At 38.2% G+C, this 115,343-nt stretch carries 110 protein-coding genes and 8 pseudogenes (1 of these 118 running past the window's edge); 88 read left to right on the plus strand and 30 right to left on the minus strand.

Annotation, left to right across the window (positions count from 1 at the left end; translation table 11 throughout):
• Positions 1 to 175: 175 nt before the first annotated feature.
• From JN080_RS08415 to JN080_RS08425, 3 genes and pseudogenes are all read left to right on the plus strand, one after another.
• A pseudogene (locus JN080_RS08415) lies at positions 176 to 637 on the plus strand (enoyl-CoA hydratase/isomerase family protein).
• Between the two features lie 308 nt (positions 638 to 945).
• Positions 946 to 1,809 carry a hydroxymethylglutaryl-CoA lyase gene (locus JN080_RS08420; RefSeq protein ID WP_256235504.1) on the plus strand — a complete coding sequence of 288 codons (864 nt, stop codon included), beginning with the start codon at positions 946 to 948 and terminating at the stop codon, positions 1,807 to 1,809.
• 408 nt (positions 1,810 to 2,217) lie between these two features.
• Entirely contained in the window at positions 2,218 to 2,658 is a 441-nt protein-coding gene (locus JN080_RS08425) for a DMT family transporter (RefSeq protein ID WP_256235505.1), read from the plus strand.
• A 281-nt stretch (positions 2,659 to 2,939) separates the two neighbouring features.
• Here the strand turns inward: JN080_RS08425 and JN080_RS08430 are convergent.
• Positions 2,940 to 3,053, minus strand: a pseudogene (locus tag JN080_RS08430) (aldehyde dehydrogenase family protein); the annotation flags it as partial.
• Between the two features lie 93 nt (positions 3,054 to 3,146).
• Positions 3,147 to 3,293 (minus strand): hypothetical protein, encoded by a 147-nt coding sequence (locus JN080_RS08435; RefSeq protein WP_256235506.1) that lies wholly within the window; start codon positions 3,291 to 3,293, stop codon positions 3,147 to 3,149.
• 229 nt (positions 3,294 to 3,522) lie between these two features.
• On the opposite strand from JN080_RS08435, the gene JN080_RS08440 reads away from it, so the two are divergent.
• Genes JN080_RS08440 through JN080_RS08450 form a run of 3 tightly spaced genes read left to right on the plus strand, consistent with a single transcriptional unit; the run spans position 3,523 to position 4,948 of the window.
• Complete coding sequence (locus tag JN080_RS08440; protein ID WP_256235507.1) at positions 3,523 to 3,723, plus strand: hypothetical protein; 201 nt, start codon at positions 3,523 to 3,525, stop codon at positions 3,721 to 3,723.
• Positions 3,717 to 4,118 (plus strand): MFS transporter, encoded by a 402-nt coding sequence (locus tag JN080_RS08445; RefSeq protein ID WP_256235508.1) that lies wholly within the window; start codon positions 3,717 to 3,719, stop codon positions 4,116 to 4,118. Before JN080_RS08440 ends, JN080_RS08445 begins: the two co-directional genes overlap by 7 nt.
• On the plus strand, positions 4,049 to 4,948 hold the full coding sequence (locus JN080_RS08450) for an MFS transporter (protein ID WP_256235509.1): 900 nt from the start codon (positions 4,049 to 4,051) through the stop codon (positions 4,946 to 4,948). Before JN080_RS08445 ends, JN080_RS08450 begins: the two co-directional genes overlap by 70 nt.
• A 199-nt stretch (positions 4,949 to 5,147) precedes the next feature.
• Here the strand turns inward: JN080_RS08450 and JN080_RS29800 are convergent.
• Positions 5,148 to 5,486 (minus strand): annotated as a pseudogene (locus tag JN080_RS29800) (C40 family peptidase); the annotation flags it as partial.
• Positions 5,487 to 7,043: 1,557 nt separating this feature from the next.
• A complete protein-coding gene (locus tag JN080_RS08460; protein ID WP_256235511.1) occupies positions 7,044 to 7,382 on the minus strand; it encodes a hypothetical protein in 339 nt (112 codons plus the stop codon).
• 712 nt (positions 7,383 to 8,094) lie between these two features.
• Between JN080_RS08460 and JN080_RS08465 the strand changes: the two genes are divergently transcribed.
• The 5 genes from JN080_RS08465 to JN080_RS08485 all read left to right on the plus strand — a co-directional run bounded on the left by JN080_RS08465 (position 8,095) and on the right by JN080_RS08485 (position 13,857).
• Positions 8,095 to 9,582 (plus strand): hypothetical protein, encoded by a 1,488-nt coding sequence (locus tag JN080_RS08465; protein WP_256235512.1) that lies wholly within the window; start codon positions 8,095 to 8,097, stop codon positions 9,580 to 9,582.
• 36 nt (positions 9,583 to 9,618) lie between these two features.
• On the plus strand, positions 9,619 to 10,164 hold the full coding sequence (locus JN080_RS08470) for an acetyl-CoA carboxylase biotin carboxyl carrier protein (RefSeq protein WP_256235513.1): 546 nt from the start codon (positions 9,619 to 9,621) through the stop codon (positions 10,162 to 10,164).
• Positions 10,165 to 10,192: 28 nt separating this feature from the next.
• Positions 10,193 to 11,536, plus strand: coding sequence for an acetyl-CoA carboxylase biotin carboxylase subunit (accC, locus tag JN080_RS08475; protein WP_256235514.1), 1,344 nt, complete (start codon positions 10,193 to 10,195; stop codon positions 11,534 to 11,536).
• Positions 11,537 to 11,711: 175 nt separating this feature from the next.
• On the plus strand, positions 11,712 to 12,548 hold the full coding sequence (locus tag JN080_RS08480; RefSeq protein ID WP_256235515.1) for a beta-keto acid cleavage family enzyme: 837 nt from the start codon (positions 11,712 to 11,714) through the stop codon (positions 12,546 to 12,548).
• A 106-nt stretch (positions 12,549 to 12,654) separates the two neighbouring features.
• Complete coding sequence (locus tag JN080_RS08485) at positions 12,655 to 13,857, plus strand: FAD-dependent monooxygenase (protein ID WP_256235516.1); 1,203 nt, start codon at positions 12,655 to 12,657, stop codon at positions 13,855 to 13,857.
• A 206-nt stretch (positions 13,858 to 14,063) separates the two neighbouring features.
• Here JN080_RS08485 and JN080_RS08490 read toward each other — a convergent pair whose 3' ends face one another.
• Entirely contained in the window at positions 14,064 to 14,663 is a 600-nt protein-coding gene (locus tag JN080_RS08490; RefSeq protein WP_256235521.1) for a TetR/AcrR family transcriptional regulator, read from the minus strand.
• A gap of 208 nt (positions 14,664 to 14,871) precedes the next feature.
• Between JN080_RS08490 and JN080_RS08495 the strand changes: the two genes are divergently transcribed.
• From JN080_RS08495 to JN080_RS08525, 7 genes are all read left to right on the plus strand, one after another.
• Complete coding sequence (locus JN080_RS08495; protein ID WP_256235523.1) at positions 14,872 to 15,573, plus strand: CoA transferase subunit A; 702 nt, start codon at positions 14,872 to 14,874, stop codon at positions 15,571 to 15,573.
• A 26-nt stretch (positions 15,574 to 15,599) separates the two neighbouring features.
• Positions 15,600 to 16,265, plus strand: a complete 666-nt coding sequence (locus JN080_RS08500) for a 3-oxoacid CoA-transferase subunit B (protein WP_256235524.1) — start codon at positions 15,600 to 15,602, stop codon at positions 16,263 to 16,265.
• A gap of 31 nt (positions 16,266 to 16,296) precedes the next feature.
• On the plus strand, positions 16,297 to 16,695 hold the full coding sequence (locus tag JN080_RS08505; protein ID WP_256235525.1) for an acyl-CoA thioesterase: 399 nt from the start codon (positions 16,297 to 16,299) through the stop codon (positions 16,693 to 16,695).
• A gap of 33 nt (positions 16,696 to 16,728) precedes the next feature.
• Positions 16,729 to 17,682 (plus strand): fumarylacetoacetate hydrolase family protein, encoded by a 954-nt coding sequence (locus tag JN080_RS08510; RefSeq protein ID WP_256235526.1) that lies wholly within the window; start codon positions 16,729 to 16,731, stop codon positions 17,680 to 17,682.
• Positions 17,682 to 18,173, plus strand: coding sequence for a DinB family protein (locus JN080_RS08515; protein ID WP_256235527.1), 492 nt, complete (start codon positions 17,682 to 17,684; stop codon positions 18,171 to 18,173). Before JN080_RS08510 ends, JN080_RS08515 begins: the two co-directional genes overlap by 1 nt.
• A gap of 16 nt (positions 18,174 to 18,189) precedes the next feature.
• Positions 18,190 to 19,302, plus strand: a complete 1,113-nt coding sequence (locus tag JN080_RS08520) for a cupin domain-containing protein (RefSeq protein ID WP_256235528.1) — start codon at positions 18,190 to 18,192, stop codon at positions 19,300 to 19,302.
• Positions 19,303 to 19,417: 115 nt separating this feature from the next.
• Complete coding sequence (locus JN080_RS08525; protein WP_256235529.1) at positions 19,418 to 19,681, plus strand: DUF2798 domain-containing protein; 264 nt, start codon at positions 19,418 to 19,420, stop codon at positions 19,679 to 19,681.
• Between the two features lie 163 nt (positions 19,682 to 19,844).
• Here JN080_RS08525 and JN080_RS08530 read toward each other — a convergent pair.
• Positions 19,845 to 20,429 (minus strand): annotated as a pseudogene (locus JN080_RS08530) (SDR family oxidoreductase); the annotation flags it as partial.
• Positions 20,430 to 20,452: 23 nt separating this feature from the next.
• Here JN080_RS08530 and JN080_RS08535 point away from each other — a divergent pair.
• Positions 20,453 to 21,322: a LysR family transcriptional regulator gene (locus tag JN080_RS08535; protein WP_256235741.1), complete on the plus strand. Its 870-nt coding sequence runs from the start codon at positions 20,453 to 20,455 to the stop codon at positions 21,320 to 21,322.
• A gap of 483 nt (positions 21,323 to 21,805) precedes the next feature.
• Here the strand turns inward: JN080_RS08535 and JN080_RS08540 are convergent, their stop codons facing one another.
• Complete coding sequence (locus JN080_RS08540; protein ID WP_256235530.1) at positions 21,806 to 21,973, minus strand: FbpB family small basic protein; 168 nt, start codon at positions 21,971 to 21,973, stop codon at positions 21,806 to 21,808.
• A 639-nt stretch (positions 21,974 to 22,612) separates the two neighbouring features.
• Here JN080_RS08540 and JN080_RS08545 point away from each other — a divergent pair.
• The 12 genes and pseudogenes from JN080_RS08545 to JN080_RS29435 all read left to right on the plus strand — a co-directional run.
• Positions 22,613 to 23,410, plus strand: coding sequence for a DUF2935 domain-containing protein (locus JN080_RS08545; RefSeq protein ID WP_256235531.1), 798 nt, complete (start codon positions 22,613 to 22,615; stop codon positions 23,408 to 23,410).
• A 614-nt stretch (positions 23,411 to 24,024) separates the two neighbouring features.
• Positions 24,025 to 24,810, plus strand: a complete 786-nt coding sequence (gene bioW / locus JN080_RS08550) for a 6-carboxyhexanoate--CoA ligase (protein WP_256235532.1) — start codon at positions 24,025 to 24,027, stop codon at positions 24,808 to 24,810.
• Positions 24,791 to 26,149 carry an adenosylmethionine--8-amino-7-oxononanoate transaminase gene (gene bioA, locus JN080_RS08555; RefSeq protein ID WP_256235533.1) on the plus strand — a complete coding sequence of 453 codons (1,359 nt, stop codon included), beginning with the start codon at positions 24,791 to 24,793 and terminating at the stop codon, positions 26,147 to 26,149. The genes bioW and bioA overlap by 20 nt, the downstream gene beginning before the upstream one ends.
• A complete protein-coding gene (bioF, locus tag JN080_RS08560; RefSeq protein WP_256235534.1) occupies positions 26,139 to 27,311 on the plus strand; it encodes an 8-amino-7-oxononanoate synthase in 1,173 nt (390 codons plus the stop codon). Before bioA ends, bioF begins: the two co-directional genes overlap by 11 nt.
• Positions 27,305 to 28,009 carry a dethiobiotin synthase gene (gene bioD, locus JN080_RS08565; protein ID WP_256235536.1) on the plus strand — a complete coding sequence of 235 codons (705 nt, stop codon included), beginning with the start codon at positions 27,305 to 27,307 and terminating at the stop codon, positions 28,007 to 28,009. Before bioF ends, bioD begins: the two co-directional genes overlap by 7 nt.
• A complete protein-coding gene (gene bioB / locus JN080_RS08570; RefSeq protein WP_256235537.1) occupies positions 28,006 to 29,013 on the plus strand; it encodes a biotin synthase BioB in 1,008 nt (335 codons plus the stop codon). The genes bioD and bioB overlap by 4 nt, the downstream gene beginning before the upstream one ends.
• An 81-nt stretch (positions 29,014 to 29,094) precedes the next feature.
• Positions 29,095 to 30,300 (plus strand): cytochrome P450, encoded by a 1,206-nt coding sequence (locus tag JN080_RS08575; protein ID WP_256235538.1) that lies wholly within the window; start codon positions 29,095 to 29,097, stop codon positions 30,298 to 30,300.
• Positions 30,301 to 30,319: 19 nt separating this feature from the next.
• Positions 30,320 to 30,487 carry a hypothetical protein gene (locus JN080_RS08580; RefSeq protein ID WP_256235539.1) on the plus strand — a complete coding sequence of 56 codons (168 nt, stop codon included), beginning with the start codon at positions 30,320 to 30,322 and terminating at the stop codon, positions 30,485 to 30,487.
• Positions 30,488 to 31,294: 807 nt separating this feature from the next.
• Positions 31,295 to 31,492, plus strand: coding sequence for a PLD nuclease N-terminal domain-containing protein (locus JN080_RS08585; protein WP_256235540.1), 198 nt, complete (start codon positions 31,295 to 31,297; stop codon positions 31,490 to 31,492).
• Positions 31,492 to 32,409 carry an ABC transporter ATP-binding protein gene (locus JN080_RS08590; RefSeq protein WP_256235541.1) on the plus strand — a complete coding sequence of 306 codons (918 nt, stop codon included), beginning with the start codon at positions 31,492 to 31,494 and terminating at the stop codon, positions 32,407 to 32,409. The genes JN080_RS08585 and JN080_RS08590 overlap by 1 nt, the downstream gene beginning before the upstream one ends.
• Complete coding sequence (locus JN080_RS08595) at positions 32,406 to 33,170, plus strand: ABC transporter permease (RefSeq protein WP_256235542.1); 765 nt, start codon at positions 32,406 to 32,408, stop codon at positions 33,168 to 33,170. The genes JN080_RS08590 and JN080_RS08595 overlap by 4 nt, the downstream gene beginning before the upstream one ends.
• An 81-nt stretch (positions 33,171 to 33,251) precedes the next feature.
• Positions 33,252 to 33,389 (plus strand): annotated as a pseudogene (locus JN080_RS29435) (succinate-semialdehyde dehydrogenase (NADP(+))); the annotation flags it as partial.
• Between the two features lie 871 nt (positions 33,390 to 34,260).
• On the opposite strand, the gene JN080_RS08600 reads toward JN080_RS29435, so the two are convergent.
• Together JN080_RS08600 and JN080_RS08605 are read right to left on the minus strand one after the other, a co-directional pair.
• Positions 34,261 to 34,431, minus strand: a complete 171-nt coding sequence (locus JN080_RS08600; protein WP_375141614.1) for an ArsC/Spx/MgsR family protein — start codon at positions 34,429 to 34,431, stop codon at positions 34,261 to 34,263.
• A gap of 179 nt (positions 34,432 to 34,610) precedes the next feature.
• Positions 34,611 to 35,234 (minus strand): MarC family protein, encoded by a 624-nt coding sequence (locus JN080_RS08605; RefSeq protein ID WP_256235543.1) that lies wholly within the window; start codon positions 35,232 to 35,234, stop codon positions 34,611 to 34,613.
• Between the two features lie 153 nt (positions 35,235 to 35,387).
• Here JN080_RS08605 and JN080_RS08610 point away from each other — a divergent pair, with 153 nt between their 5' ends.
• Positions 35,388 to 35,969: a general stress protein gene (locus tag JN080_RS08610; protein ID WP_256235544.1), complete on the plus strand. Its 582-nt coding sequence runs from the start codon at positions 35,388 to 35,390 to the stop codon at positions 35,967 to 35,969.
• A 474-nt stretch (positions 35,970 to 36,443) separates the two neighbouring features.
• Here JN080_RS08610 and JN080_RS08615 read toward each other — a convergent pair whose 3' ends face one another.
• The 3 genes from JN080_RS08615 to JN080_RS08625 form a co-directional block, all read right to left on the minus strand.
• A complete protein-coding gene (locus tag JN080_RS08615; protein WP_256235545.1) occupies positions 36,444 to 37,397 on the minus strand; it encodes a D-2-hydroxyacid dehydrogenase in 954 nt (317 codons plus the stop codon).
• Positions 37,398 to 37,926: 529 nt separating this feature from the next.
• Positions 37,927 to 38,226 carry a hypothetical protein gene (locus JN080_RS08620; RefSeq protein ID WP_256235546.1) on the minus strand — a complete coding sequence of 100 codons (300 nt, stop codon included), beginning with the start codon at positions 38,224 to 38,226 and terminating at the stop codon, positions 37,927 to 37,929.
• Positions 38,227 to 38,309: 83 nt separating this feature from the next.
• Positions 38,310 to 38,843, minus strand: a complete 534-nt coding sequence (locus JN080_RS08625; RefSeq protein ID WP_256235547.1) for a CarD family transcriptional regulator — start codon at positions 38,841 to 38,843, stop codon at positions 38,310 to 38,312.
• Between the two features lie 126 nt (positions 38,844 to 38,969).
• On the opposite strand from JN080_RS08625, the gene JN080_RS08630 reads away from it, so the two are divergent.
• The 23 genes from JN080_RS08630 (at position 38,970) to JN080_RS08740 (ending at position 62,668) form a co-directional block, all read left to right on the plus strand.
• On the plus strand, positions 38,970 to 39,389 hold the full coding sequence (locus JN080_RS08630) for a MarR family winged helix-turn-helix transcriptional regulator (RefSeq protein WP_375141622.1): 420 nt from the start codon (positions 38,970 to 38,972) through the stop codon (positions 39,387 to 39,389).
• 547 nt (positions 39,390 to 39,936) lie between these two features.
• Complete coding sequence (locus JN080_RS08635) at positions 39,937 to 41,349, plus strand: DHA2 family efflux MFS transporter permease subunit (RefSeq protein ID WP_256235742.1); 1,413 nt, start codon at positions 39,937 to 39,939, stop codon at positions 41,347 to 41,349.
• A gap of 69 nt (positions 41,350 to 41,418) precedes the next feature.
• Complete coding sequence (locus tag JN080_RS08640) at positions 41,419 to 41,853, plus strand: universal stress protein (RefSeq protein WP_256235549.1); 435 nt, start codon at positions 41,419 to 41,421, stop codon at positions 41,851 to 41,853.
• A 249-nt stretch (positions 41,854 to 42,102) separates the two neighbouring features.
• Positions 42,103 to 43,266, plus strand: a complete 1,164-nt coding sequence (locus JN080_RS08645; RefSeq protein ID WP_256235550.1) for a DUF4317 domain-containing protein — start codon at positions 42,103 to 42,105, stop codon at positions 43,264 to 43,266.
• Between the two features lie 239 nt (positions 43,267 to 43,505).
• The gene (locus tag JN080_RS08650; protein WP_256235551.1) at positions 43,506 to 43,787 is read left to right on the plus strand and encodes a CBS domain-containing protein; all 282 of its coding nucleotides are present in this window, start codon (positions 43,506 to 43,508) and stop codon (positions 43,785 to 43,787) included.
• Positions 43,788 to 43,802: 15 nt separating this feature from the next.
• Positions 43,803 to 43,961, plus strand: a complete 159-nt coding sequence (locus JN080_RS08655; RefSeq protein ID WP_256235552.1) for a CBS domain-containing protein — start codon at positions 43,803 to 43,805, stop codon at positions 43,959 to 43,961.
• Between the two features lie 830 nt (positions 43,962 to 44,791).
• Positions 44,792 to 45,856 (plus strand): phosphotriesterase family protein, encoded by a 1,065-nt coding sequence (locus JN080_RS08660; protein WP_256235553.1) that lies wholly within the window; start codon positions 44,792 to 44,794, stop codon positions 45,854 to 45,856.
• A 112-nt stretch (positions 45,857 to 45,968) separates the two neighbouring features.
• Positions 45,969 to 46,970: a phosphotriesterase family protein gene (locus JN080_RS08665; protein WP_256235554.1), complete on the plus strand. Its 1,002-nt coding sequence runs from the start codon at positions 45,969 to 45,971 to the stop codon at positions 46,968 to 46,970.
• A gap of 146 nt (positions 46,971 to 47,116) precedes the next feature.
• Complete coding sequence (locus tag JN080_RS08670) at positions 47,117 to 48,280, plus strand: thiolase domain-containing protein (protein WP_256235555.1); 1,164 nt, start codon at positions 47,117 to 47,119, stop codon at positions 48,278 to 48,280.
• A gap of 3 nt (positions 48,281 to 48,283) precedes the next feature.
• Entirely contained in the window at positions 48,284 to 48,697 is a 414-nt protein-coding gene (locus tag JN080_RS08675; RefSeq protein WP_256235556.1) for a Zn-ribbon domain-containing OB-fold protein, read from the plus strand.
• A 177-nt stretch (positions 48,698 to 48,874) separates the two neighbouring features.
• Positions 48,875 to 50,572 (plus strand): CocE/NonD family hydrolase, encoded by a 1,698-nt coding sequence (locus JN080_RS08680; protein ID WP_256235557.1) that lies wholly within the window; start codon positions 48,875 to 48,877, stop codon positions 50,570 to 50,572.
• 129 nt (positions 50,573 to 50,701) lie between these two features.
• Positions 50,702 to 51,652 (plus strand): MBL fold metallo-hydrolase, encoded by a 951-nt coding sequence (locus tag JN080_RS08685; RefSeq protein ID WP_256235558.1) that lies wholly within the window; start codon positions 50,702 to 50,704, stop codon positions 51,650 to 51,652.
• Between the two features lie 16 nt (positions 51,653 to 51,668).
• Entirely contained in the window at positions 51,669 to 52,364 is a 696-nt protein-coding gene (locus JN080_RS08690) for a 3-oxoacid CoA-transferase subunit A (protein ID WP_256235559.1), read from the plus strand.
• Positions 52,357 to 53,043: a 3-oxoacid CoA-transferase subunit B gene (locus tag JN080_RS08695; protein ID WP_256235560.1), complete on the plus strand. Its 687-nt coding sequence runs from the start codon at positions 52,357 to 52,359 to the stop codon at positions 53,041 to 53,043. The genes JN080_RS08690 and JN080_RS08695 overlap by 8 nt, the downstream gene beginning before the upstream one ends.
• Before the next feature lie 28 nt (positions 53,044 to 53,071).
• Positions 53,072 to 53,827: a GntR family transcriptional regulator gene (locus JN080_RS08700; RefSeq protein ID WP_256235562.1), complete on the plus strand. Its 756-nt coding sequence runs from the start codon at positions 53,072 to 53,074 to the stop codon at positions 53,825 to 53,827.
• A 96-nt stretch (positions 53,828 to 53,923) separates the two neighbouring features.
• Entirely contained in the window at positions 53,924 to 55,120 is a 1,197-nt protein-coding gene (locus tag JN080_RS08705) for an MFS transporter (protein WP_256235564.1), read from the plus strand.
• Positions 55,121 to 55,270: 150 nt separating this feature from the next.
• Complete coding sequence (locus JN080_RS08710) at positions 55,271 to 56,392, plus strand: FAD-dependent oxidoreductase (protein WP_256235566.1); 1,122 nt, start codon at positions 55,271 to 55,273, stop codon at positions 56,390 to 56,392.
• Between the two features lie 193 nt (positions 56,393 to 56,585).
• On the plus strand, positions 56,586 to 57,512 hold the full coding sequence (locus JN080_RS08715; RefSeq protein WP_256235567.1) for an alpha/beta hydrolase: 927 nt from the start codon (positions 56,586 to 56,588) through the stop codon (positions 57,510 to 57,512).
• A gap of 244 nt (positions 57,513 to 57,756) precedes the next feature.
• Entirely contained in the window at positions 57,757 to 59,010 is a 1,254-nt protein-coding gene (locus JN080_RS08720) for an MFS transporter (RefSeq protein ID WP_256235568.1), read from the plus strand.
• Between the two features lie 147 nt (positions 59,011 to 59,157).
• Positions 59,158 to 60,117 (plus strand): MBL fold metallo-hydrolase, encoded by a 960-nt coding sequence (locus tag JN080_RS08725; protein WP_256235569.1) that lies wholly within the window; start codon positions 59,158 to 59,160, stop codon positions 60,115 to 60,117.
• 136 nt (positions 60,118 to 60,253) lie between these two features.
• Positions 60,254 to 60,814 carry a TetR/AcrR family transcriptional regulator gene (locus JN080_RS08730; protein WP_256235570.1) on the plus strand — a complete coding sequence of 187 codons (561 nt, stop codon included), beginning with the start codon at positions 60,254 to 60,256 and terminating at the stop codon, positions 60,812 to 60,814.
• Between the two features lie 235 nt (positions 60,815 to 61,049).
• Positions 61,050 to 61,937, plus strand: a complete 888-nt coding sequence (locus JN080_RS08735) for a fructose bisphosphate aldolase (RefSeq protein WP_256235571.1) — start codon at positions 61,050 to 61,052, stop codon at positions 61,935 to 61,937.
• 140 nt (positions 61,938 to 62,077) lie between these two features.
• Positions 62,078 to 62,668, plus strand: coding sequence for an ADP-ribosyltransferase-containing protein (locus JN080_RS08740; protein WP_375141616.1), 591 nt, complete (start codon positions 62,078 to 62,080; stop codon positions 62,666 to 62,668).
• A gap of 117 nt (positions 62,669 to 62,785) precedes the next feature.
• On the opposite strand, the gene JN080_RS08745 is transcribed toward JN080_RS08740, so the two are convergent.
• The gene (locus JN080_RS08745; RefSeq protein WP_256235573.1) at positions 62,786 to 63,739 is read right to left on the minus strand and encodes a zinc-binding dehydrogenase; all 954 of its coding nucleotides are present in this window, start codon (positions 63,737 to 63,739) and stop codon (positions 62,786 to 62,788) included.
• 307 nt (positions 63,740 to 64,046) lie between these two features.
• On the opposite strand from JN080_RS08745, the gene JN080_RS08750 reads away from it, so the two are divergent.
• The 7 genes from JN080_RS08750 (at position 64,047) to JN080_RS08780 (ending at position 72,094) form a co-directional block, all read left to right on the plus strand.
• Positions 64,047 to 64,955 (plus strand): Ldh family oxidoreductase, encoded by a 909-nt coding sequence (locus tag JN080_RS08750; RefSeq protein ID WP_256235574.1) that lies wholly within the window; start codon positions 64,047 to 64,049, stop codon positions 64,953 to 64,955.
• A 206-nt stretch (positions 64,956 to 65,161) separates the two neighbouring features.
• Positions 65,162 to 65,851: a hypothetical protein gene (locus tag JN080_RS08755; protein ID WP_256235575.1), complete on the plus strand. Its 690-nt coding sequence runs from the start codon at positions 65,162 to 65,164 to the stop codon at positions 65,849 to 65,851.
• Positions 65,852 to 66,657: 806 nt separating this feature from the next.
• Positions 66,658 to 68,061: a threonine synthase gene (thrC, locus tag JN080_RS08760; protein ID WP_256235576.1), complete on the plus strand. Its 1,404-nt coding sequence runs from the start codon at positions 66,658 to 66,660 to the stop codon at positions 68,059 to 68,061.
• A 384-nt stretch (positions 68,062 to 68,445) separates the two neighbouring features.
• Positions 68,446 to 69,267: a DUF427 domain-containing protein gene (locus tag JN080_RS08765; RefSeq protein ID WP_256235577.1), complete on the plus strand. Its 822-nt coding sequence runs from the start codon at positions 68,446 to 68,448 to the stop codon at positions 69,265 to 69,267.
• 47 nt (positions 69,268 to 69,314) lie between these two features.
• Positions 69,315 to 70,463 carry a betaine/proline/choline family ABC transporter ATP-binding protein gene (locus JN080_RS08770; protein WP_256235578.1) on the plus strand — a complete coding sequence of 383 codons (1,149 nt, stop codon included), beginning with the start codon at positions 69,315 to 69,317 and terminating at the stop codon, positions 70,461 to 70,463.
• Entirely contained in the window at positions 70,460 to 71,101 is a 642-nt protein-coding gene (locus tag JN080_RS08775; RefSeq protein ID WP_256235579.1) for an ABC transporter permease, read from the plus strand. Before JN080_RS08770 ends, JN080_RS08775 begins: the two co-directional genes overlap by 4 nt.
• Before the next feature lie 33 nt (positions 71,102 to 71,134).
• Positions 71,135 to 72,094 (plus strand): ABC transporter substrate-binding protein, encoded by a 960-nt coding sequence (locus tag JN080_RS08780; RefSeq protein ID WP_256235580.1) that lies wholly within the window; start codon positions 71,135 to 71,137, stop codon positions 72,092 to 72,094.
• Between the two features lie 125 nt (positions 72,095 to 72,219).
• Here the strand turns inward: JN080_RS08780 and JN080_RS08785 are convergent, their stop codons facing one another.
• On the minus strand, positions 72,220 to 72,663 hold the full coding sequence (locus JN080_RS08785) for an Rrf2 family transcriptional regulator (protein ID WP_256235581.1): 444 nt from the start codon (positions 72,661 to 72,663) through the stop codon (positions 72,220 to 72,222).
• A 210-nt stretch (positions 72,664 to 72,873) separates the two neighbouring features.
• Here JN080_RS08785 and JN080_RS08790 point away from each other — a divergent pair, with 210 nt between their 5' ends.
• On the plus strand, positions 72,874 to 73,734 hold the full coding sequence (locus JN080_RS08790; protein WP_256235582.1) for an SDR family oxidoreductase: 861 nt from the start codon (positions 72,874 to 72,876) through the stop codon (positions 73,732 to 73,734).
• 314 nt (positions 73,735 to 74,048) lie between these two features.
• Here JN080_RS08790 and nspC read toward each other — a convergent pair whose 3' ends face one another.
• Entirely contained in the window at positions 74,049 to 75,176 is a 1,128-nt protein-coding gene (nspC, locus tag JN080_RS08795) for a carboxynorspermidine decarboxylase (protein ID WP_256235583.1), read from the minus strand.
• 1 nt (position 75,177) lies between these two features.
• On the minus strand, positions 75,178 to 76,416 hold the full coding sequence (locus JN080_RS08800; protein ID WP_256235584.1) for a saccharopine dehydrogenase family protein: 1,239 nt from the start codon (positions 76,414 to 76,416) through the stop codon (positions 75,178 to 75,180).
• A gap of 791 nt (positions 76,417 to 77,207) precedes the next feature.
• On the opposite strand from JN080_RS08800, the gene JN080_RS08805 reads away from it, so the two are divergent.
• Entirely contained in the window at positions 77,208 to 77,408 is a 201-nt protein-coding gene (locus JN080_RS08805; protein WP_256235585.1) for a CDGSH iron-sulfur domain-containing protein, read from the plus strand.
• 121 nt (positions 77,409 to 77,529) lie between these two features.
• Positions 77,530 to 77,748 carry a Fur-regulated basic protein FbpA gene (locus JN080_RS08810; RefSeq protein WP_256235586.1) on the plus strand — a complete coding sequence of 73 codons (219 nt, stop codon included), beginning with the start codon at positions 77,530 to 77,532 and terminating at the stop codon, positions 77,746 to 77,748.
• Here the strand turns inward: JN080_RS08810 and JN080_RS08815 are convergent.
• The 4 genes from JN080_RS08815 to JN080_RS08830 form a co-directional block, all read right to left on the minus strand.
• A complete protein-coding gene (locus JN080_RS08815; RefSeq protein ID WP_256235588.1) occupies positions 77,745 to 78,632 on the minus strand; it encodes a YitT family protein in 888 nt (295 codons plus the stop codon). The genes JN080_RS08810 and JN080_RS08815 overlap by 4 nt on opposite strands.
• A gap of 399 nt (positions 78,633 to 79,031) precedes the next feature.
• On the minus strand, positions 79,032 to 80,387 hold the full coding sequence (gene brnQ, locus JN080_RS08820; protein ID WP_256235590.1) for a branched-chain amino acid transport system II carrier protein: 1,356 nt from the start codon (positions 80,385 to 80,387) through the stop codon (positions 79,032 to 79,034).
• A 327-nt stretch (positions 80,388 to 80,714) separates the two neighbouring features.
• Positions 80,715 to 81,704, minus strand: a complete 990-nt coding sequence (locus JN080_RS08825; RefSeq protein WP_256235592.1) for a metal-dependent hydrolase — start codon at positions 81,702 to 81,704, stop codon at positions 80,715 to 80,717.
• A 43-nt stretch (positions 81,705 to 81,747) separates the two neighbouring features.
• On the minus strand, positions 81,748 to 82,890 hold the full coding sequence (locus JN080_RS08830) for a glycosyltransferase family 4 protein (protein WP_256235593.1): 1,143 nt from the start codon (positions 82,888 to 82,890) through the stop codon (positions 81,748 to 81,750).
• 421 nt (positions 82,891 to 83,311) lie between these two features.
• Here JN080_RS08830 and JN080_RS08835 point away from each other — a divergent pair, with 421 nt between their 5' ends.
• From JN080_RS08835 to JN080_RS08850, 4 genes are all read left to right on the plus strand, one after another.
• The gene (locus JN080_RS08835; RefSeq protein WP_256235594.1) at positions 83,312 to 83,716 is read left to right on the plus strand and encodes a cytochrome-c oxidase; all 405 of its coding nucleotides are present in this window, start codon (positions 83,312 to 83,314) and stop codon (positions 83,714 to 83,716) included.
• Positions 83,717 to 84,355: 639 nt separating this feature from the next.
• Complete coding sequence (locus tag JN080_RS08840; RefSeq protein WP_256235595.1) at positions 84,356 to 86,245, plus strand: hypothetical protein; 1,890 nt, start codon at positions 84,356 to 84,358, stop codon at positions 86,243 to 86,245.
• Positions 86,232 to 87,002, plus strand: a complete 771-nt coding sequence (locus tag JN080_RS08845) for a hypothetical protein (RefSeq protein WP_256235596.1) — start codon at positions 86,232 to 86,234, stop codon at positions 87,000 to 87,002. Before JN080_RS08840 ends, JN080_RS08845 begins: the two co-directional genes overlap by 14 nt.
• A 367-nt stretch (positions 87,003 to 87,369) precedes the next feature.
• Positions 87,370 to 88,269, plus strand: a complete 900-nt coding sequence (locus JN080_RS08850) for an NAD(P)-dependent oxidoreductase (RefSeq protein ID WP_256235598.1) — start codon at positions 87,370 to 87,372, stop codon at positions 88,267 to 88,269.
• 810 nt (positions 88,270 to 89,079) lie between these two features.
• Here JN080_RS08850 and JN080_RS08860 read toward each other — a convergent pair.
• Positions 89,080 to 89,361 (minus strand): hypothetical protein, encoded by a 282-nt coding sequence (locus JN080_RS08860; protein ID WP_256235599.1) that lies wholly within the window; start codon positions 89,359 to 89,361, stop codon positions 89,080 to 89,082.
• A gap of 269 nt (positions 89,362 to 89,630) precedes the next feature.
• Between JN080_RS08860 and JN080_RS08865 the strand changes: the two genes are divergently transcribed.
• The 5 genes from JN080_RS08865 (at position 89,631) to JN080_RS08885 (ending at position 94,580) form a co-directional block, all read left to right on the plus strand.
• On the plus strand, positions 89,631 to 90,365 hold the full coding sequence (locus tag JN080_RS08865; RefSeq protein ID WP_256235600.1) for an SDR family oxidoreductase: 735 nt from the start codon (positions 89,631 to 89,633) through the stop codon (positions 90,363 to 90,365).
• A 778-nt stretch (positions 90,366 to 91,143) separates the two neighbouring features.
• Positions 91,144 to 91,971 carry an electron transfer flavoprotein subunit beta/FixA family protein gene (locus tag JN080_RS08870; RefSeq protein ID WP_256235601.1) on the plus strand — a complete coding sequence of 276 codons (828 nt, stop codon included), beginning with the start codon at positions 91,144 to 91,146 and terminating at the stop codon, positions 91,969 to 91,971.
• The gene (locus JN080_RS08875) at positions 91,971 to 93,005 is read left to right on the plus strand and encodes an electron transfer flavoprotein subunit alpha/FixB family protein (RefSeq protein ID WP_256235603.1); all 1,035 of its coding nucleotides are present in this window, start codon (positions 91,971 to 91,973) and stop codon (positions 93,003 to 93,005) included. The genes JN080_RS08870 and JN080_RS08875 overlap by 1 nt, the downstream gene beginning before the upstream one ends.
• On the plus strand, positions 92,989 to 94,284 hold the full coding sequence (locus tag JN080_RS08880; protein ID WP_256235604.1) for an FAD-dependent oxidoreductase: 1,296 nt from the start codon (positions 92,989 to 92,991) through the stop codon (positions 94,282 to 94,284). Before JN080_RS08875 ends, JN080_RS08880 begins: the two co-directional genes overlap by 17 nt.
• Positions 94,284 to 94,580, plus strand: a complete 297-nt coding sequence (locus JN080_RS08885) for a ferredoxin family protein (RefSeq protein ID WP_256235605.1) — start codon at positions 94,284 to 94,286, stop codon at positions 94,578 to 94,580. Before JN080_RS08880 ends, JN080_RS08885 begins: the two co-directional genes overlap by 1 nt.
• A 529-nt stretch (positions 94,581 to 95,109) precedes the next feature.
• Here the strand turns inward: JN080_RS08885 and JN080_RS08890 are convergent.
• The 3 genes and pseudogenes from JN080_RS08890 to JN080_RS08900 form a co-directional block, all read right to left on the minus strand.
• A complete protein-coding gene (locus tag JN080_RS08890; RefSeq protein ID WP_256235606.1) occupies positions 95,110 to 96,309 on the minus strand; it encodes an IS256 family transposase in 1,200 nt (399 codons plus the stop codon).
• 732 nt (positions 96,310 to 97,041) lie between these two features.
• Positions 97,042 to 97,188, minus strand: a pseudogene (locus JN080_RS08895) (IS1595 family transposase); the annotation flags it as partial.
• Positions 97,189 to 97,325: 137 nt separating this feature from the next.
• Complete coding sequence (locus tag JN080_RS08900) at positions 97,326 to 99,446, minus strand: peptidoglycan D,D-transpeptidase FtsI family protein (protein ID WP_256235743.1); 2,121 nt, start codon at positions 99,444 to 99,446, stop codon at positions 97,326 to 97,328.
• Positions 99,447 to 100,142: 696 nt separating this feature from the next.
• Here JN080_RS08900 and JN080_RS29810 point away from each other — a divergent pair.
• The 6 genes and pseudogenes from JN080_RS29810 (at position 100,143) to JN080_RS08935 (ending at position 105,348) form a co-directional block, all read left to right on the plus strand.
• Positions 100,143 to 100,938 (plus strand): annotated as a pseudogene (locus JN080_RS29810) (SPFH domain-containing protein).
• A 13-nt stretch (positions 100,939 to 100,951) separates the two neighbouring features.
• Positions 100,952 to 101,101 (plus strand): type II toxin-antitoxin system antitoxin, encoded by a 150-nt coding sequence (locus tag JN080_RS08915; protein WP_256235609.1) that lies wholly within the window; start codon positions 100,952 to 100,954, stop codon positions 101,099 to 101,101.
• A 119-nt stretch (positions 101,102 to 101,220) separates the two neighbouring features.
• Complete coding sequence (locus JN080_RS08920; protein ID WP_256235610.1) at positions 101,221 to 102,156, plus strand: ABC transporter ATP-binding protein; 936 nt, start codon at positions 101,221 to 101,223, stop codon at positions 102,154 to 102,156.
• The gene (locus JN080_RS08925; RefSeq protein WP_256235611.1) at positions 102,153 to 103,541 is read left to right on the plus strand and encodes an ABC transporter permease; all 1,389 of its coding nucleotides are present in this window, start codon (positions 102,153 to 102,155) and stop codon (positions 103,539 to 103,541) included. Before JN080_RS08920 ends, JN080_RS08925 begins: the two co-directional genes overlap by 4 nt.
• A 368-nt stretch (positions 103,542 to 103,909) precedes the next feature.
• Positions 103,910 to 104,182, plus strand: a complete 273-nt coding sequence (locus tag JN080_RS08930) for a hypothetical protein (RefSeq protein WP_256235612.1) — start codon at positions 103,910 to 103,912, stop codon at positions 104,180 to 104,182.
• A 377-nt stretch (positions 104,183 to 104,559) separates the two neighbouring features.
• Positions 104,560 to 105,348, plus strand: coding sequence for a molecular chaperone DnaJ (locus tag JN080_RS08935; RefSeq protein WP_256235613.1), 789 nt, complete (start codon positions 104,560 to 104,562; stop codon positions 105,346 to 105,348).
• Between the two features lie 214 nt (positions 105,349 to 105,562).
• Here the strand turns inward: JN080_RS08935 and JN080_RS08940 are convergent, their stop codons facing one another.
• Both JN080_RS08940 and JN080_RS08945 read right to left on the minus strand, forming a co-directional pair.
• Positions 105,563 to 105,970: a hypothetical protein gene (locus JN080_RS08940; protein ID WP_256235614.1), complete on the minus strand. Its 408-nt coding sequence runs from the start codon at positions 105,968 to 105,970 to the stop codon at positions 105,563 to 105,565.
• Between the two features lie 357 nt (positions 105,971 to 106,327).
• A complete protein-coding gene (locus tag JN080_RS08945) occupies positions 106,328 to 106,528 on the minus strand; it encodes a heavy-metal-associated domain-containing protein (protein WP_256235744.1) in 201 nt (66 codons plus the stop codon).
• Between the two features lie 461 nt (positions 106,529 to 106,989).
• Here JN080_RS08945 and JN080_RS08950 point away from each other — a divergent pair, with 461 nt between their 5' ends.
• The 7 genes from JN080_RS08950 (at position 106,990) to JN080_RS08980 (ending at position 112,191) form a co-directional block, all read left to right on the plus strand.
• On the plus strand, positions 106,990 to 108,750 hold the full coding sequence (locus JN080_RS08950) for a glycoside hydrolase family 3 protein (RefSeq protein WP_256235615.1): 1,761 nt from the start codon (positions 106,990 to 106,992) through the stop codon (positions 108,748 to 108,750).
• A gap of 338 nt (positions 108,751 to 109,088) precedes the next feature.
• The gene (locus tag JN080_RS08955; protein WP_256235616.1) at positions 109,089 to 109,862 is read left to right on the plus strand and encodes an HpcH/HpaI aldolase family protein; all 774 of its coding nucleotides are present in this window, start codon (positions 109,089 to 109,091) and stop codon (positions 109,860 to 109,862) included.
• Positions 109,863 to 110,165: 303 nt separating this feature from the next.
• Positions 110,166 to 110,366 (plus strand): cold-shock protein, encoded by a 201-nt coding sequence (locus JN080_RS08960; protein WP_256235617.1) that lies wholly within the window; start codon positions 110,166 to 110,168, stop codon positions 110,364 to 110,366.
• 197 nt (positions 110,367 to 110,563) lie between these two features.
• Positions 110,564 to 110,731: a hypothetical protein gene (locus JN080_RS08965; protein ID WP_256235618.1), complete on the plus strand. Its 168-nt coding sequence runs from the start codon at positions 110,564 to 110,566 to the stop codon at positions 110,729 to 110,731.
• 51 nt (positions 110,732 to 110,782) lie between these two features.
• Positions 110,783 to 110,929, plus strand: coding sequence for a hypothetical protein (locus JN080_RS08970; RefSeq protein WP_256235619.1), 147 nt, complete (start codon positions 110,783 to 110,785; stop codon positions 110,927 to 110,929).
• Positions 110,930 to 111,143: 214 nt separating this feature from the next.
• The gene (locus tag JN080_RS08975) at positions 111,144 to 111,644 is read left to right on the plus strand and encodes a YsnF/AvaK domain-containing protein (protein ID WP_256235620.1); all 501 of its coding nucleotides are present in this window, start codon (positions 111,144 to 111,146) and stop codon (positions 111,642 to 111,644) included.
• Between the two features lie 124 nt (positions 111,645 to 111,768).
• The gene (locus JN080_RS08980; protein ID WP_256235621.1) at positions 111,769 to 112,191 is read left to right on the plus strand and encodes a YsnF/AvaK domain-containing protein; all 423 of its coding nucleotides are present in this window, start codon (positions 111,769 to 111,771) and stop codon (positions 112,189 to 112,191) included.
• Between the two features lie 59 nt (positions 112,192 to 112,250).
• Here the strand turns inward: JN080_RS08980 and JN080_RS08985 are convergent, their stop codons facing one another.
• From JN080_RS08985 to JN080_RS08995, 3 genes are all read right to left on the minus strand, one after another.
• Positions 112,251 to 112,676 carry a universal stress protein gene (locus tag JN080_RS08985; protein WP_256235622.1) on the minus strand — a complete coding sequence of 142 codons (426 nt, stop codon included), beginning with the start codon at positions 112,674 to 112,676 and terminating at the stop codon, positions 112,251 to 112,253.
• Positions 112,677 to 112,781: 105 nt separating this feature from the next.
• Positions 112,782 to 113,003, minus strand: coding sequence for an MFS transporter (locus tag JN080_RS08990; RefSeq protein ID WP_375141623.1), 222 nt, complete (start codon positions 113,001 to 113,003; stop codon positions 112,782 to 112,784).
• A gap of 15 nt (positions 113,004 to 113,018) precedes the next feature.
• Positions 113,019 to 113,990, minus strand: coding sequence for an MFS transporter (locus tag JN080_RS08995; RefSeq protein ID WP_256235624.1), 972 nt, complete (start codon positions 113,988 to 113,990; stop codon positions 113,019 to 113,021).
• Between the two features lie 462 nt (positions 113,991 to 114,452).
• Here JN080_RS08995 and JN080_RS30135 point away from each other — a divergent pair.
• Positions 114,453 to 114,860 (plus strand): annotated as a pseudogene (locus JN080_RS30135) (multidrug resistance efflux transporter family protein); the annotation flags it as partial.
• Positions 114,861 to 115,066: 206 nt separating this feature from the next.
• On the opposite strand, the gene JN080_RS09005 reads toward JN080_RS30135, so the two are convergent.
• On the minus strand, positions 115,067 to 115,343 hold the end of the coding sequence (locus tag JN080_RS09005) for a response regulator (protein ID WP_256235625.1). It continues 644 nt past the right edge of the window; the window shows 277 of its 921 coding nt (coding positions 645-921); its start codon lies off the right edge, out of view; its stop codon occupies positions 115,067 to 115,069.

A 115,343-nucleotide genomic window follows, 5' to 3' on the forward strand; every position in this document is an offset into this window, starting at 1 on the left:
GATAGATCCAATTAAGTTTTACGGATTTCCCTATTATAGCATGCTTGAACTGGGTGTATTTATGCATATTTCACATTAATTTGATGTGTTATTTGTTTTGTTTGTTTGTAAAGAGGGTAGTTATAATGAAATATAAGAAATATTTAATAATTGTGAAAGGAGGATTTATTCAGAAATGGCAACCGAACTTTTGCAAACCTTTCAATCTATCTTGGAGTCTGATGCAAGAGTAGTAATCTTAGCTTCAACCACTTCTAAGGCTTTTTGTTCGGGTGCTGATATTAAAGCGCGGAATGGGGTGACCGAACATTAATGGAGAGAACAACATATACTTTTTGAGAAAATGTTTTATGCACTTGCCGATCTTCCACAACCTGGAATTGCAGCAGTTGATGGTTATGTACTAGCTGGAGGTTTTGAGCTAGTTCTTAACCGTGATTTTATTATTGCAGCTAACAAAGCTACGTTTGGTCTACCTGAATTGACTCGTGGAATTATGCCGGGCGGCGGAGGATCACGTCTTCGTCCTAAAAGAGTTGGAATCCACATCGCAAAAGAATGTTTGTGCACAGGAAGGCTGGTTTCCGCTGAAGAGGCAGATAAAGCCGATTTATTAAATCGAAGGAGCTACTTCTGATCAATTATTGGAAGAATCGTATAAGCTAGCCCAAGTAACCGTGCTGCTGCATTATTCGATACTGGTAAACCGTGTGGAAAAGAAGCGAACATGGCGACTGCTTGAAGTCGATGCATCTTGGGAAGTGGCTAATGTCACTTTACAGACTCATGGAGGGTTCGGTTTTGCATAAGAATATGATGTTGAGCGGAAATTTAAAGAAACTCGTTTGTATAAGGCGACCACGATCTCTACCAACATGATCTTGTCCTATGTTGCAGAGCATGTCTTATGGTTACCTAGATCCTATTAATTGATGGGGTGGTAATGTGAATATTCCGAAAAAAATAGAATTGATCGAGGTCGGACCCCGTGATGGATTGCAGAACGAACCCAAGCCAATTTCGACGGAAGATAAAAAGAAACTTATCCGTAAACTAGCAAAGACGGGAATTTCTCGAATGGAAACCTGCGCTTTTGTTAGTCCCAAATGGGTGCCGCAAATGGCTGATGCAGCTGAAATATCCGCATATTGCAATGAGTTGGGGATTACTTATATTGCTTTGACACCGAATCTGAAGGCAGTGGAACGAGCTATTGCAGCCCAAGTTCCGCAAATTGCAGTCTTTGTTGGTGCGAGTACAACGTTTAACAAGAAGAATATCAATAAGACAACCGCCGAATCCTTGAAAGATTGCGAGGTAATTTTTGCTAAAGCTAAGGCAAATGGACAATTCATTCGGGCTTATGTTTCTATGGCGTTTACATGCCCGTTCCAGGGAGAGGTATCCTTTGATGCCGTAAACGATGTCACTCGCATATTTATCGAGTTACATGCGGATGAGATTGATATTGGTGACACGAATGGCCACGCCAACCCCAAAATGGTGTATGAACGTTTTTCGCGGTTGCGTGATCTTTATCCGGAAACAGTTTTTGTTGGGCATTTCCATGATACTTGGAATATGGCGCTTGCAAATACATTAGCTGCAATGCATGCTGGAGTTGCTAAATTTGATAGCTCTATCGGAGGTCTTGGAGGTTGTCCTTATTCTCCGGGAGCAACAGGAAACCTAGCTAGTGAAGATCTGTTGCTAATGTTATCCCAAATGGGGGTAGAGACAGGTGTTTCTTATGAAAAGCTGCAAGCTGTGGTCCCATTTGCTAAGTCACTGTCTAATAAGTTAATTTAAGTAGTCAGGCAGATTATCTTCCCGGTTTCCATCCCTCCCGTTTGATTCATTCCACATTGTCTATCTATTGTTTTGCACATAATTATTTGAATAATCAAATTATTTTAAAAAAGTATTTTACTACCGTAAGGATTCATTCAGATGAAAAGAGCGTTAATGAAACAACTCTTCTTGAGGTTAGTCCCCCAAAAAATTAAAGCAATTGTAGTGGGGGACTGAACGAAATGTCTATTGGATAAGTTAATTTAATCTTTGGATTAGCTTACAATCATCCAATTGGATGATTACAAAGGGATTATTTAGATTTACCATAGTAATGAGAGAGTGACACTAAATGACATATATTGAAAGCAGATAGGATAAGGAGTGTTATCTTTCTAGAATAATCGATAAAGAAGGAGAATTTAGATGTTAGTAAAGCTTATTTTTCCATTGCTGGCGCTGATCGGTGGAATGGCACTAGCAACGCAGGGTCAGATTAATGGTGGTTTAGGTAAAAAAATCGGTGTTATTGAAAGTTCCTTTATGAATTTTGCAGTAGGAGCGATGGTATTATTTCTTATTTTAATATTTTTTGGCAACGGTAATATTTCAGCCATTTCAACAGTTCCAAAGTGGCAAGTAATCGGCGGTTTGCTGGGATCTTTTTTTGTGATGATTCAGGTTATTGTTGTTCCTAAGATCGGTGTCTCTGCTACTTTCATGGCCGTCATTGCAGGGCAGATTATTCTTAGTGTAGTAATAGATCATTTTGGTTTTTTTGGCGGCGAGCGTCACCCGATTGATTTAACCAAAATGGGCGCAATCCTTTTACTGTTAATTTCAGTGTTTTTGTATAATAAAAAATAAAAAAACAAACAGACTTAAAAGACTCGATGAGCAAGGAAAAGTTTTTGTGGGATGGATTTAACTAATTTTATTAACAAATAAAAGTACATCCATAGAAATAATATACTATCCACTGTACTAGCTAGCGTAATTGGGTGGCATATTTTAATTGCCAATCGCATGTACCGATGCTCCATGGTTTCAACAATATTAAATAACAAAGCTTAAAATAAAAAAAGTCATAAAAAGGTTAGTCTCCTAATTTGTTTAGAGTAACCTTTCTATGACTTTCGTCTTTTAGTCTACATCTTACAATTTAATACAATTAGTAGATAGGTATAGAATTCAAAGCTGTGCGCTCCTACTTCTCTACCAATACCACTTTGCTTCATGCCCCCAATTGGTGTGTAAAGATCACCAACCAAATGTTCAAGTAATTATCCAAGAAGATCACAGTTTATCGAAAATGTATTTACTTTACATATTTTTGCTCAGCAGTTTCTTTAGCACTAGAAACTTTCGTTTTTTCCAAATGTTATAAGGGGGTTCCAGCTCCCTGATGATTGACCATCTGCATAATAGTTTGGAGTACAATCTTCATCAATAATACCGAGCAGCATGGCTATGTGGCGGCCGCCTGATTCTACCTTTGCCATACTTGCATCAGGATCAAGAGTGGGTGGAAGGGTTTATCCCACTAGTATTACCGATGTTCGAAAAGTAAGAGAATAAAATCTTATATTCTACCAATTTTTCTCCAATAAAATAGGAGGATTTCTGGGGATCTCGTCTTATCGTATGATGAGCGTGCACTTGAAAAAAGAGGGGTTAGGGAAACCATAGAGGTAGTAATTTTCGTAAATCCAATAAAAAAGAGGTGTTTCTATGAAAAAAAGCTGGCAACGTTATCACACAATTTGGGCTTTCTTATTTCTAGGTTGGTTTGTTTCATATGCTGATCGAAGCTTAACAGGACCAGTTATTACTTGGATGATTACTAATAAAGTAGCGTTTCTACAGTCTGCTGCCAACCCCTATGCGCTTTGCGGCCTATTAGGAAGTTTATTCTTTGCTGGATATTGCTGACACAGTTTCCTGGCGGCTATTTTGGAGACAAATTTGGTTATCGAACCGTTATAATAATCAGTATATTTTGGGCTGGTATTACCACTTTATTTGCTGGAGTCATGAGCGGATTAACTCTCTTTATTGCGATCCGGGTTTTGACAGGATTAGGGGAAGGTGTATTTTATTCGAATGACCGATCACTAATTGCCCAAGTAACCCCTCCAAAAAAATTAGGACTGGGAATTGGTCTTGTTATTACAGGACTTTCACTTGGGTTGGCCGCAGCTACATTAGGGACCCCGTATCTAATTAATTTTGCCCAAGCCTTCTGGGGAAATGAAGCTTGGAGGGCCCCTTTTCTTTTAATGGGTACGATAACAATTGTAACGGTTTCTTATTATTTAAGTTCATGAAACCAAATACGGGAGAAAAGGCAACGAAAGAGCCATTTGGCCAAGCACTCATTAACCTTTTGAAGTATTCGACTGTGTTTTTGATCATCCTTTTGTCTATCTATTTCCTTTCTAATTACTTTGGATTATCTGAAGTTGCGGTAGGGTTGATTTTTACTGGACTTGCAGTTGGGTTTATATTATTTATCAATAAAACAAAAGCAGCAGAAGTTAGACCAATTTTAAAAAATGGCAATCTTGTTTTACTCTATCTTTCTGGTATTCCAATTGTTTGGCATCTTTGGCTTTACGGTTATTGGTCCACATCAATTGTGCAAGACATTGACGGTGGTAAATTAACAACTGCTGCTTTAGTTGCTTCATTTAATGTTATAGCGGGTTTAATTGGTTATCCTTTAGGCGGAAAGATTTCTGATATCGTAGCTAACAAAACGAATGGAAGAAGAAACTTTCTCGCAATTATTTTAATTTGTTTGACTGTTTGTATTTTTGTGCTGGCATCCTACCTACTGTTGGGATATAAAAATTTAATTGTCGTATCTCTTATACTGTTTACTTCCGGACTGTTTTTCTTCGCAACACAAACAGTTTCACATGCCCTTACAGCAGAACTGGCACCAGCCGAGAATCGTGGAGCTGCTTTTGGTATGTGGAATCTTGTTTCCGAGATAGGTGCTTTACTTTCCCCAGTTGTTTCCGGAGCAATACGTGATCACACAGGAAGCTGGACAAATGCGCTTATTTTAGATGGTATTTTGATGGGAATTAGCTTCATTCTGGTTGCAGCTATAGCTAGACCTGGTTACAAATTAGCGCTAAGAAAAAAGTGAATACTGAAATGTAGGGTGATGGTGGTTTGACTGCATGGAAAGTATCTTAACACGACCATAATCTCTTTCCATTTGTTAGATAGGAAAAAGTGGGTCTACATTAAAAAGAAAATGCAGACCCATTTTTTTGTTAGTGAATCAGTTTGATTATTAGTTTTTTGATAGTTACAAGTTAATAGTCTAATTTGTTTCTAATTCATTATAAGGTTTTTCTTGCCCCTAAATATCTAGGACCCCAATAAGAAGATGCCATATTAGAGATTTTCACACCTGAATCAGTAGCACTAATGAATTGGTTATTACCTAAATAGATTCCTACATGTGATGGTCCTGGTTGGTAGGTTTCAAAAAAGACTAGATCACCTATACTTGGTGAATTTACAGGTGTTGTAGCGCCCCATTGCTCTGAAGTGGTTCGAGGTAGGGAAACGCCAAATTTATCAAATACATATTTTACGAAGCCGCTGCAATCAAAACCAGATGGTGTATTTCCTCCCCAGCGATATGGTGTACCCATGTATTTCTTGGCTTCAGCAATTATTGCCTGAACATTAGAAGCTGCGATTGCTGCTGGCTTTTCGGCAGCTGGTGAAGCAGTAGGCGCTTCAGGTTGAACAGCTGGTTGAGAAGCCGGCGAAGCAGCCTGATTTCCTTCTGGTTGAGAAGCAACAGGAGCTGTCTGATTCTCTGTTGGTTGAGAAGCAACAGGAGCTGTCTTGTTCTCTGTTGGTTGAGAAGCAACAGGAGCTGTCTTGTTCTCTGTTGGTTGAGAAGCAACAGGAGCTGTCTGATTCTCTGTTGATTTAGAAGCCGCAGGTGCCATCTGATTCTCTGATTGTTGAGAAGCGGCAGGGGCTATTTGTGATTCGGCAGGTGCTGCAGGTGCCTTGACTTCAGAATTTGAAGCTGCAGACCCATTAATCGCAGAGGCATTGGCCCGCTCACTTCTCAGTTTTAGAATTTTTCCAGCAATAATTTTGTTAGAAGTTAATTGGTTCATTGATTTAAGCTTGGAAACTGATAGATTATAACGGGTTCCTATCGTAGAAAGGGTATCACCCTTCTGGATAACATAAGAAGACGCATCCGTTTTAGTGGTTGGTACTGATGATGAAGAACTAATTACATTTGCAGTTGGTATTTTCAATTGCTGACCCGGATGAATTAAATTCGTTGTAAATCCATTTGTGCTTTGCAGTTCCCTTACCGTTGTGCCATAAGATCTTGCAATAGTCCATAGACTATCTCCTGATTTCACTGTGTACGTTAACGATAGTTTTTGATTCACATAGATACGATCACTTGAAAGATCGTTCCAATCTTTTAAATTATGAATAGAAACATTATTTACTTTAGAGATTTTCCATAAGCTGTCTCCTGGATGAACAGTATATGTATTTTCTTGAGCACTTGCAGAGGCCCCAAAAGCAGTGAATATAAGGCCTGCCGTTGCAGCTGCCGTTACTAGATTTTTCTTCAATGTGTAGCACTTCCTTAAGTTTCATAAATTTGGTACATAGAAAATAATAGTCAAATGAGAAATTAAAACAACTATAAAAAATGGATATATTGTATTGAAATTACATATATGGTACTGAAAGTGCTTTGCGTTACAAACAATGTAAATTGCCCCAATCCCTACAGTACAAGGGTTTCAGGACACATTTTCTTATACATTCCAAACTGTTCTGTAATACAATTGAAAACAAATTTTAATATTTCGAGATAATTATATATTCGTTAGTCTAAAAGTTTGAATAGAGTAAGAGTGTTTTTGGCAATTAACAAATGTCACTGATGGCAGTATGTTTTTTGCATAGAAAAAAAGCCAATACATACAAGGATGAATGTATTAGCTTATTAAAAATTACTTCTAATTGAATTAAAGCATAACTTATTATTTTAAAAAGATGACACTAACTTCCGTCCGACCTCCTTTCGATATATGTCATTAAATGTAAATCTCTCATTAGTATGGTAAATCTAAAAAATCCCTTTGTAATCATCCAATTGGATGATTACTAATCCACCATCTACGAAAAGGATAAAACAGTTGTATGGAATCCGGCTCTTTTAGCAAAGCATGCTTTCAGCTTCAAACAGATTTTTTTGTTGAATATTCGAGGAGCCAGTCGGGAATTGCATTTCGGTTGGCGTTGCTGTGATTGCCCTCAATTCTTTCCCGTCCTTCCTTCTTCCAATTTTGTAAGGTTTCCTGAAAAACATTCTCCTCGAAGCAGAACACCGCAATATCGGCAATAGCAGGTGGAAATGGACTCTTTCGAATATGGTTTTTAAGCTTCGCCATCACTTTCTTATAATCCATTTTCGAACAACATTGGAACCAATTCAGCACCGTTTCATCTTTGAAGGTGCAGTTGGTATAAACCGACTCAATCAGCACCATTAGTTTGACAACTTCCTCCTTGGTCATTCCTGCCCCTCTCCTTTAAGACAATTTTTCCTTCCTGAATCAGCTGTTCCACCCGCTCAGAAATAGTCTCTCGATTTGCCTTTGTCTGCTGCCGGCTGTTTTTCTTCGCATCTAGTTTTGTCCTAATTCCTTTTTCACAATACATTGCGCTGCTAAAAGGAGAGCAAAAAAAATCAGTACCATCATCCAAACAGCTAAATTGATCCGAATTTACAAATTAATAAAAATTTTTATAAGGTTTGGAAGCTTTCATTCTGGGAAAATACTTGAATTTCGACAGTATTAGCTAAATATAACCTTTTCTTTACTAGCAATTGTTATAAAATAGCGAATTTTTTGAAGAATAAAATATTGACTCTTGTAACGCAAGACAATAGAATAGCAAATAGGAATACTGATTCCGCTTTAGATTATAAACTAGCTTCTTAAAAGGTTTAAATCCAAAGAAATTTGTACAATGTATACGCTTTCCATTGGATGAAGGGGGAGTTTTCACAACATTAGTATTTAGAACAGTTGTTGAAGATTTTTTGCTAGTTTCAGAGGTTATCTATTATAAAGTAGCCTGAATAATAAGCGAAAAATCCGGAATATTCAAAACAGAGTGAATAATTTTATTTGCGTTCGATAGGGGAATAAGCTGTTTTGAGGGATATAAGGTAACTTAAAAGAAATGAAAGCGTTTAATAACAAGAGGATGGGAGAGGAAACAATGACAAAGGAATTACTACAATACGTAGATACAACCTTACGTGATGGAACTCAAAGCCTATGGGCAGCCGAATCGCGTACGGGAATGGTAGAGGCAGTAGCAGAGGATCTGGATCAAGCGGGGTTTCAAGTAGTAGAAGTTCCATTAATGCCATACAATTTCAAAAAAATTGTCCGTGATTTAAAAGAAGATCCATGGAAGTTAGCACAAATAGTTGGGGAGAAGATGCCGAATGCGAAAAAAGCATTTATGGGTGAACCAGGCCTTGTTCTTTTTGAACTATTAGAAACACCTCCATCTGTAGGTAAACTGTTTTATGATTTATTAATTGAGCGTGGGGCCATTAATCGTGTACAGACAATGGCCAATATTTTTGGAAATTTAAAAACAGATTTCCCATGGTTCATACCGTATTTACGCAGTAAAGGGATGGAAATTGCCCATGCCGTTTGTTACAGTATCTCGCCAAGACATACAGATGAATACTTTGCGAAGAAAACGAAAGAAGTGGTGAAAAATAAGCCGGATGTTATTTATTTTAAAGACGCAGCTGGTTTGTTAACGGTTGAAACTCTTAGAAGACTATTACCGATTATTATCGAAAATTCAAAAGGAATCCCTATAGAATTCCATACTCATTGTACGACTGGACTTGCAGATGAGCTCTATGTTGAAGCGATGAAAATGGGTGTTCGGAGTCTTCATACAGCAATTCCACCATTAGCAAATGGTTCAGGACAACCATCTGTATTTACAACAATAGCAAATGCAAAATATTTAAATTTAGACCATAACATAGATATTGAACGTATTCAAAGAATTTCAGAGCGTTTAATGGTCGTTGCCAAGGCAGATAACTTACCAATCGGTGCGCCTCTTGAGTACGATTACTCACAATATATTCATCAAGTACCTGGCGGTGTTATTTCAAATCTACGCTTCCAGTTACAAGCAATGAATCTTCAGGATAGAGTGGATGAGGTAGTTGAAGAATCAATCCGAATTCGTGCAGAACTAGGTTATCCGGTGATGATTACACCATATTCGCAATTCATGGTGACACAAGCTGCAATTAACGTTGCAACAGGAGAACGTTACAAAGTTGTCATCGATGAATTGATTCAAATGGCTGCAGGTGTATATAGCGAAGATTCAGGTTATTTAATGATGGATCAAGACTTAAAAGATAAATTCTTAAGTTTACCACGTGCAAAAGAATTACATTATGAGCCAGTTGAAGATATACCAATTAAGAAATTGAAAGAGCAATTCGGTGGTCCGACACTCTCAGATGAAGAGTTCATGCTGCGTTATATTATGAAAGGTACCAAAGATATTGAGGAAATGCGGAAAGCAGATCCGTATCGTAAATATTTTTCAGCTTCAACACCTTTAGCAGAACTTTTAGATAAGTTAAGCAAACAACCAAGTATTTCACATGTGCAAATCCAAGGTCATCAAGGTTCACTAATCTTAACAAATAACTAAAATTTGAAAATCATTGAACTATAGGAGGAATAAAAGATGAGCAAAAATATTTTAAAGGGACTAAATGAAAATGATGTGGAAACACTCACAACGTTGATTGATAAATTAGAGGTTTCTTCTTTTAACTATTTAAAATTAGAGAATCCAGATCTTAAAATTGTTATCGGTAAAAATGGAGTAACAGAAACGGTTCAACCTAGTGTTCAAGCAAGTGTTCAAACACCAGTAGAAATTGAACAAGTAGTGTCAGAAACGAAGCTTGAAGCTGCGGCAGCGATAGAAGTACCTGAACAAGAAACTGAATTAGTAGAAGCTAAGCAAGATGCAAACACAGAAGAAGATATTGTGACGATCAATGCAGCAACTACTGGCATATTCTATGCACAACCTGAGCCAGGTGCTAATCCATATGTAAAAGTAGGAGCTACTGTCCAAGAAGACACTACTGTTGGGTTAATTGAAATTATGAAAGTATATAGTGCAATTGCTGCGGGTGTAGCAGGCGTTATTACTGAGATTCATGTTGAAGATGCCGATTTAGTTGAAGTGGGACAACCATTATTCTCAGTAAAAGTGAACTAAATCTATTAAAAGAAGAGGAGACAGTTGAATGGCAATTTCACGTATTTTTATTATTAATCGAGGCGAAATAGCACTTCGTATTATTAGAACATGTAAGGTTTTAGGGATTGAAACGATCTTAGCTGTTTCTGAAGCGGATCAAGACAGCCTGCCCGCAAGATTAGCAGATAAAGCTGTTGTTATTGGTAAAGCACCAGCAGCGAAAAGTTATCTTAATATCCCAACCATTATTTCGACAGCTGTATCAGTTGGTGCTGATGCGATACACCCTGGTTATGGATTTTTAGCAGAAGTTCCAGAATTGGCGCAAGTCTGTGCCGAAAAGGGTATTGTCTATGTTGGTCCACAGCCGGATCATATTTTGAAGATGGGTAATAAGCTTGTTGCCCGTGCTATTGCACAAGAATGTGCTGTTCCTGTTCTTCCTGGTTCAGAAAAAGTAGCTTCATATGAAGAAGTCCTGCAAACGATTGAAAAAATTGGTTTGCCGGTCATGTTAAAAGCAGCAGCAGGCGGCGGCGGTCGCGGTATGAAGGTTGTTACCGATAGAGCGCAAGTGAAAACTGTTTTTGAATCAGCGTCAGCAGAAGCAAAAGCTGCTTTTGGAGACGGAACGATGTACGTGGAAAAATATATTGCCAATGCTCGCCATATCGAAGTTCAAGTACTCGGAGATAAATATGGTAACGTGGTTCATCTTGGTGAACGTGATTGTTCGACACAGCGTCGTCATCAAAAACTAGTGGAAGAAGCGATGGCACCGATTATTTCCGAAGAGCTGCGTCAAGATATTCACAATGCGGCTGTTAAATTGGCGGAAAATATTTCTTATGAAAATGCGGGCACCGTAGAATTTATCGTCGATCAAGACGAAGCAACATTCTATTTCCTTGAAATGAATACACGAATTCAAGTCGAACATCCAGTTACCGAAATGATCACAGGTGTAGATTTAATTCAAGAGCAAATTAACGTGGCAAACGGTCAAACACTTCGATTTACTCAAGCAGATATTCAATTCAAGGGCCATGCAATCGAGTGCCGAATTAATGCAGAAGAACCAGCGGAAGGATTTCGTCCAACGCCAGGGGTAATTACAAAATGGGAAATGCCTCAAGGTCCGGGTGTACGAGTTGATACGCATTGTTACCAAGGGTATAAAGTACCAGTTTACTATGATTCGATGATTGCAAAGGTCATTGTTCATGGAGAGACTCGCGAACATGCTATTCAAAGAATGATAGTAGCTTTAGATGAATTTACAGTAGAAGGAATCAGTACGACAATTCCGTTTTTAAAACAAGTTCTGCAGGATGAAGATTTTGAAAGCGGTCATGTGCATACACGTTTATTGGAAAAAATCATGGCTTAAGTAACATTTAGAAATAGCATGGTTAGTAGGCCATTTTAATAGGCATCTATTAAAATGGCAGCTTCACTACTAAAAATTGCCGGATTAATAAGTTTCGTCTGAATTGTTGATCGATTTAGATGAAACTTTCATTGATGCTAGTTTGAAATTCAATAATCTAAAGGGGGATTTTATAATGGAAAAATTGATTATCACGGTAGCGACAACAGGGGATTTTGCAACGAAAGAACATACTCCTTACTTACCAACTACGCCACAGGAAATTGCTGATTCTATTTATGAATCATGGCAAGCAGGTGCAGCAATCGCGCATATTCATGTCCGAGATGATAACGGCATACCAACCCTAGATGTAGATAAGTATCGTGAAGTAACAAGACTGCTTGAAGAAAAGAATTGTGATATTATCATTAACTTCACTACTGCTGGTGGAGAACTAAGAGATGTAACAAAACGATTCCCGGTTGTTGAATTACAGCCTGAACTTGCTTCTTTTGATGCCGGATCATTTAATATAGGGCCAAATGTATTTATTCATACTCCTGCAATGCTCGAACAATTAGCTAGTAAAATGCAAGAAAATGATGTAAAGCCTGAACTTGAAGTGTTTGATGTGGGAATGATTCATAATGCTTTACGAGTTGCAAAAACCGGATTAATCAAACCACCTTTCTTTTTCCAATTTGTCTTGGGGGCGCAAGGCGGCATCCCTGCTACACCAGAAAATCTAATGTTTATGAGAAATAACATTCCTGAAGGTGCTCTCTGGTCAGCGATTGGAGCGAGCAAAGATCAATTAATGATTAACACATTGACCATTTTACTTGGCGGACATGTCCGTGTCGGAATGGAAGATGCTGTATATTTCCGCAAAGGAGAGCTGGCAAAAAGTAATGCTCAATTTGTAGAGAGAATCGTAGAATTGGCTAAAACGTTAGGCCGAGAAGTAGCAACACCAGACGAAGCTAGAAAAATGTTAGGACTTAAAGTTAAAAGCTCTGCGCATTCCTAATAAAATATCACATTTAAAAATAGTAGAAGCAATGATTATAGAGGATAAACCACGTAGTATATGTATTTTACAAAAGGGATAAAAGTTTTACAAGGGGGATGGGAATATGGGTAACGCAGAAAAAGAAATGCTTGTCATTGGTGGAGGCATTGGCGGAATTGCAGCAGCTCTTGCAGCAGCTGAAGCAGGCCATAAAACAAAAGTGTTCGAGCAGGCATCTCAATTCGGTGAAATTGGAGCAGGTATTCAAATGGGACCAAATGCCATGGCGGTCCTGGATCGATTTGGCGTTTCAGATGAAATTGCAAAATATGCTGTATTCCCTCAAAGACTTGTATTAAAAGACGTTTATACAGGGAAGGAATTAGCTGCATTAGATTTAGGTGATGAATTTAAGGGAAAATACGGTTTCCCTTACATCGTATTACATCGTTCAGATTTACATCGTGCCCTAATAGAGGCAGCTGAGAAAAACCCGCTTATTAGCTTTGTGAATGGCCAAATTATTGAAACGGTAGAAGAAAATGAAGCGGGTGTTACCGTTACGAATCAAAGAGGCGAACAATATACAGGAAAAGCTGTGATTGGTGCAGATGGTCTTTGGTCAAAAATGCGAAAGTATTTTGCCAATGATGAAGCAATCTGCTCTCATTATGTAGCATACCGTGGAACGGTTCCGATTGAGGAAATTAGCAATGATGCCAATATGGATGACGTCATTATGTGGATTGGTCCTAATCTTCATGTAGTGCAATATCCTGTCCGTAAAGGCGAATTGTATAATCAGGTTGTTGTATTTAAAAGTCAAACTTACAAGCATCATTCAGATGACTGGGGAACACCGGAAGAAATGGATAAAGTATTTAAAGGATGTCATCCACTTGTTGTGAATGCTCTTTCCTTCATTCAACGGCAAATTCGCTGGCCGATGTATGACAGACTTCCAATCGATAACTGGACAAAAGGAAGCTTTACCCTTCTTGGGGATGCTGCTCATCCAATGCTTCAATACTTGGCGCAAGGTGGCTGTCAAGCATTAGAAGACGCTTCTTATTTAGCTGATATGCTTGAGCTTCACGGTGAAAACATTGAACAAGCATTTCTGGCGTACCAGGAAGAACGCATTCCTCGTACGGCAAAGGTACAAACAAATGCCCGTACGTGGGGAGAAATTATTCACGCAGACGATTCAGTGTCAATTTTATTGCGTGATACTCTTCTAGAAAACATAGAAGCGAAAGACCTAGAAATGATCGACTGGTTATATGGATATAGAAAACTGCCCGCTAAAAAAATCAGCATAAAGTAATGAGCCTAAAGGCATAGGGGCAGTTTGTAAGTGTGTCAGCTTCTAACTGCCCTTACCCGGCTTGGCTTGCCGATTTTGTTCACCTGGCACCAGCCTTTCACACCGTCAAAAGTCGACACAGTAAAATGAAAAGGAAGTTTATGGTGATAATCTTTACATTAAGTTCAAAAAGTAAGCTGTTTTTCGAAATCATTTAAGCATGGAAACTATTTTTTTAGCACTCCATTTAGAGCTAAATCTGCTAAGAAATAGGGGACATTTTCCAACGGCATAATTGCTGCGAATTGGTTAACCATTTGTGGGTTAATCATATTATGTAAAAATATTTCATATAACCTTGGATCACCATCTCGAAAAACGCCTTCCTTTTGACCATGTTCGATTACCTCGGCATAGAGTTGTTTTAAATGAGATAAAAAGGTTTCTTTGAATTCATTGTCACCTTTATCTGTGACCAGCAGTTCAACAATCATCGGGTGGATTTCACCGTATTTTTGCGTGATTTGTCCATAGCAATTAAATATTTGATAAACCTTATCAACTGTAGGCTGATTCGATTGTAATATGACTGCCTGTTCATTATAAATGTCAGAAATCACTTCATTTGCGACAGCATTAGCTAATTGATGTTTATTGTTGAACCTTCTGTATACTGTGCCAACGCCAACATTCGCTTCTAGTGCAACTTCTTCAATTGTTGCATCTAGTCCTTTTTGAGAGAATATCTTTTTAGCTGCTTCAAGAATTTTTACAGCATTTTTATTCGCATCTTTTCTCTTAGAAGAAATAACAAATTCGCTATCCATAGTCTAGTAAAATCACTCCAGTTTAAATCGTTCTTATTATTACCTTTTATTATAAAATAAATAGTTGAAAAAAATAAAAGTTTTATAATTGATATTTTATTCCAATTAATAATAATTTTATATTTTACTTATAGAAAATGGCAAGGTAAACTTTAAATAATAAACAAAATATTCGGAAATTTAGTACTATTCAAAAGGAGGTCGTTCTATGAAACATACAAAAGTAATGAGTTCTTTTAAGGATGCAATTGAGGATATTAAGGACGGTTCAACTTTAATTGTTGGGGGTTTTGGGCTTAGCGGCATTCCTGAGTGTTCCATTCAGGCTCTTAAAGAGCAAGGAACAAAAGATTTGACGGTTGTTAGCAACAATTGCGGGGTGGATGATTGGGGACTCGGTCTTTTGTTAGCCAACCGCCAAATTAAGAAAATGGTATCTTCTTATGTAGGAGAAAATAAAATTTTTGAACAGCAGTATTTAAGTGGTGAATTGGAAGTTGAATTGGCTCCACAAGGTACACTTGCCGAGCGGATTCGGGCTGGCGGTGCAGGAATCCCGGGATTTTATACAGCTACAGGTGTCGGTACGCCAATTGCTGAAGGTAAAGAAACAAAAGAGTTTAACGGAAAAATCTATTTACTTGAAAAAGGCATTGTCGGGGATTTTGCTCTGGTAAAAGCTTGGAAAGCGGATACTTTAGGTAACCTCGTATACCGAAAAACATCCCGCAATTTCAACCCGCTCGCAGCCATGGCAGGAAAAATAACGATTGCCGAAGTGGAAGAAATAGTTGAACCAGGTGAACTGGATCCGGATGAAATTCATACGCCTGGAATTTATGTGCAGCGTTTGCTGCTTGGAACAAATTATCAAAAACGAATTGAACGCCGTACGGTTGTACAAGCTTAATATTTTAATAGGATGGGGTGCCGAAATTGAAAGATATTCGTCTTGAAATTGTGAAAAGAGCTGTTAAGGAAATTGAGGACGGCATGAATGTAAATCTTGGTATTGGCATGCCGACCCTTGTTGCAAATGAAATCCCAGCTGATTTCAATGTATTGCTTCAATCAGAAAATGGCCTGCTCGGCATCGGTCCGTATCCGATTGCCGGCAGTGAAGATCCGGATTTAATCAATGCTGGAAAAGAAACCGTTACGACGGTTCCTGGTTCTTCATTTTTTGACAGTGCAGAGTCGTTTGCGATGATTCGGGGCGGTCATATCGACCTGGCGATTCTTGGAGGAATGGAGGTGTCTGAAAAAGGAGACTTGGCGAACTGGATGATTCCCGGAAAAATGGTGAAGGGCATGGGCGGTGCAATGGACCTTGTCAACGGGGCAAAAAGAGTTGTCGTCATTATGGAACACGTCAATAAACAGGCAGAGGCGAAAATTAAAAAAGAATGTTCCCTTCCGCTTACAGGACAGCAGGTTGTACACCGATTAATTACTGATCTCGCCGTTTTTGATTTTACTCCAAACGGAATGGTACTTGTTGAAACACAAGGAGATGTAACCGTTGAAGAAGTGAAGGAAAAAACAGAAGCGCAATTTACGGTAGCAGCGGAACTCTTGGCTAAGCGGCTAAGATTCAAGTAGAGCATGAATGATAAAACAAAGGCAGGTGAATATGTTGAAGAATGAATACAAACTAAAAGTTCGCTGGGGAGATACAGATGCAGCAGGAATTGTGTTCTATCCTAATTTTTATAAGTGGATGGATGAAGCGACACACGAATATTTTGCAACAATTGGCTTCCCAACTTCCCATCTATTTTCGAACAAACAAATAAGTATTCCTTTATTGGAAACACATTGTCAGTTTAAATCTCCTTTATTTTTTGAAGATGAGATTTGTGTAACGACATCAGTAGAAATTGTAAAGAAAAAAGTTTTTAAAGTTACTCATCTTTTTACAAGAGGGGATCAACAAATCGCAGAAGGATATGAACTGCGGGCATGGGCTAGTTTTGAAAATGGAGTAAAAGCCATTGAAATTCCCGAGGAAATAAAGCAAAAAATAGTGTAAAAAATTATGATTAATAGAAAAGAGGTTACATATATGAAATTAATTACGTTTGCAAGAGAAGGAGTATCACGTGTTGGTGCCATTGTAGATAACGAGGTTGTAGATTTAAATCTTGCTTATCAGGTTTTGGTCGAATCAGAAGGAAAATTACGCGCCCCCAAAATTGCTGAAGCATTTGTTCCTGCTGATATGAATGGTTTCTTACAGGGCGGAAAGGAAAGCATGGAACTTGCGAAAAATGCGATTGCATTTGCATTGAATACTAGAGAAGACAAAGGACGGAAGCTAGTATTTGCGCTTAATGATGTAAAAGTGGAAGCTCCAGTACCACAGCCTGGAAAAATGATTTGCGTGGGCCACAATTACCGGGAACATATTATGGAAATGAAACGCGAAATCCCGCCATTCCCTGTAGTTTTTGCAAAGTTTGCTAATACTGTTGTCGGACCACAGGACGATATTCCGTTTTCCCCAATTTCTGAGCAGCTGGACTATGAAGCTGAATTTGCTTTTGTTATTGGAAAGAGAGCAAGAAATGTTTCGCAGGAAGATGCACTGGATTATGTTGCTGGCTATACCATCGTCAATGATGTTACATACCGCGATATTCAACGCCGGACCATTCAATGGTTACAAGGCAAAACGGTAGAAGGAAGTGCCCCGATGGGTCCATGGCTTGTTACAACTGATGAGCTGACAGATCCATCTGGTTTGGAAGTTGTATTAACTGTGAATGGGGAAGAAAGGCAGCATACGAATACTGCTAACCTAGTATTCTCTGTTCAATATTTAGTAGAGTTTTTATCTAATTTGATGACGCTTGAACCAGGTGACGTTATTTTAACGGGAACTCCTGGCGGGGTGGGTGTTGCAATGAATCCGCCTGCATTTTTAAAAGACGGTGACATTGTGAAAATTGCTATCGATAAGATCGGCGCATTAGAAAATAAAGTAAAAAAAGTAGCAGAAGTAGGAGTGACATTGTAATGGGAACAAAAACAATCCAGCAATCAATTGAATCTATTCAACAGTCGATTGATAAAATGATTGGCACAGTTTCACGACTTTCAGAAGAAATCATTCGCCGGAAGCCAAGCGAAAATGAATGGTCCATTATCCAAATTTTATGTCACGTACTGGAAGCAGTTCCTTACTGGATCGGTGAGATAGCACAAATCAAGGCAAATCCAGCGGAATTATGGGGAAGAAATCACCTTCAAGAAGCACGTCTTGCTGCTGTTGCGGATACAGACCGGCGTACAGTCGATGCTGTGGTAAAGGAACTTGATGCTTTAAAGTCTCAAGTGGAAAAGGAACTGGGCGCTTTAGACCAAGATACACTGGCTATTACAGCAACAAGCCGTAATCCAAATTTCGGTACAAAACCGATTTCGTTTATTATAGATCATCTTATTGACGAACATGTCAGCAAGCACTGCGGACAGATTGACAGAAGTCTTTCAAAATTAAACGAATGAAAGGAGGTTTTTAAACATGGCTGAGAAAACAGAATTTATGAGCAGTCAAATTGTTAAAGATTTCAACCGGGATCTTGAAGACTATCATTTGGGGCCGTTGTGGGAAGCAATCCCGGCGTTAATGCATAAACAGCCGGAGCCGCAGGCGGAAGCATATCTTTGGAAATGGGATGTTATTTATAAAAAGCTTATGGAAGCATCCACAATCTTTACACCTGAACGCGGCGGGGAAAGAAGAGCGATTTACTTCCAAAATCCTGGGTTAACCTACCGTACACCATGGGGGTGGGCCTCAACAACCCAAACGCTTTATGCTGCTGCCCAGCTAATTTTGCCTGGTGAAACAGCTCCATCCCATCGCCATTCTCAAGGTGCACTTCGTTTTATCACCCATGGCGAAGGAGCTTATACGATCGTTCAAGGTGAACGGATTTTCATGGAAGAGGGAGATTTCTTAATAACACCAAAAAATCTGTGGCATGGTCACGGACATGTTGGCGATAAGCCGATGATCTGGATGGATGTACTTGATATCCCGCTTATTTATTCCATGGGCGGAACATTCTTTGAACCGTATCCAGATAAACTAGAGCAGCCGAAAGTACCGGATAATTTCTCTTCACAACGCTATGCAGGTGGAATGGTGCGTCCGATTGGTGACCGTTATCCGTTGTCTGCGCCGCTTGGTTCTTATAAATGGAAGAAAACCGAAGACGCAATCAAAGGATTAAGTAATTTTGAACCAGATCCATTTGATGGCTATGCAGTCGAGTACATTAACCCTTCAAATGGGGAAACAGCCAATAAAAATATCGCTTCCTGGATGCAAAAGCTTCCTAAGGGATTTCATTCAAAAGCACACCGTCATACACATGCGACGATTTATAACGTTTTTAAGGGGTCTGGATACAGCGTTATCAATGGGGTTCGGTTTGACTGGTCAGCAGGGGATTATTTCGTTATCCCTAACTGGGCATGGCATGAGCATGTGGTCGAAGAAGATACGTATCTATTCTCTGTCAGCGATCTGCCAGTTATGGATCAATTCGGTCTTGAACAATCACAACATTACGAACAAAACAACGGTCGTCAAACGGTAACAGGGGAATTTAAACCGAAATTAGGTTAATATATCCGGGTAATCGTTATTGGTGAAGGGTTATTTTGAGATGTTGTTGATTGATTATATGGTTCCCGAAAGTTTGTTTTAGAAAAGGAACCTTTAAAAATAGGTGGTAAATTTTGTGAAGATCAATAAAAAATATGAACAGCTCGTATTTACCTTTTTTATGGCTTTGGGGATGTCTATTTTTATTTCTTTTGTCCTGGTATCAATAAACTTTGGATATAGTCATACATTTTTTAAAATATGGGTGAAAATTTGGAGTGAAGCCTTTCTTTGTGCTTTTCCCGTTGCCTACTTTTTACCTAAAGGAATTAAAAAGATAATGAAAACCTTCACTTTTGTAGAGAGCCGTAATTATAAGAAGAAGTCAGATGCAGTTTAAGGCATACAGAATGAAATAAAAAGGGAGCCTTTGAAGAGATTAAAATTTTCTCTCAGGCCCCCTTTTCTTTTTGGTAATCATTTAATCGATTTTTTTAGTTTCTTTCATTCTACATCCATTAGTAAAAATTCACCTGCTAAACAGCCGGATCATCATTCTGAAATTATTCTCCACCAGTAACGCCGATTGCTTCGCCAGTGATCGCTGCTGCACCGTCTGATGCCAAGAATAGAGCTGTTGCTGCAATTTCTGAAGGCTCAAGTAAACGTTGGATCCATTGCTTTCCTAAGATATGGTGTTTTAATGCTTCTTCGATCGATGTTCCATCTTGTTCTGCAAGTTTTGGCAATTGTTTTTCGATTAATGATGTACGGGTAGGTCCTGGTAGAATTGAATTAGCTGTAATACCATATTGTGCGTTCTCCATTGCTACTACGTTTGTAAAACTAATTTGACCGTATTTCGCTGCACAATAAGCGGATTTATAAGCATCTAGTCTTCTGCCGTGACCGGAAGAAATCGTGATGATACGTCCTTTTCTTTGTTTTTTCATTGCAGGAAGAACATGTTTTGTTGTTAAGAATGTCCCTTTTAGAATGACACCTACAACAAAGTCCCACTTTTCTTCCGGGAATTCTTCAACAGGAGAAATAAACTGAACTCCTGCATTGTAGACGAGAACGTCGACCGTTCCACGATCCGTAATGACTTGTTCAACTGCAGTTTTCACACTTTCTTCGTCTGCTACTTGATAGCCTTGACAACAGGCAAATTCATTACTTTACAGAAGTAGTAAAACAAGGAGGTTTCTCTAAAGCAGCCGAACAATTGTATGTTTCCCAGCCCACAATTAGTAATGTAGTAAAAGACTTAGAAAAAGAATTAGATGTACAGTTATTGATACGGACAACAAGAAAAATGGAACTGACGGATACTGGAAAATTACTTTTTCACTATGGTGAACAAATTTCCCAATTTTACAGACATTTTTATCAAGAATTGGACGATATTAAAAACGCTAATAATGGCTCGATAAAGATGGGGATTTTCTCCTCAGTTGGTACGGAAATTCTCACGGACATTCTGTCAACCTTCAATAAACAATATCCCAACATCACCATTCGCTTTGTGGAGGATGGAGAAGCGAATTTAAAAACTGCTTTATATAATGGGGAACTAGATTTGATTGTACTTGAGGTGCCTATGAATGAACCGATTAACTATATTCCGTTTTTGAAAGGGGACCTCCGCCTTCTTGTTCATCATACTCATTCTCTTGCTAACAAAGAAAAGGTAACTTGGGAAGAATTAACGGATGAAAAATTTATCATCTTTCATGAAGGATTTGCCGTTCGTCGCTTTATTTTGGAGGAATGTGAAAGAATAGGTTTTGAACCAAACATTATTTGTGAGACGTCCCAGTGGAAATTCATTCTTGAGATGGTTTCTTGCAACCTAGGTATAAGCATCCTGCCTCAAAGTAATTTAACTGAATTAAATGTAGCGCATAAGGGGATAAAAGTATTGCCTATTATTGATCAAGAAGTCCATTGGCAAATAGGAATTGCTTGGAGAAAGGAGGGCTATATTTCTTACGCAGCAAGAGTATGGATCCAATTTTTAAAAGAGCGGCTAGAATAAATTGATCAGAATTACCAAGGTAAAAAGAGTTCCGAAAGGTATTTCTTCAGCCTTTCAATTCGGTTGATGATTAAGGACGGTCTAATACCTTTTGAATTCCAAAGTATAAAAAAATTATCGTAGAGGCAGTGGTGAAAAGTGCCCAACCAGATACGCCTTACTCTTATGAGAGACTAACTTTAAACTGTTCATAAATGAAAAAGGCCCTAGTAAACGATGCTTAGGGCCTTTTTCTATAAAAACACAACTAAGGGGATGGGGGAAATTTTTCACTCTCAAACAAAGGGGATAAGTTTGTTGTGATTCATTTCACGTATTAAATATAACATGAAATCAAAGAGTTAACACTACTTTGTGATTTATTTAACAATATTGTCAAATTCATAAAAAAACTAAAAAGGATTTTGGTTGTAAGTAAGTGGATTTAAGCAAAACTATTTTCACTACAAGTGTTTCACAAAAATATATTTCAGGACTTTGGTGTCAGTCTACAGGTAAATTAACGCTTTTATTTGTCGAGGGAAAGACCCTATAGTCAATATGCTTATCGTCAATTTGTTTTTCAATTCGTTTTATTTCTTTTTCATTTGAAAGAATTTCCTCTTTATTTTTATTAATTAATGTTTGCATATTTAAAACTTGTTTTCTCATATTAATGTTCCTTCCTACGAATATATTGTCGAATTTTGTTTTGATACTAATAACTTATCAAAATTTTCGGAAATATGCAAATAAAAATATAATTAAAACATAAATATTTTTAAAGGATAGTAACTTTTTAGAACCACAATGCAACAACCATCAGGTGCTCAAGTTCCATTCGGTTGTTATAAAGAAAGCGAACTCGGCCATGAAGGCGGACATTTCGGAATTGAAGTTTTTAGAAGAAGTAAAATATATTTCAACTGGGTTTGCGTAGTCTAGAATAATAACAAAAGACCCTAGCAAACGGTGCTTGGGGTCCTTTTTCTATAATTATATAACAAAGGGGATGGGGAAATTTTTCACTCTCAAACAAAGGGGATAAGTTTGTTGTGATTCATTTCACGTACTAAATATAACACAAAATCAGAGAGTTTATATCGCTTTGTGACTTATTTAACAATATTGTCATATTTATAAAAAAAACTAACTAGATGCCAAAACTATTGTTAAAAACCTTCAAATAACTATAATTGGATGCTTTTTTGGTGCTTGTCTTGAAAATAGAGAAATTTCCTTATTCATTAGAAACAATTAAGGAGAATAAACATCATATAGTACGGGTATTTTTTACTGGGAGGAAAAAACATGAATGATGTTTTAGAGAAGACAGCAAGATTTGAACATCGTTTTTGGCTTCAAATATTAGGTGACCATTCTAGGTTTATTTATGAAGCATTGGCCCCCCTTCAAAAAGTAGAGATTGAACAGGCATCAAATTTTATTCGGGTATTTGATACCCTTCTGGAACATGCAAATTCCAGAGATTTCATACAATTAACAGCCCAGGCTGAAATAGAGGTAATAAAATTACGGGAATTTAAATTAGAATTAATGAGAAAACACCTTGTTGGGAAAATCAAAATTCACCTTTCACCCACTTTCCTTAATCATATGGTAAATGAATTAGAAGAGTATGTAAGAATTTTAAAACACCTGCAAGATGGGCAAGTCCCGCCTATTTACCATGAACTCCATCATCATCTTGTATGGTTATTAGATGCTGCGGGTCATTCAGAAGCAATTGCCTCTAATTTAGACGGCGTTGAAAAGAAATTAAGGGAGAAAAGTGAGTCATTTACAAAGAACTTTGAAGCTTTTTACTTAAAAGCAGTAGAGCTTGCTGGTTATTTAAGAACTAATTTGACTACGTTTCCTGCTTTATCAAAAATGAATTCAGACACCCAGTTGGAAATAAAACTATTTCAAAATTTTCTAGATGAAATAGAAGATCTAAGGCTAAGTCACCAAGCATTAGGAACTTTTGCACCGCTAATGGCGGATCATATGTTACGCGAAGAATGTTATTACCTAATAAAGTTAGCAGAATCGGCGAAGCTTGATCCACCAAACTGCGATCCTGGTAAACCTCGACTGAAGGAATGAATTTAGCAAAATTTAGGTTATTAACTAATATAGAAAGTCATCACTAATATAAGGAGAGGGGCAGTTTTATGAAACTACCTCTTTTTTAGTTGCAATGGGTCTATATAGGTTCGTTATTTCTCAAGAACAATGGACGAGTTCCAATATGGGAAAACAAATACAACCCATAATAGGGCAAGCATGGACCGATAGACATGTTATCCTGCTTCACTGTACAAGCAATAATCAAGTGGTGATGCCGGCTGGATTCAAAAAAAGATGCGAAGGTTTCCTTTAAAAGTAAGAAAGTGGGCTTATTTCATACCTTTTTTTGTACTTTAGGTCTAATTAAATACATATAAGATTTTTGTGGTCCGTCCCCCGGGACAAACAGAATCTGCAATTTACCACTTCCTAGAATAATAGTTATCTTGAACCTTTGTTTCATTTATTTTAGATCAAAAATAAGAATGATGATTCTAAAAATTATTGACAAATTAAGTGGAGCATTTTAACATTATATATGTTAACCTATAAATACAGATGGTTAACATATATAATGTTGTGGTTAAAAATGTGAGGGTTTATGTTTTATGGAAGATCTACTATATCCTAAGGTTAGGAGGTTAGTGTGTTTGATCGAGGAAAACCTTTTTAGTGTTAGAATGAGAGCTTCTAAGAATGGAGCACATGAACAGGGTGGTAAGCATATATCTGGAGGCGAACAAATTTCAACTTACGGTAATTTGAAAAACGCAGTAAATATCCTAATGGAAAAAGCGTTAACTCATTCAAGAGGCAACCCGGATTTTATGCAGATCCAGTTTGAATTAATTGATGAACCTATTACAAGATTGAGTCCATTACATATTGGGACAAATGAAGTGAGATCGGTAGAAGAAGGTCAATTAGTTGCTCGGAATCTTTTAGAGAAAGCAGGGGTTCCGAGAGAGAGCATTGAAAAAGCATACCAACAAATAACTGAATTTTCGGAACCAAGAGGGGCGATTTTGTTCGATGTTCGGTCTGGTAGACGAATTGATGAACGAAATGAAAAAGGTGTTCGGGTTTCAAGAATGGACTGGTTGACTACGAATTTTGGACAATGGGCTGATTATTACAAAATGCCTCAAATTCATAGAGTCAAGGAGGCGTTGGTGCTCGCGACTAAGGTGTGTGCACACCCTGCTACGATCGCAGAATTATGCTGGTCAGATGATCCCGAATACATAACAGGTTATGTTGCCAGTAAAAAGCATGGCTATCAGCGGATTACGAGGCTAAAAGAATATGGCGATGAAAGTGGCTGCCGAATCTTTTTTGTGGATGGATTAAGTGATCTTCATAGTTATATAGACTATCTGGAAAAACAGCCAATATTTGTTCATTGGGGGGAAGAAAATGCCACACGAATTAATTGAAAAAAGTAAAAAGTATCTTTGGTTACCGTTCACACAAATGAAAGATTATGATGAAAATCCTTTCATCATTGAGAGCGGAAATGGCATAAAAGTAAAAGACATTGAGGGTAGAGAATATTATGATGGATTTTCCGCTCTTTGGCTTAATGTCCATGGCCACCGAAAAAAGGAATTGGATGAAGCAATTAAGAAACAGCTTGATAAAATTGCCCACTCTACCCTTTTAGGGATGTCAAATGTTCCAGCAACAGAACTTGCTGAAAAGCTGATTGAAATAAGTCCTGAAAAACTGACACGAGTCTTTTATTCAGATAGCGGGGCAGAGGCGATGGAAATCGCACTTAAGATGGCCTTCCAATATTGGAAGAATATCGGCCGAACGGAGAAACAAAAATTTATTGCCATGCAAAATGGCTATCATGGCGATACGATTGGAGCCGTCAGTATTGGTTCCATCGATCTTTATCATCAAGTGTACGGCCCGTTAATGTTTGAGAGCTATAAAGCACCGATTCCAAACGTCTATCACTCTACGAGCGGGGATCCCGTTCAGTGCCGTGATGAATGTTTGGGCATTCTTGAGGATCTTCTTATTGAACATCATCATGAAATTGCCGCACTTACGATTGAATCCATGATCCAAGGGGCCGGCGGAATGATTGTCATGCCGGAAGGATTTTTATCAGGTGTACGTGAGATATGTACTAAATATGATGTTTTGATGATTGTGGATGAAGTGGCCGCCGGCTTTGGCCGAACCGGAAAAATGTTTGCCTGTGAACATGAAGGAGTTCAGCCTGATTTAATGGCTGTTGGAAAAGGGATTACCGGAGGCTATCTGCCAATTGCCGCTACCTTAACAACAGAAGAGATTTACAATGCTTTCTATGATGACTACGATAAGTTAAAAACATTGTTCCACGGCCATTCTTATACGGGAAATCAGCTGGGTTGTGCAGTTGCTCTTGAAAATTTACGTTTATTTGAATCGGAAAATATTGTCGAAGAAGTCGCAAATAAGGCAGAGTATCTCCATGACCTGTTTGAAGATCTGCGATCACTTCCACATGTGGGTGAAATTCGGCAGCTTGGTTTTATGTGTGGAATAGAACTTGTTCACTCCAAGGAAACGAAGGAGCCATTCCCAGCTGAAAAGCGGATAGGATATCAGGTTACATTGAAAATGAGGGAACTTGGGATGTTAACAAGACCATTGGGTGATGTCATTGTCTTTATGCCCCCGCATGTAAGTACAAGGGAAGAACTAAAAGAAATGGTCATGATCATGAAAAAAGCGATCATCGAGGTCACAAATGGGGTGGCGAGTGTTGGTGCTTGATGAATGGTTAAGCGGGCGAATAGCAGAAACAAAAGCGGCAGGTTTGTATCGGAAGTTTCGTACCATGAATACGGCTCCACAAACCAAAATGATGATTGATGGTCAGAACAAGCTTGTTTTTTCATCCAATAATTACCTGGGACTTGCGAACGATCAGCGCTTAATTTATGCAGCAGAAACCATCCTGCATGAATTTGGAGTCGGAAGCAGCGGATCAAGGTTAACGACAGGCCATACGGATTGGCATCAAAGGCTGGAAGAGAAAATCGCCCGTTTTAAGCAGACGGAGGCAGCCCTCCTGTTTTCCAGCGGCTTTTTAGCAAATGTCGGGGTCCTTTCTTCCCTGCCTCAAAAAGGGGATGTTATCTTAAGCGATAGATTAAACCATGCAAGTATTATTGATGGGTGCCGTCTTTCAAAAGCGGACACCGTTGTTTATAACCATATTGATATGAAGGACCTTGAAGAAAAATTGAAAGCGACAGCTTGCTATCAAAAGCAGTTTATTGTAACAGATGGTGTTTTTAGTATGGATGGGACCATTGCCCCTCTTGATCAGATGATCTCACTTGCGAAACGGTTTGATGCCTACGTGATTGTCGATGATGCACACGCAACAGGCGTTTTAGGAGAAAAGGGCAGAGGCACAAGTGAATATTTCGGTGTCCATCCCGACGTGGTCATTGGAACATTAAGTAAAGCCATTGGGACGGAAGGCGGCTTTGTTGCAGGTTCGAAGGTGTTGATTGACTTTCTGCTCAACCATGCGAGAACCTTTATTTTTCAAACAGCCATGCCCCCGGCAATCTGTGCTGCCTCCTATGCTGCACTCGAAATCATTGAAGAAAGCAATGAAAAACGTAAGCAATTACTGTCTAATGTAAAAAAAATAAAAAGTAGTTTAGAAGAAATGGGTTTTATCGTGAAGGGGGATCTCACACCGATTATTCCTGTGATCATCGGAGAACCCGAAGATGCTGTGAATTTTTCTGAAAAGCTGCAGGAAAAAGGAATATTTGCACCTGCAATCCGTCCGCCAACTGTACCAAGTGGAGAAAGCCGTATCCGATTAACGGTAACCTCTGACCATAGTACAAATGAAATCGATTACTTGTTGGAATGTTTTCATTTTATCGGAAAAGAGTTGAGCATGATTTGGTAAACGGAATTTTTGTAACAGGAACAGATACAGATGTTGGAAAAACGATGATTTCCAGCGGACTTGCAGCGGTTTTAAAAGAAAAAAAGATTGATGTTGGTGTATTTAAACCATTGTTAAGTGGTATTGCCCGGGAAGATCCCATAAGTGATACAAGCTTGCTGAAGAGGCTGTCCCAAACAACTTTGTCCTATGAGGAGATTACCCCTTTTGAATTTAAAGAACCGCTTGCCCCCTACATGGCAGCGAAACTCGACGGGAAAAGCGTCAGTCTGGAAGCGGTATTAAATCGTTGGGAAAACATTAAAGGAAAACACGACTTTTTCATCGTTGAAGGTGCCGGGGGTATTTCAGTTCCATTAGGCGAAGATTTCTTGGTTAGTGACCTGATAAAAGCATTAAAGCTCCCAATTGTAATCGTAGCACGGCCAAATCTTGGAACAGTTAATCATATTTTTCTTACGGTTCAATATGCAAAAAGTCTGGGTCTTACCATTGCCGGGATTGTGATAAATGGGAAAAATGAGCATCCTGATTTAGCTGAAAAAACGAATCCGGAATTAATTGAAAAATTTTGCGGCGTTCCTATAGTAGGAATTACACCTAAACTGAAGGAAATCTCAAACGAAAACATTAAAAAAATGGTAGAAGATCACATAGATGTGACTTTACTTTTAAATCAATTGGAGGTAGTAAAATGAATAAATGGATGACACTTGCAGATCAGGTATTAGAAGGGAAAGAAGTAACAAACGAAGAGGCTCTTTCTATTTTAGAATGCCCGGATGATGATGTCCTATTACTTATGCATGCGGCTTTTCAAATTAGAAAGCGCTACTATGGAAAAAAAGTAAAACTTAATATGATCATCAATACAAAATCTGGACTCTGTCCGGAAAACTGCGGCTATTGCTCGCAATCTTCTATTTCGACAGCACCAATTGATACTTACAGAATGGTAGACAAGAATACGATTCTTGAAGGAGCAAAGCGCGCCTATGATTTAAATGTCGGAACGTATTGTATTGTTGCCAGCGGTAGAGGACCATCTAATAAAGAAATTGATCATGTGGTGGAGGCAGTAAAAGAAATAAAGGACACTTATGGATTGAAAGTATGTGCCTGTCTTGGAATTTTAAAGCCAGAACAAGCGCAGCGACTTAAAGAGGCCGGTGTGGACCGTTACAACCATAATATCAATACGTCGGCAAGCAACCATGCAAACATCACGACTTCACATACATATGATGATCGCGTCAGTACAGTGGAAACGGTAAAAGAAGCTGGCTTGTCTCCGTGTTCAGGTGTCATTGTCGGTATGAGAGAGACGAAGCAAGATGTAGTTGATATGGCTAATAGCTTAAAAGCACTTGATGCGGATTCGATTCCGGTTAATTTCCTGCATGCCATTGATGGTACACCGCTACAAGGTGTAAAAGAGTTAAACCCACTTTATTGTTTGAAAGTTTTAGCGCTATTCCGTTTTATTAATCCAACAAAGGAAATTCGAGTTTCTGGTGGACGTGAAGTCAACCTTGGATCATTACAACCGCTAGCGTTATATGCGGCCAATTCAATCTTTGTTGGTGATTACTTAACAACGGCTGGCCAAGATGAAACCGAAGATCAAAAAATGTTACGTGATTTAGGATTTGAAGTAGAGTCTGTGGAAGAAATGCAAGCTAGTTTAGCAGCTGAGAAATAAAAAAATAACTTAAAAGCTTTACAGAGATGGGTGTGGCCCATCTCTGTAAAAAGATTGTAAGTGTATACGAGGGAGGCTGACATGGCAACAGATATAAATCAAAACATACAACTTTCATTTACTACTTCAGAGTTTTTTCAAAATCCTTATCCCTTTTATGAAAAGCTTCGATCCATTCATCCTATCTATTATGGAAACCTGTTAAAATATCCGGGATGGTATGTGACAGGATACAATGAAGCGATAACCATTCTTAAAGATACTCGATTTAAAAATCGCATCCCGCTGCCCCAGACTTCAAAAAAATATGAGCAGCTAAAAAACATCCAAAATGACATGATGCTTTTTAAAAATCAACCTAACCATAAGCGGTTGCGCTTACTGGTTAGTAACGTATTCACTCCCGGAATGGTGGAAAAACTCCGTCCTTACATCCAAGAAACGGTAAATGATTTATTGCAGCAGGTTCAAAATCAGAAGTCGATGGATGTGATTTCCGAATTCGCCTTTCCTTTAGCCAGTCTCATTATCGCAAAAATATTAGGAGTACCCGTGGAGGACCGGCACCAATTTAGAGAATGGGCCTTACGCTTAATCCAAACCATTGATTTTACTCGTTCGAGAAAGGCTTTAGACAATGGGAACGAGATTACAATCATCTTACGGAATTATTTTAAAAAGTTGATGGAAGAACGGAAACAAAGCCCTGAAGAGGACCTTATCAGCTTGTTAATAAAAGAGGAACAGCAAGGGGACAGGTTAACGGACGAGGAATTACTTGCAACCTGTATTTTACTTGTTATTGCTGGCCATGAAACAACGGTTAATCTCATTAGCAATTCGGTTCTTGCTCTATTGGAAAATCCTCATCAGTCGAAGCTGCTAAACGATAACCCATCACTTATCGAAAATGCAGTAGAGGAATTTTTACGCTATGAGAGTCCAACACAAATGACTGCTCGCATCGCATCGGAGGATATCGAAATCGATCAAACAACTATTAAAAAGGGCGATCAAGTCTATATTCTTTTGGGCGCTGCAAATCGAGACCCTAATAAATTTGCTAATGCTCATTTACTTGATATCACTAGGAGCCCGAATCCTCATCTTGCATTTGGATATGGCACGCATTTTTGTTTAGGTGCTCCGTTGGCACGTTTAGAAACACAAATTGCCATCCAAAGCCTCCTGCAACAGATGGACAATCTCCAAGTAGCATCTTCTGATCTTCCTTGGCGAAAGCTGTTGGGATTTAGATCGTTAAACGAACTGCAAATTACATTTTAGTTCTGGTGCCTGAATCATTTTGATGACAATAGTACTGACCGCAGCAGGACCTCCTCTTAAAGGGATCGCACTTGTAGCGGATGTTAACCGTTTAACGGATGGATTTCTAATACTATTAAATAACAAGAAATACAAGCCAATGCAGCAATTTAAAATCGTTGGGGAAAATAAAAAAGTAATCATGTGATTGAGAAATAAATAATTCCATGGAAGAGGAATGATAAATATAAAAGGGCAGCCATTTTTCTTGGCTGTCCTTTTTGGGTTGGTTTCCATATTTCTTTTATTCACTGAAAAATACTCAAGTGTTGAGTCAGGCCTCCGACACATCAACCCTTTAATATGGTGGGAAACTGACCTTTTTTTCATTAAAATAACACAATATAAACATTCGATTTCAGCAGAAAAAAAAGCTACCCGTTTTCACGTGCGGTGATGATTTGTACTAGATAACTATGCTTCTAATTTTGATCTTCGTGCTCGTGCTTCGTTATAAATTGCCCTTACGATTTGAATTTTGGGTCAGTCCCCAGACAAATTATTGCTTTTATTCAGCAGGGACTGACACCATAGTCAATATGCTTTTCGTCAATTTGTTTTTCAATTCGTTTTATTTCTTTTCAATTGAAAGAATTTCCTCTTTATTTTTATTAATTAATGTTTGCATATTTCACTATTTCACTCTAATTCGGAACTACGTTTACTATTGGTTGATATTATCAACCAAAATATAGTATAAATCCATTGGAATTGCCGATAAAATGGATTTTAATAGAAGTAAAGGGAGTGATATATATTGAAGGGTGATAGATTTTTGACAACATTGAAGATTGGCTAAAGGATTACGATATTGAAGCTCCCAGAGACGAAAAGACAATAAAAGAAAGTATCATGCAAAGCGTTGCAGAAAATCCCGCTTTTGTTCCTTTGCACGATGAACCGACATACAAAAGCATTATTGATAAACTCAAGTCAAATTTAGGAGGAAACTGATATGGCAAATTTAATGCATTCATTACCTTTTTTAATCCCGATTATCATTATTGAACTTGGCCTGACAATTGCTGCTTTGGTGCATATTTTTACGCACAAAACGTACCGCTTTGGAAATCGTGTGCTCTGGGTCATTGTGAGTTTTGTTCAAATTATTGGACCGATCGTTTATTTTATCTTCGGCAGGAGTGATGAATAATGGATATTCTTCAAATACAAAACCTTTCAAAAAGCTTTGGAAATCACAAGGTGATCGACAACCTATCATTTGTTGTGCCGGAACATTCAATTTTCGGTTTTATCGGGCAAAATGGCGCAGGAAAAACAACAACGATGAAAATGGTTTTAGGACTTTTAAAAGCTGACAGTGGCAGTATTTCCGTTTGCGGCGAAAAGGTATCTTTCGGACAAAACAAAACAAATCAATATATCGGCTATCTGCCGGATGTACCCGAATTTTACAGTTATATGCGTCCCAAAGAATACTTAAAGCTTTGCGGTGAAATCACAGGGTTACCTAATGAGAAAATTAAACGCCGCAGTGAAGAGCTGCTTACTCTTGTCGGACTCCAAGATGTAAACAAAAAAATCGGCGGTTTTTCACGGGGAATGAAACAGCGGCTCGGCATTGCCCAGGCGCTGCTGAATGAGCCAAAGCTGTTAATTTGCGATGAACCGACAAGTGCGCTTGACCCTGTGGGCAGAAAAGAAATACTGGATATTTTGCAGCAGGTGAAAGGCAAAACTACCGTTGTCTTTTCCACCCATATCCTTTCCGATGTGGAACGGATCTGTGACCATGTTGCTGTTCTTAAGAATGGCAAATTGGCTCTTTCAGGAACACTTACAGAGCTGAAAGCAAAGCACAAGGCTGACGGATTGCTGATTGAATTTGCAGCAAAAGCAGACAAACAACAATTTATTGGCGACCCGCAAATTGTGCCTTTTATGGATAAAGCAGAACAGACCGATACGATGATTGTCTTTCATATAAACGATGTTAAAGAGACGGAAGCGGTCGTGCTTGGTGTTCTTGCCCAAAAAAGTATTTTACCGTTAAAACTCGAAGTAACAGAACCGACGATCGAAAACCTGTTTTTGGAGGTGGTAAAATGAGAGCCTATCTTGCCTTTACGAAAAAAGAATTCATCGAAAATCTGCGCACCTACCGGCTGTTTATTATGTTGATTGTGTTTTTGTTATTTGGAATCATGAATCCTGCTATTGCCAAGATTATGCCCGACATCTTAAAATCAGCTACCACTAAAGGCATGAAAATAACGCTTCCGCCGCCGACGGCGCTTGATTCATGGGGACAGTTTTTCAAGAATGCAGGACAAATGGGATTGCTTGTGCTTGTGATCGTCTTTTGCGGAATAATGGCAAACGAATTCAGCCGCGGCACCCTAATCAATATGCTGACCAAAGGTTTGAAGCGCAGCACTGTTATCTTTTCAAAGTTTACGATGGCGGCAGTTATCTGGACACTGAGTTACCTGCTTTGCTTTATCGTTACTTATTTTTACACTGCTTATTTTTGGAAAATGAGCGGCATGCATCATGTGTTTTTAACCTTTTTCAGTCTGTGGCTGTTTGGTATCCTGCTAATCACCTTGTTGATTTTTGGGGGCGCATTGTTTAAAAATATTTACGGCAGTCTGCTGCTTACCGGCGGCAGCATAGTGGTAATGATGCTGATAAACATTGACCCGAAACTGCAAAAATATAACCCTATCATTTTATCAAGTGATAATATGTCATTGCTCACAGCACAAAAGGAAGTAGCGGATTTTATGCCCGCCATTATCATTTGTGCCACCTTAATTATTGCATTGGTTGTTTTATCGGTTGCGGTTTTTAACAAAAAGCAGGTTTGATCATAGAGGGAACATAGGGACGGTTCTTATGTTTGTTTCTATATTATTTCTGAGATGAACATCGATGGCGAAGAGTAAAGAATCGTTGGTCTGAATGATGCCCTTACCATCAGCCGCCCAAGTTCCATCGGTGGTAATAAAGAAAGCGGCCTAGGCTGTGAAGGCGGGCATTTCGGAATTGAAGGATTTTTAGAAGTAAAATATATTTCGATTTGGTTGGATTACTATGCAGGGGTTAAGCCGAGTTCGTGGTATTTCCTTACTATCATGTCAACATATTTTCCTAAAAACAAAAAGACCCCAGCAAACGGTGCTTGGGGTCTTTTTTCTATAATTATATAACAAAGGGGATAAGTTTGTTGTGATTCATTTCACGTACTAAATATAACATGAAACCAAAGAGTTAACACCGCTTTGCGATTTATTTAACAATATTGTCAAATTCTCGCCCGAATTTTCTAAAACTAATTCCAAACTTGTGTTAAAAACCTTCAAATAGCGATATTTGGAGGTTTTTTCTATACATATCATAACTGGTTGAATTCTATTTATCCATAAAATACTAATGAATATTTTACTGTGGAAGAAGCTCTTTCATTAATTATCTCTTAGTTATTAGGTAAGAACAATGGACTAGTTATTTTTCATACAATATTGTATCAAATAGTGAGGGTGTTCAATATGAGAAACCAATTACAACCTATAATAGGTCAAGCGTGGACCGGTAAACATGTTGTTCTGCTTCACTGTACAAACAATAATCAATTGATTAATCTTTATAAAAGTTTCCACGCACCGATTGAGCCTCCACGTCACAATTGTGCAGAAACTTTATCCCAATTGCTTAGTATCGGTTATCAAATTATGGCCATTACACCAATCCCACCAAATCATATTCAATATTTTTTGGTACTATGATTTGCTTACTGTACTTTGGAGGAATCAAATAACTTTTAGTAATCCTTTTTCTTCTAATGAAGTAACTTGGCATGTGAACATACTTTGATGAATGCAAAAGACCCTAGCAAACGGTGCTTAGGGCCTTTTTTTCTATAAAAAACGAACAAAGGGGATGGGAGAATTTTTCTGGTTACTGAATATTTTTTATGAGCTCCATGTAATGATCACGGCGAACTGTTCTAGGCAGAAATCTGCCAATCTGGTGTTCATCATAACCAACCATAATACGCTTTCCGTCGTGAATAATTAGCCTTTTTAAAATGCCAGGCTTTTTTTGGATTAGGCTGTATAAATCTTTCAATGGTAATAGAGTATCTATACCCAGAGGCTAAATAGTTATCCAAGAAGCTTATTCAAAATATTTATGGCCTATTTGTTGACCGTAAAAGATGCCTCCGCTAATGAGATTTTATCTTATCATGTTTCAGATCGAGTCACTTTAGATATCGCAACAAAAACCATCCACAAACTAATGAATAATTACAGATGGGGAAAAAGTCCTTTTATGCCTTCTGCAATCATCTGGATTGAGATAACGGCAAGGATCAAACCCATTAACCTGGTAATAACGTTCAGTCCTCCATGCCCAAGTTTTTCAATAATGGGAGTTGAATAGTAAAACAGTAAATAGGAAATTCCAAGAACTAGTGTAAAACCTACGAGAACCAAAATTAAATTTGAGATATTATACGAAGTTGCAAGCGTCATAACCGTTGCAATGGTTCCTGGTCCTGCCATAATTGGCAGGGCAAGAGGGGTAATGGATATATCCTCTTTTTCTGTTGCCTCCTCTTTTTCTTTCGAGTGAGGAGTTTGCGTCGTTGATGTTTTGGCATGTAAAAGATTATAAGCAATCCCGAAGATAAGGATACCACCCGCTACCCTGAATGCATGAATCGTGATGCCAAACATGGAAAATATAAAGTTACCAACTAAAAGGAATGCGGTAAGTATACAAAAGGAAACAAATGCTGCTTTCCTGGCAGTGTATTTCTTTTGATGTTGAGAGTACCCGTTTGTAAGGGAGATAAAAATCGGTATATTTCCTATTGGGTTCATCACAGCGAAAAACGACACTATTATTTTAAGTAGCAGGCTAATCAAAGAAATTCCTCCTTTCTTATATATTTTTTATATTTCCCGTATGGGGACTAACGAAACAATTTGCCGCTGGCAACTTTCAAAAAAAATTAGTGTTTCATTCCTCGCAGGGCGGGTAGTTTTAAAAAAGACTACTAATCTAAAGGAGGAATTTCAATGTATGAACATGAAAAGCATCTGGTAGGAGTATATGATACTGAAAATGAGGCAATTCAGGCGGTTGAAGATTTAAAACGGCAGGGCTACGCTTCTGAGGATATTTCGGTAATCGGGAAAAACAAAGACGAAGTAAACGGAATTAATGAAGCTACTGGTATGAAGACTGAAGAAGGCCTTGCAGCTGGAGCGGCAACAGGCGGTGCGCTTGGGGGGCTTCTCGGCCTGCTGGCAGGCGTAGGAGCCCTTGCGATACCAGGCATCGGCCCTCTTTTAGCAGCCGGACCAATAGCAGCAACCCTGACTGGGGCAGCTGTCGGCGCGGGAGCTGGTGGATTGGCAGGAGCTTTAATTGGAATGGGCATTCCAGAAGAAGAAGCTGACCGCTATGAAGGCTATGTTAAAGAAGGTAAAATCCTTGTCGTTGTAGAACGCCGAGTGAATCGTCCAGGGGATGGACCTTTTGATTCAGGTGTTAACCAAAAAACTGGCGGAGCCACGATATCAAATGATCCATTAGATACTCCGCTCACTTCCGGCAATACAGCTTATACTAGCTTGGGCAACAAAAGAGATTTTTAATGATTGAAGGTGAAAAGGGTGTCTGTCCACATATCTTTGGAGGAGTCACCCTTTTTCACCTTAAGTAAAGCTAAACATGTTCCAGTGGACCTGACTGAAAAAAGAAAAACCGAATAAAGCAGAGAAGAAGATAGTTAATGTATGGTTAACTATCTTCTTTACACCGATAAAACTTTTAAATGAACAATTTGAAAGTATATAGAGGTGCAGCAAATATGTTAACAGTATCACCAAGACTCCCTGGTGAAAATAATACGGAGTTTACCTACCGAATATTAAAAGAGGAAGAATGTCACTACAAAGTGTGAATTTGTTTTTTGTTTCAATTCTCCAATTGTGTTTTATAAATGCGATAGTGGTTCTCTCTTTATTTAAATGTTAGAGCAATTCTATCTCTCTTAATTCGTAATTTTCCAGGAATTTAAATAGTTACAAAAAGCTGGCTCGATATTTTGAGCCAGCTTTTTGTACACGTTAATACCCACGTTTCCGGTCAACCAATCCTTGTAACGGTTCTTTGTTTAAGTATCGCTTTAAATTTTCGATAAAAAATTGACTTACTCCCTCCGTGGTGCTTGGTCCTGACAGATGAGAAGTTACATACACATTCTTCATTGAGTAGAAAGCATGGTCTTTTGGCAATGGCTCTGTCTCAAACACATCCAGGACCGCAGCATGAAGAAGGTCCGATTGCATAACAGATAGTAAATCATCCTCATTGATTAATGATCCCCGGCCAACGTTGAAAAGGCAAGCTTTTGGTTTCATAGATAAAAGAACTTCCCGGTTTATGATGTGATAAGTGGCATCAGTTAACGGAAGGGTTAAGACTAAATAATCAAGATCCTTTACAAATTCCTTCCATTCATTTGGCGTAAAATGGCGGTCCACTAAATAAGCATTTTTTTCGCTAAAGCTTAAACCGTACACATTCATATCAAAAGCTCGAGCTTTACGTACTATTTCAGATCCGATCGAACCAAGCCCTGCAACACCAATTATTTTACCTTCCAGAGATTCTGTATTGAAAGGATCCCAGCGGTGTTCTGCTTGCGCTTGCAACATCCTGGGAACGCCTTTCAAAATGTACAAAAGAAACGTAAAAACATATTCAGAAATATATGAGCCGAATTGATTTACAATTCGGGTTAATCGAATGTTCTCAGGTATTGATGTATCTCCAATCAAATCATCGACGCCGGCACCTGTTGATTGAAACCATCGTACGGATGAAGCACTGGGCCGGTTTAATAATTGTGTAGGAAACCTCCATCCCAAAATAACTTCAGTACCAGGCAGTAATCCTTCTGCTTCCTCTGGAGTTTTTGCTGCCTTTACTGAAGTAAAACCATAACGGCGGATACAATCAGCGTACTCCTCTGCTTGCTTCGGACTATATACAAGAATAGTAGGTTGGGAATAATTCATCTAATTTTAATCTCTCCTTTTGACTCGTTCTTTTATTACTAATGAGCTGCGGAATGGAATGAAAACTATGGTTGCAATTCCGAGAAGTTTTCCGATCTTTGGGATTCAATGAGTTTTAAGCATATGTTAGTCGTTTATACTAATGAATTATACCGTAAAGTTTTGGGGTTATCAGTCCTTTGGTAAAACAAAAAAGTTTATAAAAGCGCGGTTGAATATAGATTGAACAGGGGGACTGTTATCGTGTCTAATAAAGGAAGAAAATATAATAATTAGTAATTATTGCAAAACTAAAAATCTTTATTGTAAAACTATAATTAAGGCAGAATCCAGTTGGATTCTGTCTTATTTTATGAATGTGTTTTGTCCAATGATATTGTAAAGGAACTGTTCAGGAGGTTTTCGATATTCATTTGAATGGAGGAAATTGAGTAGATAAACAAAATAGAACAACAGGTACTAGATTTAATACCTTAAATATCTTATTATCTAAGAACAGATTGTTGAAAAAAGACATTTATTAAATCCATTACTCCTCGTTATTTAAAATGAAATCCTTACTATAAAAATAACCGAATTTATTTTGATCAAATTCAACTTTATAATTATAAACTCCCGATTTACACTTATTTTTTTCACAAATCCTACCAATTCTATTTTCAAATTTTTTCAGATAATAGTAATCTTCTGGTTCCATCGATTCCTTTTTAATACTTTTTATCTTTACCTTTTCCCCGATTTCGATGTTGAGTTCACTTAGACAATTCATTTTATTAGATTCATCTTCTAACTCAAAATACGCTGTATGATCTTCTGTATCGATGACCATTAAAACATCCCCTAAAAATAGTTGTAAATTTCTTATTTCATAATAAATTCTCTCGGCTACCCGCATTCTTTGTAGTAAATAAGTTACTCATTTTTTTCAATAAGCCTATTAACCTCTTTAACTACTGCATCGTATGTAGTATTCAGTGAAATGGCCAATTCTTTGAACAATATATTTTGAATCGAAATTAAAAGGTGTTTATCTTGTTCGCCAAACTTTTTTTCTTCCATTTCAAGTTCATGCTTTTTCCGAATTAAGGTATTCGCTACTTTAGCAATATCATTACGATTTCCGGTCTTAACAATATCATTATATACTTGGATGCGTAAATGATTATTTTCGATCCAATTAACACCTAGCGATTTGAATGATTCTAAAATTTCTTCAGCCTGATTTCTTTGAATTAATCGTGACATGTTTACTTTTTCATTATCTACTGGGATACTTATTGTCAATTGGTGGCTGTTTTCAAGAGGCTGTAACACATAATAAGTTTTGATATTTCCAAAGTATGTTTTATCACAGATATTATCTACTTTGCATATACCGTGTCCTGAATAGATGATTAGATCTCCTATGTTATATATTAAATTAACTCCTTTACCTGTTATCGTCAACCAAATTGACCATATTATTTTACCTCAATAACCATTAAATCGTCAACTAAATTGACAATGGAGAATGATCTTTGGTATAGTTTATAACGAGTAAAATGATTGGGAGTGAAGTGGTTGGATACTAAAATGCAAAACTTAGATTTAATTGATTTGATAAGCGAACGCCATGTTCAACTTCGCAGTATCACTGAAAAATTGTGGAATAATAACAGTACCATTTATATATCAAATTCCGAGTGGTTTATCATAGCTAGAATTTATGAAAAAAAACAACCGACTATATCTTACGTCTCAAAACATGTAGATATTTCTCGACAAGCCACACATAAATTCATTAAACAACTTGAGGAAAAAGGATTAGTTGAAATAAAAAACGTAGAAAATAATAAAAAAGAGAAATGCATCCAGCTTACTTCATTAGGCGAAGAATGTTATGAAAAAAATGAGTCCTTAAAGGCTACACTTGAAGAAAAGATCGCTGCTAAAATTGGAGCTGAACAATTATCAACTCTTAAAGAAATATTAAAAGCAGATTGGGGGTTGTAATACCAATTGGTAAGAGCGTTTTGATCAGTCTTTTTTCAGAGCATGCTCTCTCTTTTTTTGGATAACGATCAAACTTCATTTGAAAATTAATAAAAATTTTACAAAAAAAAAAAGACTAGAAATATAGAAAAACTTTTTGTTATAGTAAACAAATCGGTGGTAAATGGGGGTGTACCACGGTAATGGATTCAAAGTCGTTGATAATCGAAATCGCGGCAACTCTGTTTAAGCAGAAAGAATAGTAGGGGGATAGGAATACACGAAATCTTAAGTTAGCAATATTGCAGCAATAAGTAAACCAATTCGACATTACTTAGATTTGCGCAGAAGTTTATTACTGCGATTAAAATAAAGTGCGAATTTAATTTTCTCCAATGATGACAGCATTTATTGAAGGTGGAATTATGCTTTGTTTAACCAAAAAACAAGTAATCCACTAAAATTTATTTCTCAAGTAGACCAAATTAAATGAAGGAGTTTTTAATAAGTGAATAAACAAATCAAAACAGGACAAATAACGAAACAACCATTCAAAACAAGCGCGATAATGGCTGCTCTTTTTGTAGCAGGATTTGTTGGGCTTTTTAGTGAAACGGCATTAAATATTGCCTTAGGAGATTTAGGCCAAATATTCAATGTTGATGCCACAACAATCCAATGGTTAGCAACAGCCTATTTTCTTACTTTAGGTATTTTAGTACCGGTTACAGGCATTCTGATGCAAAAATATACGACACGTCAAATGTTCATAGCGTCTATATCGCTATCCCTTATTGGGACCATTATAGCAGCAGTAGCTCCCGTATTTAGTGCTTTATTGGTGGCACGTATTATTCAAGCAGCAGGATTAGCCATTGCTTTACCTTTAACTCAAAATGTTATTTTTACTATTTTCCCTCCAAATAAGCGAGGCGCCGCTATGGGAGTCATGGGCTTAGTTATGTTAGCTGGTCCATCATTTGGGCCAACAGTGGCAGGACTTATTTTAGATACATTATCATGGCATTGGATTTTTTGGGTTACAGTACCTTTCTTACTGTTTTCTCTTATCTTCGGGTTCAAGTTTTTACCGAATGTAAATGAGGTACGTAAGGTTTCGATTGATATATTATCTGTTATTCTTTCGACGATTGGATTCGGTGGAATTGTTTATGGATTTAGTGTCTCGGGTGTGGAAGGCTGGACAAGTCCAACTGTTCTTGGTTCGATCATCATTGGCTTAATAGCAATCATTATTTTTGCGATTCGTCAAACGAAAATGAAGAATCCAATGCTGAATTTAAGAGCATTTAAATATCCACTTTTCATTCTTGGATTCATTATGAGTTTTATAACGTTCTTCAATATGTTGTCCATGCTTGTCATTTTACCAATGTATATGCAAATGGCTTTAGTAATGGCTGCTTTTACAACAGGTCTTATCCTTCTTCCAGGTAATTTACTTAACTGTATTTTAGCTCCAAGCATTGGTCGTTTATTTGACAAATATGGTCCGAAAGCGGTTATTACACCTGGAACCATTTTAGTAGTCATTGGTTATATTTTATATGCATCATTTGGTACAGAAACAGCTATATGGGCGATTGTGTTAACTCATATTGTTATGATGTTAGGCATCGGAGCGGTGCTTGCTTCTGTACAAACAAACACGCTAAATTCTCTTCCAAAACAATACTATCCAGATGGAATCGCTATAACTCAAACGATCCAACAAATAGCCGGTGCTATTGGTATTGCGGTAATGGTATCACTTTTCTCAGCAAAACAAGGCAGTTTCTTAGCAACCATTGTGAATGAACCAACACAGGCTGCAGCAGCGGGATCATCAATGGCGTTTAAAATCAGTTTAATATTAGCCGTTATTAATGTTGTACTGTCAATATTCTTAAAATTACCAGTTCCAGCTGATGTAAAGGCTAAAGCACCAGTAAAAACAACTGAGCCTGTACACAACAAGTAAAATTTCCAGCACAATGTACTGAATCTACTATCAACACTTTCAAATCATTTTAAAAGGGGATTATGGCAAATGGCAAATCATTATAAAAGTATTGTAGTAGCTGTAGACGGTTCAAAAGAAGCTGAATACGCCTTTCGCAAATCAATCGATGTTGCAAAACGTAACAAAAATTCACAAGTAAACATAGTAAACGTAATCGATACCCGTTCATTCGAAGCCTATGACCGCTCCATTGTTGAGCGAGCACAGCACCGATCAGAGGAACTTTTAAATGGATACAAGACACAAGCTGAGGCAGAAGGTGTTGAAAACGTAAATGTAGTAATCGAATACGGTTCAGCTAAAAATATCATCACTGGAGAGTTTGCTAACTTAGTCAAGGCAGATCTAATTATCTGTGGTGCTACGGGGTTAAATGCTATTGAACGTTTCTTAATGGGTTCCGTATCTGAAGCAATCATCCGTACGGCTAAATGTGATGTTTTAGTAATCCGTACACCTTAGTGAATGTTGATCCTTTAAAAATAACGGTTCTAGGATACTTTTGAACTAATCTAGAAAATTTTGAGCAACCATTCGTAAGAGTACACTTTTACGAATGGTTTATTTTTTATGCTGATAGATCTATTCGTTAAATACTGAGAATCATTAAGAATAAAAGTATATCAACCACTGTACTTAAACTTCCGGGAGTCATCGAGTATTCCTATTTTCTTGTCTGAACAGTATAATCAGGAATAGGAGTTGAGAAATATGAATAAAAAAGACATCGCAAATATCCGCAAGCAATTTAAATTAAATAACAATCTTATGAGTATTCGAGAAATCTTCAATGTTTATGTTAAAAAAGAATCAGGTGAGATTTACCATCATGTCAGTCAGCCACTTCAAATGTTAGAACAGGAAGCACAAGAATTGTTTTTGGCAAACTTTAAAAAGGTTTTGACAGGTCATCTTGATGCCAAATTGTTTGAGCTGAAATTTAATCGTGCTGTGGAAGACAGTACCCAAACCATCCTTTTCGAAGGATTACAAGCAGACACAACGGAAGATTGGAAAGAATACATGCTGCAAATCGTCGAAAAAATGTTTGCTCATACGGTCTATGAATTTGATACAGTGGTGACGTTTGTACGGGGCGAATATCGGAAGGCAACCAGGAAACGGGGGCCGGAATCCGAAGAAGGCGGGGATGACGAAGTCTATTCCAGCCAGTTTGTCCTTTGCAGTCTCAATAAAACCGATCAGCCGAAAAAAACCTTGCTGTTTGATTATGTAGAGAAAGAATTCAAATCGAATAACGCTGTAGATCCCATTATTAATTTAGAATCTCCATTATCAGGATTTCTGTTTCCTGCTTTTAATGACAATTCTGCAGATGTGAACCATATTCTCTATTGTGCAGGAAAAGCAAATCAACCCGATTTTACCTTTATTGAAGAGGTTCTCAATTGTGAAGAGATCATTACGGCGCAGGAAGATAAAGATTGCTTTGATTTTATTTTAAAAGAAGTGATCGGAGACGAAGTCGATTCCAGAGTCATTTCCAATGTCTATGAGGAAATCGATAAGCTGGTACATGAGAATGAAGAAAATGAAGAAAGTGAAACTCCTATGCTCGATCATCGGGACATCGAACGCATCTTAACAGTCAGCGGCGTCGAAAATGTAGAGCCTGCCAAGGTGGAACATGCCTTCAAATCTGTCGTAGCTGATGAAAAACATGAATTTAAAGCAAGCAGTTTAGTTCCTAAAACGATCAAAATCGAGACAAAGATCGCCAATGTAACCATCGACCCAAAAGACCTGAAAAATGTAAAATATATCACATACCAGGGAAAAAGGTGCCTATTGTTGGAAGTTGATGAAGATGTGGTCGTGGAAGGATTTAGGCTGGAAGAATCGCAAACACTCTAATAAGTTTTGAGATTGTGCTGTGAAGGGATTTAATCCTTAATTGACAGAGCTTATTCAATCAAAAACAATAATCAAAAACGAGCTATGATTCCAATATCCTAGCTCGTTTTTTCGTTGGGAAAAACCATTTTTGAAACATATTTTAGACAAATTTACGAATACTGAGAGAATGGAATTTATGTTACTATATGAATATGCAAAAAATGTATGCGGTTACAATAGGGAGAGAGGGATTCATTATGCAAGTAAGAGACTTCATGATTACCAAAGTTTTTACTGTAAAACCTTCGACTACTATCAAAGAACTGTTACATGTGCTCAATTCAAATCGAATTGGTGGTGTGCCAGTTGTTGATGATAAGGATCATTTAGTAGGTATGGTATCAGATGGAGACGTATTACGTTACCTATATCCAAAGCCACAAGGTATTGCTGGACTTGTTTATATAATAGAAGAAGAGAAAATTGAGGATGTATTACAAGAAAAGTTGGATAAACCAGTATCGGTAATCATGACCTAAAGAAATATCATCTTCGTGTCAGCTGATGAAAAGTTTGAAAGGACGATACGTTTGTTATCCCGACATCGTTACAAAAAACTCCCTGTAGTCAATGGGGCCGGTCGTGTTATAGGTGTTATTAGCAGGGGAGACCTGATAAATAATATTTCGAAAAAGATACCTTCCTTAGTATAGAGCCCTCCAATAGTAGTAAGAGGTAATTACTTAGGGGTAGGGGATACAGAAACGAAGTATGGTTTTTCTTGTTTAGGAGTGTTTCGACAGTTGTACCTGCTGTTCCATGATCTTTTCTGTATGTCTTAATATGTCTCTTTTCTGCAAACATAAAAATTTCAATAAACCTTTCGTAAAAGTTTAATTTTTACGAAAGGTTATTTTTGTAAAGGTGATGTTAAATAACAATGTTGAATTATATTAAAAATAACAAGGTGGGTAATCAAATATGAAACTTGTAAACTCAATATTAATTTTATTTAGAAAAAACTGAAAATATTGATAAAATAATTGACTTTGGTATAACAATATTATAATATCATATCAACAACATAGAGATTGCATCATTGTTTTATCAGAAGAGAAAGCGATTACACCAGAGAAAGTGACATTCTAGGGAAGGTAAAGCAGTTCAATCCCACACTTTTTTAAAGGAGAGCTTCTTTAGTTTACTAGGGGAATGCTAGAGAGGATTTGTTGTACAAAAGGGGCTGTAGCAGTGAGCTTAAATTGTAGTTACAAAAAACCAACCGGTCTGTTTATATGACTCGATTGTTCTAACCCTATGCAACCGGTTTGTTTAAAAGAGTCAATTGTACTTATCCAAAACCAACCGGTCTGTATTTAAAAACTCAATTGTGCACACATCAAACCAACCAGTCTGTGCAGGTGGATCAATTGTGCTTTTTATAAACCAACCGGTCTGTTTGTGAGTTGCCCTTTCAACTCTAAATCATCGCCTTCGGATGCCTCTAGGGTGAGAATCTAATAAATGATAGGAGGTTTTACAAATGCTAGAAAATTTACAAGGAAAAAGTTCAAGTGTTGTTCGTACTGTTCTTGGACCAGTGCCAGCTCAAGAACTAGGTGTTGTACTCATTCATGAATCACTTCTTTCCATAGTACCTGGTGCAGAGTATGCGCCTGAGATTGATATGGATAGAAGTAAAATATTTGAGGTATTAAAACGTGAGCTAACTGAGTTTCGTAGACTTGGAGGAGGAACAATTGTCGATCGTACCGGTATGTTTTACGGTCGTGATGTAAAACTTTATGAAACTCTTTCGAAAACAACAGGTGTTCACATCATAACGTCCACAGGTTTAGGGCCTGAGCCAATGTTGAGTGGTTACTTCACAACACCGCAAACGCATCCTCCTACACCATGGCCAGCCGAACAATTTGCTGATTTATTCATAAAAGAGGTGACAGAAGGAATCGTAGTACCGCGTATTGAGCGATCAAGTACAGCAGGGTTAGTTACCTCAATCGCAAGTCAAAGCGGTATTACTGAAGTAGAAATTAGTCTATTCCGTGGTTCTGCAAAAGCAGCTCTCGCAACAGGTGTACCTGTATCCGTACAATACGGTGCAGATGCTGCAAGCGATTTAGAAATTTTATTAGGTGAAGACATTGCACCAAATCGTGTCATCATTGGAGGACTTGACCGTCTAGATGCTGTTCAACGTAGAGAAGCATTAGCTGTTGCAAATCGTGGTGCGTATGTTGCTTTTGACCACGTAGGTTGGTCTACAAACGATGGTTACGTAAATGATGAGGAACGTGCTCAATTAATTATAGAGTTATTCGAAGCAGGTTTTGGTGGACAAGTACTAATTTCAACGAATGCAGTTGGTGTTGCAAAAGGTTATGAAGCAAAAAATCCTGGATTTGATTACTTACTAACAAAATTTGTACCTATCTTGCGTAAAGTGGGTGCGACGGATGAACAGATTCGTATTTTACTAGAAGAAAACCCGCAGCGCGTACTTACTCTAGAGCTTAACGCAAAGAAAAAGATAATAGGTTGGAACTATGATTGGGACAATTTATTCTCCCCTGTTGTGAATAGATAAGTGTAAAGGATGAAAAAATCGTTTCTTTCCTTAGATTGAAGGAAATTCAATTAAAGTATACTGACTACGGAAATTTGATAATAGAGAAATAAACGTGAGGAGTGAAAAAACGATGGGGAAGGTAAATACGGTTTTAGGCCCGATCGCAACTGAAGATTTAGGAATCACAGCAATGCACGAACATATTGGGTTCGGTCTGCCAGGATGCGATTTAGATACAAAATGGTGGAAAAGTCATGAAGAAGCGTTTGAAGTGACAATCCAAAAATTACGCCGCTTCCGTGAACATGGCGGGAAAACATTCGTAGACTGCACAGGAATCGGAAATGGAAGAGATGTTGAATACTTCCAAGTGCTATCACGAAGAACAGGAGTAAATATTATCGCTGTTACAGGCTTTGTAGCCGGAGATTCAGCTCTTCCATATTTCCGTAATAAATCAGTTGAGTATCTTGCAGATTTATTTGTTCATGAAATTACAATTGGGATTGATAACACAGGGGCAAAAGCAGGTGCACTTAAAGTTGGTGTTAGTCGCGGCGGACAATTAAGTGAGCTCGATAAACGCATTTATCAAGCAGCTGCCCGAGCTGCAGTAAAAACAGGTGCTCCAATTATCACGCATTTATCAACAGATGCTCAGACGGCCATTGATATATTTGAAAGTGAAGGTCTACCGCTTAATCGCGTGTTGATGGGACATGCCGATGTTGGGCAAGATGCAGATGACGAGCGTGATGCAATGATTGCACGTCTTGGTGGATATGTGGGATTTGATACGATCGGTTATGACACAGAGATGGAAAACTCACCATATTGGTCACGTCCTCGTCAAGAGCGCGTTGAGCATTTCCTTCGTTTCCTAGACAAAGGTTTTCTAGACCGTGCCGTTATTTCCGCTGATGCCAACTGCTGTGCTCTAGGCTGGCCAGGGTTAAAAGGGCATTCTGTCAATTATCTTTTCGAAGAGTTTTTACCAGACCTTCGAAAAGCAGGAGTTAGTGAAGAAGTATTTGAGCAGCTTTTAGTGCACACTCCGGCGAAGTTCTTAACAATGCAAGAACCTCAAGTTCACGCTCCGGCGCATGGATTAACTTTTCAAGATCAACGTTAATTCGAAAAATGGATACATTACAAATCTAGAAAGTAGAAGTGAGGTTGGCTTCTGATTCAAGAAGTCAACCCCCTTCTTATAACGCTTGGATTAGATATATATGATTGGACAATGGCTCAAAAAAAAAAGCAGGGAGGTTAGGACAGATGACTATAAAAGGAATGGCCTATATTGCCGGGGCGTTTGAGCACCCAACCCGTAAGGCTCCGGATAAATCGGTTGCCGCTTTACATGCGGAATGTGCGAAAGGCGCACTAGAAGATGCAGGACTAACTTTTGCAGATGTTGATGGGTATTTTTGTGCAGGTGACGCACCGGGTGGAGTACTGTCTTTGGTCGATTATTTAGGCCTCAATGTACGTCATGTCGATGGTACAGACACTGGCGGTTCATCGTACATTGCCCATGTTTCACATGCTGCTCAAGCAATCGCAGCGGGCAAATGCAATGTCGCGTTAATTACTATGGCAGGTCGACCACGTTCAGAAGGTAGAAGTGGAGTTAAACAAAAAATTACGGTTGCAAATGTTCCTGATACACCGTTTGAACTTCCTTTTGGACCAACTGCTGTGAATGAATATGCAATGGCAACGATGCGCCATATGTATGAATATGGTACTACTAGTGAGCAATTAGCATGGGTCAAAGTCACAGCTTCACAGCATGCCCAATACAATCCAAACGCGATGCTACGTGATGTAGTGACAGTCGAAGAAGTTCTTGCATCGCCAATGATTGCGGATCCATTGCATAAATTGGATTGCTGTGTAGTAAGTGACGGTGGCGGTGCTTTAGTTGTCGTAAGACCTGAGATTGCTAGAAGTCTGAATCGTCCGTTTATCCGAGTGATGGGCGCAGGCGAAGCACCTAAAGGATTACTTGGCGGAAAAACCGACCTTACCTATTCTGGAGCAGTTTGGTCGGGACCTAAAGCCTTCGAGGAGGCTGGGGTTACACCTCAAGATATTAAATATGCATCCATTTATGATAGCTTCACCATTACGGTGTTGATGCAGCTTGAAGACCTAGGTTTTTGTAAAAAAGGCGAGGGTGGAAAATTCGTCGCTGATGGGAACCTGATTTCAGGAATTGGGAAGCTTCCAATCAATACAGATGGTGGCGGGTTGAATAACAATCATCCAGCAAGTCGAGGCGGCATCGTAAAAGTAATCGAAGCTGTCCGCCAGTTGCGCGGGGAGGCTCACCCGCAAGTACAAGTGGGAAATTGTGATATTGCGTTAGCTCACGGTACTGGTGGCGGGCTTGCAAGCCGTCATGGTAGTGCAACACTTATCATGGAGAGGGTGTAAATCATGGGAACTATATATCAGCAAAGAAGGATGTCCATTCCTGAGATTTATCCGGAACATCAAGAGTATTGGGATGCCGCAGCAGAAGGCAAGTTATTAATAAAGAAATGTGATTCCTGTGGTGAATTTCATTACTACCCACGTATACTATGCCCATTTTGCATGAGTGATAAGACTTCATGGAAAGAAGCTAAGGGGACAGGTAGTATATACACGTATAGTGTGATGCGACGAGGCGCCCCATATGCCATTGCGTTCGTTACGCTCGATGAAGGTCCAAAAATGATGACAAATATCGTCGATTGTAATTTAGATTCAGTGCACATAAATCAAAGAGTAAAAGTTGTATTCAAGCAAAGCGGCGACCAAGACCATCCAGGTCCTTTTATATCTTGCTTCACACCTATTGAAGATTGATAAGGACAGTTATCATGCTCATATCGCTTAAGTTAATGACGCAACTACAACAAAGGCTATATAGGCAGATTTATCATGCTGCTAGTGAACATAATAGTTTTTTAATTAAGTAGGTTACAATTCATCGTACAGCTTAAACACGTATGTAGAAAGACGAAGTAAAGGAGAGCGCATGAAATGATTATCACTAAGGACGTACGTTTTAAAATGCGAGACGGCGTGCATATCGCTGCAGATATTTACCGTCCTGATAGCAAAGAAAAAGTACCAGCATTACTTGCTCTTAGCCCATATGGTAAAGAACTACAAGCGCAAGCACTAACGTTACCTCCGCAAGCACGTCCAAGTCATCTTTGGAACGGAGCGATTGAAGCAGGTGACATTCGCGAAGTAGTATCACGAGGCTATGCCCATATTATCGCAGACGTACGCGGCACAGGTGGTTCTAAAGGTCAAATGTGTGGGAACTATAATTCTGGTGGTCATGGAGATGGGAAAGATATCTATGACATCGTGGAATGGCTAGCAGGGCAAGATTGGTGTGACGGAAATATTGGGATGATCGGTATTTCCTACTTTGCATCTGTTCAAATTTTAGGTGCAGCAGAAAAACCACCACATTTAAAAGCAATTTTTGCAAATGGTGGTCATTTCGACCTTTACGAGCTTTGCTATCACGGCGGTATCATGTGGTTAATGCCTCGTGCTTCCCGTGAAGGTCGTGGAGGCGACAGTGGAAATGCATTCAATAATGTGGCAAGTAAGCGTTCAAAAGTATTTTCACCAGAAGAACTTACAGAGAAGACTCAAGAGCGCTTAAATGACCCAGATATTGCGCATTGGTCAGACTTTGTTCACCTATTACACTATCAAAATCGTCATGAATTATGGATGGATTATTTATTAAATCCACTAGATGGTCCATTTTGGAAAGAAAATAGTGCGATAGAGGTTGCGCATAAGGTAGATATTCCAGTTTACTTCCAAGCAAAATGGGGACGAGGCTGGAATGTGGAAGGCACTATTGAATGCTTCCACAAGGTATCAGGCATTAAAAAGCTTGATATACAAGCGCTTCCACCAATGTTAGAGCGTCCGTTCCATGAGAGCCACGACGAAATGTTCCGCTGGTATGATTACTGGTTAAAAGGCATCGATAATGGCATTATGGATGAACCAGCAGTTCAGTTCTCTGTAGAAGGCTCTAATAAATGGCGCAAAGAGGAACATTGGCCATTGCCACAGGAGGAAAAGAAAGCGTTCTACTTACGCCCACGACACAAAATTAGCGAAAAACCAGAGCCGTTAACATCTGAATATGCCCATCCAGATGGTTTTTACCAAGCGCCATTAACAGTAACAACAACATCAGAAAAGATTAAATGGACTAGTGATAAATTCTCAGAGCCAGTTGAAATTACTGGTACAGGAGCTTTATATATTTATGCAGAAATCGATACAGATGATACAAACTTCATTGCGAAGCTTTATGATGTAGATCCGAGCGGCAAACGTACATTAATGACATCAGGATATCTAAAAGCATCCCATCGTGAATTAGATGAAGAAAAGTCAACATATGGAGAGCCATGGCATCCACATAACCGTGTGGTACCAGTAACATCTGGTGAGATTAATGAGTATGCGATTCGCTTATATCCATTCTCATTCTTCATTCAACCAGGGCATCGTTTGGAATTAGATCTTGCATGTAACGAACCGCTTGATGGAGAAGATGCAAAGTTATTACCGCCAGATAGTTACCATTTACCAAGTGGTCGTGCCACAACGCACAAAATCTATCGGGATGCTGATCACCCATCACGCTTAGTACTGCCAGTAATTCCAAAACCATATGACATTACAAATAAATAATGAAGAAAAAAGGTGAAATCATCGGACAATGAATTGGTAGTCTTTCCCGATGAAAGATCCTCTACAGCGCCTTCTTCTATAAAGAGGGAGTGCGCTGTTGCACAAACTTTAAGATAGGGGGTGAACAACATGACAAATGAAGTACGTGTTATTCCGATTGAATGTAAATTTGGTCCAGTTTCTGCATTTGCCTATTATGTAGATGCACCAGAACCAGCAATCATTGATACCGGTGTGAATGCTTCTGCAGTTTCCAACATTGAACCAACTTTGGCTGCACATGGCATTCGTATAGAAGATATTCGTTGGATTTTGTTGACGCATGGTCATGTGGATCATCTCGGTGGTGCTTATGCAGTATGGGAAAAAACAGGACGACGGGCTAAAGTGGCTATTCCTAAAAAAGAAGCTCGTTTATTACGGGATCTTAATGAACATATTGTCGATTATAAGGCCCTCCAAGGGAAATACATCACGGACCCGGAAATTCAAGATAAACATATCACCATGTTAACAACAGATATTGGTGGCAATATCGATCCGGACTTGGAAGTAGTTGATGGGGATGGTATCAATCTTGGAGATGATATCACGATTAAAGTGATGGAAACTCCTGGTCATTCAATCGGATCTGTAACATTTATAATAAATAAATTAGATTGGGCATTCGCAGCGGATGCTGTTCAAATGTATGGCGGTTTAGGTGGATTACCAACAATTGAAAACCCAACATTATATCGTCAAAGTGTACAACGTTTGTTAGAAGAAGTTCGTCCTAAACGATTATTCTTAGGTCATCCATTCCGCGATTTTAAAGGGGATATGCAAAGTGCTCAAATTGAGGGTGAACAAGTAACTGCGGTGTTACAAGATAGTCTGGATATGGATGCCAAATTACGTGATGTGATTAAACGATATGTAACATTTGATCATGCTGTAGAGCATCATGAACTGTATGGACCATTCGGTTCCATTGCTGAAGCAATTGGTTATACAGGTGACCCACGACATTTACCTTGTGCATTCTTTGTGACGATGCATGGTTATAAAGAAGAACTAATTGGTAAATCAAGTAAATGAGAGGAGGAAACTCGATATGATACAGAAAGAATATGAGAATGCAGCAAAAGCCGTTGCAGATATACAAGATGGGTCAACGTTGCTTGTTGGAGGATTTGGCGGTAGCGGATTACCTTCACAACTTGTTGCAGCACTTGTAGAACAAGGAGCAAAGGATCTAACGGTTGTATCGAATAATATTGGCGCCGTTAGTGATGGTGTAGCAGCGCTGATTAGCAACAACCAAGTAAAAAAAATCATCTGTTCTTTCCCAGTTGGACCACATGCTGATGATTTAATTGATCGTCTCCAAAAAGGGACGATAGAGTTAGAAATCGTTCCACAAGGGACATTAGCGGAGCGGATTCGTGCAGGTGGAGCGGGTATTCCAGCTTTTTATACACCGACAGCAGTGGGCACGGAGCTAGGAGAAGGAAAAGAAACACGTGAATTCAATGGTAGTGTTTATATTTTAGAGCATGCAATCACAGGTGATTTTGCCTTTATTAGAGGAGATGTAGCAGACCGTTGGGGAAACGTTGTTTATCGCAAAACCCAGCGTAACTTTAACCCTATAATGGCGGCAGCAGCTACCGTAACGATTGCTGAAGTTAGTGAAATCGTAGAAGTAGGAGAACTTGATCCGGAAAATATTATCACACCAAGTATTCACGTACACCGTTTAGTTAAGGCAGAGCAGGTGCAAGAAAGGAAGGTGCTAGTAAATGAGTAAAGAACAAGCTATTGGTTGGTCAAAACAGGAATTAGCAACTCGTGTAGCGCTTGATTTGGAAGATGGTTGGTATGTTAACCTTGGAATTGGATTACCGACACTTGTTGCGGATTTCATTCCTGAAGGTAGAGAAATTATTCTCCATAGCGAAAACGGTCTTCTTGGGCTTGGTCCAAAACCAGCACCGGGGGAAGAAGATCCAGACCTTGTGAATGCAGGAAAAGAACCAATTACCCTAAAACCAGGCGGTTGTTATTTCTCACAAGCAGAATCTTTTGCGATGATTCGCGGCGGCCATATAGATGCAACCATACTTGGTGCTTTCCAAGTTTCGCAGAATGGTGATCTTGCCAATTGGAAACTGCCGAACTCACCTCTTGGACGTGTTGGCGGAGCAATGGACTTAACCGCTAGCAGTAAGCGTGTATTTCTATGTATGCAGCATATAACAAATAAGGGAGAAGCAAAAATTGTAGAGGAATGTACGTATCCTTTAACGACCCCCCGCTGTGTAGATCGTATCTACACAAATCTTGCGGTGATCGATGTGACAGATGATGGCCTTGTCGTGCGAGAACTCGCTCCAGACGTTACGTTTGCATACTTGCAGGAATGTACGGCTGCTACGCTTAAGCTGCATGCCGGATTGCAATCAAAGACTATCAGTGTACAAAAATGATTAAATCAGAGACTATCGGAGCACAAAAATGATTAGGAACCCTCAAAAAAGTACAATTGATCGTAGCTCCTCGGTGCCGCTTTATAAACAAATAAAGGAAATATTGATTAAGGAGCTACAGGCTGCTGACGGTGAAACGGATCGCCCCTTCAGCACCGAGCATGAGCTTGTTCAGCGCTTCCATGTGAGTCGGGCACCTGTTCGCCAGGCATTGAAGGAGCTTGCCAATGAGGGGTACGTTTACCGAGAGCGTGCGAAGGGAACCTTCCCCGTTCAGGAATTCCCCGTACGGCCACCAGGGTTGGAGTTAGGAGGACTAGTTGGTTTCCTTCGCGATCAAGGATTAGATTGTAATTCGAAAGTACTAGGTATAGATTGTGTGTTACCCACAGAAAATCTGTGCGCTATCCTTGGTATTGAGCCGAGAAATAAGGTCTTGAGTATCTCTCGTTTAATCCTGCTCAAAGAAAAACCACTCGTATGGACACAGACTTATCTGTTCGTCTCGGAGGATTTCCAACCGAGTGCACGAGAACTCGAGGAAGTCAATAGTGTCTTCGTGACCCTTGAGACCGAACGAGGCATCTTCATTTCTCGAGGTGATCATCAGATCTGTGCGTCAGGTGCGAACCGTGAGGAGGCAGAGATTTTGGGTATCAAATACGGTGAACCTGTTCTCGTAATAGAGACGAAGTTGTACACACGTAATGATCGACTCATTGGCTGGAGAAGGGCTGTCCATAGAGCAAACGACTATAAGTTCTCTTTCACAGTGAATCGTTGAGATTGGCCATAATTTGAAGAGAACAAAGACAATTGGGATTACTGGAAGGATTAAACGACGCGAGTATCATCTGTACTATACGACTGGGGGGGTGGGGTGACTCGAATAAACATTACAGACGTTGTTAATGAAGGGAAATTTAACCGCTTTCACATTGGATTACTGATCTGTTGCCGCATTATTATCACCTATGATATGTTCGACCTTGTTGTATATAGTTCCGTCATACCAGTCCTCATGAAGGAATGGTCCATATCACCTGTTCAAGCAGGGGCTATGGGCAGTTACGGATTTTTCGGGATGATGCTGGGAGCCATATTCTTTGGGGTCTTGGCTGACAAGTTCGGAAGGAAAAATGTTCTTATTTTAAGTGTGGTCCTTTTTAGTATATTTACGTTTTTATGTGCATTTGCACCAGGACCAATCTTGTTTTCTATTTTCCGATTTATTGCTGGAGTTGGGATTGGCGGTGTTTTACCAAATGTAATTGCCTTAATGACAGATTACGCGCCGAAACACATGCATAACATGATGGTATCAATCGTGATGTGTGCTTTTTCTGTAGGTGGGATTTTAGCTGCTTTTATAGGAATCTACTTTATCCCTCATTTCGGGCGGAAAAGTGTTTACTGGGTAGCAGCACTTGCACTGTTACTCATTCCGTTTATGGTGAAGTATTTTCATGATTCACCCACTATGCTTTTGATACGAGGTCGAATAGACGAACTTCGTTTCGTTCTTTCTAAAGTTAATGACAAGGTACCCTTAACTCCAGATACGGAGTTTGTAACAAGTACAGAAAACGATCCTGGTTCTTCTGTAGCTGCATTATTTAAAAATAATCGCGCACTAGGTACTGTGATGATCTGGATTGCCTTTTTCATGTGTTTGTTAATGATCAACGGGGTAAGTACTTGGCTACCTAATTTGATGTTTAGAGCTGGCTATGCTCTTGGTTCCAGCTTAAGCTTTATGATTGTTTTCAATATTGGAGCTATTGTTGGAACGCTAATCCTTGGAAGTCTTGCAGATAAATTTGGGGTTAAAAAGGTACTCGTTCCGATGTTTATTATGGCAGCGGTTTCCATGATGCTTCTTGGTTTTAAAAATAACATGTTTATTCTCTATTTATTAGTTTTTATAACTGGGGCATGTACAATGGGGGCTCAAAACATCTCCTATTCCTTTGTATCACAATACTATTCTCCATTAATGCGCTCAACTGCCATAGGTTTTGCTTCGGGAATCGGAAGAATTGGCGGATTATCGGACCAACATTTGGAGGCATCCTAGTATCTCTTAATCTATCTACGCAAATGAATTTTCTTTCGTTTGCGATTCCAGGTATTCTTGCAGCTATTGCATTTTCATATGTTCCTTTAAAACTTGCTTATGACAAAAAAATGATAAAAGAAAATAATTTGAATTAGGAGTGAAATAATTATGAAATCAAATTCTGAATTAAGAATTGCAATTATTGGCGGAGGTATTGCTGGTGCATCAACTGCGGTTGCATTAAAAGCGAAAGGAATTCGTGCGGATGTGTACGAGCAAGCTCCTGCATTTGTAGAAGTAGGCGCTGGTATTGGTGTCCGTCCACCTAGCGTGCACGCTATCAATAAATGGGGGTTAAAAGAAGACCTCGAAAAAGTATCAGTAGAAAGTAGATACATGGAAATCATCGCTGGTGATGACCAACTATTAATTAGGGAAACATTTCCAGTACTAACGGACGATAAATCTGAAGCCTATACACGTTTAATCCACCGTGCAGATTTATTAGATACATTAGTAGCGCATATTCCAGCTGATCAACTTCACTTAAATCACCGTTTAACAGAAGTAATTGACCATGGTGATTATGTAGAAGTGAAATTTGAAAACGGTAAAACAATTGAAGCTGATATCGTAGTTGCAGCCGATGGTATCCATTCACCAATCCGTGGTCAAGTATTAGGTCAACACAAACCAGTATATTCTGGCTACTTAGCACATCGTGCATTAATTCCTTACGAAGACGCGCTTGGTATGCATTCAGAAGAAAACGTGTTACGTATTTATGTAGATGGTGATAACTCATTCTATTTATTACCAATAGATCATCGTCGTCAAGTATCTGTAGATATCACAGTCCCTGGTGAGTTCGCATTGCGTCCAGAATTAACAAAAGAACAAATTATGGATAGCATGAAAGGTTTCGGTCCTACATTACAAAAAATTGTTGAAAAAATCAAATTGGAAGATATCGTATCTCGTCCATTATCTGACCTTGAACCAATTGATAAATGGAGCACAAGCACTGTAACATTAATTGGTGACGCTGCACATGCTATGCTTCACAACCAAGGTCAAGGTGCTAACATGGCAATCCAAGATGCAGATGTTTTAGCAGAAGCAATTGCAGAAGCAGTTGCTGGAACTGTAACACCTGCAGAAGCACTTAAAAATTATGAAGAGCAACGTAAACCAATTACGAGGCTTTATCAAAATTTATCTCGTTTATTCCCAACTGATCAGGCAAAAACAGCTTTCCCTGAAAAGGAACACTTTGAAAATGCCAATTAATGGATCTAGTAGGATTTATTGAATCTACAATAGTATCAGTCTAATGAACCTTAAAGCTTAGAGGGTGCTAGAAAAATAGGTATGATTTACCAAAAGATCTCAATGAAATTCAGAATATTAATGATTGCATCAATATTTAATTATATTTATACAATCAACTGAAAAGAATGAAAAAATACGGAGGTTATCACAGATGCCTGTACATCCCGAGATAAAAAAAATCCTGGATTCTATTCCACAATCCGATTCTAAACCGAAAATTATTCCAGAAGAACATAGAAAAATGTTCGATGCACCTGTTTTACCTGTTGAAAAACGTGTACAAGTTTATTCTGTTGAAGAAAAAACAATTCCGACTTCTGAAGCGGAGATCCCAGTAAGAATTTATACGCCGAAGGAAGCAGATTCTTTTCCACTTCTCATGTATTTCCACGGCGGGGCATTCTTTTCGGGAAATTTAGAAAGTCATGATGAAGTTGTTCGCCCGATTTGTATGGAATCCGGCTATAAAGTCATTTCTGTAGATTACCGTCTTGCTCCGGAACACCCATTTCCTGCTGCATTAGAGGATTGCTATAATGTCACAAAATGGGCTACAGAACATAAGGACGAATTAAAATGGGATGGGAAAACATTAGCAGTTGCAGGAGATAGTTCTGGTGGAAACTTAGTTGCTGCCGTTTCTATAATGGCTCGTGACAAAAAGGAATATTCCATTACGAAGCAAGTATTATATTATCCATCCCTAGACCTTGACTTCAGTGAATTTCGTTACCCATCATTAGTGAAAAATGGAAAGGGCTATTTCGTTGAAAGTAATCAATTAGCTGAATATAACTCCTTCTATTTATTAGGGAATGTAGATACTAATCATCCGCTCGTTTCACCAATTCGAGAAGAAAATTTAAACAATCTTCCAGCAGCACTTGTCATCACAGCAGAATATGATCCTATGCGAGATGAAGGGGAACTATTTGCGGAGAAATTAAAAAAATGTGGTGTACATGTTGAAACAAAAAGATATGAAGGTGCTACTCATGGTTTCTTAGGTAAATTCACGCATCTTGTTGAATATAAAGATGTTTATAAACGTACAGCTGATTTTTTAAGTTCTAAGTAAAGCAGTTTCAAGCCCACGAAGTGTTCATTTTGAGGTTAACTGGCTTTTACAGCGGAAGTGATCATTGTGACTAAAACATAGTATTACGTCCAATCACTTCCGCTTTTTTTGAAATCCTAGTTATAGAACAAAAACCGCAAAAAAATATTTTCAATATTCGGAACGTTGTTAAAAATCAACTTGGTATCAACGTATTTTAATAGTTATACCCAATACATGATTTTAAAGAAGGGTGTTTTATTTTATGCAAAATAAACGGTTTTGGACTTATGAAAATAAGTTAGTAGTAATCTTCTTCTTCACAGTCGGATTCGTATTCTTTGACCGTTTAGCGATTAACTACCTATTCCCAATGATTTCTGCAGATTTAGGACTAAACTACACGCAATTAGGTTTACTTGGAGCAGCTCTTGCGTTAACTTGGTCAGTATCTGGTCCATTAGGAGGATTCATTTCAGATAGAGTTAAGAGTAAGAAATCAATGTTAGCTGTTTTAGTATTCGCATTCTCAATTATTTCATTAATGCACGGTTTAGCACAATCATTTGTAATGCTGTTCGTACTACGTCTATTAATGGGTATTGTAGAAGGTCCACTGATTCCGCAAACACAATCAATATTAGCAATGGAATCGTCGGATCGTCGTAAAGGATTTAACTTAGGTTTCACAATGAACACAAGTAACGCATTATTCGGTAGTATTTTAGCTCCTGTAGTAATTGTTGCATTAGCAACAAATTTTGACTGGCATACTGCATTCTATTTAACGATTATTCCAGGGATGATTTTAAGCTTTGTCATCTTCAAATCAGTTAAAAATCCAAATCCAGCGAAATTCCATGCTATGCATACTACAAAATCGACTGAAAAATTTAAAGTCAAAGATGTTCTTAAGCACCGTAATATTTGGTTATCAATTATTGTTTTCAGCTTAGTTATGACAACTCTTATGGCATTCCAAATTTTTGGGCCAACATATTTAGTAAAAGCAAAAGGTTTATCTGATACAACAATGAGTTTTGTAATGGCTTCATTTGGGGTTGGATATGCAATCTTCGGTTTCTTAATCCCATCAATTTCAGAGCGTACTGGGCGTAAACCAGCTTCTTTAGTTTCTGGCTTGTTGTTAATTCTCATACCACTAGCTATTGTTTTCGTGAATTCAATTCCATTAATGATGCTTCTGTTATTCATTGGTTCGGCTGGTTCAGGTGTAATTGGTATGTCAATGTCAATTATTCCAGTTGAGTCTGTTCCATTACAATACTCAGGTCTTGCAATCGGTTTAACAATCGGTATTGGTGAGTTAATCGGTGGATTCTTAAATCCAATGGTGAATGGTGCTTTAGCAGACATGTATGGTATTCAAACACCATTATTCGTAGCTGCTGGTGCGGCTGTGATGGCATTCTTATTCTCATTCTTCTTCAAAGAAACAGCACCATCTAAAGTTCAATCAACGCAAGAGCAAGAAGTCAAACCTAGTGTACAACTCTAGTTTTCGATTGTAAAGAACAACTTAGCCCGCCTTTTCTGGGGAAAGACGGGGGCTAAGTTTGTTTTTCTTCTATATAGTATTTGTTAAGCTATGATTGGTTCTTATGCAAAGTAAGTGAGAAATCAATAGTTTAAAGGGGGGGATTTGTTGTTTAAAAAAAACAGTATAGAAGTATTTCCGTGTTTAGTTCCAGCTTCCAATAAATTGAAAAGTTTTAATTTTTTCTTAGTTAAAGATAAGAATTCCCTAACGTTAATTGACGCCGGAATGAATACTGATGATTGCTGGAATTCCTTACAAAAGACCTTAAAGGATCATGATTACACACTTACTGATATCACAGAGATTTTACTAACTCATCATCATACAGACCATATTGGCTTAGTCGACCGAATTGTAAGCTCCCATTCCATTCCCGTATACGCCCATCCTTATGCCATACTTGTTCTGAAAAGAGACAAAGAATATATGAAAATGAGGGTGGAGTTTTTCAGAAAGCTATACCAAGAGATGGGATGTGGTGAAATTGGTGAGAAACAAGTAGCAGATTTACATAATCCTATTATTCTAAGTGAGGATAAAAAAATCCATTGCGAAATCCAAGAGATAAACACTAATAAACTTTTAGGATTTGATATTTTGGAAATCCCAGGGCACGCTCCAGACCAGGTTGCCTTTTATAATAGAGAGTGTAAGTGGCTATTTGCAGGAGATTTATTAATTGAACATATTCCAAGCAATGCCTTCATTGAGCCAGATTATGATGGGATCCGTACAAAATCCTTGGTACAAAAAAAGCAGTCATTGGAGAAATGTTCGTTATTGAATGCAGAACTCGTTTTTTCAGGTCACGGTATGATCATAGAAAATCCTGTTGAGTTATTAAATAAAAGAATAAAAGAGATTGATGAAAAAGCCAACAAATATATTACCATTATTAAATCCGGAATTTCAACCGCAAGTGGAATTGCCCAATTACGATATAAAGAAAAATATGAGAAGCGGTTTTTCAATATTATGTCTGAAATTATTGGTTATCTTGATTATCTTGAATTACAAGGGAGAATTAATAAGGAAATGGAGAAAGGGATTTGGCATTATTATTAACTGGATTGTCGTTTTTATATTGGCAAACCCTTTTTTTGTCAATCAATTATTAATTAATTAAGAAGTCTTGAAATATAGGGAGTTTTTTTATAGAGTAATAAACAGAACGGTCGGTGGGGAGGAGGTTAATGTAGAAATGGATACTAAATCGATGATCATCGACAACGCGACCACGCTTTTCCAGAAAAAAGGATATAAAGGTGTAGGCTTAAACGAAATCTTAAAAGTATGTAAGATTACAAAAGGTTCACTCTATCACCATTTTCCAAATGGAAAAGAAGAATTGCTCATCGCTTGTCTTCGCTTAATGAATGAAACTATTAAAACAAAAATGGCGGGGATCTTCCATAAATATCCATCGACTCAAACAGCGACAGTAGCGACGATTGAGCTAATGCTGGATGACTTTGAAAGAGATGGGATGATTACAGGTTATACATTTAGCAGCATCGTTTACGAAATGGCGTCACTAAGTGAACCAGTCAGAAATGCATGTGCTGACTCATTCTCAAAGATTCAAATGATTGTTTCGAACAAGTTAGTGGAAGATGGGTTTTCGAAGGAATCGGCTGACTCAATTGCGCTCATGGTAACAGCTTCTATCGAGGGTGGAATTTTGCTTTGTTTAGCACAAAAATCAAGCGATCCACTAAAAATTGTTTCGAAGGGATTACCAAATTTACTGAAGGAGTTTTAACAAAAACCACTGGTTGGTTCCAATCCCACGCACCTAGTTATTCTTAAGGCGCCTACTTTTTTATAAGAAAACGTCATTTTATTATTTAATCAATATTTTCCTGTAAGAAATCCAGCTCCAAAAGGACTATAGGAAATAAATTCATTTTTTCGGGGGCGGAGCCTGGCATGTGTTTCAAGTAGAAGAGTTATAATAAAGCAGGTACAGCATTCATTTAGCGGAAGGAGAACCATTCATGAATAACAAGCAATTAGAACGAATCCGAACAGGAAAAGGGTTTATAGCGGCCTTAGACCAAAGCGGCGGAAGTACTCCCAAGGCACTTTTGGCGTATGGCATTAACGAAAACAGCTATTCTAATGAAGAAGAGATGTATACATTGGTTCACGAGATGAGGACGCGTATTATCAAGAGCCCCGCGTTTGATTCTCAGTATGTTTTGGGCGCGATCTTATTTGAGAACACGATGGATCGTTTTATTGATGAGCAATATACAGCTGATTTTCTATGGGAAAAGAAAGGTATTGTGCCCTTTCTAAAAGTCGATAAAGGACTCGCAGGACTTGAGGACGGTGTTCAACTCATGAAGCCTATTAACGGTTTGGACGATCTTCTTAACCGAGCAAATGAACGCAACATCTTCGGAACGAAAATGCGCTCAGTTATTAAGGAAGCCAATCCTGTTGGTATCAAGAAAATTGTTCAGCAGCAGTTTGACATCGCGAACCAAATTGTTGAGAAGGGGCTTATTCCGATTATCGAACCGGAAGTGGATATTCACAGCGCGGATAAGACAGATTCGGAAAAGCTATTAAAAGAGGAGATCATTGATCAATTATCTACCCTCGACAAAGACGTAAAAATCATGCTTAAACTCTCCTTACCTACCGAAGACAATTTCTATAGGGAATTAATTGAGGATCCGCATGTTGTACGGGTGGTGGCCCTATCAGGTGGCTACACGCAAGCGGAAGCCAATGAAAAGCTGGCACGTAATCATGGATTGATCGCAAGTTTCTCTCGTGCCCTATCAGAGGGACTAACTGCCGATCAAACAGACGATGAATTCGACGCGATGCTGTCCAAATCTATTCAGAACATTTATGAAGCCTCCAACAAATAAAGGACAACCGAAAGAACGACTCCGAGCTCAATTAGAAGCTTGGAGTCGTTTTTAGGTCGTTATTACAAATTTGAGTGAAGCTGCGTCCTATGACAGATTTTGGTACAATCTTGGCCCTACCATAAATGAATACCTAAAATTTGGGTAATCTAAAAAAGGAGGGCATGCTTATGATCGTTTATCATGGTTCAATAAGAAAATTTGAACACTTTGCTAAAGAAACGGTAGTTCAAAATTTACGTAACGATATAAATACGATTGGATTTTGGTTTACTTCTGATATCGATTCAGCGAAACCTTATGCAATAGGTACTGAGACCGTTTTCCAAAAATCAGAAACCGTGTTTTGGGAGGATGGGGAACCAAAAGTAGTTCAATTAGACAGGCCAGTAAAAGGCTTTATCTATAAAGTATATATGGATGAACCAAATCTTAAGGAATATGAATCTAAATCTGAAGATCCCTATGATTTGTTTATGAGAGAGCGTGACAAATATTGTGATTATCTAGGTGGAAGAAAAAGAAACCTTACCTGGAAGGATAAAGCTATTCTTTTAAATAAAGAAGAAGCTAATGCAGAATTTCGTAAAAACCTTATTAGTCAGGGATACGAAGGCTTTTTAATACGAAACACTAGGCTGCAGAATGGTGTTACAGACTTGTATTGCATTTTTTCAGAGGATTCTCTCCACATTGCAGATGTTATTCCTGTAGATGTTTTAGACGAATAATGAAGAAAACTCGCCAATATTGCGGCGAGTTTTTGCAATTTCATATACCAATAGCTTTTTCAAAAGGTTTATCATTTTGGCTCAAAATCTCATAAAAAGCGTATCAAAACGGACCGGTTAATCTAATACCGCCACGAGGCGTCCTTTGACTTCTCTATTTTTCAATTTTTTCAGGCCTTCATCGACTTTATCAAAGCTGATTTCAGATAACTGAGGATGTAATTTACCAGTTTTAAAGAAATTGTATACCCCTTTAATATCTTCTGGTGTACCGCCATTACTTCCTTTCAATGTCAATTGTTTTGTGATCATTAGGTATGTACTTACAGTAGATTCAAGGATACCCATACCTACGATTACAACAGTACCTTTGAAAGCAACAGCATCTAAAGCATCAGCAGTCGTTTTTCCAAAACCAGCATAATCCACAATCAATTCAGGTGCATCATCTTTCATTTCTAAAACGTTTTCGTAAACTTTTTTACAACCGATCTCACGTGCAAGTTCACGAGCATCAGGGCTTGTATCTGACGCATACACTTCACAGCCTGCGGCAATAGCCATTTGAGCGGCAAATTGTCCTAAACCACCGACTCCGATAATACCGACTTTCATTCCAGCTTTTGCTTTACCTTTTGTAAAAAGAGCATGATAGGATGTCATTCCGGCGTCTGTAGCCGCAGCCCCTTGTACAAAAGTTACTTCATCTGGCAAAGGGACGCATTGGACAGCAGGAACTAAGCATTTTGTAGCATAGCCGCCGTCACGATAGTAACCAATCGCTTGACCGGTTTCTGGATGCATTGGACAAACACCAACACGATCGCCCACTTTGAAATTCGTTACCCCTTCACCTACTTCAGTAATGACACCAGCACATTCATGTCCAAAAATAACTGGAGCAGCGGGAATCAACGGCATCCAGCCCGGATCTTCCAATGCGGCAACATCAGAGTGACATAAGCCTGCTGCTTTCACGTCAATAATCACTTCACCTGGTACAACTGTTGGATCTTCTTTTTCAATAAGCTTTGGTTCAACACCTGTTTTTGTAAACAGCCAACCTTTCATAAATTAAAACCCCCTTAATAATTTCGATTATATTAATATTATAACAATATACTTTTTATAGTGTTTTGTATGCCTTATTTATTCACCCAAATGTCATAATTTAAAAATTAAAAAGTTCGAGGTCAGACACTATTGCACTAATGCGTTACAATACCGAGGTCAGGAAATCCTTTGAATAATTTTTCCTTTCGATTATTATTGATACATTGGCCAAACACGACTCAAAGTAATGGTGTATCCGTAAAAGAATTGCTGAATCAAATTGGGACTGGAAGTAATTTATTAAAATAATTAAGGAGGGCTAGTAATGCGCGTACAGTACGATGAAATGAGAAGTGAATTCAAAAGAGTTCTCATAAAAAGAGGATTTGAACCGGAATCTGCGGAGGTTGCTGCATCCATAATAGCCGACAACAGCTGTGATGGGGTATATTCCCATGGCTTGAACAGGTTTCCTTCTATTGTTAAAGCGATCGATGAAGGAACGATTAGGCCGGGTATGCGTCCGGTGAAACTGAATAGTATGGGTGCTCTTGAACAATGGGATGGACAGTTGGGTTTCGGCCCAATCAATGCGTCTATTGCCATGGACAGAGCTATTGAACTAGCTGGACAATACGGGTTAGGGTGTATCGCACTTAGAAACACTAACCACTGGCTTCGAGGAGGCACTTATGGCTTGAGGTCTGCCAACTCAGGATGTATCGGGATTTGCATGACAAATACATTCCCCAATATGCCGCAGTCTCAATTCTCCTACGGTAAGCTGCAGACCTATTCCCTTACTGGAAAGAAACTTCCAGTTGCAGGAGGTTATGGTGCAGATGGTAATCTTACTAACGACCCGGATGCTATTTTAAATAGTGGTGAAATTCTTCCTGCAGGATTTTGGAAGGGCTCAGGACTCGCCATAGCAATTGACATGGTGGTTTCTGCACTATCTGTTGGCAGATCTACTTTCGATATGAGGAAGGACAGCCAAGATAAAGGAATTTCACAGGTATTCATCGCTATAAATCCGGTACAATACTCAGGTAAGGATTATGCGGATACTTACATAGAAAATATGTCTGAGTATATTAAGACCTCATCAAGGATAGCTGGTGTTACTGATATCCTTTATCCTGGTGAGAGGACAGCAAAAGAGCGTGCTGAAAACCTAAGGATAGGTATTCCAGTAAGCCGGGATATATGGGAAACAGTGCTAAAACTATAAGCATAAGACTCAGTTCATGAGTCAGGTCCCCTGCAAATAAATGCTTTAATCTTGAAGGGCACTATCCCCCTAAATTCACAGTAAATAAGTTTTTTGAATGGATTTGATAATGAATGAAAAAACTATAGAAATAAATCTATTCTGTGAAGCAGTAAAAAGGAAACACCTTGTATTATGCATAAATGGAAAAATCGGGAGGATACCAAATGAGAAGGATCAATCCAGGCTCTGTCATTTCTTACATTAAGTATGGAAATTTAAAAATACCAAAGAATATTCAATGTGAGTGCCCGGGATGCGGTAAAACAACTGAATTTATGCTTAATGCAAACTACCAGAGCAGTAAGAATGGCATGGTAACTGAGTGTAGTTGTCCTTTATGTAAAAAAACAGCGATTTTTATTATTATGACTAAGGAAGCTCTTGATGAAAAAGGTGAATGTGCTGATACATATATTTATGACATTCAAGCTTCCAAACATCCGATTAATCAATTGGAAAATTTGCCTAATATACCCAAGGATCTTATTAGGGCATACCGTTCAGCAATAAATGTTTATCAATCCAAAGAAAATTCAGCTACTGCTGTTATGTCTAAACGAGTGATTGAAAGTATCCTAAAGTATTTTCTGGGTGAAAAAAGTAAAGCCCAGCCATTGTCTCAACAGCTTGAAATCCTGCCGAATCATGTTGACTTGGCAAAGCCTATTCAATCTCTTAGCCGTTTATTGGCAACTGATGATTCACTGCATCGGATGCTTGAACTGGAAACAGAAATGGATTATGAGACAACCTCGTTAGTAATGGATCTATTAGAAAGCTTAATTGAGTATCTTTTTATCCTCCCAGGGAAAATCGACGTCACTACTAATAAAATAGCAAAGAAATTCAGTTAGGATACTAAGATTCTTACATATACATAATACTCTAGGGCACTCATTTTATTTAAATTCGAGTGCCCTTAAAATAATCTTTACAGCAAAAACAAGAATTCCTTTAATGGAATCTGTTAAATAGTTATAGGGATCCAGTTAATCGCAGAACCCCCGCCATATAATCAGCAAATTTTAATGATTCTACACAAGTGAGTGACGATTCTACATAAACGCAGAGGGATTCTACACAAGTGAGTGATGATTCTACATAAACGCAGAGGGATTCTACACAAGTGAGTGATGATTCTACATAAACGCAGAGGGATTCTACACAAGTGAGTGATGATTCTACACAAACGCAGAGGGATTCTACATATATAAGTAATGATTCTACATAAACGCAGAGGGATTCTACACAAATGCAAAGGGATTGAACAAATGGGTAATGAATCTATACAAATTAGAGTTAATGTCTGCTATTTATTTTTTTCATAAATTTCCTGCTAATTTAGCTGCCCCAGTGACTGTGTCAGACTGATCCAGAGAATTCTTCTTCATCCTGGCAAGCCTAAGGATGTTGACCTTTTTTTCGTATATAAATCTATCATAATATAGAAATCTCTATATGATAATGAACAATATGTTTCAGCTTAACTTGCATCCGTTAAAGTAGTACAATTAAAGGGCGTTTAACCAGAATTTATACAATAAATGAAGTTCAACGCAATATAAGTGTATCTATTGAGAATTCACAATTATTCTATATTGACTTGCATCACATTTTAGGTAACGATAGTACTATAATTAATTTTTACTTGGAGGGTATTATGAAATTTGTTAGTACACGCGGGAATGTAAGCGGAATTGGGTTTATTGATACAGTCTTGATGGGACTGGCAAATGATGGAGGACTTTTAATTCCAGAGAAAATCCCACAAATTACTGCAGAAAAACTTAAGGAAATGTCCCAGCTTACTTATCAGGAATTAGCATACGAAATCTTTTCCTATTATGTTGATGGTGAAATTCCAGAAAATGATTTAAAAGAATTAATCGAGAAAAGCTATGCAACTTTCCGTAATCCAGAGGTAACACCTGTAAAAAAGGTGAAGGAAAACATGTATGTGCTGGAACTGTTCCATGGTCCGACCTTTGCTTTTAAAGATATTGCTCTGCAATTCTTAGGGAATTTGTATTCTTATGTATCAAAGAAGACAGGGGAAACCATTCATATTCTTGGCGCTACTTCAGGGGATACAGGTGCATCAGCCATTGAAGGCGTAAGAGGAAAAGAAGGCATTCGTATTTGTATTTTGCACCCATTTGGAAAAGTAAGTAAGGTACAAGAATTGCAAATGACGACAGTTCATGACAAAAATGTTTTGAATTTAGCGATCAGAGGAACGTTTGACGATGGTCAAAGAATTATCAAGGAATTGTTCGCTGATGTAGATTACAAACACAAGTATCATTTGCGTGCAATTAATTCCATTAACTTTGCCCGAATTTTGGCGCAAACGGTATATTATTTTTATGCGTATTTCCAAGTAGGCAAAGAGGCTGGCACAAAGAGCGTTAATTTCAGTGTACCTACTGGAAATTTTGGTGATATCTTTGCTGGTTATCTTGCAAAGAAAATGGGTCTCCCAGTTGGTAAACTCATTGTGGCAACGAACGAGAATAATATTTTAGAACGTTTTATCCATGATGGGGTGTATGAACCTGGTGAATTCCGCAGTACATTTAGTCCTTCTATGGATATTCAAGTAGCTAGCAATTTCGAGCGTTATTTGTACTACTTACTTGATGAAGATCCAACCGCAGTATCTGCCTTAATGGATCATTTCAAGTCAGAAGGCAAAATTGTCGTGAACGAGGAACATCTTCGCCAGGTGAAAAAGGATTTCGCGGCACATGGAGTTGTAGGAGAAGAATGCTTGCTAACAATTAGCAAGTATTATACTGAATCAAATTATTTACTAGATCCACATACAGCTTGCGGTGTTGCTGCGTACGAAACATGTAATGAACCTAGTGAGGTTTGTGTCACACTTGCAACAGCACATCCGGCAAAATTCAATGAATCCATTGAGCGTTGTGACATCAAGCAGACATTCCCTGAACAAATTAGTCAGTTGTTTGATAAACCTCAGTATCTGGAAGTTGTTGACGCAGATAAAGAGGAAATCGTTCGTAAAATAGAGACCCTTTTTAGCTCTCCCGCTAAATAAGCCCGTTTTACAATATAGTTTTAACTAACTAAAGTTTAACCTCTTCCGTATTCATTTACGGAAGGGGTTTTTATTTTGCCTAAATTTAATAAGCGAAAGTATTGTAATTTTATTTGAGACTGTTTAGTTTGAAAAGTGAGTACAAAGGTATGTCAGATTTATTCATAAGTTGACTTTTAATTTTCTGAAAAATATAATAAATTTAAATATTGCGATATAGAAATTAGTTTTTCTATTAAAGAAAGCTTACGAATAGTACTATGAAGTGCTGCGTAACAAAACAGCGATCCGATCACGAGGATAGATATGCCATTTTATCTTCATTTCACTTGGAGGTAAGGAACAATCATTTCATATAATGAAATTCCAGAAAAGGGTGAAAAAATGAAAAATAATACTGAATTATCAGCATGTGAAATTAAAGATCCGGGAGCTGAATGGGCTTTTCGTGTCGAAACGTCACCAAGATGGGTGAGGGTAAGGTTTGGTGGTGAAACCATTGTAGACAGTAAACGTGCCGTGTTAGCTTATGAGTCTGGGAGACTTCCAGTATACTATTTTCCTCAAGAGGACGTTCGGATGGATCTCCTAGTTCCTACAGAATATCAATCGGTTTGTTCCCACAAAGGAAGAGCTTCTTATTGGTCTATTAAAGTCGGAGAAAAGGTTTCCGAAAACGCAGCATGGGGCTATTTGACACCCAATCCTGCTGCAGAAGGTATTAAAGGGTATCTTTCATTTTATTGGAGTAAAACGGATGCATGGTTTGAGGAAGAAACAGAGGTTTTTGTTCATGCACGTGATCCTTATACACGCGTCGATGCCATTCCTAGCTCTCGTCATATTCAAGTAGTAGTAGGCGGGAAGGTTATTGCTGAAAGTAATCGTCCTGTAATTGTATTCGAAACGGGCTTAGCTACGCGTTATTATCTTCCAAAAGAAGATGTTCATCAGGATGTTTTGGTACCCTCCGAGTTGACCACACGTTGCCCGTACAAAGGGATTGCCTCTTATTATTCAGTTAAAATTGGCGATAAATTTTTAAAAGATGTGGTATGGAGCTATCAAAATCCTGTTCCTGCCGTTCGCGAAATCGCGGGTCTTCTCTGTTTTTACAGTGAGAATATTGACGCTCTTTATGTAGATGGAGAAAAATGGGAGCTTCCTAAAACACAACGGCTGCCATACAAAGTCATTGAAAGATAAAAATTTCTTGAAGGCGAAATTCAAGATGAATGGAGGAGGTGGTAGAGATGAAAGGCGTGCCAGCAGTAGAGTTTAAAGGGGTCAGCAAAGACTATGGATCCGGTCCTGTAGTGAATAATTTACAATTAGACATTCCAAGTGGGCAAATTGTTACGCTGATTGGTCCTTCGGGAAGTGGGAAAACAACCATTTTAAAGATGATCAATCGGCTGATAGAGCCTGATTCAGGTACAATTCAGCTGGAGGGCAAAGATGGAAGTAAAATAAACCCCGTGGAATTGCGGAGAAATATTGGTTATGTCATCCAACAGATTGGATTGTTTCCTCATATGACAATTGAGGATAACATCACGGTGGTACCACGGTTAAAAGGTGAAAAAAAGAAAAGTTTGATAGGACGTACGGAAGAGCTGCTTCAATTAATCGGACTCGATTATCAAAGCTTTCGCCGTCGCTATCCACATGAACTTAGCGGAGGACAGCAGCAACGAATTGGTGTTGCACGTGCATTGGCAGCTGAACCAGCTATTATTCTGATGGATGAACCTTTTAGTGCTCTTGATCCGATCAGCAGAGAACAGTTGCAAAACGAATTAATGAGGCTAAACCAAACGGTAAAGAAAACGATTGTGTTTGTCACGCATGATATCAATGAAGCCTTGAAAATAGCAGACACCATTATACTTTTAAAAGAAGGAAAACTAGTGCAGGTAGGTACACCGGAACAACTACTGAAATATCCGGCCAACGACTTTGTTCGTATGTTTATCGGTGAAGAAAGAATTAGACGGGCGGCTGTCGAACAATCCTTTCAAATCACTGCTAAATTAATGACATCGACTTTGTCGGTTGCATCAGATTTACCACTTTCAGAAACAGTAGAACGAATGAAACAATTCTCTTCTTCCTATTTAGCCGTCACGGACAAGAACTCTTGTTTTTCAGGGGTTATCACTTTAACAGATGCGGATGCCATTATGAAAGAAGATAATGATGCGACGATTGGTCTCGTTTTACGAAAGGATTTCCCTATCGTAATGGAGGAGACACCAATGGACGAAATCTATGGAATGATGATCAATCATCCAATCCTTCCCGTAGTGGACGATCAGCACCGATACCTCGGCATGATCACTCGTGACCATGTCCTGAGGGAATTAGCGAAACAAATGAAACGAGAGGGCGTTTTAAAATGAATCGACTTTTGACCTCCTTTGTTACGGATTGGCCCGACATTTTAATGAAAACACAGGAGCATTTTTTTCTTTCACTCATTGCTGTAGTGGCAGCATGCGTCATTGCCATCCCACTAGGTATTTACCTAACGAATAATAAACGACTGGCGCAACCAATTTTAGCCGTTGTATCGATTATCCAAACCATTCCTAGCTTGGCGATGTTTGGATTCATGATTCCATTGTTCGGTATCGGGGTTTTACCTGCTGGTATTGCACTGACCTTGTATGCACTGCTGCCAGTGCTCCAGAACACCTATGTGGGTATCAGTGAAGTAGATTCAGCGCTTATAGAGTCAGGTTATGGAATGGGAATGACAAAATGGCAGATGCTTCGGATGGTTCAACTTCCGGTGGCGAGCAGCTTTATCATGGCTGGTGTTCGAATGGTGGCTGTGCAAACCATTAGCGGCGCAACGATTGCCACCTATATTGCGGCTGGCGGGCTGGGAGATATTATAACGAAAGGAATTGCGATGATCGATACGGTAACCATTTTGGAAGGAGCCATTCCTGTTTGTTTACTCGTATTAATCGTGAATCTATTTCTCCTAGGCTTAGGTCGAGTGTTGGTCCCAAAGGGATTACGTAATAATTAAATTTAATTTAAAAAAAATAGAGGAGATAATCCAATGAAAGTTACTCAAAAAAAATCAACAAAAACACGATATATCGTATCAAAGAAAGGTTTACTAGCTGTATTATTTGCTATGTTAATGGTGGTGGGAACTGCCTGCAGCAGTACTGCCAACAGCAATAGCAGCAGCGAAAGCAAAAGTGGAGGTACCATTACTTTGAGTAGTAAAGGTTTCGCTGAGCAAGATATTTTAGCAAATATGTTAAAACTGCTGGTCGAAAAAGATACAAAGATGACTGTGAAAATTAAAAGCAACCTGACGGATAATGTGTTGTGGGAGGCTTTCAAAAAGGGAGATATGGACGCAAATGTCGAGTATACAGGGACAGCGCTGCTTCAATATTTGAAAAAAGATCCGATTTACGATTCCCAAAAGGTTTACGATGTAGTCGCAAAAAAATACAAGGACCAATATAAATGGACCTGGCTTGATCCGATTGGATTTAACGATACATATGCCCTTGCAATCAGAAAAGAAGATGCCGATAAATATGGTATCTCAACGACTTCTCAATTAGCTAAATATTCCAATAAATTCATCTTCGGCAGTGCGCAAGAATTTTTAAATCGGCCCGATGGTTTTCCTGCTATTAAAGAAAAGTATAAGATGAATTTCAAAGATGTAAAGGCATTTGGGGCTCAACTCGATTACCAAGCGATTTCTCAAAAACAAGTAGATGCCATCATCGTGTTTACCACAGACGGAAGAATTCCTGATAGTCATCTTAAAGTACTGGAAGATGATAAGCATTTGTTCCTTCCATATGACGCAGCACCAATCGTAAAAGATGAAGTGCTAAAGGCCCACCCGGAATTAAAGGCTGCCTTGAACAAACTTGCCGGTAAAATATCCAATGAACAAATGCAACTGTTGAATTCCAAAGTGGACGTTAAGCATGAGAAAGCAGAAAAAGTTGCAAAGGACTTTCTTACCGAGCAAGGCTTACTGAAATAGTAGACTGAAGAGAGGGGAAGCCAATTACGTCCTTTTAATAGACTACACCCAAGTTCCTCAAGCTGGCCTTGGGAGTAGTCGAAAGAGTTCATAGGCGTATAAATGAAGTTTCGCTTCTTAATTGCTTACTCATTACTATTTAATTTTTCTTTTTCAACAATATCCTTTACAACATCTTCAAGGGTTACATTCAGCAACGTTTTCTCCAATGCAACTTGAGCAGTTGCAAAAACCGGGCCGATTGTATCTTGGATATTCCTTCCCACAGGGCAAGCTGGATTTGGTTGTTCATGTATACTAAACAATTCTTTCTCTTGTACAACATTAACAGCTTTATAGACGTCCAGTAGTGTAATATCAGATAAATCCCTGGCTAGTTTAGCTCCCGCAATCCCTGGATGTACTTCTACTAACCCTGCTTTTTTAAGCATCCCCATAATTTTTCTGATCAAGGCAGGATTTGTATTTACGCTCCCTGCTAAAAATTCTGATGTGCTTGGCCCTTGTTTATTTATTTCAAGAAGAGCTAATATATGAATTCCAACGGCAAACCGACTGCTTATAGACAATTTTCATTCATCTCCCTTATGGAAAACTACCTCAACGTTATATCATGTAACTAATTCAATTACAAATGTATTATACCTTAAAATCAAGAACAAAATAAAAAAGGATTTTTGTTTGTTGACAAAAGCTCAAGATGTAAGTATTATGGTTACAGGTAATTGGAATTGTTACAATATAAAAACTTTACTACACATAAATTGGAGGAAGAAAAAATGAAAATGTTAGTAACAGGAGCAACTGGGAAATTTGGTACCAAAGTTATTGATACGTTATTGAAAACTGTACCAGCCGGTCAATTGGCTGTAAGTGTTCGTAATCCCGATAAAGCGGAAGGATTACGTTCTCGTGGAGTAGAAGTCCGGCAGGGGGATTTTGATCATCCGGAAACATTGGATTCGGCTTTTGCTGGCATTGATCGTTTATTAATTATTTCAACGGATGGGGACAATGAAACAAGAATTCGGCAGCATAGCAATGCGGTGGCTGCGGCCGAGCGGGCTGGAGTTAAATTCATTGCGTATACCAGTTTAGCAAATGCGCAGGAAAGTACAAATGTATTTGCACCAACGCATAAAGCAACTGAGGCAGCGATTATACAAACAGGTATTCCTTACTCCTTTCTACGCAACAACTGGTACCTGGAAAATGAAATTCCTAGCATTCAAGCTGTCCTCGCAGGAGCTCCTTGGGTGACATCAGCTGGAAATGGCAGGGTAGGCTGGACACTGCAGCAAGATTATGCAGAAGCAGCAGCTGCGGTACTATCTGGTAACGGACATGAAAATACCATTTATGAGCTTTCAGGCAAGCCTTTAACTCAGGAAGATCTTGTATCTGCACTGGGCACAGTATTGGGCAAAGAAGTAGAGGTTCAACAAGTTGATGACGCGACTTATGGCGATATTATGAAAGGAGCGGGTGTACCAGATTTTCTTCTTCCTCTGGTTGTTGATATCCAAAGAAGCATTCGCGAAGGTTCACTCGATTTTGAAAGTAATGATTTTGAAAAAGTTCTCGGCCGTCCAGCTACGCCAATCAACGTAGCACTAACTCAAATCGTTAACGGTAATTGATTATGGGGACGGTTCTTTTGTTTCTTTCTTTTAACAAGAACTCGAAAGTCTCTTGAAAATGGTAATTGAAATAAAGATGAGGCTGTTACCAAGGATTTATAAAGCGTCCTTGTGTAACAGCCTCTTTTTTTTATGTTCTGATAAAGTCTGAAATTCGAATTTCTGGATCAAAAATGTGTTTTTTAGGTTTTTAAACAAAGAACCAGATTCATGTTCAGAATCTGGTTCTTTAAAAGGTACTCTACATGTGCAGCACCATTTACGAGGCCTTGTTTGCCGTCATAGATAATAACATATAAATTTCTACTACTCTATTAAGCTAGTCTCATCTTAAAATCTTGATAGCCAAATTCACGTACGACCTGACAATCTCCATCTTTATCTTTAACGGCGATGGCTGGTAATGGCATGCCGTTAAAAGTGGTGTTTTTTACCATTGTGTAGATCGCCATATCCCCAAAAACTAAACGATCTCCACACTTTAATGACTGATCAAAAGAATAATCACCGATTACATCACCTGTAAGACAAGTTTGTCCGCCAAGACGATACAAGAAGGGCTTTTCTCCTGCTTCCCCTGATCCAAGAAGGGGAGGACGATAAGGCATTTCCAATACATCAGGCATATGACAAGATGCAGAAGTGTCAAGAATCGCAATGTCCATTCCGTTTTTCAGGGTATCAAGTACAGTTGTAACAAGATATCCAGCATTAAGAGCAACGGCTTCTCCTGGCTCAAGATAAACTTCCAAACCGTATTTGTCTTGCATTCTCTTAATGCACTTTTCTAGTAATGGAATGTCATAATCTTCTCTGGTAATGTGGTGACCACCACCAAAGTTGATCCATTCCATTTGGGACAGCCATGGTCCAAACTTTTCTTCCACTGCATTAAGAGTTGTTTCTAAGTCATCAGAGTTTTGCTGGCAATGTGTGTGGAAATGCAGCCCTGAAACTCCTTCAAGCAAATCCGGACAAAAATGCTCTCTTGTAACACCAAATCTGGAACCTGGTGAACATGGATCATAGATGGCATGACCAACTTGGGTGGAGCATTCAGGATTGATGCGCAGGCCGACCTTTTTACCGGCCTTAAGAACTTTATCTTTAAATCTTTCCAACTGTGATAAGGAATTAAAGATAATATGATCACAAATCGAGATAATTTCATCCATTTCATCATCACGATAGGCAGCGGAAAAGACATGGTTTTCTTTCCCCATTTCTTCGTAACCCAGCCGGGCCTCGAAAAGGCCGCTGGCTGTCGTGCCGCTTATATATTCTCCAATGAGAGGATACAGTGTAAACATTGAAAATGCTTTTTGCGCTAAAACAATCTTACATCCTGTACGTTTCATGACTCCGTTCAGGATTTTTAGATTTTTTTCCAGAAGACCTTCATCGACTACATAACATGGTGTGGGTAACTCGTCGAACCGCATCTTAACGAACTGGCTCCGGTTCTGGAACTGTCAAAGGTTCGGAATCGACAAGCTCTGGATCAAAGCTTTCCTTCCATGGCAGTCCCCATTTGTTCAAAGCATCCATGAACGGATCTGGATCAAATTCTTCAATATTGTATACGCCCGGTTTGTTCCATGTTTTAGTCATTAACATCATCGCACCAATCATCGCAGGAACGCCTGTTGTATAGGACACTGCTTGAGAACCCACTTCTTTATAGCATTCCTCGTGATCACAAACATTGTAAACATAATACGTTTTATCTTTTCCGTCCTTTTTGCCTTTGAAGATACAACCAATGTTGGTCTTACCCTTTGTGCGTGGTCCAAGTGAAGCTGGATCTGGTAATAAAGCTTTCAAGAACTGAAGTGGAACAATTTGTTTTCCTTCATATTCAATTGGCTCGATGGAAGTCATGCCTACGTTTTCAAGACATTTTAGGTGCGTAAGGTAACTTTGACCAAATGTCATGAAGAAACGGATACGTTTAATTCCAGGAATATTCAAAGCAAGAGATTCAATTTCTTCGTGGTGCAGCAAATACATATCTTTCTCGCCAATTTCAGGGAAGTTATAAACGCGTTTGATTTCCATTGGTTCAGTTTCGATCCATTCACCATTTTCCCAGTAGCTGCCTTTGGCAGAAACCTCACGGATATTGATTTCAGGATTGAAATTCGTTGCAAAAGGATAGCCATGATCCCCAGCATTACAGTCAAGAATATCGATATATTCAATTTCATCAAAATGATGTTTAAGTGCATGGGCAGCAAAAACGCTTGTTACACCTGGGTCAAAGCCGCTGCCTAAAAGTGCTGTAATACCAGCCTTTTCAAAACGTTCGCGATAGTCCCATTGCCATTTGTATTCAAATTTTGCCGTATCCTCCGGCTCATAGTTTGCTGTATCCATATAGTTTGTTTTTGTTGCAAGGCAAGCATCCATAATCGTTAAATCCTGATATGGCAAAGCTAAGTTCATCACGATATCTGGTTTTACCTCTTCAATTAAAGCAATTAACTCCTCCACATTGTTCGCATCAACTTGTGCAGTTGTAATTTTCGTTTTACCGCCATCTAATTTGGCCTTTAAGTCATCACATTTTGATTTTGTACGGCTTGCGATACAAATCTCTTCAAATACATCACTGTTTTGACAACATTTATGAATGGCTACTGATGCCACTCCACCACAACCAATAATAAGTGCTTTTCCCATTTTCCTATCTCCTAACTAAATAAATTTTGCTAAGTAAATGAGGAATTCATTAACAGCCTAACCAGTAGTGCATCTACTACTTAGGTTGTCGTGAAAAAGATTATTGTCATAACCCCTCAAAAAATTTCAACAACAAAAAAAGCAAGTGCAAAACGCATAATCGCGCACACACTTGCTTTAGATATAATCATCATATTAAAAAAGCATAAGTATACCCATTACAAAAGTCATATGGATACGTCAGCCACGTACGTCCTAGGACATAATGACAGAAAGCTTTTTAATATTCAAAGTATATCATAATGGGATCAGAGTCTATATAGCAAATAATTACTTTTACTACTCTTATTGACCGTTTCACAAGTTGTGTGCAAACCTATGCACTGGTTGTAAAGTAACCAACTTATAAAATTTGAGCTTTTAACTCAATCAATAAGGCAACTAAAAGTTGCCAATCGGCATTTGACCCGGCTGTCCGTATGGCCTTAACCTTTTTAAGAAGGTGGTCAAAATTATCTGCATTGAAAGATCCAGATACACTGAATATTAGCCTTCCAATTAACGCTTCCTATATACTATCAGTATAAAATCAAATTAGCAATAGAAAAATAAAAGTTTTTTTACAAACTTTGACTTGTCCATTGGTCGAAAACTCCTTCATTTGCATTTTCTCCTGTTTTCTTCTTAAAACGGTATATTTTCAAGTTTATTTTTGTTGGAAAACTTGTACATATTTCCATATTAGTATGAATATATTTAAGTCGGTTCAAAAAAATCTTAGGAGGTTAATCATGGCCAATCAGATTAAGATTCTAGATAATGGTCCTTTAGTTGTGACCGGTGACATACATTTAATTGATTCTGGTGGTAATGAATACACGAAAAAAGAAAAAATATTTTTATGCCGTTGCGGACAGTCGAGTAATAAACCGTTTTGTGATGGAACACATAAAAAGGTTGGGTTTGAAAGCAATCCAAGAGCATCTGATTAATGTAAAAAACCGTCTAACATCATTAAGTTAGACGGTTTTTTAGATATCGGAGTCGATTCATAGGTACCAAAGCATGATTGAAAAAAGTCCATAAATGTAATAATCAAAAGGAGTGGTTCGGTTGGAAAATCATTATCGGAAAACTGTGGAAGATAGGCGCAAAGCATTAATAGATAAACTGATTGCTTTTAGTGTTTATAAGGAAGATGATAGGCACCATCTTTTTGAGTTAACACTTTCAGAACTACAAAATCAATCCAAAGCCATCCCCATGGTGACTTTGGATCACTACAATGGGGTAGGAGAAAACATAATTAATAAACGAGTGGTTGTTTTCTAGTGAATATTCCTCTTTTTGAAGTTTCCACCCCGTACTTCAGCAATATCGCCGACTGCAAGAAAAGCATTTCTATCGACTTCCTCCAGGATGGTGTTTAGTTTTGCTTCTTCTAATCGATTAATAATACAAAAAATAATTTTCTTTTTATCTTCTGTATAAGCACCTTCACCACTTAAATAGGTGACACCCCGTCCTAAACGATTAAGAATGGCTTCTCCTACTTCTTTATGTTTATCTGAAATGATGATAATTGATTTGGAATCATCAAATCCTTTCACAACCGTATCAATAGTTTTGGTTGCAATGATGTAGGCGATAATCGAATACATCGAGCGATCCCAAGAAAAAACAAAACCGGCAACGCCAAGGATGAAAACATTCATAAACATAATAATTTCCCCCACAGAGAAAGGAAGTTTTTTACTAAATAGGATTGCGAGGATTTCTGTACCATCCATGGCACCGCCATACCGCATGACAATACCCGCGCCAGCTCCGATCAAAATTCCGCCAAATACGGTGGCTAAAAAAATATTCTCGGTAAAAGCAGGTACAGGCGTAAATAACGCCGTGAAAATAGATAACACAAGGATTCCGAACAAGGTGGATATTGCAAACGTTTTTCCAATTTGTTTCCGTCCAATAAAAAAAAAGGGGAGATTTAAGACGAAGATAAACACTCCGAGAGGCAAATGAGTAATATGGGAGAGCATAATCGAGATTCCCGTGATACCTCCATCAATAACACTATTTGGTACCAAAAAGATTTCTAAACCCGTTGCGGCTATGATCGCCCCTATTAAAATGGCGATTCCTCTCTGAATAATTTTTCTTTTCGGTAATTTTTTATGCATTGGCTTAACCAGGTCCTGCTGTAATTCCATCCAATCCGCTCCTTCATTTTGTATACTAAAATTATACCAACATTTTACCATTAATGAAAAAGATTAGGATTCCCCTAAGGGATGATGGTAAATGAGTAAAAAAAGGCTGTCAAGGGTGACAGCCTTTTTCTTTGCCTAGGAAATTATAAAATAATAAGCTGTTGATAACTTTGGATGAAGTTAATCAACGTCTAGCTTCGACGCACAGGAAGTGCTAGTGCCGACGTTGCCGCCAGGACGGCGGCGCTCTTAGTCGGCCAACGCCCAGCGACTAATGTACTTCGCCCACTTTCCTACGATAAGTCAAGCACGAATGCGCTAACGCTCTTCGTGTTTCCTTTATCTCATTCAGTGTGCTCCAGTCCATACGTCGCTAAACGGACGCTTCCGCTTTTGTTCTTATTGATTCGCTTCTTTTAATGATGTTGAATCAGATGTACGGGCGAATGATATTGCGTAACCGATCACTGCACCAATTAGTGCCGGAATTAACCAGCCCATTCCTGCATTAAACAAGGGCAGATATTGTCCAAAGAATTCATATAGATTTTCAGCCGGGACACCAGCTGCTTTGATTCCATCAACAATACTTACAAGCCCTGTCAGCAGCAAGCTCCATCGGTAAACATCTACACGTTCCTTGAATAAAGGGTCTGCAAATGTTAAAAAAATTAAAACAATGGCTAGTGGATAAAGCATTGTAAGCACTGGAACTGAAATCGTAATTAGTTGATTTAAACCAATATTTGCAACGGCTGCACTGAAAATTGTAAATACGATGACTAAAGTTTTATAAGAATAACGCGGGAACATATCTGAAAAATAACTTGCACAAGATGAAATTAGTCCAATGGCAGTGGTTATACAGGCAAATAGAATAGCAAAGCCGAGAATAATATTACCCAGTATGGCGAAGTGGTTATTAGCCGCAAATGTTAAAATTGCAGGTCCATTGTTGGCTTCCCCTGCCGCATAATTTGTCGTTGTTCCTAAGTAAGCAAGCCCTAAATAAATTGCGGCTAAACAACTGGACGAAAGAAGACCGGCTTTAATCGTTGCTTTGGCAATTTTCTTTTTATCGGTTACCCCTTTGTACTTAATCGCATTAATAACGATAATGCCGAAAACGAATGAAGCGAGTGTGTCCATTGTCAAATATCCTTCTTGGAAGCCTTTGAAGAATGCATTATCAATATAGTCGCCGATCGGCTTCATTTGTTTATCAAGTGGGTTGAACAGTGTCGCAATTAATAAAATTAACAAAGAAATTAACAATAGTGGTGTCATCACTTTACCGATACGGTCGACGATTTTACTTGGATTAAGCGAAAGCCAGCCAACAATAATGAAAAAGACAATTGAATAAATTAACAATCCTACATTAAATCCGCCTGACACTTCAGGTAAGAATGGAGTAACAGCAATTTCATATGAGACCGTTCCAGTACGCGGAATAGCAAAGAAAGGTCCTAACGACAAATATAAAATAACTGTAAAAATAAGTGAAAACGTTGGATTAATTTTGTTGGCCATTGATTGAAGGTGATCATGCCCTGACAATCCAATTGCCAGAACCCCTAACAGCGGCAAACCTACGCCGGTTAATAGAAATCCAATAATCGCTGGCCAAAAATGATTCCCTGCAGCTTGGCCAAGCGCAGGTGGAAAGATTAGGTTCCCTGCTCCAAAGAATAAGGCAAACAGCATAAAGCCAATGGCTACTGTATCCTTATATGAGTAATGTGGTTTATTCATTGTACTCACCTTTCAAAATATGGTTTTCTTTTTAGTGAAAAATGTCTATTTGTTACTTTTCGACATTTTTTTTAAAAGTCACAATCTTCATTATCGCATAAACCCTGTTAGGGTGTAAATAGATATATCTGTATAATAAATAAAATTCCGCATAACTCACAAAATAGAACCTTACATAATAAATATGGATATTTAATTATAGAAAAATAATTTTAATAACGGACTATTACTAGAAGAAGCTTAACGGAGTCAACCCCCTATTAATATAATACAGGGGGTTGACTCCTATCCTCGATCTAGAAAAATCCAAACCGCAAGTTATTTTTACTAAATAGATGTATTAGTATTCTTTAAGCTCCTAAGCACCTTTTTGTATTGTTTTAACGAGTTGATCCTGCCTACGTAACCCTTTTTACTTTTGTGGTCAGAGGAAATGAACAGGATGGCGCGGTAAGGAAAAAATTTATGTGTGCGAAAGCGGAGATCCCTCCAATCGATAAAATATCCGTTTTTACACTCGTGAACAAAGGGATAAATAAAAGATGTAGACGCAAGAAAGTCTGAAACTGACTGATCATTTCGACTATCTAAAATTAATTCCGGGTGGTCTATTTTTTTTGAAAGGGTGTGTTCAATAGTGAGACTATTTTCAAAAAAAATCCCGAATAGGAAATCTTCTTTCGTCTCAATAATGACATCCCATTTAAACAAAACCATCCGAGGGATTAATTTGATCCGAATGGCATTCCTAAAGTGATCTTGTAAGTACTTTTTCGTGAATACGGTTGAAAGCGTACGAATGGAAAGGTACAAAAACATGAAAGCATATAAGACAAGAAAGGTTTGACCGATTTGAAAAAAGGGAAGCAGACTAAAGCCAAGAAAATGAAGCGTCAACAGGTAAGGATCGAGTAAAGGGATTGCATCAAAGGCAAGCCATTTTCGAGAAAACGGGAGCAGCATTTGCGTTCCGTGCACATTAAATAAATCAAAAAAAACATGTAAAATGACTGCTAGAAATGTCCATAAAAATAAATGAAAAAAAGAAGAATCAGGGAAGAATGGAGCAGTGAAGCCCGAAACCACGATGCCCCATAAGGGAAGCGCGGGAAGTGAATGAGAGTAGCTTCTGTGATTCCGAAAATAGCTGCCTTTCCCTTTTAATCTATAAATCAAGTCAAAATCAGGTGCGTTTGAACCAATGACTGCACCTATTATGACTGCTTGTGATAGCACAGGATCATTTGATACGGCTGGATCTATTTGAGCAAGGGCGCCTATACCCAAGCCCATGACGATATGTGAAAAAGTATCCATGCGGTCCTCCTAGTTTTAGGAATTTGTGAAAAAACCAAAGCAATCACGCATATTTCTGTATCTTTGGTCCTTCGATCACGTCTTTATAATGCCATAGCAAATTGATGAAGATTTGATCCCAGTTTTTTGTTAAAGCATAGTTTCTTCCTTCCAATCCTATTTGTATACGGAGACTTTCATTTTCTACTAGCTTTAGAATAGCGTTTATAAACTCCTGTACATTTCCCGCTTCACATAGATATCCTGTAACCCCTGTTTTAATAATATTTTTTACACCGCCGGAATTGGCTGCAATTACAGGTGTACCGCTGGCAAGTGCTTCAATCACAACATTCCCAAATGTTTCTGTAGGTGATGGAAAAACAAATAAGTCTGATGCTGAGTAGAATTGAGCTAATTGTTCTCCTGTTATATATCCTGTAAAGGTCATGTTCGAAGGAGCCTGGTGTTCCAGTTCTTCCCGTAATGGCCCGTCTCCAATAACGAACCATTGAATTTGTTCATTAATCTCAGTTGGCAGTGTTTTTGCAATCGCCATGAGAGTATTTACGTCCTTTTCGGGTGCCAGCCTGCCGACATAGGTTAGGAGGTACTTTTTTGTAATTCCGTACTGCTCACGAATAGCCTTTTTATCATAATTAGGATGAAAAGTTTTGCAATCGACCCCTCCAGACCAGATTTCAAGATTTGAAAATCCGTGCCTATACAGCTGGCCTAATGTTTCAATAGAAGGAACAAACAATTTTTTAAAGGGCCGATGGAACCATCTCATGTATTTCCAAAGGATTTTAGATAGGAAATGAAGATTATAAAATTTTAAGTAATAATCGAAATCGGTGTGATAGGAGCCAACTAGAGGAATGTTTAATTTTTTGCCCCAATAAACGCCGCAAAGTCCTACATTAAAGGGAGTAGCGACATGAATAATATCTGGAGAGAAGTCTTGTAATTCAGATTTGATCCTGAGAAGGTTGGGGAAAGCCAAACGACATTCTGGATATAAGAAAAAAGAAAAGCTTTTAAAGTGACGAATCTGGTTAGAAACATATTCATTTGAATGAGAATCAGGTGCAAAAACCTTATATTGTATGTTTTGATCATCTAAATAATTAGTAAATTGTATAAGCGTTTGGGCAACGCCGTTTATGTCTGGAAAAAACGTATCTGTAAAAATAGCTATTTTCATATACATCTCCTCCCAAACATTTTACAAATCCTACAATCGGCAGAACCTTCTATTAGACTCACCATCCAATCCCTCCAAACAATATAGTCCCTATTATTGTATTAAGGAAGTGATCATTTCTTCTTGAGCTATCGTTAAAGAAATGTAAAAATTATGTATAATTTAATACACATTTACATTATTTGAAATTTTTATCGTTTTCGTTAAACGATTGGATCATATGTATAATTACCTTTTTGGGGGATTTTGACGGTCAGTCCCATGCACTTTTGCGCTTTAATCTAGTAGGGGACTGACTCCATGCCAAATGCAAAGCTAATAGATTATTTAATATACTATTTACACTATGAATACATTGTTTTAATATTAATTAGGTAATATATTCTATATTAACCAATAGTAGGGAATAGGAGGAAATAAGATGGGAGTTCGCTTTTTAAAAATTGCAGCTGTTTACTTTATGATCGCTGTCTGTCTTGGACTAGTGATGGGTATGATTCAAAATTTTTCATTTGCATCCGTTCATGCACATTTAAATTTACTAGGTTGGGTCTCAATGGCACTATTCGGTATTATCTATTCTATCTATCCAAATGCAGGTCAAACGAAATTAGCAAACATTCACTTTTGGTTTCATAATATTGGATTACCTGTTATGCAGGGTGCTTTATTTATAGAGCTTCTTACAGGGAATAAGTCATTGACCATTGGTATTGTGATTGGTTCACTTCTAATTGTTGTCGGAACCCTTTTATTTGTGATTAATCTTTTTAAACAAATTAACACAAACCAGCCAATTGGAAAAAATAAAGACATTTCAATGTAAGGAAGGGGGGACAAACTCTCTTCTTACGATTAGACGAAGAAATGAGGTAACGCAAATAGGTACCTGAATAAAGCAACAGAAAAGGAACAATCAAGTTGGTCCTTTTCTGTTTGCTCTGATTTTGAAAAAAGAAATCACAGATCATTGACCTTATGCTAGAAGAGGTGTCCCAAAAGTTTGGGACACCTCTTGACGTTTTGGGTTATATTAGTAAGTATTTCACAAAAGTTCCCGCTTATAAAGGAAATTTTAGCATGGATATTTAGGTATTTTAGCTATGGTTGGAAATTACAGTAAAGTGGTAATATAGTCTAAACGGGGTGACTGGTTGCAGAATTCAAATGCATTTTTGGTAGAAAACCTCTTTATAAAAAAATGATAGAGCAATCAGGAGAGTACAGCTGAGCCGAGAAGAACGAGTTCGGCTAAGGGAAAGTACTCCTGGGGACGTTGAAATAAATACATAATTTGCTTGTGCATCTTAGATTAATAGATAATAAGAAAATAACTGGTGAACAACAGAGAACAGCATGAGAGGAAGAGGTCAGCCTTGAGAGGGGATCAAAACTTAACGAAACTTCACTACTATGACAATCGTATTTATATAAAAATAACAGTTAATTAAAGAGGTTATATAGCATGATCACCGATTTGCTGGCTAAGCTTGAGGAAGAAAAGGACCAATGGATGTACGAAGCAATTGACCATTTTAATGAGGTGTTTCTCCGCTTTGATGGTCAAATATACGAAAAGAATCAAGTGCTGATTGGTGTTTATGGACCGACACAAATAGAAAAAGTGACATTGATGTTAAAGCTGCTTGGAATTGGGGACGAGCAGATCGAACCTCTTTCACAAGCATTGCTGAGTAAAAATGAGAATGGGAAATCTCCTGTGATTACGAGCTTTCTTCTTAAATGGTCGAGTGATCAGAACTTTTATTTGATTTTTCCAGATAAGACGATGATTTGCTGTGTGAATCTCAAGGAGCTGGAAACGGCCCTGCAAACAATCAGAAAGCAGACAGAGGGCAGGGAAATATCGTATGATAAGCCGATTATTTTGAAGATTGCCCGTCAGTTTTTTACCGATAATCAGCTCGCTTATAAAAGTGAATCCATTTCGGTCATTGACTTACCTGGTGATGATACAATGGAAAAGCTTGATGAGCAGTATGTAGATCATATTTTAACTACCTATATGCCGTTTTGCAGTGTATGCCTTGTGATGGAAAACTCGTCTGAACTTGTCAGGCCGTTTCAAGTGGTGCATCCAACGGTTAAGGATTGGATAGTTGAACCCCAGAAATTTTGGCTTGTATTAACACAGTGCCTTCAATCCAGCTCTGTCCAAAGTGCGATCGCATCAGGGGATATTGCTTCTGTAGAGGATTTTCTGTCCTATTATCAGTATCTTTTAAATCGAAATGACGTGGAAATTCCAAATAAAATATTTCCGCTTGAATTTGGTGGTACATGGCTGGAATTAAAGCAAAAAAATAGTCCCATCTTTCAAAAGTCAAAAGATTGGATCAACCAATTATTTTTGGAGTTGTTAGATAGCGCAACTGCGGTGAAAACTCCTGAAAATCAGATTATGCAGATTAAAAATATTGAGCATAGCATTTGCAAACAAAAGAAGCTTAATTTCGAACGGATGGAAAAAGAGTATAGGCTGATAAAGGAAAGACTGCAGGAAGATCAGCAGAATTACGAAAATTTAGTATCCGCAAGCCACTATCTACAAGAGGAAATTGGTTTTTGTGAAACAGAACTAAAGAATATTGACAGGATAAGGTTAGAAGAATTTACATGTGATTTATATGAAAAATTCACATTTGATGATAAAAAAGATCAAGTTGTTTTTAAGGAACGGAAAAAGTCCAAGCTGATGGAAAGTTTCCAAATGGTAGAGAAGGAAATGCTTGAGTTTTATAAAGATCAGACAGAAAAGAATTGTCAATCACTGAAACAAATAATCCAAAGGATTACTCCGTCAGCAACGTTGGATTTTCAAACAGATCCACCGATTGAAGGTCTTCCCTTAAAACATGGCCGTGTTCTGAATCAATATTTAAAGCGGGGGACTTTTGAAGAGGATTATTCGATTGTTCTGGATACTTTAGAAAAAAATAACACGATTGTCTACAATTATTATTTCAGCCAGCTCAATCATTTTATACAGCATTGCAAAAAAGAACTTCTGCAACTGTGGAACACAAAGAAAGAGCACTATCGGTTGGCAGATGATCAGGTAAAAGAAAAGCTAGAACAAAAACGTCAAAAGGAAGCTAGTTTGATAGAGATTCAAGAAAAACTGGTTTGGGCTAAGCGGGAACGAAACCAAGATTTGGTTCATAAACGTTTGTTAGATGAAATTTTAAAGGAAGAGTTTGTGAAAGCAGTGGACGGATGGAAGGAAAAAATGTTCTCTGATCGTGCGACTGATGCTGAAAGATGGGCATATCACCTCTATTGCCAAGTAATACTAAAGCAAGCGGAAAGGATTATTGGAAATGACTACATCTAATTCCACAATCGATGAAAAATATAACGCAGCCATTCAATCACTAAAAAAAATAAATAACGAACTTTTCTACGACGACCTGAAGAAGCTCATGAAGGACCGGGAGCAAACAATTGTGAAGTTGAATGAGGAAGTATATGAATCTATTGAAAAAATGGAGAATTCGCTGCAACTCTTCCAAAATCATGCCAGTGAGCAGTTAAAAGAAGAAATTATCAATCCACAGATAGAGTTATTTGACCGTGAGATGGAACGGTTTAATGAGAATTTAACTGTTATGGAAATGAAGGTGTCATTATGGCAGCAACATTATCAAGAATATATGCTGAAGACAGAAAAGCTGTTAACGGATTTAAAAGAGCTACAGCGGGATGAGCAGGAGTTTATCGAGGGTGAAACCGAAAAAGGATTGACGGCGATCATGTCACTAAAGGACCAGTTAAGTGGCATGTTTGCAGAAAGTATTAGGGAGCAGGCTGCGAAACTGAATGTAAAATATGAAGCTGTTGGTGAGCGGTTAGCTAGTATTTTAAAAGGACTAGATGCTGTCGAAGATAGTCAAAAAGCTGAGCTAGAGAATTGGAATCAGCAATTTAAGAGAGATTTAAGGGACTTACAGGATCAGTGGGAGGAAAAGTGGCAGCTGAGCCTCGATGCTGCTGCAAAGAGAGAAGGGCAATTTAAAAAATGGCTTGTTGGGTTAGCCATTGGACAGGGTGTTTCCATCGTATTTTTGGTATTGTATTTTATATTAAAGTGAGAGGAAGACTTGTTCTTGGGAAGAGGGCGGGTCTTTTAGATTAGATAAGAATGCATAACATTTTGACTTTGAGAATTGTCTAGCTCCAGCGCCCAGCGACTAGTGTACTTCGCTCACCTCCTTACGATAAGTCAACATCGAATCGTTTAGGCTCTTCGTGTTTCCTTTATCTCATACGGTGTGCTCCAGTCCATACATCGCTAAACGGGCGCTTACGCTTTTCTTATTTTAAATGGATGATCTAATAACAATCCAATTGGATGATTACAAAGAGCGTTTTTAGATTTATTATAAAAATGATAGAATAACTTAGTTACTTGGTAGATTTAGAAAGGATTTTCATTCAATCTAAAGGAGTGCACATGTTATGAAAATTGGTTTTATCGGTATGGGTACCATGGGTCTTCCAATGGCACATAATTTGCTTAAAAATGGTTATGATCTAATTATTTATAATCGGACAAAAGAGAAAATGAGTTTTCTTGAAGAAGAAGGGGCAACCATTGCAAATTCTCCTAAAGAAGTTGCAGCGCAAAGTGAAATTGTATTCACCATGCTCACAGCGGATGCTGCAGTTGAGGAAGTAATTCTCGGTGAAGCTGGGATTATTAACGGTGCAAATCCAGGATTAATTGTTGTCGATTCTAGTACAATTTCGCCATCTACAAGTAAAAAGGTGGCTGAAGAACTTGCAAGACATGATGTTGAAATGCTTGATGCACCAGTTGCAGGTAGTGAACCTCAAGCCATTGAAGGAATTTTAACGTTTATGGTTGGCGGTAAAAAAGAAATTTTTGAAAAATGTATGCCTCTATTTTTAGTGATGGGTAAAAACGCTTATTATATGGGAGAACATGGGAAGGGATCCTATACGAAGCTAGCCAATAATACAATGTCAGCAATAAATCTAATCTCTTTCTCAGAAGGGCTCACTATGGCAGCAAAAGCTGGCATTGACCCGGAAATTTTTGTAAAGGTTGTAAGTGGCGGCGGAGCAAGAAGCGGAGCGGTGGACATGAAGGCGTCAAAAGTTTTAAATCGCGATTTTCAACCTCATTTTATGACCAAACTTATACATAAAGATCTTGGCTTGGCATCTGATGTTGCAAAAGAATTAGAAATTTCGACCCCGGTGTTATCACTTGTAAAAGAAATCTTTCAAATGGCAAAAGCAAAAGGATATGGTACAGAAGATATGAGTGCTGTCATTAAGTGCTATGAAGAATGGGCAGGAATTACAGTGAAAAAGGTAGATAGAGAAATTTAATTTAACATTTTCTATTTATATCAAAGAATTACATTATAAAAAGCTTGGATGAAAGCCTGCAAAAAAAAAACCCTTATTAAGGAGTAGAAGCCGATCCTGAATCAGAACTAAATGATGTAGTAACATTCCAAGCAATAGATACGAATGTGAGAAGTGGATCCCATTCTTATCAAGTGACTGCTGAAAATATTACGAAGGGTACTGAAGCAAGGGATATAACAAAACAGGTATCTACTTAAGAAGCCTATAAACTTAAACTATTAGATATATGTAAACTTTTGGAAACAATAAAGTTGGTTTTTTATTAAATGTTCGCACTTGTAATTGTGTGGTGGCAAATTTGCTTGACATGGGGTCTCTGCGGGCATGAATCGAAAACGTCTTCCATGCTCACTCTTCATTTCTTTGGTTGAAATGAAGCAATGTTGAGTGTAAACCGCTTGAAGGTGTATTATTTTAAAATAATATTTAAGAGATATATAATTATTTGTTCCTATTGTATTCATAATTAATGTTTAATATAGATTTTATGGCTAGGACAACTAAAATCTTTTCTTAGATCATCCCCGCATTTAAAGATCCGGCATATTGTCGGATCCCTTTTTTAGGCTGTACTCGAAAAAAAATTTTAAGAAAAAGAGAGTAGAGTCACTCCGAAACTTAGCCCCCTGGGGGGAGGCTCGTTAGCAAATACAAAACATTTTCATAAACTATAAAAGTTCAAGATACATGTTCTCCTTAGGTACTTGATGTGTACCTTTTGTACTAAAAAAGTATTCGGTTTTTTCAAAAATTGCGTATGTATCTTGATTACCTTGAATATACACATAGGAGAACATGATTCTCTTTTAAAATGTTTTTTAATTTAAACATAATTGTGTTATAGATTTCGTACTTGTAAGATTGTAATAAGGCCGTTTTTATATTGTATTCTTTGAAGAAGAAATCAATTTGCCTTTGTACATAGCGTGCAATTTGTTCTTTATAAAATAACTCTTTTTTTTCAATTTTTTCCCTAGTGTGATCGATGAAGGAAAAGATAAATTGGAGAATGGAATAATCCAGTTTACCGCAATATTCGTCTATTTTCATAATGTATCCCTCCTATGTTTGTCAATCTGGTCAATGCGATATTTACATTATTTTAATCTAAACTTTACAAAAATCAACCTTTCTGACAAAACTAGTCAAAAAATTCCAAATATAATAATTAAAGTGTTTTCATGTTTTATATATCCTCATAATACCTCGACCAAATTTGACAGACAGTGACAATGAGTACAATCAATGGCAACAAAATTGAGAATAATAAAACGTTTTGTTACAATTTAGAGTGACTAAAGATTAGGGAAGGGGTACATATGACATTGTATGGAAAAACAGCGATTATTACTGGTGCTAGCAGCGGTATAGGGGAAGCAACAGCATTTGCTTTAGCGAAAGCTGGTGCAAATGTTGTATTAGCAGCACGACGTACAGAACGTCTCGAACATTTGAAAGCGAGAATTGAGACAGAAACGAACGCTAAGGCAATCATTATCAAAACAGATGTAACAGTAAAGTCTGAGGTAGAAAGGCTGGCAGAAAAAACGAAAGAAGCGTTTGGCTCGATTGATATTCTCGTCAATAATGCAGGCGTCATGCTGCTTTCGTATTTAAAAAATGACCTTGTTGATGAATGGACTCAGATGGTGGACGTCAATGTCAAAGGTGTTCTTCATGCCATCCACGCGGTTCTGCCAACCATGCTCAAACAAAATAGCGGACATATTATTAATATTTCTTCTGTAGCGGGGCAGGAAGTGTCACGAACCAGTGTCGTTTATTCGGCAACCAAATTTGCTGTTCGAGCTTTAACAATGGGCATGGAAAAAGAGTTATCAAAAACAGGAATACGTGTAACGAATATCTCACCAGGAGCAACAGAGTCGGAGCTCAGAGACCATATTACAGACCCAGAGGTTCGTGTCAATTTTGATGGTAAACAAGAAAGGACCCTTTTACAATCAGAGGATATCGCTAATGCCATTGTATATGCGGTCACACAACCAGCCTATGTAAATGTAAACGAAATAACGGTTCGACCAAAATTGTAATCAGTTCTAGTGCCACAAGCACCATCGGAAAAACCTTATTTCACATGCAAATAAATTATAATGAAAAAGGTATCCAAAAAGTTGGATTTTGGATGCCTTTTTCTTTGAATTCACCTCACTGCCAAAAAAGGTACAATCACAATGCTATCAGAAATGTGTGTTTTTATAACCTGTTCCCATTTCACAATAACACCTTTATTAATTATGGACTGACCCCAACCCACTAATTTAGATTCCATATCTATTCCCCTGTTTTATTCCAGAAACGCAATATTCCATTAGTTACTATTTTTAATAAATTTATCAGAAAATTCGAATTTATGTTTAGCTCCTTTAATATAGTAAATGTAAATAGGCTTACAATGCAGCTTGTGAAAACTTAAGGTTTCTTACTTCCAATACAAATGAAAGACGTTTCTGCTGTTTTGTTTTTGTCAAATGAATAATAAAACATCTGCATCCATCTATTAGACTTAATGGGTACAAGTTTCTACTTAGATAAGAAAGGATAAACTTTTCAATTGAGAAGATGGTCTAGCTCTAGGCACCTAGCCGCTCTAGGATTTAACTGTTTCGAGGAGAAGGTAAAGCACAACCTTCTCTCAGTCCCAGTTAAGCTTGGCTAATTAGCAGCTATTGTCATGAATTACATGAATTCTGACACGCATAAAGGCAACTACTCCTTTGTCTTCCGCTAACTACTTGCAAGTCGGAGAGTTCTCTTTATCACGTTTGAACAAGGCGCCTTGTGCTTTTCTGATCATAAGGAGGGGTTTAATTGCTACATATTGTAGCTTGTATTAAGCAAGTACCTGATACCAAAATTATTAAGATGAATCCAAAAACAAACACCATGGATCGCAGGACGGCACCTGCCATCTTAAATCCCTATGATGCCCATGCGGTAGAAGAGGCGGTACGTCTAAAGAAAAGGTATGGAGGGATTGTATCGGTTTTAACGATGGGTCCGCCTCCAGCAGTTAAAGCAATTAAAAAGTGTATTGAAATTGGTGCTGATGAGGGTTTTTTGATCACAGATCGCAGGTTTGCAGGTGCGGATACATTAGCAACCAGTTACGCTCTTGCGAAAGCACTAGATAAAATTTCAAAAATCAAGCCGGTAGATCTGATCATTTGCGGGAAAATGTCTATCGATGGAGATACTGGACAAGTCGGTCCTGGAATTGCGAGACGGCTTAATATTCCGCCACTTACTTCGGTTAATAAAGTAGTTGAAATTAATCAAGACGATGGATATTCCATTATCCATCGAAAGCTAGAAGACGGGTATGAAGTGATTCAATCCGCTTTACCATGTTTATTTTCAGTTGAAAAAACAATCAATGAAGTACCGTATTCTCCATTTTCAAACATGTTAAAAGCAGCAAAATATCAACCTCAGATATGGTCTGTTGATGACCTGGATGATGTAGATATTAAGCAGCTTGGTTTGAAGGGATCACCAACCATTGTCTCCAAAGTATGGGCTCCTCCGAAACCAGAAGGGGGAACGATCATTGAAGGCAAACCATTGGAGCAAGTCGAACAATTACTTTCAGTCATCCTCGAAAAGAAAGAATTGTTTGCTGTAAAGGAGGGAAATTGATGAATTTCCAAGATTATAAGGATGTTTGGGTATTCATTGAAGAAAAGGAGGGGGGCATTGCTCAAGTATCTCTTGAACTGTTAGGGGCTGGAAGAAAACTTGCAGATAAACGAGGAGTTGAATTGGCTGGAATTTTAATAGGAGAAAATATCAAACACTTGACGAAAACTGTGTTTGAGTATGGAGCAGATATGGCATATATCTATGATCAGCCCATTTTTAAACATTATCGAACGGAATCTTATATGAAGGCAATGCTTGAATGCGCCAATAAATATAAACCGGAAATTATCCTTTTCGGAGCTACATCAACTGGGAAAGACCTGGCAAGTGCAGTTGCCACAGATCTGCCAACGGGATTAACAGCCGATACAACGGAATTAGATGTAGATGAGGAAACCGGTCTATTACTAGCAAGCAGACCAGCATTTGGTGGAAATATAATGGCAACGATATTATGTAAAAAGTATCGGCCGCAAATGGCAACAGTACGTGCAAAAGTGATGAAAGCGTTAACCCCGCAACCGGGTAAAACAGGGAAGGTTGTGGTGGAAGAGATTTCATTAAAAGAAGAAGATATCCGTACGAAAGTATTAGAGATTGTTCGGGAAACTACAAAGAAAGTACGGATTGACGAAGCAGACATTATTGTTGCCGGCGGGAAAGGATTAGGAAGTGCCGAGGGCTTCCAGCTGGTACACCAATTAGCAGATACACTTGGCGGAGCAGTTGGAGCCAGTCGTGATGTTGTAGAAGCTGGATGGATTGAACATCCTCACCAAGTGGGGCAAACAGGTGTAACGGTAACACCAAAAATTTATTTTGCGATTGGGATTTCTGGAGCTATTCAACATTTAGTGGGGATGAAAAATTCTAGTTTAATCATAGCCATTAATAAAGACCGTGAAGCTCCCATTTTTGAGGCCTGTCATTATGGAATTGTGGGGGATGCATTTGAGATTATCCCTTTATTAATTGACCAGTTTAAAAGCGCTTTAAAAGGAGAGGAGCTAATTCATGCCAGAGAAGTTTGATTGTATTGTTGTAGGAGCAGGTCCAGCTGGAATTTCTTGTGCCTATGAGTTAGCAAAAGGCGGGGCAAATGTGCTCCTTCTTGAAAGAGGGGAATATCCAGGTTCGAAAAATGTGATGGGTGGTGTTCTTTATCGAAAAATGATGGAGGATGTCATACCGGAGTTTTATAAAGAGGCTCCCTTAGAGCGTCCAATTGTTGAACAAAGATTTATGATGATGGATAAGGAGTCTGCGGTAACATTTGGGTATAAAGGGATGGAGTGGAGTCAGGAGCCATATAACAACTTTACGGTGTTACGAGCAAATTTTGATCAGTGGTTTGCTGATAAAGCGGTAGAGCAAGGAGCGATATTAGTAAATGAAACGGTCGTTTTAGAATGTATTGTAGAAAATGGAAAGGTTGTCGGTGTCAGAACGGATCGTCCAGACGGCGAGGTTTATGCAGATGTTGTTGTGTTAGCCGATGGTGTAAACTCTCTTTTGGCGCAATCACTTGGGTTTCATAAAGAATATAGACCGGATGAAGTGGCCTTAGCGACAATGGAAATTTTAAAGCTTGATAGAAAAATTATTGAGGACCGATTTAATTTAGAAGAAAATCAGGGTTGTACGATTGAATTGTTCGGCGATGCAACAAAAGGGATTCTAGGAACAGGGTTTCTTTATACAAATAAAGATTCATTAAGCATTGGCGTCGGTACCCTGCTTTCTGGTTTAATCAAGCATAAAATTAAACCATATGAATTACTAGAATATGTAAAAAACCATCCGATGATTCGCCCCATTATTCAAGGGAGCGAGCCACAAGAGTATTTAGCCCACCTTATTCCTGAAGGCGGCTATAAATCAATGGGGAAAATTGTCGGTAACGGAGTAATCGTGATTGGGGATGCCTCTCAATTAGTAAATGCCATTCATCGAGAGGGCTCTAATTTGGCGATGACTTCTGGGAGATTAGCAGCGGAAACAATTCTTTCAGCAAAGGAAGCGGGAGACTTTTCTGAGGGGATGCTTGACCGGTATCGTGTCGCATTAATCAATGGGTTTGTTGGCCAAGATCTTAGAAAATATAAAGATTCAACACATCATTTTGATAAATTCCCTCAATATTTTGATGAATATATTCCAATGGTGAATAGAGCTGCAAGTCAAATGTTTACCGTTGATGGATCTTCCAAATGGGAAAAACAAAAGAAAATATGGAGTGGCCTAGGGTCTACTAAGGAAAAAATGAAAATCGCACGTGATGTGTATCGAGCTTGGAAGGTGATGAAGTAATGAGTGAACAACAAAAATATCAAACGATCGAGGAAAAACAATATCTTGTTCGCTTTAACGCTGATACAAAATCTCATCTTCATGTGAAAGATGAGGATATTTGTTTAACGCAATGTCCTGATAAAATCTGTACGATCTTTTGTCCTGCAGAGATTTATAAATGGGAAGACATCCGAATGCATGTTGGATACGAGGGCTGTCACGAATGCGGAAGTTGCCGTATTGGCTGCCCGCATCAAAATATTAAATGGGAGTATCCGAAGGGAGGCCACGGGATTGTGTTTAGGTTAGGATAATATAGGTATCTTGTGACCAATCCGTAACCAACTAAAATCCCAATTTATTATGCATTACAAGGATTTTTGACTAAAAAAGTGGCCAGTTGTGACCATTATACTTTACTGTAAAAGGTTTCCTAAAATAAACTGGCTTAAATAGCTGGTTTATTTTTTTTACATTTGTGGCCTAAGATAATGTTGCAAATGGTGATAGAGCATTACCATAAGAAACATGAGAACTGGCAATGCTCCAAATCATCATGTCTGCATTAGAAATATATCCATCAGTTTGGGTCTGCGGAAAATCTTGTGTAAGTAAAATCTGACAATCTTCGCAAGGCAAGAAATAATAGGTATAGAAAAATAACATCTGTCAAAACTAATACTGGCTTTTACCATAAAACAGGATAGGGCAATGCAGAAGTGCAACCCGAGCGGTTCTATGGTTTTTACCCTAAAACGGACGGATTTATGCTGTCCGTTTTTTTGTTCGTTTTAGGGAAAACAAAAGCGATAAACTTCAGGGGTTTGGGGACAGCGTCCCCAATTATGACGTTTGATTCATAATCTCAAGCTGGCTCAAGATTATATCCCAATTTCGATAACGAATTGTCCATTTTTTCGTAATGTTTTGAGCTGCCAAGTAAAGCATTTTTCTTAAGCTGTCATCATTAGGAAAAATGGACTTCGTTTTTGTCACTTTTCTAAATTGACGATGTAGTCCTTCGATAATATTCGTAGTATATATTATTTTCCTAATTTCCACTGGATATGCAAAGAAGGTAGCTAAAATATCCCAATTTTCTTCCCATGATTTAACTGCTGAAGGATAATCTTTGCCCCATTTATCTTTAAATTCTATGAGTCTTTCTAAGGCGGCTTCTTCATTGATTGATGTATATATCTTTTTTAAATCTGCGACAAATTCTTTAATGTGTTTATAAGAAACATATTTAGTGCTTGAACGAATTTGGTGAATGATACAACGCTGAATACCGGCAAAAGGATACACGGCTTGAATGGCCTCTTTAAACCCTGTAAGTCCATCTACACAGAAAAGATTAACCGTTTTTACCCCTCTCGTTTTCAAATCGTTCAACACACCTAACCAAAACTTACTACTTTCATTTCCTCCAACCCAGATGCCTAATATTTCTTTATATCCTTCATTGTTGATTCCTAAAACAACATAGGCTGCCTTTGATACAATTTGATGATTATCTCGAATCTTATAATGAATGGCATCCATGAAAATAAAAGGATAATAGGCTTCAAGTGGACGACTTTGCCACTCATTCACTTGGGGCATAATTTTTTCGCTAATCTTACTAACTAGCTCAGAGGAAATCTCAATATTATAGAGATCCTTGACTTGTTCCTGGATATCTCTAGTGGACATTCCGTGAGCGTAGAGAGACAGTATTTTTTCTTCCAATCCGTCCATATTTCTTTGATATTTGTCCAAAATTTGTGGCTCATACGAGCCATTTCTGTCCCGAGGAACACTTACCTCAACTTCACCAAATTGTGTTTTTAATTTCCGTTTTGTTGAGCCATTTCGGTAATTGCTTGGTCCATCGCTCCGGCGCTGGTGTTTTTCATAACCTAGCTGCTCATCAATTTCACATTGGAGTACTTCTTCCAAGATATCAGAAAACATTTCTTTGATCGTTTCCATGATTTGATTGGTACTTGTGAATTTTTCTTCCTTTACAATTTCTTTGATTAATTCCTTTGATAGTTTCATGTCGAAAATCCTCCTTAGCAAAAATTATTTATCCTAATTCTTGCCAAGGAGGATTGATTTCAAACTTATTTACACAACTTTTTCCGCACTGTCATCAGTTTTACGAATTGTTTTAAGTATATCTTTTTCTTCTTTCTTAAAAGATTTAGCAATAGGCTTTCTTGATTGCACTAATAATTCATACAACCGTCTTCTGTTAAAAAACATGCAACTGTTACATAATTACCGTTCGTCTAATCTTACGAGTGGTTTTTTCTTCATCATCAACAGTGTTTAGCATTTTACTAACATCTGAAATACTATACACAATCGCATTCAGCTGATCTTTAGCAAAAAATCATTGATTATCTATCTACATAAACTTGAAACTGTCTCCTAATACTTCTTGTTCATGAATGACTTATTTTTCATTATGTTATGAATACTCCCCTTGTTGAAGGAGTCCTCAATCATGAGGAAATGTAAATCATTATTAATGCCTTTAACTTGGATAATGTTCATGAACCTCAGTAGTGCAAATGGAATAGTTTCTCCTTCATTTGAAGTAGCTTTTTCTTATGAGGTCAAGAATGAAGTGACTGAAATGAGACACTTGATTTCGGCCATCTGGATCGAAGTGTCTGAAACGAAACACTTGGTGGTACTATAATAAGAGAGACTAATATAACAAAAGAGACGAATAGTTAATAAGATAGAGATATAAGCGCCCCGAAAAATAAATTTTCGGGAACACTCTTTATGTTTTTGCTCGGACACCTCTTTGAAAATAGGTTCACATGCAGAAGTAGCTGCAAATGATTTAGTAAAAAACTCTTTCAAACGAAGTTGGTCTGCCGTATTGAGTTTCTGAATCTCCTTAATGATGTCCGTTAATGCCATTTGAAACCACTCATTTTTGTCCTTATTTATATAACTATTATAGAACAAATGTTCGTTTTATTTCAAATATCAATAATCGTTTAACAGAGTCTTATACAAAAAGCACCTGCCGTTTAGACAGGTGTTTCAATAAACTATTAGCCTTGTGGAGAATTTTTCTGCACTACTTGATTTGGATCAGCATTTTGAACTGTTTGTCCTGCCGTAGGATTCATTTGTCCTACCTGTTGACGTTGCTTCTTTAAATTAAAGTAAGCATCGAGCACTTGTCGCCCAATCTCTTCGTTTGGACTTGGTCCTGTAGCTCCTTCGTATGCCCAAGGAACTAAGACCGCCATTGCAATCTCTGGATTGCTGGCTGGTGCAAAAGCTACCAGGCTGAGGTTCATTACTTCTGGGTCATTTTTTCCAAACTGTTTTCTTAGCGGACCATCATAAAAGGCCTGGGCTGTACCTGTTTTTCCCGCAGGATCATAATCTGCGCTTCCAAAGTATTTTACAGCAGTACCATCGCCTACCTGCATGACCATTTTAAATCCTTGTTGAACCCGCTGAATCCAGCTGTCTTGGGCATTGATTTTATCCAGAATTTTTGTTGGAACTTGCTCAATAATTGGGCCTAATTCTTTGTTATCCGTTGATGGTTCTCTAATTTCTTTTACAATATGTGGCTGTACTCGATAACCGCCATTTGCGATGGTTGATACATATTGAGCCAGCTGTATCGTGGTGTACGTATCATACTGTCCGATGCCAAGATACATAAGTTTACCAGGGATTCTTTCAGTACCTTTGAATCCTGCTGTTTCGTTCGGTAAATCAATTCCTGTTACCTTACCGAGCCCGAATTGGGCAAAGGATTGACGAATTGTGTCAAAAGTATTCATATTTAACTTTAGCCCTTGCCCCGGGGCATATTGTCCCCCAGCCATCGCAATTACGGTTTTCCACATATATACGTTGGAGGAAACCTGAAGGGCTCTTAAATCGTTAATCGGGCCAAATGTTTTCCATGACTTTTCTAAAGGCGTGCCTTTAATGTTTAACGGTTCATCTACCAGCACTTGTCCAGGTTGTATGGCACCTGTTTCATAACCTGTCAAAACAGTGGCACCCTTAACAGCGGAACCAACGTTGTAAGAAGTTGTTATATTCCCAAGGGCAAAGTCTTTCATTTCCGGCTTCCCAGTTTGCGGATTATTGACAATTTGCTTGCCGGCCATTGTTAAGATTTCACCGGTGTGCGGATCCATCAGTACAACAAATACTCTATCCGCCAGCCTTGAGGCCGGGTTTTGTTTTAGTTTCCAAAGTCCGTTTTCAATAATTTGTTCGACTTGTTGCTGCAGATCCATATCAATTGTCAGTACTAGATCATCGCCCCTTTGTCCATCAGAAACAGTCTCCGTAGACAAAATATTTCCCGATTTATCTGTTTTACTTTGCAATTTTGCTTTTTGTCCCTGCAATACATCCTCGTATTCTTGTTCAAGATAGCTTGTTCCGACACGGTCATTGCGGCTATAACCTTGTGCAAGATATTTTTCAAGCTCATCCTTTGGGATCCCCTGTTGAGAAGAGCTTACATTTCCTAAAATAGTTTGGAGTGTATTGCCATAAGCGTAAGAACGGGCCCAATCTGTCGTTGTATCCACCCCTGGGAGGTTTGCAAGATTTTCACTAACCTCTGCATATTCTTGCGGTGTTACATTTTGATTTTTTATAATTTGCGAATTTAGAGTATAACCGCTATTCATTTTACTAAAAATAGCGACAGTATTTAAATTTAAACTACTAAGATCTTTATCTGTAATTCTTTTTAACTGAAGATTATATAGCTGTTTAGCATCCAGTTTCTTTAATTCGCTTTTCTTAATTAAAGCTTGGGCTTTTTCCGGATATTTCACAAGCCAAAAATCTTTTTGATCCCGTACACTAACTGTCTTTTTCAAGTAATCCGGATCCATTGGATTTGATGTGTTCATGTCGATTAGTTTTGACAAATTTTCAGCAGTCTTGAGGGTTTCCTGCGGGTCAGCATTCTGTTTCTTTGTATAGGTTATTGCGTTTAATGGAGTATTATCGACAATCACCTTTCCATTTCGATCATACATCTTTCCTCGTGGTACCGGGCTGTTAACTGTTACATCAACTGTCCTTTGAACTTCCCGTTTATAGTCATCTCCATAGACAATCTGAACAACTCCTAAGCGAAGTATCAGTAATGAAAAAAGGCAAAAGACAAGAAAAAATATCATGTTAAAACGAAAAGAAACATGTTTCTTCTTTTTCTTCGATTCCGTGTTCAACAACAGACACTTCCTTTTACAAAGTTGGCGAGTTTTCTTCATTAAGGTGAATTTATTTCTTTCAACTAAAGAATGCGTTAGAAAGAAAATGATGTCTTTGTAAATCTTTTTGTGTTTTAGTAGTAAATGAGGTCATATGTAGTACAAAAAAGAAGAGTAGATAAGGAAAACTCTTAACATCTTTATCTATCCTTTTTTACCTATATAATGAGCAACATTTTAAAGAAATTCATTCTTATAAAGTGTTTTTTTAATATCTTGACTTTTAATAAAACAAGTGAAGCTCCGTTTTTATTTGATTGTAATAGATTAAGATCATTCGTTACAAGAAATACCGGCAATATCATAGGATTAAACAAATCACAATAAACGGTAAATAGTATAGCTCAAAGTGTGTCTTATGAATGTAATCGAGAACAACTCCTTTTTTGTATAAAACTTGTTTAATCTACAGGATATCTACCTTCCTCCGTCCTTAGAATCCACTATACAACAAATTTGTGAACATTTTGGGAACTTTTCCTCTCTAACAGTTTTTTCGGTCGTATGATGATATAAAAGTGATATCAATACAATTTTATATCACAGAGGGGTTATTATGAAAGAAAAATCCATTTAGCACTTGTCTTTGTGTTAATATGTATTATTGGTGAGATTTACTTATTCTTTAATACCCTATCAGTTGGGGGGGGGATAAGGCGCGATCGTAGTGATCATTCTTGGCTTAATCATTGCCACAAGTTTAACCATTGTGCAACCAAACGAAGCAAAAGTATTAACGTTTTTCGCCACCTATATTGGTGTCATTCGTGATCAGGGATTTTAGGGGCAACTATTCCTTTCACCTTCAAAGGAAGCGTATCATTGCGTGTAATGAATTTTACAAGCGAAAGTTAAAGGTAAATGATTTAGAAGGAAGTCCAATTGAAGGTGCTGCAGTGGTGGTTTATAAAGTTAATGATTCAGCTAAAGCGTTGTTTGACTTTAAAAACTATGAAAAATTTATTCAAATCCAAAGTGAAACAGGAATTCGTCATATTGCGAGTAGATATGCTTATGATTTGTGAAAATGTTGGCGAAAATACCCTAACTAAGACAAAATAGTGATGAAATTGCAGAAGTTCTTGTTAATGATTTACAAAAGAGGCTGGATATTGCCGGTGTCAGTGTGATTGAATCCCGGAATATGCATCTTGCTTATTCTCAAGAAATTGCAGCTGCTATGCTTCAAAGGCAACAAGCGAATGCCGTTTTATCTGCTTGTAAAGTGATTGTTGACGGAGCAGTTGGGCTTGTAAAAGCAGCGATTGATCAGCTTCAAGAACAGGAAATCGTCGAACTGGATGAAGAGAAAAAGGCACAGATGGTAAATAATCTAATGGTAGCTATTGTTTCGGAGAAGGGAACACAGCCTATTATCAATACTGGGAGTATTTATTAAGGTTGCGATGTAAATGAGTAAACGAAAAGCATTTCCGTTACGGATCGATCCACAACTATACAAAGTCCTGGAAAAATGGGCACAGGACGAACTGCGAAGTGTGAATGCCCATATAGAGGTAATCTTAAAAGAAGCGGCAAAAAAAGCTGGAAGAATCAAATAGTAATAATATCATTTGATAGGGTTGAGCCCTGCTCTCAATCAGTAATAAGGTTTTACGAAGTAAAGCAACAAAAAATCTGTGAATAAGGCTTTGTGAAACATAACGTAGGAGGTAATTTGATGCTAAAAATCACAGGAGTGTCGAAGCGCTTTGGCGAGAAGATCGCAGTGGATGCGCTCGATATGACCGTCGCGGGTGGCGAGGTGATGGGGCTCATCGGGCAAAATGGCTCGGGCAAGACCACGACTTTTCGGATGATTCTCAACTTTATCAACGCGGACAGCGGCAGCATCAGCTGGGACGGGGCGCCCATCACGCAAGCACTTAAGCAGAAAATCGGCTTTCTGCCGGAGGAGCGCGGGCTCTACCAGAAGATGACGGTCGAGGATCAGATTGTCTATTTCGCGGAGCTGCACGGAATGAAGCGCGCGGACGCGCGGGCGAAGCTCAATAACTGGCTGACGCGTCTTGATGTCGTGGGGAAAGCTACGGATAAGGTGCAGGCGCTCTCCAAGGGTAACGCGCAGAAGGTGCAGTTCATCGCGACACTGATTCACGAGCCAGAGTTTTTGATTTTGGATGAGCCTTTTACGGGGCTTGATCCAGTCAATACCGGGCTCCTTCGCAATGAAATCAAGCGGATAAAGGAGCAGGGTGCGGTGGTCATCTTCTCCAATCACAATATGAGCGATGTGGAGCTTCTTTCGGACAATCTGACGATGCTGAAAAATGGCAAGACCGTGCTGCAAGGAGGCGTGCAAGCCATTCGAGAGTCCTATGGTCGCACGCGGGTTTATCTGGAATCGGATATTTCCGATGAGGAACTACGCGGCTTTGCAGGCGTGCAGTCGATCGAAAAGCAGGTAGGCGGTCGTGTGGTGCAAGTCGCCGACGAGGCGGTGGGGCACGAGATTTTCAAGCGAGTGAGTGCGTCTGGCTACGTGCAAGCCTTTATGCAGGCGCCGCCGACATTGGATGAGATTTTCCGGATGAAGGTTGAACACGGCCAGAGCGTTCAATCGGTAGGTAACAAGAGCATTGGAGGTGGCAAATGATGAATCAACTCTGGCTTGTAGCCAAAAACGCTTATCTGAAGCGGCTGAAGTCCTTTAGCTTTTGGGCGCTGGTCATTGGACCGCTCCTTATGCCTATCATCGCCATCGGAATCTCCTATATGAATGGCAATGGCGCCACTCCGAAGCTCGCTGTGGTGAATGAACCGTCTCTCGTGCAAGCGCTGAAGCAGGAGAAGTCGATTGATGCGACGATTTCTGAGGTTGCGAGCAAGTCTGAGGCGCAAAAGCAGCTGAGTAATCATGATATTGATGCTTTTCTTACCTTTGATAGAAGTACGGAGAAGTTTCAGCTGATGGCGACTTCAAAGACGGCTGGGAAATTCAATGAAGCTAGTGTTCGGACGGCACTGACGCAACTCTTGATTGTGAAGCGTTCGGCGCAGGTGCATCTGACGAGTGCAGAAGCCGCAGCCCTCTTGCAGCCCGCTCAGCTCTCGATAGTCACACAAAATGCAGGTGGCACAACGCTTAACGCAACACAGATTGGGGCTAATAGCCACCTTGCGATTTTCACAGTCATTGTTATCTTTATTTTCCTAACCCTCTACACGGGCGTCATTTCGCAGGAAATCGCGAATGAGAAGTCGAATCGCATCATGGAAATCCTGCTTGCCGTGACTTCAAGCCGCGTGCAGTATTTTGGTAAGACACTTGGCGTGATGCTGCTCGCGCTTACGCATATCGCAATTTACGCGGTCAGTGGGACGGCGCTCTACTTTGGCTTTAAGGATAATAGCGCCGTTATGCAGGTGACCTCGATGATGGCGGGGCTGAATGCAGGCTTTCTCGTTTATATTGCCTTGATGACCTTTATCGCGGTAGTGGGCTTCCTGATGCTTGCGTCCATCGTTGCCTCCCTCGTCAACGACCAGAGTCAAGCTCAGCAAGCCACACAGCCTGTGATCTATTTAAGTGTGATTGGTTATATTGCGAGCTTCGCGCTGACCGCGAATCCGAGCAATGTTGTCTTACAAGTAATGTCCTTCATTCCCTTTCTCTCGCCGACCATGATGCCGACGCGCTTCGCGAATCAGGCTGTGGGAGCGGGCGAGGCTTGGATAGCGCTTTTGCTGCAGGTCATCGCTGTGGGCTTGGTCGCTTACTTCGGTGAACGTGTTTATTCGCGCAATGTCCTGTCGTATAGCGAAGGCAACCTTATTCGGCAGCTTTTCCGCAATATTCGTGGGGAACGACGTGGTTCAACTGTTGTAGCCCCAACGTTCGAGACGAAAAACGGCGGTCTGAAAGCGAGCAATGGTGGCGGACGCAAGAGCCTCAATCAGCGGCTCGGTATACGCAATCGGTTGATAATTGCGGGAATCATCATCATCGTGGTTTTAATCCGTCTATTCCTGAAAAAATAGAAATTAAATAAGCACCTTAACAAAACTTTTGAGTTTTTTTGTGGTAAAAATGGAATTATTTTGTATTTAAGCAGGGAATTTTCAATAATATGTGGTGAAGTTATTGCTGCCAGTAATTTTGCAAAATGGAAGACAAGACTTCTAATAATCGCTATATCATCTATATTGCTTCATAATTTTCCTTTTCAATTCATAAGTTTTCCATTTGATATTATAACGCTTTGGATTACTATGATTTTGACCATTCTTTCAAGCTGTGATTATTTTGTAAAGAATAAAACATTCCTTATGGGTAGCTAAACCATCTTTAACTAACGGAGTGTTTATATACAGTATATAAAGGTTCAGTAGAATCTGTACCAGCAGTTTTGGCTGCATCGGCAGCTGGAATTCCGATAGGAGCCGGTGAGATATTTGGAGGTGGAGCAGCACCTGCTATTGGAGGATTTGTAGCTCAGAACTATGGGATACAAAATACTTTATATATTGGATTAGTTGGACTTGTTGTTAGTATTGTCATCTCGGTGTTCCTAAAGGAAACGGCACCAATTAAAGTCACCCTTAAACAGGAACAAGACGACATTCAAGTCATTAATAACCAAACAGCATTGGTTCAAAAATCAAAGAATAAAAGCCAGTAAAAAAGTCCCTCATTCTTGGAAGCCGTTCAAGAATGAGGGACTTTTGTGTTAAGTACTTCCTTTTTCAGCTGCATTGTGATCTTTTGCTGTCATTTTACGAATGAATGGAATTTCCCATCGGTCTAATCAAATTCTGCCAGCGTTGAGGCCTTCTTTTTTCGGCCATCCGTGTCTTAGGATGAAAAAGAAATCCAATAAATGTCATGTGGGCAGTGCTACTAACAATAGTCTTTTTTATCCATACACTTTATACATTTATTAATATAATATAAGTAATATTACAATAGGATTATCTAATTGGATTTCGCCGATTAAGAAAATAGATAAATAACTCACATAATGTTCCAGATCATATGAAAAGCGAAAGGAGGTACATTATGAACACAGATCAAGCTTTTTACTTGTTAAAGAATGCAGGAGTCACGGAAGATATTAGTATTCAAACGGTTAGACGTTGGCTGCGTGAAAGTAAGATTAACTATGAGGGAACAGGGAAGCAGAAAACTGGATTTATACTTGATGATACAGATCAAGCTTTTAACCTACTAAAGGACGCAGGAGTAACTGAAAATAATTCTATTCAAATTGTTCGACGATGGCTGCGTGAAGGTAAGATTGAGAACGTAGGAACCGGAAATAGGAGAACTGAATACATACCAAATGAAACAACTTCAAAGCTATTTTTAAATAATCCAACGGATCAGGATAAGATTATCCGCCAATTAAAAGTAAAAATAAAAGCACAGGATGAACATATAAAAGGAATTGAGGATCTTCATAAGCATTCCATAAAAACATTAATACAGCAAAGAGAAAAATTAAATCAAGAAATCGCCACCCTAGAGAATGAGAAAAGTGATTTACAAAGTGAAACCCAGAAGTTATTAAAAGAGAATATTGATTTACGCAATGAATTGTTAAAATTAAAAGAAGAACTTTTAAAAGGATATAAAAGAGAACCTGAGAAGGCCCAGGTAACGCCGCCATCCAAAACGAATGATTATCGTCAAAAATTAGGGCTTTCAAAAACAGCGGGTGAGAAAGAAGTAGTAACAGGATATAAAAAATTATTAAAAATAACACACCCTGATCACGGTGGTAACGCAGCAGCCTTTCATTACATAAAAACCGACTATGATCATTTTAGAAATAGTATTAAAGGGTGATAGAAAATTAGATTCATCGATCTTCCACCAAATTTTTTTAGAAGGTGGTTTTTTTATGCAAATGTTGTATAAAAAACCATAAAGTATTCTGAAAGTACATAAAACCAGTCTTTTTCCCAATAATGTCAGCGTTTGTATTCTCAAATACTTTTAAGGCCTCATATAGCAAATCACGTCCATAATAAAAAGGGACAGGTAAAAACCTGTCCAGCTTCTATTCGTCCCGATTGTCACGGTCATTTACATCAATATCGTCCTCGATAATATCTTCTTTCTTCGTGTTGTTATCCTTAATCAAATCTTTGTCAGTGTCTGTGTTTTTATCTTTAGAAGGGGGGTAATAATTGTTATTCAAATTGTTATCACGATTATTAAGGTTGTTGTTATTCAAATTGTTATCAGGGTTATTAAGGTTGTTATTATTCAAATTGTTATCGCGGTCATTTAAGTTGTTATTATTCAAATTGTTACGATCCAAGTTATTGTTTAAGTTACGATTATCATTTGCTGGATTATTGATTCGCAGCTGATTTCGGTCATTGACACCTTTATTATTACACGCACCTAATACTGTTGCAGATAAGACAGTTCCTGCAAGCATTAAAAATAATTTTTTCTTCAAAGGTAAAGCCTCCTTAGTGAATTTCACTTTCATATATAGTTTTCCTAAATATAAAAAATATTTACTAGCACTTTTTTACAAAAATATTTTATGTAGCTTACCGTTTAAAAGGGGATAGTAAAAAGGTAATTAGTTCGCTAATTAATGGAGGACAAGAGGATTCAGCTTTTATCCTGAGAAGTAAGGTTAATGAAGAGTTTTTAGAAATTAGTTCACAGGATATGGATTAGAATCGGTAACGAACAAACCGGTAGATACAGCGTCAATAACTTGAAACAATCAATCGTATGGTGGATTGTAAAAAATGGAAATCCCCAAACTTTTTAGATGGGGCATTTCCTATTGATAAAAAGCAGCTTAATCCTGAATATGCATTCCATGCTGTTGGATTCGTTTCTTAATCTTCTCTTGGGACACTTGATTTTCATTATATTCAATTTTGACTTCGCCATCTTCAATGTCTACCAACGCTCTTTCAATTCCTTCCATTTGAACTAAAACTGTTTCTAAGGTTAGAATTGGTTGTTCATTAACTGCTTCTTTTACATAAATCGTCATGTCTGCCAATTAAGAATCATCCTTCCTATTTTTAAACCTTTTAAGTATTTCTTATCTTCTATTCAAATTAGGCTAAAATCATGGATTAGTTTTTTCCAAAATCGTAAGTTTTATTTACTTTTTTAAATGCAAATATAAAAGAAACTATAAAAACACGTAAATGATATGAAACCTTTGTTACCAAATTTCAGAATAATAGAAAAAATACATATAAGTTGATGTTAGCGTTTAAAAAAAGTATAGATATTTTTTTTCGGTTGTATTAATATGCTAGTATACAAGTTTTTTCTCTTGAATTTATAGGTGGGCACACTTTCCTTTTCCTTTTTTGGAAAGCTGCTAGACGGCTATATTCGAGAACGCTTACTTGTGAATTCAGGCAGAATTTGTAGGAAGACATATTTTTATTTAGAAAAGTGAATAGTATTCTTGATACTTTTCAAAAAAGGAGCGTACATACGGTGGCAAAAGTAGACTTAAAAGCAAAGCCTTATAACTTATCCGATTCTGATATAATGTGGGTAAAAGAAACGATCAACTCTATGTCGATTGAAGAGAAGATTGGCCAGTTATTTATTAATATGGGCTCCAGCCGGGATAAAGAATATTTAACAGATATTCTCAGTAATTATCATATCGCCGGTGTTCGCTATAATCCTGGAAAAGCGGATGAAGTATATGAGCAGAATAAAATTCTCCAAGAAAACAGTAAAATTCCATTGTTAATTGCAGCGAATACAGAAGCAGGTGGGAACGGTGCTTGTAAAGACGGAACAGAAGTAGGCGTAGAAGTGAAAATTGGAGCAACAAATGACCCGAAATGGGCTTATGAAATGGGTCGGGTTTCTGGTGTCGAAGCTGCAGCGATCGGATGTAACTGGAGCTTTGCCCCTATTGTTGATATTAATTACAACTGGCGCAATCCAATTATCTCAAGCCGTTCTTTTGGATCTAATCCGGATTTGGTTCTGGAAATGAGCCTTGCCTACATGAAAGGAATCAGGGAAAGTGGAATTGCTCCTGCAGCTAAGCACTTCCCTGGTGACGGAGTCGATGAACGCGATCAGCATTTATCCTTCAGTGTGAACAGTTTATCAACCGAAGAATGGGATCAAACTTATGGAAAAGTGTACAAAGGCTTAATTGATGATGGTTTACCATCGATTATGGCCGGCCATATTCATATGCCTGCCTATCAAAAATTCTTTAACCCAGACGTTAAAGATGAAGAGCTATTGCCTGCTACGCTTTGTAAAGAAATTATGACTGACTTATTACGCGGCAAGCTTGGATTTAACGGCGTTGTTGTTACCGATGCTAGTCACATGTTAGGTATGACAGGGGCAATGAAGAGAAGTAAACTACTTCCAACATCGATTGCAGCCGGCTGTGATTTATTCTTATTCTTTAATGATCCGGATGAAGACTTTGGATATATGATGGATGGTTATAAAGAAGGAATCATCACGGAAGAACGTTTAGAAGAAGCTCTAACTCGTACTTTAGGATTAAAGGCCAGCTTAGGTCTTCATAAAAAAGCCAAAACAGAAATCCTGCCACCTAAAGAAGAATCTATGGCTAAAATCGGTCTTCCTGAAAACAAGGCACTGTTTAAAGAAGTAGCTGACCGTGCAATTACTTTAGTTAAAGACAAACAAGACATCTGGCCCGTTACACCTGAAAAATACAAACGTGTATTATTGGTTGACGTAAAAGGTGTACAAGGCGGATTCGGTGCCTTGATTGGTAGTAAAGAAAAAGCTTCCGATATCATGAAGGAATTGTTAGAAGCACAAGGATTCGAAGTAACGGTTTGGGAATCAACAGAAGAGAAAATTATGAAACTTCCAGAAGAAGAAAGATTTGCTGCTATTGCAAATGTATATGCACAAAAGAGACCGATTACTGAGTTGACAGACAATTATGATCTGATCATCAATATCGCCAATGTTAACCCAGGAACAGTACAAAGAATTGTATGGCCAGCAAGTAAAGGAACACCGGATATTCCGTTCTATATCCATGAAATTCCTACGATTTTCATTTCTGTTCAATATCCATACCATTTGGCAGATGTACCGCAAGTCAAGACTTACATCAATACGTACGACAGCAAAAATCAAACACTAGAGTTATTAGTAGAAAAACTAATGGGACGTTCTGAATTCAATGGGGTTAGTCCTGTTGATGCTTTCTGTGGAAAAATCGATACTCGTATTTGATCACATTAAAAGTACCGCGGGATAGATCGTGGTCATAGTAAAAATCTTTGAGACAAAAAAGGATCATTTCCTCGAATTTCTTGGGTGAATGATTCTTTTTTGTTATAATTTAAAGTTGGAATTCCCTTGCATATTTTAGAAAAAAAAGAACCAAAAAAATGTAGTTATTTGTCGGATTTCAATCGACTTTTCAGTCGAATAATGTTATAAATAATTGAATAATTCTCTCTTTTTGGAGAATAGAAAAGTTGTATACCTTTACGATGATGTTCTATTAAATATGTTCAACTTTGGGAAACTCTAATAGATAGATAATTTTTATAAAGAGGTGAGATGAAATGAGAAAAAATTCTTTAAAAGAAAAATTGGATCAAAAAAAAGATGTCTTTGGAACGTGGATTATGACCAATAGTCTGGATAACGCTGAAATTCTTGGTCATACAGGTGCAGATTTTATCATGATTGATGCCGAACATGGTTCAATGGATATCGAAACAGCTGGAAGAATGGTATCTGTTATTAGAGGTACACAAGCAACTCCTCTGATTAGGGTTGCTGAAAATGAAAAGTCCTGGGTTAAAAGGGGTCTTGATACCGGGGCTGAGGGTGTCATGATCCCAATGGTTAATTCAAAGGAAGAGGCAGAGCAGGCAGTCAGCTTTTCTAAATATCCACCTGTTGGAATTCGTGGCACCGGGGCGGGCCGAGCAGTCTTGTTTGGAGCTGCCGCTGAAGAATATGAGGATTATTATGGACAGGCTAACAATGAAGTGCTCGTCATACCGCAAATTGAACATTATACGGCGGTCGAAAACATTGATGAAATTCTCTCTGTTCCTGGTATCGATATTGCCTTTGTAGGTCCTTATGATTTAAGTACATCCATGGGGCTTCCCGGTCAAATGAATCATCCTGAAGTTCTAATGAATTTTAAAAAAGTCGTGGAAGCTTGTGAAAAACACAATGTGATACCTGGGATCATGACTTGGACGGATGGAATAGAGCAGCATTTAAATATGGGGTTTAAATTTCTCTTAGGCGGTATTGACGGTGCTATCCTTTATACTGGAGTAAAGCAACTGGTCAATGAATTTAAGGGTTATACAAAATAAAAGCTAAGTACAATCATGCCCCTGACACTTTTAAATGAAATGGATACAGGTTGGGACGGGGAATTGCCATGTTTTCCTCCTATTTAAACCCTTAATTTAGCTAGTATCTCATTCAGTTAATGAAGCGAATAATTTTATTATTATTGTTAACCTTGCTATTTCTATGAAAAGATGCTATGATATAGAAGAATTATTTTTGTTCGGTGTAAAAGGATAGTATTAGTAAAACTTTTCGTCTTGATGATCACTGAGAGCAAGGATAGTAATACAATGTGTGTGAAAACACACTAGGAGGCAACAAACATGGAAAAAGGTAAAGTAAAATGGTTTAACAGCGAAAAAGGCTTCGGATTCATCGAACGTGAAGGTGGAGAAGACGTATTCGTTCATTTCTCAGCTATTCAAGGCGAAGGGTTCAAATCATTAGATGAAGGTCAAGAAGTTACTTTCGACGTTGAGCAAGGCCAACGTGGAGCTCAAGCAGCAAACGTTCGTAAAGCTTAATTATTGATCGAAAAAACAGACTCTTTTTTTAGAGTCTGTTTTTTTATTTTTTAATAAAATAAAGCTCTGCACAAGAAAGGGTATCCAAAAAAATCATGAGTTTGGATACCCTTTTCTTGTTCAGTTTTATAATTGATCATATGGTATGTTTCTTGTCTCCTCTACAAATAATAGGAAAGGTAGAAAGGGGAGATAGTATGCCAAAAAATCAAAAAGCTCCAGATCCTTTGGAACAACCCTTAATGTCAACAGGTACTACTGAGCCTGGTTTTAAAAAAGATACAAAGAATTCAAAGCTAGCCAGTAAACCTAAAATTGGAGAGACAATCGTAGGAGATGACGGAATAACTGGACGAATTAGATAGTCAGCCTATGATCAACAACCATAGACTACTTTTATTTAGGAGATGAAGACAATGAAAACAAAAGATAATTTTTTAGAGGGCGCTAAAGTGACTAAAGATAATCAAATATATGGAACACCAAATAGTAAAAGTAAAAATGGAACTGGTGATTCACCAAATGATAATGTAAGTAAGGTTAAATATGAAGGTAACCGTTAAACAAGCAACCAAGAAATTCTTGTACGAATTTTAGGGCGGTTCTTTTGTTCGAACCGTCCCTTTGTTAATCAAAAAATTTTTAAAGTTAGTGGATCTAACGTCATTCCAAAAATTGTGCTTGTTCAGCTTTTTTCAAAAAGATTATAGAATAATTATCCCTCATCAGCACATTCTATAAAGGCTTGACTATGATTAACTTGCGAGGGGGATTTTTATGAGCGATTTTTTAGGTTTATTCAGTGATGATGATAAATCACAAAACGTTGAAAATGAGAATAGCCAAAATATTTCAAGTACCCAAGATAACCAATCTAACGAATCTCTCCAGCTTCATAAAGAAGAATTAGATATCACGAAAAATAATGTTGATGCTGGAGAAGTAGTCCTTTCAAAGGACGTTGTCGAAGAACAAAAAACAGTAGACGTTCCTGTCATGCATGAGGAAGTTGTCATAAAGAGAACACCAATGAATAATGAACGAAGCGATGCGTCTATCAGCTCCGAGGAAACGATCCATATTCCTGTTAGCCAAGAGCAAGTTGAGGTAAACAAGTATACGGTAACGACCGAGGAGGTTTCTGCTGCGAAACGTCAGGTTGAGGAAACCCGGCAAGTCCAAGAAACACTCAAACACGAAGAAGCTAATGTTAATACAACTGGAAGTGTTGATATCGTTTCCGATGGTTCAGGGTTTGGAGATATAAATAACAGCTAAAAAGATAGACGCAAGCACCAGTTCTTTAGGTTCAAACAATAATACCTGTCCTTAGACAAAAACACCTTTTCATTGCCAAGCAATGAAAAGGTGTTTTCACCATTTTCCTATGGGGGAGATTTAATTGCCTACTAAACAGAATTCAACACAAAAAAATCATGAAGAAGAAACACTCCAACTTCATAAGGAAGAATTAAAGATAAGCAAGAAGTGGGTTGAGACAGCAGATGTAACGGTATATCAGAATACTTATACGGAGGAAAAGCAAATTCTGGTTCCTATAACCCGTGAAGAGCTAATCATTGAGAAAAAGATAGTAAATCCAAAAGGTGCCACGGATGCACAAATTGAAACGATTCGAATTCCATTGAGTGAAGAGCGTATTGAGGTAACATTGCACCCAATTGTCCTTGAGGATGTTGAAATTTATAAGAAACAATTTGAAGAGCTCATACACATAAATGAAACTGTAAGGGAAGAAAAGGTTCAAATTGATACTTTCGGGGATTTAAAGGTAATAGGAGACGGTCAATCATCACCCAAATGAAATTTCAAAAAATAAAAAGATGCCAGTACTAGGTACCGACACCTATAACAAACTCAAAATTATTTTATTATTAATACAGGAACAGGTGAATGCTGGATAACATAATGGCTGACGCTTCCTAAGAATTCCTTCACTCCACTTAAACCCCTGCTTCCCATAATAATCAGGTCGCTATTGTTCTCCTTAGCATGTTCTAAAATAACTTTATAGGCAGGGCCTTCCTCTTCAATGAAACGAATAGGATTATCAATTGTTGATACAGCATCTTTTGCTTCAGCAAGAATAGTCTCCCCATACTTGTAGATGGATTCTTGCAGCCTATCAAGTGCTTCTTCTACCATATATGGTGCTTTTGGCCGCTCTGCTACGAATAAAACATCAATTTCAATCGCTGAATTTGTTTTTGCCAGTTCGACGGCTTTTTCCAATGATTTTTTAGCTATATCTGAATCATTAAATGCAACTAATATTTTTGAACAAAACATTAGGTTGACACCCTCTTTCAAAATTAAGTATTTATAATCAAACTGCTACTAGCAGGAATATCTAAACATTTATTTAGGATAAATAGCTTCAAAACAGTACCATTTTCATCCACGAATATTGTTAGGGTTAACAAGAATTGCTTTTCCGGTTTCTCTGTGTTCTTTCTTTCTATTAAGTAGAAAATACAATATGCCGCCAAAGATAATTAATATTCCTCCAGCAAAAAAGACATTACGGTATCCAAAACCACTTGCGATTAATCCTAAAATATAGGCACCAATCGCCATACCAGCATCCATTGAATTGAAGAACAACGAGTTGGCAATCCCGACTCGATGAGGCTAAACCGAACTGATAATCTGTGTTTGGAAAATTGGCGTGATCGATCCGTATCCAATACCGATGATTGCACCTGCGATAATCATAATAGCAGCTGTATGGGTTGAATTTATCATGAACATTCCAATAAGATAAAGAACAATACTAGGGTAAATAATGACTTTTGCACCGAAACGGTCAGACCAACGCCCAGTGAACGGACGGCAAATTAACATAAATACCGCATAAATAGCAAAGAACGTACTTGCTGCTGCTACCAAGTTAATTTGTTGTGCAAATAATGGTAAAAAGGAAGAAATTCCTGAATAAGCAAATGCTAAGAAAAAAGTTGGAATGGCAAATTTTGCTGCTTTTTTATCAACAATATCGTTAAATGAAAATTTATGTTTCTTCCCATGTGCTTTAACATCCTGTTCCGGAACCTTCGTTACAAAGGACAGAACAATATTAATAGCAGAAATGATCATGCATAGAACGAAAAGCAAGTTATAAGCGTGCATCAGTGAAAGGTTAAGCCCAATTAACGGACCGAAAACCATCGCAAGTCCCATTGCTAAAGAGAAAAAGCTTAATCCTTCACCACGTCTTGAAGCTGGGATTAGTTCAGCACTAATTGTTCCTTTTACAGTCGTAATAATCCCAAAGGTAAACCCGTGGAAAATACGTAGAAGTAATAATGCCCAAATATTTGTGGCAAATGGATAAAGAAGGGTTCCAACAAAAAAGGCAATCGTTGAGTAGATAAAAATCCTTTTCTGGGAACCACGGCTGACCCATTTCCCTGCAGATGGGCGAATCACAATCGCTGCTAATAAAAATAATGTAAGAACGAGTCCAACTTTATCTGCACCAGCATGAAGCTGGCCTACCAAATATAAAGGTAAAGCTGTCATTAAAATATAGAAGGCTAGAAAAATAAAAAAACTGATTGTTGTTACTGATATAAAGTCTTTCGTCCATAATTTTTCTTTCATGTATCTATTTCCCCTTTGCCTAAGATTTTACATATTATTATGATGTTTAAGTAAGTAAATGTTAGCCGACTAATTTAGTATACTCCAATTTTGATATGCATAGTTAGTTAATCTTTTCATCATTTCTATGCATAAATGTAATATGTTGAATAATTTTTTTAATCAATTAGGTACGAGATTTAGTGATGAGGATCTCGTAACGGTGATTTAAATCATATAAATAGGTTAACGAATTAGACAGGAGTGTACCTAAAATTCAACGATTAGAGATTTCACAATTTACCACTTTAACGGGCTTACGTCGGTTGGTTATCAAAATCAAGTTATATTCGCTTGTAAAAATCGGAAATACGAAATAGTCGTCCAGCTCGTAGAAGAAAACTGGTTAAGTTTTGGCGAACTGTTAACACAACAAACGGACCCGAGGTGAGTGCAGTTGCAACCAATTTTAATAGGTATTTGGGCAGCTTATTAGATGCTTATCAAAGGGTGTTAGGAATGACACTGGCAAGTCTTCCATTCTTGTTTCTACTCTCCTTGTATGGATTTTATACCGTAGGTTTACTAGTAAGGGGCAGAGTCTTCAATCTTTAGTGGTGGCTCTTTGTTCTGGAGTCATTGCTACTGTCCTATTTTTTTAGAGCAACAGATAGGGTAAGAGGAAATATGCAAGGGTTAGCGTCTGTTGAAGCAACGCAATCAATGGAAGTGCTTTTTGCATTAGGTAGGGAACTCCTATATTTGTCGATCCACATGCCTTCTCCATTATCTTTGTGCGGTATTTTTATTGTCATTCTTGGACTGATTTTGCATAGTTTTGTTTCAAAAAGAAAAGTAGAAAGTTATTTTGAGCATACAGTAGAACAATAAAGTATGTTCTTTCTATGGTTTGTTCGGTTTAGCGATTAAACAATACCATAAAAAGAGCATACTTTTTCATATGCTTTTTCAAGAAGAGTTGCTTTTTACCATGCCGTCACGTAGTGATTTCGTTCTACATTTGCCATTCAGTGCGACCCAAGAATCGTGTCTCTGAAATAATCTTCGAATCAAAAGAACCGTCCCATTGAATCTGCCTATGAATCTGATAACCCTTTTGCCTCCATCAGGATTGCATGTATGAATTTTTTAATGTTGATCCGTGTGTGGGTGGTGTCAGTGTGTGTTTTTCCTTTGAGTTCGAGCATTTTCATTCGTACTTGGCTGTAGTCGAATAATTTGGATGAGTAGTTTTCGAATGTTGGATTGGCGTAATCGATTAGTCCAAGTGATGCGAGATGCTCTAGCACTTGCTGGATGGTCCGGCGGATGCGCTGTTCCACTGCTTTTACTTCTTTCTTCATTTCACCCGGT

The sequence above is a fragment of the Bacillus sp. EB600 genome, assembly GCF_024494385.1.
In the GTDB taxonomy this organism is placed as follows: Bacteria; Bacillota; Bacilli; order Bacillales; family Cytobacillaceae; genus JAEVLT01.

What these genes read in the sequence shown, in the direction of transcription:
- JN080_RS08670 (WP_256235555.1), top strand. Translation starts at nt 47,117, where the DNA reads ATGACTATAAAAGGAATGGCCTATATTGCCGGGGCGTTTGAGCACCCA.
- JN080_RS08750 (WP_256235574.1), top strand. Translation starts at nt 64,047, where the DNA reads ATGCGCGTACAGTACGATGAAATGAGAAGTGAATTCAAAAGAGTTCTC.
- JN080_RS08815 (WP_256235588.1), bottom strand. Translation starts at nt 78,632, where the DNA reads ATGGAATTACAGCAGGACCTGGTTAAGCCAATGCATAAAAAATTACCG.
- JN080_RS08635 (WP_256235742.1), top strand. Translation starts at nt 39,937, where the DNA reads ATGGCTGCTCTTTTTGTAGCAGGATTTGTTGGGCTTTTTAGTGAAACG.
- JN080_RS08745 (WP_256235573.1), bottom strand. Translation starts at nt 63,739, where the DNA reads ATGAAAGGTTGGCTGTTTACAAAAACAGGTGTTGAACCAAAGCTTATT.
- JN080_RS08985 (WP_256235622.1), bottom strand. Translation starts at nt 112,676, where the DNA reads ATGTTTTGTTCAAAAATATTAGTTGCATTTAATGATTCAGATATAGCT.
- JN080_RS08515 (WP_256235527.1), top strand. Translation starts at nt 17,682, where the DNA reads ATGGGAACAAAAACAATCCAGCAATCAATTGAATCTATTCAACAGTCG.
- JN080_RS08925 (WP_256235611.1), top strand. Translation starts at nt 102,153, where the DNA reads ATGATGAATCAACTCTGGCTTGTAGCCAAAAACGCTTATCTGAAGCGG.
- JN080_RS08835 (WP_256235594.1), top strand. Translation starts at nt 83,312, where the DNA reads ATGGGAGTTCGCTTTTTAAAAATTGCAGCTGTTTACTTTATGATCGCT.
- JN080_RS08590 (WP_256235541.1), top strand. Translation starts at nt 31,492, where the DNA reads ATGGATATTCTTCAAATACAAAACCTTTCAAAAAGCTTTGGAAATCAC.
- JN080_RS08865 (WP_256235600.1), top strand. Translation starts at nt 89,631, where the DNA reads ATGACATTGTATGGAAAAACAGCGATTATTACTGGTGCTAGCAGCGGT.
- JN080_RS08875 (WP_256235603.1), top strand. Translation starts at nt 91,971, where the DNA reads ATGAATTTCCAAGATTATAAGGATGTTTGGGTATTCATTGAAGAAAAG.
- JN080_RS08425 (WP_256235505.1), top strand. Translation starts at nt 2,218, where the DNA reads ATGTTAGTAAAGCTTATTTTTCCATTGCTGGCGCTGATCGGTGGAATG.
- JN080_RS08970 (WP_256235619.1), top strand. Translation starts at nt 110,783, where the DNA reads ATGAAAACAAAAGATAATTTTTTAGAGGGCGCTAAAGTGACTAAAGAT.
- JN080_RS08630 (WP_375141622.1), top strand. Translation starts at nt 38,970, where the DNA reads ATGCAAAACTTAGATTTAATTGATTTGATAAGCGAACGCCATGTTCAA.
- JN080_RS08615 (WP_256235545.1), bottom strand. Translation starts at nt 37,397, where the DNA reads ATGAATTATTCCCAACCTACTATTCTTGTATATAGTCCGAAGCAAGCA.
- JN080_RS08880 (WP_256235604.1), top strand. Translation starts at nt 92,989, where the DNA reads ATGCCAGAGAAGTTTGATTGTATTGTTGTAGGAGCAGGTCCAGCTGGA.
- JN080_RS08770 (WP_256235578.1), top strand. Translation starts at nt 69,315, where the DNA reads ATGAAAGGCGTGCCAGCAGTAGAGTTTAAAGGGGTCAGCAAAGACTAT.
- JN080_RS08955 (WP_256235616.1), top strand. Translation starts at nt 109,089, where the DNA reads ATGAGAAAAAATTCTTTAAAAGAAAAATTGGATCAAAAAAAAGATGTC.
- JN080_RS08890 (WP_256235606.1), bottom strand. Translation starts at nt 96,309, where the DNA reads ATGAAACTATCAAAGGAATTAATCAAAGAAATTGTAAAGGAAGAAAAA.
- JN080_RS08585 (WP_256235540.1), top strand. Translation starts at nt 31,295, where the DNA reads ATGGCAAATTTAATGCATTCATTACCTTTTTTAATCCCGATTATCATT.
- JN080_RS08885 (WP_256235605.1), top strand. Translation starts at nt 94,284, where the DNA reads ATGAGTGAACAACAAAAATATCAAACGATCGAGGAAAAACAATATCTT.
- JN080_RS08675 (WP_256235556.1), top strand. Translation starts at nt 48,284, where the DNA reads ATGGGAACTATATATCAGCAAAGAAGGATGTCCATTCCTGAGATTTAT.
- JN080_RS08730 (WP_256235570.1), top strand. Translation starts at nt 60,254, where the DNA reads ATGGATACTAAATCGATGATCATCGACAACGCGACCACGCTTTTCCAG.
- JN080_RS08800 (WP_256235584.1), bottom strand. Translation starts at nt 76,416, where the DNA reads ATGGGAAAAGCACTTATTATTGGTTGTGGTGGAGTGGCATCAGTAGCC.
- JN080_RS08960 (WP_256235617.1), top strand. Translation starts at nt 110,166, where the DNA reads ATGGAAAAAGGTAAAGTAAAATGGTTTAACAGCGAAAAAGGCTTCGGA.
- JN080_RS08510 (WP_256235526.1), top strand. Translation starts at nt 16,729, where the DNA reads ATGAAATTAATTACGTTTGCAAGAGAAGGAGTATCACGTGTTGGTGCC.
- JN080_RS08845 (WP_256235596.1), top strand. Translation starts at nt 86,232, where the DNA reads ATGACTACATCTAATTCCACAATCGATGAAAAATATAACGCAGCCATT.
- JN080_RS08435 (WP_256235506.1), bottom strand. Translation starts at nt 3,293, where the DNA reads ATGGCAAAGGTAGAATCAGGCGGCCGCCACATAGCCATGCTGCTCGGT.
- thrC (WP_256235576.1), top strand. Translation starts at nt 66,658, where the DNA reads ATGAAATTTGTTAGTACACGCGGGAATGTAAGCGGAATTGGGTTTATT.
- JN080_RS08685 (WP_256235558.1), top strand. Translation starts at nt 50,702, where the DNA reads ATGACAAATGAAGTACGTGTTATTCCGATTGAATGTAAATTTGGTCCA.
- JN080_RS08825 (WP_256235592.1), bottom strand. Translation starts at nt 81,704, where the DNA reads ATGGATACTTTTTCACATATCGTCATGGGCTTGGGTATAGGCGCCCTT.
- JN080_RS08680 (WP_256235557.1), top strand. Translation starts at nt 48,875, where the DNA reads ATGATTATCACTAAGGACGTACGTTTTAAAATGCGAGACGGCGTGCAT.
- JN080_RS08665 (WP_256235554.1), top strand. Translation starts at nt 45,969, where the DNA reads ATGGGGAAGGTAAATACGGTTTTAGGCCCGATCGCAACTGAAGATTTA.
- JN080_RS08965 (WP_256235618.1), top strand. Translation starts at nt 110,564, where the DNA reads ATGCCAAAAAATCAAAAAGCTCCAGATCCTTTGGAACAACCCTTAATG.
- JN080_RS08840 (WP_256235595.1), top strand. Translation starts at nt 84,356, where the DNA reads ATGATCACCGATTTGCTGGCTAAGCTTGAGGAAGAAAAGGACCAATGG.
- bioB (WP_256235537.1), top strand. Translation starts at nt 28,006, where the DNA reads ATGAATAAATGGATGACACTTGCAGATCAGGTATTAGAAGGGAAAGAA.
- JN080_RS08715 (WP_256235567.1), top strand. Translation starts at nt 56,586, where the DNA reads ATGCCTGTACATCCCGAGATAAAAAAAATCCTGGATTCTATTCCACAA.
- bioA (WP_256235533.1), top strand. Translation starts at nt 24,791, where the DNA reads ATGCCACACGAATTAATTGAAAAAAGTAAAAAGTATCTTTGGTTACCG.
- JN080_RS08460 (WP_256235511.1), bottom strand. Translation starts at nt 7,382, where the DNA reads ATGACCAAGGAGGAAGTTGTCAAACTAATGGTGCTGATTGAGTCGGTT.
- JN080_RS08495 (WP_256235523.1), top strand. Translation starts at nt 14,872, where the DNA reads ATGAAACATACAAAAGTAATGAGTTCTTTTAAGGATGCAATTGAGGAT.
- JN080_RS08505 (WP_256235525.1), top strand. Translation starts at nt 16,297, where the DNA reads ATGTTGAAGAATGAATACAAACTAAAAGTTCGCTGGGGAGATACAGAT.
- nspC (WP_256235583.1), bottom strand. Translation starts at nt 75,176, where the DNA reads ATGCGGTTCGACGAGTTACCCACACCATGTTATGTAGTCGATGAAGGT.
- JN080_RS08470 (WP_256235513.1), top strand. Translation starts at nt 9,619, where the DNA reads ATGAGCAAAAATATTTTAAAGGGACTAAATGAAAATGATGTGGAAACA.
- accC (WP_256235514.1), top strand. Translation starts at nt 10,193, where the DNA reads ATGGCAATTTCACGTATTTTTATTATTAATCGAGGCGAAATAGCACTT.
- JN080_RS08545 (WP_256235531.1), top strand. Translation starts at nt 22,613, where the DNA reads ATGAATGATGTTTTAGAGAAGACAGCAAGATTTGAACATCGTTTTTGG.
- JN080_RS08465 (WP_256235512.1), top strand. Translation starts at nt 8,095, where the DNA reads ATGACAAAGGAATTACTACAATACGTAGATACAACCTTACGTGATGGA.
- JN080_RS08915 (WP_256235609.1), top strand. Translation starts at nt 100,952, where the DNA reads ATGAGTAAACGAAAAGCATTTCCGTTACGGATCGATCCACAACTATAC.
- JN080_RS08660 (WP_256235553.1), top strand. Translation starts at nt 44,792, where the DNA reads ATGCTAGAAAATTTACAAGGAAAAAGTTCAAGTGTTGTTCGTACTGTT.
- JN080_RS08790 (WP_256235582.1), top strand. Translation starts at nt 72,874, where the DNA reads ATGAAAATGTTAGTAACAGGAGCAACTGGGAAATTTGGTACCAAAGTT.
- JN080_RS08645 (WP_256235550.1), top strand. Translation starts at nt 42,103, where the DNA reads ATGAATAAAAAAGACATCGCAAATATCCGCAAGCAATTTAAATTAAAT.
- JN080_RS08520 (WP_256235528.1), top strand. Translation starts at nt 18,190, where the DNA reads ATGGCTGAGAAAACAGAATTTATGAGCAGTCAAATTGTTAAAGATTTC.
- JN080_RS08490 (WP_256235521.1), bottom strand. Translation starts at nt 14,663, where the DNA reads ATGGATAGCGAATTTGTTATTTCTTCTAAGAGAAAAGATGCGAATAAA.
- JN080_RS08690 (WP_256235559.1), top strand. Translation starts at nt 51,669, where the DNA reads ATGATACAGAAAGAATATGAGAATGCAGCAAAAGCCGTTGCAGATATA.
- JN080_RS08720 (WP_256235568.1), top strand. Translation starts at nt 57,757, where the DNA reads ATGCAAAATAAACGGTTTTGGACTTATGAAAATAAGTTAGTAGTAATC.
- brnQ (WP_256235590.1), bottom strand. Translation starts at nt 80,387, where the DNA reads ATGAATAAACCACATTACTCATATAAGGATACAGTAGCCATTGGCTTT.
- JN080_RS08610 (WP_256235544.1), top strand. Translation starts at nt 35,388, where the DNA reads ATGTATGAACATGAAAAGCATCTGGTAGGAGTATATGATACTGAAAAT.
- JN080_RS08920 (WP_256235610.1), top strand. Translation starts at nt 101,221, where the DNA reads ATGCTAAAAATCACAGGAGTGTCGAAGCGCTTTGGCGAGAAGATCGCA.
- JN080_RS08935 (WP_256235613.1), top strand. Translation starts at nt 104,560, where the DNA reads ATGAACACAGATCAAGCTTTTTACTTGTTAAAGAATGCAGGAGTCACG.
- JN080_RS08900 (WP_256235743.1), bottom strand. Translation starts at nt 99,446, where the DNA reads ATGATATTTTTTCTTGTCTTTTGCCTTTTTTCATTACTGATACTTCGC.
- JN080_RS08995 (WP_256235624.1), bottom strand. Translation starts at nt 113,990, where the DNA reads ATGAAAGAAAAATTATGGACGAAAGACTTTATATCAGTAACAACAATC.
- JN080_RS08735 (WP_256235571.1), top strand. Translation starts at nt 61,050, where the DNA reads ATGAATAACAAGCAATTAGAACGAATCCGAACAGGAAAAGGGTTTATA.
- JN080_RS08860 (WP_256235599.1), bottom strand. Translation starts at nt 89,361, where the DNA reads ATGAAAATAGACGAATATTGCGGTAAACTGGATTATTCCATTCTCCAA.
- JN080_RS08945 (WP_256235744.1), bottom strand. Translation starts at nt 106,528, where the DNA reads ATGACGATTTATGTAAAAGAAGCAGTTAATGAACAACCAATTCTAACC.
- JN080_RS08480 (WP_256235515.1), top strand. Translation starts at nt 11,712, where the DNA reads ATGGAAAAATTGATTATCACGGTAGCGACAACAGGGGATTTTGCAACG.
- JN080_RS08830 (WP_256235593.1), bottom strand. Translation starts at nt 82,890, where the DNA reads ATGAAAATAGCTATTTTTACAGATACGTTTTTTCCAGACATAAACGGC.
- JN080_RS08540 (WP_256235530.1), bottom strand. Translation starts at nt 21,973, where the DNA reads ATGAGAAAACAAGTTTTAAATATGCAAACATTAATTAATAAAAATAAA.
- JN080_RS08775 (WP_256235579.1), top strand. Translation starts at nt 70,460, where the DNA reads ATGAATCGACTTTTGACCTCCTTTGTTACGGATTGGCCCGACATTTTA.
- JN080_RS08575 (WP_256235538.1), top strand. Translation starts at nt 29,095, where the DNA reads ATGGCAACAGATATAAATCAAAACATACAACTTTCATTTACTACTTCA.
- JN080_RS08710 (WP_256235566.1), top strand. Translation starts at nt 55,271, where the DNA reads ATGAAATCAAATTCTGAATTAAGAATTGCAATTATTGGCGGAGGTATT.
- JN080_RS08700 (WP_256235562.1), top strand. Translation starts at nt 53,072, where the DNA reads ATGATTAGGAACCCTCAAAAAAGTACAATTGATCGTAGCTCCTCGGTG.
- JN080_RS08640 (WP_256235549.1), top strand. Translation starts at nt 41,419, where the DNA reads ATGGCAAATCATTATAAAAGTATTGTAGTAGCTGTAGACGGTTCAAAA.
- JN080_RS08595 (WP_256235542.1), top strand. Translation starts at nt 32,406, where the DNA reads ATGAGAGCCTATCTTGCCTTTACGAAAAAAGAATTCATCGAAAATCTG.
- JN080_RS08440 (WP_256235507.1), top strand. Translation starts at nt 3,523, where the DNA reads ATGAAAAAAAGCTGGCAACGTTATCACACAATTTGGGCTTTCTTATTT.
- JN080_RS08620 (WP_256235546.1), bottom strand. Translation starts at nt 38,226, where the DNA reads ATGGTCATCGATACAGAAGATCATACAGCGTATTTTGAGTTAGAAGAT.
- JN080_RS08765 (WP_256235577.1), top strand. Translation starts at nt 68,446, where the DNA reads ATGAAAAATAATACTGAATTATCAGCATGTGAAATTAAAGATCCGGGA.
- JN080_RS08755 (WP_256235575.1), top strand. Translation starts at nt 65,162, where the DNA reads ATGAGAAGGATCAATCCAGGCTCTGTCATTTCTTACATTAAGTATGGA.
- JN080_RS08975 (WP_256235620.1), top strand. Translation starts at nt 111,144, where the DNA reads ATGAGCGATTTTTTAGGTTTATTCAGTGATGATGATAAATCACAAAAC.
- JN080_RS08485 (WP_256235516.1), top strand. Translation starts at nt 12,655, where the DNA reads ATGGGTAACGCAGAAAAAGAAATGCTTGTCATTGGTGGAGGCATTGGC.
- JN080_RS08650 (WP_256235551.1), top strand. Translation starts at nt 43,506, where the DNA reads ATGCAAGTAAGAGACTTCATGATTACCAAAGTTTTTACTGTAAAACCT.
- JN080_RS08695 (WP_256235560.1), top strand. Translation starts at nt 52,357, where the DNA reads ATGAGTAAAGAACAAGCTATTGGTTGGTCAAAACAGGAATTAGCAACT.
- JN080_RS08850 (WP_256235598.1), top strand. Translation starts at nt 87,370, where the DNA reads ATGAAAATTGGTTTTATCGGTATGGGTACCATGGGTCTTCCAATGGCA.
- JN080_RS08805 (WP_256235585.1), top strand. Translation starts at nt 77,208, where the DNA reads ATGGCCAATCAGATTAAGATTCTAGATAATGGTCCTTTAGTTGTGACC.
- JN080_RS08780 (WP_256235580.1), top strand. Translation starts at nt 71,135, where the DNA reads ATGAAAGTTACTCAAAAAAAATCAACAAAAACACGATATATCGTATCA.